The 115,343-nt window shown below is 33.2% G+C and carries 107 protein-coding genes and 1 tRNA gene (1 of these 108 running past the window's edge); 51 read left to right on the plus strand and 57 right to left on the minus strand.

Features of this window, described 5'->3' with window-relative positions:
• From K8B81_RS14395 to K8B81_RS14415, 5 genes are all read right to left on the minus strand, one after another.
• Positions 1–2,764: PorP/SprF family type IX secretion system membrane protein (locus K8B81_RS14395; protein WP_223682279.1), on the minus strand; the 2,764-nt coding region annotated here is incomplete at its 3' end.
• Position 2,765: 1 nt separating this feature from the next.
• Positions 2,766–4,229, minus strand: coding sequence for a gliding motility protein SprC (gene sprC, locus K8B81_RS14400; protein ID WP_223682280.1), 1,464 nt, complete (start codon positions 4,227–4,229; stop codon positions 2,766–2,768).
• A complete protein-coding gene (locus K8B81_RS14405; RefSeq protein WP_223682281.1) occupies positions 4,226–4,648 on the minus strand; it encodes a hypothetical protein in 423 nt (140 codons plus the stop codon). Before K8B81_RS14405 ends, sprC begins: the two co-directional genes overlap by 4 nt.
• Positions 4,649–4,750: 102 nt before the next feature.
• Positions 4,751–6,043 carry a hypothetical protein gene (locus tag K8B81_RS14410; RefSeq protein WP_223682282.1) on the minus strand — a complete coding sequence of 431 codons (1,293 nt, stop codon included), beginning with the start codon at positions 6,041–6,043 and terminating at the stop codon, positions 4,751–4,753.
• 184 nt (positions 6,044–6,227) lie between these two features.
• Positions 6,228–6,680, minus strand: a complete 453-nt coding sequence (locus tag K8B81_RS14415) for a hypothetical protein (protein ID WP_223682283.1) — start codon at positions 6,678–6,680, stop codon at positions 6,228–6,230.
• A 449-nt stretch (positions 6,681–7,129) separates the two neighbouring features.
• On the opposite strand from K8B81_RS14415, the gene K8B81_RS14420 reads away from it, so the two are divergent.
• The 4 genes from K8B81_RS14420 (at position 7,130) to recA (ending at position 10,386) form a co-directional block, all read left to right on the plus strand.
• A complete protein-coding gene (locus K8B81_RS14420) occupies positions 7,130–8,278 on the plus strand; it encodes a DNA polymerase III subunit (RefSeq protein WP_223682284.1) in 1,149 nt (382 codons plus the stop codon).
• A 6-nt stretch (positions 8,279–8,284) separates the two neighbouring features.
• Positions 8,285–8,668, plus strand: coding sequence for a DoxX family protein (locus tag K8B81_RS14425; RefSeq protein WP_223682285.1), 384 nt, complete (start codon positions 8,285–8,287; stop codon positions 8,666–8,668).
• 32 nt (positions 8,669–8,700) lie between these two features.
• A complete protein-coding gene (locus tag K8B81_RS14430; protein ID WP_223682286.1) occupies positions 8,701–9,210 on the plus strand; it encodes an acyl-CoA thioesterase in 510 nt (169 codons plus the stop codon).
• A gap of 168 nt (positions 9,211–9,378) precedes the next feature.
• A complete protein-coding gene (recA, locus tag K8B81_RS14435) occupies positions 9,379–10,386 on the plus strand; it encodes a recombinase RecA (RefSeq protein WP_223682384.1) in 1,008 nt (335 codons plus the stop codon).
• Positions 10,387–10,901: 515 nt separating this feature from the next.
• Here recA and K8B81_RS14440 read toward each other — a convergent pair.
• Entirely contained in the window at positions 10,902–11,660 is a 759-nt protein-coding gene (locus K8B81_RS14440) for a lysophospholipid acyltransferase family protein (protein ID WP_223682287.1), read from the minus strand.
• A 185-nt stretch (positions 11,661–11,845) separates the two neighbouring features.
• Between K8B81_RS14440 and trpS the strand changes: the two genes are divergently transcribed.
• Entirely contained in the window at positions 11,846–12,820 is a 975-nt protein-coding gene (trpS, locus tag K8B81_RS14445; RefSeq protein ID WP_223682288.1) for a tryptophan--tRNA ligase, read from the plus strand.
• A gap of 88 nt (positions 12,821–12,908) precedes the next feature.
• Positions 12,909–13,286 (plus strand): hypothetical protein, encoded by a 378-nt coding sequence (locus K8B81_RS14450; RefSeq protein ID WP_223682289.1) that lies wholly within the window; start codon positions 12,909–12,911, stop codon positions 13,284–13,286.
• Positions 13,287–13,301: 15 nt separating this feature from the next.
• Here K8B81_RS14450 and dprA read toward each other — a convergent pair whose 3' ends face one another.
• Complete coding sequence (gene dprA, locus K8B81_RS14455) at positions 13,302–14,402, minus strand: DNA-processing protein DprA (protein ID WP_223682290.1); 1,101 nt, start codon at positions 14,400–14,402, stop codon at positions 13,302–13,304.
• 239 nt (positions 14,403–14,641) lie between these two features.
• On the opposite strand from dprA, the gene K8B81_RS14460 reads away from it, so the two are divergent.
• Positions 14,642–15,595 (plus strand): HU domain-containing protein, encoded by a 954-nt coding sequence (locus tag K8B81_RS14460; RefSeq protein ID WP_223682291.1) that lies wholly within the window; start codon positions 14,642–14,644, stop codon positions 15,593–15,595.
• 53 nt (positions 15,596–15,648) lie between these two features.
• Positions 15,649–16,050 (plus strand): hypothetical protein, encoded by a 402-nt coding sequence (locus K8B81_RS14465; RefSeq protein WP_223682292.1) that lies wholly within the window; start codon positions 15,649–15,651, stop codon positions 16,048–16,050.
• A 39-nt stretch (positions 16,051–16,089) separates the two neighbouring features.
• Here K8B81_RS14465 and K8B81_RS14470 read toward each other — a convergent pair whose 3' ends face one another.
• The 8 genes from K8B81_RS14470 to K8B81_RS14505 all read right to left on the minus strand — a co-directional run bounded on the left by K8B81_RS14470 (position 16,090) and on the right by K8B81_RS14505 (position 27,775).
• Positions 16,090–16,851, minus strand: a complete 762-nt coding sequence (locus K8B81_RS14470) for a hypothetical protein (protein WP_223682293.1) — start codon at positions 16,849–16,851, stop codon at positions 16,090–16,092.
• A gap of 54 nt (positions 16,852–16,905) precedes the next feature.
• Positions 16,906–19,185, minus strand: coding sequence for a helix-turn-helix domain-containing protein (locus tag K8B81_RS14475; protein WP_223682294.1), 2,280 nt, complete (start codon positions 19,183–19,185; stop codon positions 16,906–16,908).
• A gap of 101 nt (positions 19,186–19,286) precedes the next feature.
• Complete coding sequence (locus K8B81_RS14480; protein ID WP_223682295.1) at positions 19,287–19,862, minus strand: OmpH family outer membrane protein; 576 nt, start codon at positions 19,860–19,862, stop codon at positions 19,287–19,289.
• A gap of 245 nt (positions 19,863–20,107) precedes the next feature.
• Entirely contained in the window at positions 20,108–20,956 is an 849-nt protein-coding gene (locus K8B81_RS14485) for a class I SAM-dependent methyltransferase (RefSeq protein ID WP_223682385.1), read from the minus strand.
• Positions 20,957–21,075: 119 nt separating this feature from the next.
• Positions 21,076–21,420 carry a hypothetical protein gene (locus tag K8B81_RS14490; RefSeq protein ID WP_223682296.1) on the minus strand — a complete coding sequence of 115 codons (345 nt, stop codon included), beginning with the start codon at positions 21,418–21,420 and terminating at the stop codon, positions 21,076–21,078.
• A 251-nt stretch (positions 21,421–21,671) separates the two neighbouring features.
• Positions 21,672–23,543, minus strand: a complete 1,872-nt coding sequence (mnmG, locus tag K8B81_RS14495) for a tRNA uridine-5-carboxymethylaminomethyl(34) synthesis enzyme MnmG (RefSeq protein WP_223682297.1) — start codon at positions 23,541–23,543, stop codon at positions 21,672–21,674.
• 408 nt (positions 23,544–23,951) lie between these two features.
• Positions 23,952–24,371, minus strand: a complete 420-nt coding sequence (gene ybeY, locus K8B81_RS14500; RefSeq protein ID WP_223682298.1) for an rRNA maturation RNase YbeY — start codon at positions 24,369–24,371, stop codon at positions 23,952–23,954.
• The gene (locus K8B81_RS14505) at positions 24,368–27,775 is read right to left on the minus strand and encodes a coiled-coil domain-containing protein (RefSeq protein ID WP_223682299.1); all 3,408 of its coding nucleotides are present in this window, start codon (positions 27,773–27,775) and stop codon (positions 24,368–24,370) included. Before K8B81_RS14505 ends, ybeY begins: the two co-directional genes overlap by 4 nt.
• 164 nt (positions 27,776–27,939) lie before the next feature.
• Here K8B81_RS14505 and gltX point away from each other — a divergent pair, with 164 nt between their 5' ends.
• Together gltX and K8B81_RS14515 are read left to right on the plus strand one after the other, a co-directional pair.
• A complete protein-coding gene (gene gltX / locus K8B81_RS14510) occupies positions 27,940–29,445 on the plus strand; it encodes a glutamate--tRNA ligase (RefSeq protein ID WP_223682300.1) in 1,506 nt (501 codons plus the stop codon).
• Between the two features lie 132 nt (positions 29,446–29,577).
• Positions 29,578–30,558 (plus strand): SPFH domain-containing protein, encoded by a 981-nt coding sequence (locus K8B81_RS14515; protein WP_025571416.1) that lies wholly within the window; start codon positions 29,578–29,580, stop codon positions 30,556–30,558.
• A 21-nt stretch (positions 30,559–30,579) separates the two neighbouring features.
• Here K8B81_RS14515 and K8B81_RS14520 read toward each other — a convergent pair whose 3' ends face one another.
• From K8B81_RS14520 to K8B81_RS14535, 4 genes are all read right to left on the minus strand, one after another.
• The gene (locus tag K8B81_RS14520) at positions 30,580–30,834 is read right to left on the minus strand and encodes a DUF6327 family protein (RefSeq protein WP_025571417.1); all 255 of its coding nucleotides are present in this window, start codon (positions 30,832–30,834) and stop codon (positions 30,580–30,582) included.
• Positions 30,835–30,837: 3 nt separating this feature from the next.
• Positions 30,838–31,188, minus strand: coding sequence for a competence protein (locus K8B81_RS14525; RefSeq protein ID WP_223682301.1), 351 nt, complete (start codon positions 31,186–31,188; stop codon positions 30,838–30,840).
• A 119-nt stretch (positions 31,189–31,307) separates the two neighbouring features.
• A complete protein-coding gene (locus tag K8B81_RS14530; RefSeq protein WP_031453825.1) occupies positions 31,308–31,634 on the minus strand; it encodes a YtxH domain-containing protein in 327 nt (108 codons plus the stop codon).
• 655 nt (positions 31,635–32,289) lie between these two features.
• The gene (locus K8B81_RS14535) at positions 32,290–34,404 is read right to left on the minus strand and encodes a glutamine--tRNA ligase/YqeY domain fusion protein (RefSeq protein WP_223682302.1); all 2,115 of its coding nucleotides are present in this window, start codon (positions 34,402–34,404) and stop codon (positions 32,290–32,292) included.
• Between the two features lie 140 nt (positions 34,405–34,544).
• Here K8B81_RS14535 and K8B81_RS14540 point away from each other — a divergent pair, with 140 nt between their 5' ends.
• From K8B81_RS14540 to K8B81_RS14555, 4 genes are all read left to right on the plus strand, one after another.
• Complete coding sequence (locus tag K8B81_RS14540; protein WP_223682303.1) at positions 34,545–34,763, plus strand: hypothetical protein; 219 nt, start codon at positions 34,545–34,547, stop codon at positions 34,761–34,763.
• Positions 34,753–35,052 (plus strand): type II toxin-antitoxin system RelE/ParE family toxin, encoded by a 300-nt coding sequence (locus K8B81_RS14545; RefSeq protein ID WP_223682304.1) that lies wholly within the window; start codon positions 34,753–34,755, stop codon positions 35,050–35,052. The genes K8B81_RS14540 and K8B81_RS14545 overlap by 11 nt, the downstream gene beginning before the upstream one ends.
• 2 nt (positions 35,053–35,054) lie before the next feature.
• The gene (gene folB, locus K8B81_RS14550; protein ID WP_223682305.1) at positions 35,055–35,414 is read left to right on the plus strand and encodes a dihydroneopterin aldolase; all 360 of its coding nucleotides are present in this window, start codon (positions 35,055–35,057) and stop codon (positions 35,412–35,414) included.
• Positions 35,415–35,508: 94 nt separating this feature from the next.
• Positions 35,509–35,579: transfer RNA gene (locus tag K8B81_RS14555), tRNA-Cys, on the plus strand.
• A gap of 431 nt (positions 35,580–36,010) precedes the next feature.
• Here K8B81_RS14555 and K8B81_RS14560 read toward each other — a convergent pair.
• From K8B81_RS14560 to rnr, 3 genes are read right to left on the minus strand one after another with little or no spacing between them, the layout of a single operon-like run.
• Positions 36,011–36,688, minus strand: coding sequence for a LysE family translocator (locus tag K8B81_RS14560; RefSeq protein ID WP_223682306.1), 678 nt, complete (start codon positions 36,686–36,688; stop codon positions 36,011–36,013).
• 6 nt (positions 36,689–36,694) lie between these two features.
• The gene (locus K8B81_RS14565; protein WP_223682307.1) at positions 36,695–37,363 is read right to left on the minus strand and encodes a head GIN domain-containing protein; all 669 of its coding nucleotides are present in this window, start codon (positions 37,361–37,363) and stop codon (positions 36,695–36,697) included.
• 26 nt (positions 37,364–37,389) lie between these two features.
• Complete coding sequence (gene rnr / locus K8B81_RS14570) at positions 37,390–39,570, minus strand: ribonuclease R (protein ID WP_223682308.1); 2,181 nt, start codon at positions 39,568–39,570, stop codon at positions 37,390–37,392.
• Between the two features lie 140 nt (positions 39,571–39,710).
• Here rnr and K8B81_RS14575 point away from each other — a divergent pair, with 140 nt between their 5' ends.
• Positions 39,711–39,944 (plus strand): DUF2007 domain-containing protein, encoded by a 234-nt coding sequence (locus K8B81_RS14575; protein ID WP_223682309.1) that lies wholly within the window; start codon positions 39,711–39,713, stop codon positions 39,942–39,944.
• Between the two features lie 190 nt (positions 39,945–40,134).
• Here the strand turns inward: K8B81_RS14575 and K8B81_RS14580 are convergent, their stop codons facing one another.
• On the minus strand, positions 40,135–40,326 hold the full coding sequence (locus tag K8B81_RS14580; protein WP_223682310.1) for a hypothetical protein: 192 nt from the start codon (positions 40,324–40,326) through the stop codon (positions 40,135–40,137).
• Positions 40,327–40,718: 392 nt separating this feature from the next.
• Between K8B81_RS14580 and rpiB the strand changes: the two genes are divergently transcribed.
• Positions 40,719–41,150 (plus strand): ribose 5-phosphate isomerase B, encoded by a 432-nt coding sequence (gene rpiB, locus K8B81_RS14585; RefSeq protein WP_223682311.1) that lies wholly within the window; start codon positions 40,719–40,721, stop codon positions 41,148–41,150.
• A gap of 151 nt (positions 41,151–41,301) precedes the next feature.
• Here rpiB and K8B81_RS14590 read toward each other — a convergent pair whose 3' ends face one another.
• Positions 41,302–41,571 carry a DUF1294 domain-containing protein gene (locus K8B81_RS14590; protein ID WP_223682312.1) on the minus strand — a complete coding sequence of 90 codons (270 nt, stop codon included), beginning with the start codon at positions 41,569–41,571 and terminating at the stop codon, positions 41,302–41,304.
• A gap of 108 nt (positions 41,572–41,679) precedes the next feature.
• On the opposite strand from K8B81_RS14590, the gene K8B81_RS14595 reads away from it, so the two are divergent.
• A complete protein-coding gene (locus K8B81_RS14595; RefSeq protein ID WP_223682313.1) occupies positions 41,680–43,803 on the plus strand; it encodes a Tex family protein in 2,124 nt (707 codons plus the stop codon).
• Between the two features lie 149 nt (positions 43,804–43,952).
• The gene (locus tag K8B81_RS14600) at positions 43,953–44,600 is read left to right on the plus strand and encodes a hypothetical protein (RefSeq protein WP_223682314.1); all 648 of its coding nucleotides are present in this window, start codon (positions 43,953–43,955) and stop codon (positions 44,598–44,600) included.
• Positions 44,601–44,656: 56 nt separating this feature from the next.
• Here the strand turns inward: K8B81_RS14600 and K8B81_RS14605 are convergent, their stop codons facing one another.
• On the minus strand, positions 44,657–46,054 hold the full coding sequence (locus tag K8B81_RS14605) for a glycosyl hydrolase family 8 (protein WP_223682315.1): 1,398 nt from the start codon (positions 46,052–46,054) through the stop codon (positions 44,657–44,659).
• A 194-nt stretch (positions 46,055–46,248) separates the two neighbouring features.
• Positions 46,249–46,425 carry a Sec-independent protein translocase subunit TatA/TatB gene (locus K8B81_RS14610; protein ID WP_163396186.1) on the minus strand — a complete coding sequence of 59 codons (177 nt, stop codon included), beginning with the start codon at positions 46,423–46,425 and terminating at the stop codon, positions 46,249–46,251.
• A 207-nt stretch (positions 46,426–46,632) separates the two neighbouring features.
• Between K8B81_RS14610 and K8B81_RS14615 the strand changes: the two genes are divergently transcribed.
• From K8B81_RS14615 to K8B81_RS14640, 6 genes are all read left to right on the plus strand, one after another.
• Positions 46,633–47,121, plus strand: coding sequence for a peptidase (locus K8B81_RS14615; protein WP_223682316.1), 489 nt, complete (start codon positions 46,633–46,635; stop codon positions 47,119–47,121).
• An 11-nt stretch (positions 47,122–47,132) separates the two neighbouring features.
• Positions 47,133–48,617 carry a GH3 auxin-responsive promoter family protein gene (locus K8B81_RS14620; protein ID WP_223682317.1) on the plus strand — a complete coding sequence of 495 codons (1,485 nt, stop codon included), beginning with the start codon at positions 47,133–47,135 and terminating at the stop codon, positions 48,615–48,617.
• A gap of 345 nt (positions 48,618–48,962) precedes the next feature.
• Positions 48,963–50,687 (plus strand): DUF6909 family protein, encoded by a 1,725-nt coding sequence (locus K8B81_RS14625; RefSeq protein ID WP_223682318.1) that lies wholly within the window; start codon positions 48,963–48,965, stop codon positions 50,685–50,687.
• 52 nt (positions 50,688–50,739) lie between these two features.
• Positions 50,740–51,723 (plus strand): UDP-glucuronic acid decarboxylase family protein, encoded by a 984-nt coding sequence (locus tag K8B81_RS14630; RefSeq protein ID WP_223682319.1) that lies wholly within the window; start codon positions 50,740–50,742, stop codon positions 51,721–51,723.
• Positions 51,724–53,076, plus strand: coding sequence for an exopolysaccharide biosynthesis polyprenyl glycosylphosphotransferase (locus K8B81_RS14635; RefSeq protein ID WP_223682320.1), 1,353 nt, complete (start codon positions 51,724–51,726; stop codon positions 53,074–53,076).
• Positions 53,076–53,843, plus strand: coding sequence for a glycosyltransferase family 2 protein (locus K8B81_RS14640; RefSeq protein ID WP_223682321.1), 768 nt, complete (start codon positions 53,076–53,078; stop codon positions 53,841–53,843). The genes K8B81_RS14635 and K8B81_RS14640 overlap by 1 nt, the downstream gene beginning before the upstream one ends.
• 289 nt (positions 53,844–54,132) lie before the next feature.
• Here K8B81_RS14640 and K8B81_RS14645 read toward each other — a convergent pair whose 3' ends face one another.
• From K8B81_RS14645 to K8B81_RS14655, 3 genes are read right to left on the minus strand one after another with little or no spacing between them, the layout of a single operon-like run.
• Complete coding sequence (locus tag K8B81_RS14645) at positions 54,133–55,443, minus strand: phenylacetate--CoA ligase family protein (RefSeq protein ID WP_223682322.1); 1,311 nt, start codon at positions 55,441–55,443, stop codon at positions 54,133–54,135.
• Positions 55,443–55,745: a HigA family addiction module antitoxin gene (locus K8B81_RS14650; protein ID WP_025571315.1), complete on the minus strand. Its 303-nt coding sequence runs from the start codon at positions 55,743–55,745 to the stop codon at positions 55,443–55,445. Before K8B81_RS14650 ends, K8B81_RS14645 begins: the two co-directional genes overlap by 1 nt.
• 10 nt (positions 55,746–55,755) lie before the next feature.
• Complete coding sequence (locus K8B81_RS14655; protein ID WP_025571313.1) at positions 55,756–56,037, minus strand: type II toxin-antitoxin system RelE/ParE family toxin; 282 nt, start codon at positions 56,035–56,037, stop codon at positions 55,756–55,758.
• A gap of 96 nt (positions 56,038–56,133) precedes the next feature.
• Between K8B81_RS14655 and purD the strand changes: the two genes are divergently transcribed.
• Positions 56,134–57,408 carry a phosphoribosylamine--glycine ligase gene (purD, locus tag K8B81_RS14660; RefSeq protein ID WP_223682323.1) on the plus strand — a complete coding sequence of 425 codons (1,275 nt, stop codon included), beginning with the start codon at positions 56,134–56,136 and terminating at the stop codon, positions 57,406–57,408.
• Between the two features lie 41 nt (positions 57,409–57,449).
• Here the strand turns inward: purD and K8B81_RS14665 are convergent, their stop codons facing one another.
• Positions 57,450–57,680, minus strand: coding sequence for a DUF6341 family protein (locus K8B81_RS14665; RefSeq protein ID WP_025571310.1), 231 nt, complete (start codon positions 57,678–57,680; stop codon positions 57,450–57,452).
• Positions 57,681–57,822: 142 nt separating this feature from the next.
• Between K8B81_RS14665 and K8B81_RS14670 the strand changes: the two genes are divergently transcribed.
• The gene (locus K8B81_RS14670; RefSeq protein WP_025571309.1) at positions 57,823–58,752 is read left to right on the plus strand and encodes a DUF6427 family protein; all 930 of its coding nucleotides are present in this window, start codon (positions 57,823–57,825) and stop codon (positions 58,750–58,752) included.
• Here K8B81_RS14670 and upp read toward each other — a convergent pair.
• Positions 58,747–59,400, minus strand: coding sequence for a uracil phosphoribosyltransferase (gene upp / locus K8B81_RS14675; RefSeq protein ID WP_223682324.1), 654 nt, complete (start codon positions 59,398–59,400; stop codon positions 58,747–58,749). The two genes, K8B81_RS14670 and upp, sit on opposite strands and share 6 nt — an antisense overlap.
• 110 nt (positions 59,401–59,510) lie before the next feature.
• On the opposite strand from upp, the gene K8B81_RS14680 reads away from it, so the two are divergent.
• The 4 genes from K8B81_RS14680 (at position 59,511) to K8B81_RS14695 (ending at position 64,937) form a co-directional block, all read left to right on the plus strand.
• A complete protein-coding gene (locus K8B81_RS14680; protein ID WP_025571306.1) occupies positions 59,511–60,116 on the plus strand; it encodes a DUF4254 domain-containing protein in 606 nt (201 codons plus the stop codon).
• A 40-nt stretch (positions 60,117–60,156) separates the two neighbouring features.
• Complete coding sequence (locus tag K8B81_RS14685; protein ID WP_223682325.1) at positions 60,157–61,158, plus strand: glycosyltransferase family 9 protein; 1,002 nt, start codon at positions 60,157–60,159, stop codon at positions 61,156–61,158.
• A 180-nt stretch (positions 61,159–61,338) separates the two neighbouring features.
• Entirely contained in the window at positions 61,339–64,119 is a 2,781-nt protein-coding gene (locus K8B81_RS14690; RefSeq protein ID WP_223682326.1) for an outer membrane beta-barrel family protein, read from the plus strand.
• Between the two features lie 56 nt (positions 64,120–64,175).
• Entirely contained in the window at positions 64,176–64,937 is a 762-nt protein-coding gene (locus K8B81_RS14695; protein ID WP_223682327.1) for a GLPGLI family protein, read from the plus strand.
• 162 nt (positions 64,938–65,099) lie between these two features.
• Here the strand turns inward: K8B81_RS14695 and K8B81_RS14700 are convergent, their stop codons facing one another.
• From K8B81_RS14700 to K8B81_RS14710, 3 genes are all read right to left on the minus strand, one after another.
• Positions 65,100–66,653, minus strand: a complete 1,554-nt coding sequence (locus K8B81_RS14700) for a hypothetical protein (RefSeq protein WP_223682328.1) — start codon at positions 66,651–66,653, stop codon at positions 65,100–65,102.
• Positions 66,654–66,852: 199 nt separating this feature from the next.
• Positions 66,853–67,248 (minus strand): hypothetical protein, encoded by a 396-nt coding sequence (locus K8B81_RS14705; protein WP_223682329.1) that lies wholly within the window; start codon positions 67,246–67,248, stop codon positions 66,853–66,855.
• Between the two features lie 269 nt (positions 67,249–67,517).
• Entirely contained in the window at positions 67,518–68,570 is a 1,053-nt protein-coding gene (locus tag K8B81_RS14710) for a ferredoxin--NADP reductase (RefSeq protein WP_025571297.1), read from the minus strand.
• A gap of 128 nt (positions 68,571–68,698) precedes the next feature.
• Between K8B81_RS14710 and K8B81_RS14715 the strand changes: the two genes are divergently transcribed.
• The 20 genes from K8B81_RS14715 (at position 68,699) to K8B81_RS14810 (ending at position 91,993) form a co-directional block, all read left to right on the plus strand.
• Complete coding sequence (locus K8B81_RS14715) at positions 68,699–70,159, plus strand: DUF5687 family protein (protein WP_223682330.1); 1,461 nt, start codon at positions 68,699–68,701, stop codon at positions 70,157–70,159.
• 83 nt (positions 70,160–70,242) lie between these two features.
• A complete protein-coding gene (locus tag K8B81_RS14720; protein ID WP_223682331.1) occupies positions 70,243–70,938 on the plus strand; it encodes an ABC transporter ATP-binding protein in 696 nt (231 codons plus the stop codon).
• An 87-nt stretch (positions 70,939–71,025) separates the two neighbouring features.
• Positions 71,026–73,647 carry a type IX secretion system periplasmic lipoprotein PorW/SprE gene (gene porW / locus K8B81_RS14725; RefSeq protein WP_223682332.1) on the plus strand — a complete coding sequence of 874 codons (2,622 nt, stop codon included), beginning with the start codon at positions 71,026–71,028 and terminating at the stop codon, positions 73,645–73,647.
• 2 nt (positions 73,648–73,649) lie between these two features.
• Positions 73,650–74,048, plus strand: coding sequence for a bactofilin family protein (locus K8B81_RS14730; RefSeq protein WP_223682333.1), 399 nt, complete (start codon positions 73,650–73,652; stop codon positions 74,046–74,048).
• Positions 74,029–74,256 carry an AtpZ/AtpI family protein gene (locus tag K8B81_RS14735; protein ID WP_025571290.1) on the plus strand — a complete coding sequence of 76 codons (228 nt, stop codon included), beginning with the start codon at positions 74,029–74,031 and terminating at the stop codon, positions 74,254–74,256. Before K8B81_RS14730 ends, K8B81_RS14735 begins: the two co-directional genes overlap by 20 nt.
• Positions 74,257–74,824: 568 nt before the next feature.
• Positions 74,825–76,000 carry a F0F1 ATP synthase subunit A gene (atpB, locus tag K8B81_RS14740; RefSeq protein ID WP_025571268.1) on the plus strand — a complete coding sequence of 392 codons (1,176 nt, stop codon included), beginning with the start codon at positions 74,825–74,827 and terminating at the stop codon, positions 75,998–76,000.
• Positions 76,001–76,032: 32 nt separating this feature from the next.
• On the plus strand, positions 76,033–76,230 hold the full coding sequence (gene atpE, locus K8B81_RS14745; RefSeq protein WP_008465835.1) for an ATP synthase F0 subunit C: 198 nt from the start codon (positions 76,033–76,035) through the stop codon (positions 76,228–76,230).
• 89 nt (positions 76,231–76,319) lie between these two features.
• Entirely contained in the window at positions 76,320–76,820 is a 501-nt protein-coding gene (locus tag K8B81_RS14750; protein ID WP_223682334.1) for a F0F1 ATP synthase subunit B, read from the plus strand.
• Positions 76,821–76,824: 4 nt separating this feature from the next.
• Positions 76,825–77,358, plus strand: coding sequence for an ATP synthase F1 subunit delta (gene atpH, locus K8B81_RS14755; protein ID WP_025571263.1), 534 nt, complete (start codon positions 76,825–76,827; stop codon positions 77,356–77,358).
• Between the two features lie 38 nt (positions 77,359–77,396).
• Positions 77,397–78,974 carry a F0F1 ATP synthase subunit alpha gene (gene atpA, locus K8B81_RS14760; protein ID WP_163396157.1) on the plus strand — a complete coding sequence of 526 codons (1,578 nt, stop codon included), beginning with the start codon at positions 77,397–77,399 and terminating at the stop codon, positions 78,972–78,974.
• Positions 78,975–79,064: 90 nt separating this feature from the next.
• On the plus strand, positions 79,065–79,925 hold the full coding sequence (gene atpG / locus K8B81_RS14765; protein ID WP_025572978.1) for an ATP synthase F1 subunit gamma: 861 nt from the start codon (positions 79,065–79,067) through the stop codon (positions 79,923–79,925).
• 2,255 nt (positions 79,926–82,180) lie between these two features.
• Positions 82,181–83,641, plus strand: a complete 1,461-nt coding sequence (locus K8B81_RS14770; protein WP_223682335.1) for a lipopolysaccharide biosynthesis protein — start codon at positions 82,181–82,183, stop codon at positions 83,639–83,641.
• 21 nt (positions 83,642–83,662) lie between these two features.
• Complete coding sequence (gene dut / locus K8B81_RS14775) at positions 83,663–84,097, plus strand: dUTP diphosphatase (RefSeq protein WP_223682336.1); 435 nt, start codon at positions 83,663–83,665, stop codon at positions 84,095–84,097.
• 125 nt (positions 84,098–84,222) lie between these two features.
• Positions 84,223–85,239 (plus strand): sugar phosphate nucleotidyltransferase, encoded by a 1,017-nt coding sequence (locus K8B81_RS14780; protein WP_025572981.1) that lies wholly within the window; start codon positions 84,223–84,225, stop codon positions 85,237–85,239.
• A 31-nt stretch (positions 85,240–85,270) separates the two neighbouring features.
• On the plus strand, positions 85,271–86,620 hold the full coding sequence (locus K8B81_RS14785; protein WP_223682337.1) for a tetratricopeptide repeat protein: 1,350 nt from the start codon (positions 85,271–85,273) through the stop codon (positions 86,618–86,620).
• A 1-nt stretch (position 86,621) separates the two neighbouring features.
• The gene (locus tag K8B81_RS14790; protein WP_223682338.1) at positions 86,622–87,398 is read left to right on the plus strand and encodes a DUF4292 domain-containing protein; all 777 of its coding nucleotides are present in this window, start codon (positions 86,622–86,624) and stop codon (positions 87,396–87,398) included.
• Positions 87,399–87,420: 22 nt separating this feature from the next.
• A complete protein-coding gene (locus tag K8B81_RS14795) occupies positions 87,421–88,674 on the plus strand; it encodes a murein hydrolase activator EnvC family protein (RefSeq protein ID WP_223682339.1) in 1,254 nt (417 codons plus the stop codon).
• Between the two features lie 125 nt (positions 88,675–88,799).
• A complete protein-coding gene (rbfA, locus tag K8B81_RS14800; RefSeq protein ID WP_223682340.1) occupies positions 88,800–89,192 on the plus strand; it encodes a 30S ribosome-binding factor RbfA in 393 nt (130 codons plus the stop codon).
• 1 nt (position 89,193) lies between these two features.
• Positions 89,194–90,393 (plus strand): ABC transporter permease, encoded by a 1,200-nt coding sequence (locus K8B81_RS14805; protein WP_223682341.1) that lies wholly within the window; start codon positions 89,194–89,196, stop codon positions 90,391–90,393.
• A gap of 172 nt (positions 90,394–90,565) precedes the next feature.
• Positions 90,566–91,993, plus strand: a complete 1,428-nt coding sequence (locus K8B81_RS14810) for an MATE family efflux transporter (protein ID WP_223682342.1) — start codon at positions 90,566–90,568, stop codon at positions 91,991–91,993.
• A 43-nt stretch (positions 91,994–92,036) separates the two neighbouring features.
• Here the strand turns inward: K8B81_RS14810 and dusB are convergent, their stop codons facing one another.
• The 17 genes from dusB to K8B81_RS14895 all read right to left on the minus strand — a co-directional run bounded on the left by dusB (position 92,037) and on the right by K8B81_RS14895 (position 110,063).
• Positions 92,037–93,029: a tRNA dihydrouridine synthase DusB gene (dusB, locus tag K8B81_RS14815; protein WP_223682343.1), complete on the minus strand. Its 993-nt coding sequence runs from the start codon at positions 93,027–93,029 to the stop codon at positions 92,037–92,039.
• Between the two features lie 165 nt (positions 93,030–93,194).
• Complete coding sequence (locus tag K8B81_RS14820; RefSeq protein WP_223682344.1) at positions 93,195–94,490, minus strand: phenylacetate--CoA ligase family protein; 1,296 nt, start codon at positions 94,488–94,490, stop codon at positions 93,195–93,197.
• Positions 94,487–96,154 carry a C45 family autoproteolytic acyltransferase/hydolase gene (locus K8B81_RS14825; RefSeq protein WP_223682345.1) on the minus strand — a complete coding sequence of 556 codons (1,668 nt, stop codon included), beginning with the start codon at positions 96,152–96,154 and terminating at the stop codon, positions 94,487–94,489. Before K8B81_RS14825 ends, K8B81_RS14820 begins: the two co-directional genes overlap by 4 nt.
• A gap of 6 nt (positions 96,155–96,160) precedes the next feature.
• Positions 96,161–97,672: a phytoene desaturase family protein gene (locus tag K8B81_RS14830; protein ID WP_223682346.1), complete on the minus strand. Its 1,512-nt coding sequence runs from the start codon at positions 97,670–97,672 to the stop codon at positions 96,161–96,163.
• Positions 97,672–101,352, minus strand: a complete 3,681-nt coding sequence (locus K8B81_RS14835; RefSeq protein WP_223682347.1) for a 1-acyl-sn-glycerol-3-phosphate acyltransferase — start codon at positions 101,350–101,352, stop codon at positions 97,672–97,674. Before K8B81_RS14835 ends, K8B81_RS14830 begins: the two co-directional genes overlap by 1 nt.
• Before the next feature lie 93 nt (positions 101,353–101,445).
• Positions 101,446–102,615, minus strand: coding sequence for a DUF2062 domain-containing protein (locus K8B81_RS14840; protein ID WP_223682348.1), 1,170 nt, complete (start codon positions 102,613–102,615; stop codon positions 101,446–101,448).
• 17 nt (positions 102,616–102,632) lie between these two features.
• Positions 102,633–103,118: a hypothetical protein gene (locus K8B81_RS14845; protein ID WP_223682349.1), complete on the minus strand. Its 486-nt coding sequence runs from the start codon at positions 103,116–103,118 to the stop codon at positions 102,633–102,635.
• Between the two features lie 2 nt (positions 103,119–103,120).
• Positions 103,121–103,492 carry a 3-hydroxyacyl-ACP dehydratase gene (locus K8B81_RS14850; RefSeq protein ID WP_223682350.1) on the minus strand — a complete coding sequence of 124 codons (372 nt, stop codon included), beginning with the start codon at positions 103,490–103,492 and terminating at the stop codon, positions 103,121–103,123.
• Positions 103,493–103,497: 5 nt separating this feature from the next.
• On the minus strand, positions 103,498–104,100 hold the full coding sequence (locus K8B81_RS14855; protein ID WP_223682351.1) for an outer membrane beta-barrel protein: 603 nt from the start codon (positions 104,098–104,100) through the stop codon (positions 103,498–103,500).
• A 5-nt stretch (positions 104,101–104,105) separates the two neighbouring features.
• A complete protein-coding gene (locus K8B81_RS14860) occupies positions 104,106–104,693 on the minus strand; it encodes a porin family protein (protein WP_223682352.1) in 588 nt (195 codons plus the stop codon).
• Positions 104,694–104,709: 16 nt separating this feature from the next.
• On the minus strand, positions 104,710–105,357 hold the full coding sequence (locus K8B81_RS14865; RefSeq protein ID WP_223682353.1) for a hypothetical protein: 648 nt from the start codon (positions 105,355–105,357) through the stop codon (positions 104,710–104,712).
• Positions 105,323–105,958: a LolA family protein gene (locus K8B81_RS14870; RefSeq protein ID WP_223682354.1), complete on the minus strand. Its 636-nt coding sequence runs from the start codon at positions 105,956–105,958 to the stop codon at positions 105,323–105,325. Before K8B81_RS14870 ends, K8B81_RS14865 begins: the two co-directional genes overlap by 35 nt.
• On the minus strand, positions 105,948–106,724 hold the full coding sequence (locus K8B81_RS14875) for a polysaccharide deacetylase family protein (RefSeq protein WP_223682355.1): 777 nt from the start codon (positions 106,722–106,724) through the stop codon (positions 105,948–105,950). Before K8B81_RS14875 ends, K8B81_RS14870 begins: the two co-directional genes overlap by 11 nt.
• Positions 106,721–107,785, minus strand: a complete 1,065-nt coding sequence (locus K8B81_RS14880; RefSeq protein WP_223682356.1) for a beta-ketoacyl synthase N-terminal-like domain-containing protein — start codon at positions 107,783–107,785, stop codon at positions 106,721–106,723. The genes K8B81_RS14875 and K8B81_RS14880 overlap by 4 nt, the downstream gene beginning before the upstream one ends.
• Positions 107,785–108,981: a beta-ketoacyl-[acyl-carrier-protein] synthase family protein gene (locus K8B81_RS14885; RefSeq protein ID WP_223682357.1), complete on the minus strand. Its 1,197-nt coding sequence runs from the start codon at positions 108,979–108,981 to the stop codon at positions 107,785–107,787. Before K8B81_RS14885 ends, K8B81_RS14880 begins: the two co-directional genes overlap by 1 nt.
• 180 nt (positions 108,982–109,161) lie before the next feature.
• Positions 109,162–109,419: a phosphopantetheine-binding protein gene (locus K8B81_RS14890; protein ID WP_223682358.1), complete on the minus strand. Its 258-nt coding sequence runs from the start codon at positions 109,417–109,419 to the stop codon at positions 109,162–109,164.
• 2 nt (positions 109,420–109,421) lie between these two features.
• Complete coding sequence (locus K8B81_RS14895) at positions 109,422–110,063, minus strand: beta-ketoacyl-[acyl-carrier-protein] synthase family protein (protein ID WP_223682359.1); 642 nt, start codon at positions 110,061–110,063, stop codon at positions 109,422–109,424.
• A 78-nt stretch (positions 110,064–110,141) separates the two neighbouring features.
• Between K8B81_RS14895 and K8B81_RS14900 the strand changes: the two genes are divergently transcribed.
• Complete coding sequence (locus K8B81_RS14900) at positions 110,142–110,327, plus strand: hypothetical protein (protein WP_223682360.1); 186 nt, start codon at positions 110,142–110,144, stop codon at positions 110,325–110,327.
• Here the strand turns inward: K8B81_RS14900 and K8B81_RS14905 are convergent.
• From K8B81_RS14905 to K8B81_RS14930, 6 genes are all read right to left on the minus strand, one after another.
• Positions 110,298–110,879, minus strand: a complete 582-nt coding sequence (locus K8B81_RS14905) for a Fic/DOC family protein (RefSeq protein ID WP_223682361.1) — start codon at positions 110,877–110,879, stop codon at positions 110,298–110,300. The two genes, K8B81_RS14900 and K8B81_RS14905, sit on opposite strands and share 30 nt — an antisense overlap.
• Positions 110,863–112,023 carry a beta-ketoacyl synthase N-terminal-like domain-containing protein gene (locus tag K8B81_RS14910; RefSeq protein WP_223682362.1) on the minus strand — a complete coding sequence of 387 codons (1,161 nt, stop codon included), beginning with the start codon at positions 112,021–112,023 and terminating at the stop codon, positions 110,863–110,865. The genes K8B81_RS14905 and K8B81_RS14910 overlap by 17 nt, the downstream gene beginning before the upstream one ends.
• A gap of 182 nt (positions 112,024–112,205) precedes the next feature.
• Positions 112,206–112,655 carry an acyl-CoA thioesterase gene (locus K8B81_RS14915; RefSeq protein WP_025571892.1) on the minus strand — a complete coding sequence of 150 codons (450 nt, stop codon included), beginning with the start codon at positions 112,653–112,655 and terminating at the stop codon, positions 112,206–112,208.
• On the minus strand, positions 112,630–113,913 hold the full coding sequence (locus K8B81_RS14920; RefSeq protein ID WP_223682363.1) for an ABC transporter permease: 1,284 nt from the start codon (positions 113,911–113,913) through the stop codon (positions 112,630–112,632). The genes K8B81_RS14915 and K8B81_RS14920 overlap by 26 nt, the downstream gene beginning before the upstream one ends.
• Positions 113,903–114,601, minus strand: coding sequence for an ABC transporter ATP-binding protein (locus tag K8B81_RS14925; protein ID WP_223682364.1), 699 nt, complete (start codon positions 114,599–114,601; stop codon positions 113,903–113,905). Before K8B81_RS14925 ends, K8B81_RS14920 begins: the two co-directional genes overlap by 11 nt.
• Before the next feature lie 61 nt (positions 114,602–114,662).
• Positions 114,663–115,343, minus strand: the 3' portion of a protein-coding gene (locus K8B81_RS14930) for a BtrH N-terminal domain-containing protein (RefSeq protein ID WP_223682365.1). It continues 318 nt past the right edge of the window; the window shows 681 of its 999 coding nt (coding positions 319–999); the start codon falls outside the window, past its right edge; it ends in the stop codon at positions 114,663–114,665.

The following is a 115,343-nucleotide window of genomic DNA, read 5'->3' on the forward strand; positions in this document are numbered from 1 at the left end:
TAGCTTCGGCAGCTAGTTTTGCCTGTAGTGCTTCTGCCTCAGCTTTCGCTTTCGCTTCAGCTGCAAGTTTTGCCTGAAGTGCTTCTGCATCGGCTTTCGCTTTAGCATCGGCAGCTAGTTTTGCCTGAAGTGCTTCTGCATCGGCTTTTGCTTTAGCTTCGGCAGCTAGTTTTGCCTGTAGTGCTTCTGCCTCAGCTTTCGCTTTCGCTTCAGCTGCAAGTTTTGCCTGAAGTGCTTCTGCATCGGCTTTCGCTTTAGCATCGGCAGCTAGTTTTGCCTGTAATGCTTCTGCATCGGCTTTTGCTTTCGCTTCAGCTGCAAGTTTTGCCTGAAGTGCTTCAGCATCGGCTTTTGCTTTGGCTTCAGCTGCAAGTTTTGCCTGTAATGCTTCTGCGTCAGCTTTGGCTTTGGCTTCAGCTGCAAGTTTTGCCTGAAGTGCTTCTGCATCGGCTTTTGCTTTGGCTTCAGCTGCAAGTTTTGCCTGTAATGCTTCTGCGTCAGCTTTGGCTTTGGCTTCAGCTGCAAGTTTTGCCTGAAGTGCTTCTGCATCGGCTTTCGCTTTAGCTTCTGCTGCTAGTTTTGCCTGTAATGCTTCTGCATCGGCTTTTGCTTTGGCTTCAGCAGCTAGTTTTGCCTGTAATGCTTCCGCATCGGCTTTCGCTTTAGCTTCAGCTGCAAGTTTTGCCTGAAGTGCTTCTGCATCGGCTTTGGCCTTAGCATCGGCAGCTAGCTTTGCCTGTAATGCTTCTGCGTCAGCTTTTGCTTTGGCTTCCTCAGCTAATTTTAATTTTTTAGCTTCGGCTTTTGCTTTATTAGTTGCTTCTGCATCAGCTTTAACTTTAGCATCCGCAAGCAATTTTGCCTGTAAGGCTTCCATATCTGCTTTCGCTTTAGCTTCGGCTATTAGTTTTGCCTCTGCGTCAGCTTTAGCTTTAGCTTCGGCCGCTAATTTTGCCTGTATGGCTTCTGCATCGGCTTTTGCTTTGGCTTCGGCTTCTAATTTTAATTTAAGGACTTCTGCATCAGCTTTTGCTTTTGCCTCTGCTTCTAATTTTATTTTGAGAGCTTCTGCATCAGCCTTAGCTTTTGCTTCAGCTGCAATTCTTGCCTGTCTTGCTTCTGCATCTGCTTTTACTTTCGCCTCAGCTGCTAATCTTTCTTTTTCTGCTGCTAATGCTGCTGCTTTTGCTTTTGCATCTGCTGCTGCTTTTGCTTTTATAGCAGCATCTTTTGCCGCTTTTGTTTTAGCCTCTGCTGCAGCTTTTGCTTTGGCTTCGGCTGCTAATCTGGCTTGTAAAGCATCTGAATCGGCTTTTGCTTTAGCATCTGCAGCAATAATAGATTCTAAATCTGCCGCTTCGGTTTTTGCCTTAGCTTCAGCTTTGCGTTTCGCTTCTTCTGCATCAGCTTTTGCTTTGGCATCAGCTAGTAATTTTGCTTTTGCAGCCTCTGCGTCAGCTTTTGCTTTTGTTTCTGCAGCTAATTTTATTTTTAATGCTTCGGCGTCAGCTTTTGCTTTTGCATCAGCAGCTAATTTTGCTTTTGTTGCTTCAGCATCTGCATTTACTTTTGCTTCAGCAGCTAATTTAATTTTTAGTGCTTCGGCATCAGCTTTTGCTTTTGCATCAGCCGCTAATTTTGCTTTTGCAGCCTCAGCATCAGCCTTAACTTTTTCAGCTGCTACTAGTCTTGCCTGCGCTGCTTCTGCATCAGCTTTAGCTTTAGCATCTGCAGCCAGTTTCGCTTTTGTTGCTCCATCAACTCTTGTAATAGGAGTTGGTGATTTTTTAGCTATAACTGCTTTTGGTTTAGACGTATCTATAAGAGAGCCTTCTTCATCATCTCCATAATAGTAATTTGTGTTTCTAAATTTATATGCAATTACAAATTCATGAGAAGATCCTAAATTCGTGAAATTTCCTAAACCTCTTTCATAATTATATTCTATTGCGATATTAGGGGTTATGTTAAGTCCTAAACCTGCTGAAACTCCATGTAAGGTATTATAACCCGCTTGCGCCCAAATTCCTTGTGGAATGGTAAGCATTGCGAGTCCTGAAATTATAGTATTGTCCTTTTTAATTTCTGTTTTTACAATACCGGAAAATCTGCTTTGATCGAAAAAACCATAGCTATCAATGTAACCTGTATACATAGCGTGTAATTGAATCGCTTTTTCGGGATCTTCTTTTATCATTCCTGAAGCAAAATTATACAGAATCAAATTGTTCATAGATAATCCAAAATCAAGAAAGGCGGTTCCGTAATTAATACCGGGATTAACAGCAATTAAAGTATTTGAAGGGAAATCTCCTTCAATGCTGCTATCAGAAATTATTTTTCCTTTATTTAAGGCGCTCTGATAAGCACCCACGTTTAATCCAAAAGTTAAATTGCTGTCTTCCTGTAAAACAATATTGTGCGCAAAATTGACAACTCCTCCAAAAACAGTCATCAATCCATAATTTTGCTGAAATAAGCCAATGGCGTACCCATCATTTTCTTTTAAACGTCCTGAATAGTTAAAAAGGTAGGTATTGGGAGCATCATCAAATTGTATGTATTGTCTTTTGTTATAAAAACTAATCATTGGGTTTTGCTCACGTACAAAACTAAATGTTGGGTTGATTAAATATCTATTAAACTTTAATGAATTTCGGACAGGTAATGAAAACGAAACAACTCCATTCTCATTTGTATCCTGAGAATAGAGTAATTGTAATGAGCCGTAAAATAAAGTTAAGAATAGTAAAAATTTCTTCATATTATTTCAGCACTGTTATTGATCCTTTTTTTTCACCTGCATCGCCTTTAATAACATAGTAATATACCGGATTCACATTTTTAATATCTAATCCTGTCTGTGGCCAGTCACCTTGATAATTGACAACATCCAGAACTTTTTCGCCATTCGAGCTTATTATTATAACTTTTGTGCTTTCGTTTTTGTATTCATCAGGAATATTCCATGGAGAACCACTTAGTTTAATGATATTGGGAATAACAGAAGTAGGTGGAAAATCCCCTTCAACTTTAAAAGTAAATTCTTTTGTAGAAATACATCCGCCTGCCTGAGATACCTTTACCTTATAGGTTCCAGCAAAAGAAACTAAATAAGTATCAGTTGTTGCTCCAGCAATAATATTATTATTTCTATACCATTCATAAGTTGGACTTGAAGCATCATCAGTCACAGTTACACTTCTGGTTTCACCTTCTCCAAGTTTAAATTGTTCAGGAGCATCAATACTCGCATCAAAACTATTACTGATCAAATTGATACTTCCAGAAGCTGTACACCCACCAAAATTAACATCAACTGTATAAACACCGGCTTCACTAGTGGCATAAGTACGGGTTGTTACCCCGCTTATTACTACTCCATCCTTTTTCCAAACATAGCTATTTCCTGAAGTTGCAGTTAACACTGTATTACCTCCATTTGCACAAAATGGATTTCCTAAACTTGAAGATATAGAAGTGGTAGAACCTGATCCGGATATGCTAGTAACGTTAACACGATTAGAACTGTAATTATTATCAGAACAAGGACCGTAGTCAATTTTTGCGTAATAACTACCTGGAGAATTTACTGCTAAACTTGCTGCACTTTGTCCTGGAATTAATATATCGTTTTTGTACCAGCTGTATTTTAAGTTTGTATAATTGATAGGAGAAGATTCTTTTATAGCAGGTGTCGAATTATCAATAGAAAGTGTCAAGCTTCCCCCACTACAAAAAGCAGCATTTGCACCCTGATTATTAATAGAAAATGGCTCTACATAATTTTTATAATAAACAGAAAAAGTGTCATTATTGTTTATGTTTCTTATTCTTTGACTATTGATGCCATTACTGCTTTTTATCCTTAAACTGTAATTATTAGATCCTTTAAAATCAATCGGAACAGCAAACTTGATCCTTTTTTGCGTAGCAGATATTGTTGTTACTTCTAATACATTAAGGAAAACAGGTGTAGCTGAGAAATTACCATTCTCGTCAGATATCTCAACAGCAAAAGTTACATCAGCAGGTAAACCACTGTATGTAAAAGTTGTGTAATACTCATTAAAGGGTTTGCCGTTTACTATTTCTCCTGCACAAATATTCAAAAAATCAGACTTACTTGCTGATATTGTAGCTTGTGCATTAGACTGGTAAACGGTAAACAAAAATACTCCTAAAAAAAGTAATGATTTTATCAGAGAAAGAGTAGTTTTTTTGATCATATAGTACGAATTCTTGCTAAGTCTATATCTTCAAAAAACAAAATATCTATAAAGGTTTCAGAAAAATCATATTTATAATTTTCAATAATATCTTTTGCGAGTACAGAATACGCAGCGATACCTTTTGATTTATCTTTAGAGTTGACATCTGTATTTCCTTCATCAGTTCTTGCAGCTTCTACAGCAAAGCTATCCTTGGGGATGGATAGCTCTACTATAAACTGTTTAGAATACTCTAAATTAATTACAGGTGTAATTATTGCGGTTGTTTGGTTTGAATTTTTTAACAATGTAGTCTCTCCAATAGCAACATTTGAATTTGTAGTTTTTTCAATTTTGCTTTGGGAATATAAACTTAATGTTAAAGGGGAAACCAAAAATATTGTATATATAAAATACTTTTTAATACGTGGGGCCATATTCTTTTTGATCTTTATTTGGGTCCTGTGTAAGACGTATACATAAATTGTCTGGGGACTTTATTAATAAAATTTACGCTTTGAAATAAAAATCTAAATTATTTATCTGTTACCGCTTGAAGCAGTAATTTTTCCTAATTGAAGTCTGAAATCTGGTTTTTTTGGATTAAAAATATCTATAAAAGTTTCTTTGTTATCGCTTTGAGAGTATACGTTAAAGAATACACTATTACCATACCAGCTCTCTAAATCTTCATTATTAGAATTGAATTCTGTAAAGATGTTTCCTTTACATTGGTTAAAAAACATTTCCTCAAATTTGATTTTCTTAAGATTGGCATCGTTAATTTCTGTTTTACTATCTAATAAAACTGCAGGATTAAAACCTGAAATTACGCTTCTTTTCATTTGTAGTGAAGCATTTTCAGCAACATAGATAGCTTCTTTTACTAAACCTGACTGGATATCAGCATTGATGTTTTCACTATCATTAAGCATAGTAATATTTGATGCTATAACCAGTGTTTGCTTTTTTGTAAAATCTGTTTCACTTTTTTTCTCATAAGAAGCAACCTCCATACAACGAGATCCATCCTTATTACTAGATAAATAAGATGATCTTACTGCTAAAGAATTATGTAGACGACATTGTGCTCCCTGAGTAAATTTGTAGTCATCATTAATAGTTTTATATGAAACTAGTTTAGTTGCATTAAGATCTCCTCCAAAAATACCAAATGAATCACCACCAGAGTAGCTTACCATTATATTCTCAAGAATTGTTTTATTACCTACTCCTGCTAGTGTTAGACCGTTAAAAGTTCCAGCACCTTTTACTTTTTTTCCTGCAAATTCAATTCTTACAAATCTTAATATTCCTGAATTACCAGCAGCATTATCTCCACCATAAGTAGTAAGTGTAGGATCAAGATCTAAATTATAAGAACTAACATTTCCAAATTTATTAATTGGAGCATCACCAAGAATTACAATTCCTCCCCAGTCACCAGCTTTTTTCTGACTTCTGTTAGAAGTAAATACAATTGGATCAGTTTCTAATCCGTCTGCAATAATTGATGCACCTTTTGTAACTACCAGAGTACCTTTTGTTTCAAAATCACCAATAATTAATGTTCCTGGTTCAATTGTTAAAACTGCATTGTTAGTTAGATACACATTTCCCTGCAAAACATAAACATTCTTTTTAAGAAGTTTTGTACTTGTTGAGATATTTCCAGCTAAAATTTGGTTGGCTTCGCTGTATTCAACTTTGTTAGGCTTAAATTCAGTCCAGTTGTTCAACCAGTTTGTGTAGCCCATAATTCCTTTTTCTTGTTGAGCACTCATACTTGCAACTGTGAAAAGAACGCAGATAATTTGAGTAAATTTTTTCATGATAAGGGGGTATTAGGGTTAATAATAAATTTGGGATGCGTAATTATAAAACTCATCCCGCGTTTCCAAAAAAATTTGAATACATCGAAAACGAGTTGCTTAAAGACCCTTTTTAAAATGTCCGTATGAAATTTAATTCATATTTTTTAGACATCTTAAAAAAGGTTTTAAAATATTTCAAAAATTACATTTCATTCAATTCGTTGAATTCATGTAAAGATTTTAATGTTCCTTCGTAAAATAAAATTGCTGCTATTAAATTTGCCTTGTCAGAGTAAGGCATCATTTTTCTTTGAAAATCTACAGTAGTATCTAAGAATGTAGTGGTTCCTAAAGCTTGATTTTCTAAAGATTTTTTATGTTCATTATCGTCCGGAATACCTAAATCCGCCATAGTAACACCTGGTTTTGTAACCAAAGCGATATAAGGAAGTGTTTTTACCAATACCTTGATACGCTCAATGTATAACTCCAATAATTCTCCTTTTTGCATACCACTTAATTCTTTTTGGTCGTGATATTTACGAATAAGAGCTGTTGTACTAATAATACTTTTTGGAGCATTTTTAGCCTGGGCAGATACAGCCCCTGTAGTCAATAAAAAAAATACACTTAAAAAAATAATTTTCCCTTTCATAGATTCTTATTAAAAGTTTGTTGTTGATGAAAACAAAAATATGTAATTTAACTTAATTTGCAACTTTAATATTTTTTTTTTTGAAAAAAAGACTTAAAAAAAACTTAAAATTACCCTTAAAACTCTCTAAAATAAGGACTTCGCATGTGTTAAAATTTATTTTGTCCAAGCACTGGTTATGTAAGATTTTTATCCGTTTATAAATTGAAAAAGCATTTTTTAAGAGTAATCTATTAGATAAAAAAGTGTTGATTTTATCCTTGATTCCGAAAAACTATTAACAAAAATATCTTAACATCTGTTTCAAATAATATCAATGTTAACAAAACTTAACAGAAAAAAAATTAACAATTAAGTTAAAAACAAATTATCTGGTAAAAAATAAATATGATAATTAAAGTTTAATTTATAATATTTTTGACTCTATCAATTTCTTATATCTTTGCTCTATGCAATTTTCACAAATTTTAGGTCAGGATTACATCAAAAGTCACTTAATTAAAAGTGCTTCTTCCGGAAGAATTCCACACGCACAATTATTTATTGGACCGGAAGGAAGTGGTACATTATCTACTGCTATCGCTTATGCGCAATATATTTTATGCAGTAATACAGGTAATGAAAATTCAAACGGAAATGATTCCTGCAATCTAAAATTTCAGAACATTTCGCATCCTGATCTGCATTTTATTTATCCAACCGTAACTACCGAAGATGTTAAAACAAAACCCAAAAGCTTAGATTTCATTCAGGACTGGCGAACATTTATTCAGGAAATGCCTTATGGTGGCTTATTTGACTGGTATAAAATTTTGGGGGTACAGAACAAACAGGGCGAAATTCGTGTAGAAGATGCACAGGAAGTTCTAAAATCCCTTTCACTAAAATCATATGAAGGCGGATATAAAATTATGATTATCTGGATGGCTGATAAAATGAATATTGCTGCCTCTAATAAATTATTGAAACTATTAGAAGAACCATCTGATAAGACCATTTTTATTCTGATTTCGGAAAATGAAGAAGACATTATACAAACTATACGCTCACGTTGCCAGGTAATTCACTTTAATGGTTTACCCGAAAAAGTAATTTCAGAAGCATTAGTTTCTCAGGAAAATATAGATCCGAACTTAGCCAAAAAAATTGCACATCAGGCACAAGGAAATTTTAACAAAGCACTTTCCTTATTAAAAGATGATGATTCTGAATATCCTTTTGAACAATGGTTTGTTAATTGGGTCCGTGCCGCATTTAGGGCTAAAGGAAATGCTGCGGCCATTCAGGATCTAATTTCCTGGAGTGAAGAAATTGCTGGTCTGGGCCGGGAAAGTCAGAAAAAATTCATCCAGTTTTGCATTGAAATGTTCAGACAGGCACTTTTACTAAATTATGAAGCACCTGCTTTGGTTTACATCGAACCAAAAGTTGATAAATTTAAGATGGAAAATTTTGCCCCTTTCGTAAATGGAAACAACATTCATCTTATTTTCAAAGAACTCTCAGATGCTATGTACCATATCGAAAGAAACGGAAATGCAAAAATAATCCTGACCGATTTATCCATAAAACTTACTCGTCTAATTCATAAAAAATAATTTGTAATGACTAATGTTGCTTCTGTTTTACTACTGATTTTTTTAGCTCTGACTTTTTTACAATCAGGCTATGAGAAAATTTTTTACTGGAAAGAAAATGTTATCTGGCTTAAAGAACATTTTGCTAAAACTATTCTAAAAAATCAGGTTCCTCTTGCGCTGCTGCATCTTTTAATTTTAGAAATAATTTCAGGAATTTTATGCGTGGTTGGTGTTATACAATTATTAACGCAAAGTGGTCGTGAATTTGGTTTTTATGGTGCCATTTTTTCTTGTATATGTTTATTAATGATGCTTTTCGGTCAACGATTGGCTAAGGATTATGATGGGGCGAGAACTATCGTAATTTATTTTATTCCGGCTGTGATGGCGGTTTACTGGCTGAATTAATCAGATATTTTTAAAAATTTTACCAAAAGAAAATGAATCCAAAACACCCTTCAGAATCTCTGACTATATTAACTGATTTAGTTTTACCAAGCGAAACGAATCCTCTGAATAATCTTTTTGGAGGTGAATTACTGGCGCGTATGGATCGTGCTGCCAGTATTGCTGCACGAAGGCATTCACGCCGGATTGTGGTTACCGCCTCTGTAAATCATGTTGCTTTTAACAGGGCAATTCCACTTGGAGCTGTAGTCACAATAGAAGCAAAAGTTTCCAGATCTTTTAAAAGTTCTATGGAAGTTTTTATTGATGTGTGGGTAGAAGACCGTGAATCCGGAAGCAAAACCAAGGCCAACGAAGCCATCTATACTTTTGTAGCAGTGGATGATAGCGGAAGACCTGTTGAAGTACCGCCCATTGTACCCGAAACCGAACTCGAAATTCAACGTTTTGATGCTGCCTTACGCCGTAAACAATTGAGTTTACTGCTTGCCGGCAAAATAAAACCATCTGAAGCTACAGAATTAAAGGCTTTATTTTTATAGCATAAATTGTCTCAATTTGTAACAATTTGAGGCAATGAACTTCCAAAAAAAAGAAGTATTTTTACAAAATTACATGCCCACATAAATCTAAATCAGGAAGTTATTAATTCTGATTTATTTTGAAAAAGAATTTATAAAATTTAGATGAAAGAAAAAGAAAAAGAAAAGATGAGTTCAGAGAAAGATGCCAAATTAAAAGCGCTACAACTTACGCTTGACAAATTAGATAAAACTTACGGAAAAGGAACCGTAATGAAAATGGGCGACAAAGCCATTGTAGAAGTTGAAACAATTTCTTCTGGTTCCCTTGGTGTTGATTTAGCACTTGGAGTAAACGGATACCCAAAAGGGAGAATTATCGAAATATATGGTCCCGAATCATCTGGTAAAACAACTTTAACATTGCACGCTATTGCTGAGGCTCAAAAAGCAGGTGGAATTGCTGCTTTTATTGATGCTGAACATGCATTCGACAGAAATTATGCTGAAAAATTAGGCGTAGATATCGAAAACCTGATTATCTCTCAGCCGGACAACGGGGAGCAGGCTTTAGAAATTGCCGAAAATCTTATTCGTTCAGGCGCAATTGATATTGTGGTTATTGACTCTGTTGCGGCATTGACACCAAAAAGCGAAATTGAAGGTGAAATGGGAGATTCTAAAATGGGTCTCCATGCTCGTTTAATGTCTCAGGCCTTAAGAAAACTTACCGGGACTATCAGTAAGACAAATTGTACTGTTTTCTTTATCAACCAGTTGAGGGAAAAAATAGGTGTAATGTTTGGTAACCCTGAAACTACTACCGGTGGTAACGCTTTGAAATTTTATGCTTCTGTACGTTTAGATATTCGTCGTTCAGCACAAATTAAAGATGGTGAAAACGTGATCGGAAACAGAACTAAAGTAAAAATTGTAAAAAACAAGGTTGCTCCGCCATTTAAAACTGCTGAATTTGATATTATGTACGGAGAAGGTGTTTCTAAAACCGGAGAAATACTAGATTTAGCTGTTGAATTTGATATTATTAAAAAAGCAGGTTCATGGTTTAGCTACGGTGATACTAAATTAGGACAAGGGCGTGATGCAGTTAAGACTTTAATTAAGGATAATCCTGAATTAGCCGATGAATTAGAAATAAAAATTAAAGAACACATCAAAGAATTGGCTAACGCTTAAACCTTATAATCTGTAAGTTACAGAATCTGTTAAACCCGACATTTAAATTTGTCGGGTTTTTTATTTAAAAAACTACGCAACCTTTTATAAAATATATCATCTTATAAGCGACGTAAAACTTTGAAAGTTTGTCATACTACTTTCAAATACTTTTTAGGATAAGTTTGGTTGGTTATTTTTAATAAAAATCCGTTAGTTTTTTGTTTTGGTTACTAGCGGGTTTTTATTATTTAAGATTTTCTCCTTTCTTACGCAACCTTTTTGATTATCAGTCATCTATTTTAATAAATTAATTGAGTTTGATGAACTTTTTTATCAACGCTAATATTTTCAAATCATGAAAGAAAAAAAAGAAGTTCAGTTGAATAAAAAAGGTAAAAAAAAGAAGTCAAGAATTAAAAAAATATTACGGTTCATCTCAGATAAAATAATTCACAGATAAAATTTTGAATATAAAAGGGGTTTTAATTCAAAATTAAAGCCCGGCGAACTTTTTAGCTTGCCGGGCTTAATTCTTATAAACTGTTTAATTTTTTCTTTTTAAATTCAAGTAATCCTTTGTAAATCAATTGTCTTGTTTCATCACGAAGGTCTTTTCTGTTTTCTCCTGTTAATCCTTTTGTTTCAATAAAAGGGAAAATTTTTGCCCTCATTTTACCCGGGCTACCGCTTAAAAATGTATAAGAAAAACGTTTTTTATTATCAGCAAAAACGATTGGAACAATTGGAATTTGATGGTCTATAGCTAACCTGAATGCACCATCTTTAAATTCATCCAATAAAATAGATTCATCATCAGGAACACCTCCTTCAGGAAAAATGCAAATACTAAGCCCCTGATTTAGCCTGTCCTGAGCTCTTTTAAAAACTTCATTTTTGCTCTTCGAAGAATTTCTATCCACTAAAATACAGGTTCTTTTATAGAAAAATCCAAATAATGGAATTTTCACCAATTCTTTCTTTCCAACAAAAACAAAAGGATTTCTTATAATTGCCAGCATCAGCATGATATCCGTCATTGAAGTATGGTTGGCCACAATCATATAACTTTTGCCTTTTTCCAGTTTTTGCAGTCGCTCGATTTTATAATAAAAACCCATTCCGAAAAGGATGAATTTTGCCCAAATCCGGGCCATTTTAAAAAAATAGGGATATCCGCTTTCCGTTATAATTGAAGCCACTAAAAATGGCAGCATAATCAATATTGGAATGGCCATTAGAATGTAGAACCAAATGCGCCAAAAAATCCAAAAAATAATTTTAATTCCTTTCATAACTTCAAATGTAAGAAAACAGATGTGAATTTAGATTTTCGATGGACAGATTTTTGCCATTTTAAAAACAAAACCTGAAAACACGAAGAACATTGCAAAAAACTTTGCGAACTTTGCAATAAAGAAAATAACTTTTCGGATATTGTAAAAACTTTGCAATATTTGCGTTTAAGAAAAAAATTAGAATGGCAAAAATACTAACCGGAGTTCAGAGTACCGGAACACCACACTTAGGCAATTTATTAGGGGCAATTATTCCTGCAATCGAATTATCAAATAATCCTGAAAACGAATCGTATTTGTTTATAGCTGATTTGCATTCGATTACGCAAATAAAAGACGGAAAAAAATTAAGAGAAAATACGTATAGTACTGCTGCTGCATGGCTCGCATGTGGCTTAAACCCAGATAAAGTTACATTTTACCGACAATCTGATGTAACACAGACAGCTGAACTGACCTGGTATTTGAGCTGTTTTTTTCCCTATCAGCGTCTTACTTTAGCACACTCTTTCAAAGATAAATCGGATCGTTTAGATGATGTTAATGCAGGACTTTTTACTTATCCGATGCTAATGGCAGCTGATATTTTATTGTACGATGCCGAATTTGTTCCGGTGGGAAAAGACCAATTACAGCATCTTGAAATTACGCGTGATGTAGCTTCTCGTTTCAATCACCAAATGGGTGAAACCTTTGTGCTTCCGGAAGCCAAAATTCAGGAAAATATCATGCTGATTCCGGGAACAAACGGAGGAAAAATGAGTAAATCAGCCAACAACATTATCAATATTTTCCTGGATGATAAAGCGTTACGCAAACAAGTAATGAGTATTGAAACTGACAGTACTCCACTGGAAGATCCTAAAAATCCGGATACCTGCAATGCTTTTGCTATTTATTCTCTTTTAGCAGATGAAGCTCAGATTGCTCAAATGAGAGCCAATTACTTAGGAGGAAATTATGGTTACGGTCATGCTAAACAAGCCTTATTTGAATTGATTACGGAAAAATTCAAAACAGAAAGAGAAAAATACAATTACTACATAAACAACCTTGAAGAAGTAAATACACTTTTGAAAAAAGGTGCCGCAAAAGCATCGATTATTGCTGATGGTGTACTAGCAAGAGTTCGGGAAGTTCTTGGATTTGGAAAGTAAATAATTAAACCCGACATCTTAAAAATCTGTCGGGTTTTCTATTTAAAATTATAAAATCAACTGAATCGATTTAAAAAAATTAAACCAAATGTTAAGAAAAATATTTACAAAATATTTGGTATTTCTCTTAATATCACTTTTTGGATTAGGCTTTATTCTGGCTTATTTGTTTGGAGATGAGCAGTTATATAGTGTAAACAAAACAGTTGGATGGGCTTATGACATTTCACATCAGGTCATTTTTACTGTATTCATTTTTGCTTTTTCTCAAATACTTTTTATTATGGGATATTTGATAATTTTTCTACTTCAGCGAAAGACGAGCTATTATCTTTCTGTTGCACATTTTGAAATCATTATAGTCAATCTCGCATTAATGCATTACGAAAATTTTATGCTTAATATGTTTTTTTGTGGGTTGTCCATAATCTTGTTTTTCATAAATGTTTTCAAGTCTCATAAATAAATCAGCTTATTAAAATCAAATAGCCTCAAACAACTTCCCAGGCAATGGTCTGATTACACCTTTTAATTCCATATTTAAGAGAATTCCTGATATTTTATAAATAGGAAATTCACATTGTAGTGCAATTATATCAAGCAATTCTTTTCCATTTTTAATCAGGAAATCGTAGATTTTTTGTTCTTCAGATTCCAGTTCAACAAACAATTGTTTCTGAACAGGTTTGATATCGCTTTTGATGTCCCAGTTGAGCATATAAACCAAATCAGCAGCACAAGTTAATACATTGGCTTTTTGAGTTTTAATCAGCTGATTGCATCCCTGACTATATTTATCAGTTACGCGGCCGGGAACGGCAAAAACATCACGATTATAATCGTTCGCAATATTGGCCGTAATGAGCGAACCTCCCCTATCAGCAGATTCTATTACGATTGTAGCTTCGGTCATGCCGGCAACTATCCGGTTTCGTCTAACGAAGTTCTCTTTGTCGGGATTTGTTGAGCTCCAGAATTCGGTTATAAAGCCCCCATTCTCCTCCATTTTTGGCATGTATTTTTTATGTGCTTTAGGATAAATTTGGTTTAATCCATGAGCTAAAACACCAATAGTCTGCAGTTTATTTTCTATTGCCAGCTGATGCGCCACTATATCAACTCCATATGCAAAACCACTAACGATTATGGGATCTAAAGGAGCTAGATCTTCAATCAACGTTCTGCAAAATTCAATTCCGTATGAAGTAATTTGCCTTGTGCCTACTATACTGATTATTCTCTTATTTTTTAAATTAATATTTCCGGCAGAAAAAATTAAAACCGGGCAATCAATACAATGTTTTAGACGATCAGGATAATTTTCATCTTTAAAAAAAGAGACTTGAATATTGTTTTTAGTGATGAAATCTAGTTCCTTATTTGACTTTTCGAAAACAGTTTTGTCTTTTAGATTTTTTAGTAATACTGAACCAACTCCATCTATAGCAGCAATTTGATTCGTTTTTGCCTTGAAAATCTCTTCGGCACTTCCAAAATTTGCTAATAATTTTTTAGCCATAATATCTCCAACGCCTTCTACCCTAAGTAAGGCTAATACATAAAATAAATCTTGTTCTGACATGGCTTGTATAATTTTTTAAAGGAATTTTTAAAAACAAGATTTGTTTTCGTTTTGGCAAATATAATAAATAGAAGTAAATTCTTTCAAAAAATAAACTTTTGAAAGTCAAAAATAATTAATCACAAAATGAAAAATAATGTAACCGGCTAAAAAATAAATACATATCAAAACATGCAGATTGTTAATAAAAATTGTGAATAAATTTTTGATAACTATATTGGATGCATAACTTTGTTACTATGAAAATCGAAACTTACATCTCGCAGTTATTATATCGTTATCAATGCGTAACGGTTCCAGGATTTGGTGCATTCTTAACAGAAATGCAGCCCGCACAGCTCAATGAAAGCACAAATTCGTTTTTTCCACCTAAGAAAATGGTCTCTTTCAACAGTCAAATTAAAAACAATGACGGCTTGTTGGCAAATCATATAGCTAATGCAGAAAAAACATCGTATGGTTTTGCTGTTAGTGCGATTGCTTTTGAAATTTTAAATTGGAAAAAGGCTTTAGAAGAAGATGGAATTTTATATTTAAAAAATATTGGTGAAATTCGTTTAAACAGTGATAACAATTTAGTTTTCAGTCCAAACCAACAAAACAATTATTTAACAACTTCATTTGGATTAAGTCCTTTTGTTTCGCCTTTGGTAAAAAGAGAAAATTTCGAAAAAGAAATTCAAAGAATTGAGGAGAAAGAACCTGCATATGACGAAGAAAGAAAATCTTCAAATTCGTATTTAAAATATGCTGCAATATTTGTTTTAGGTCTTGGAATCACAGGAAGCATTGGATATCCACTCTATCAGCAAGAAATTGCAACACAAACGCTTGTTGTTGAAAGTACTGTACAAAAAAAGGTACAGAACAAAATTCAGGAAGCTACCTTCATGATTCAGAATCCTTTACCGGCAGTAACGCTGTCTGTAGATACTTCAAAAACAGAAACTGTTGAAAAGACAATGCCATATCATATTATTGCGGGTGCTTTTAGAAGTGAACAAAATGCTAAAAAAGCATATAATCAACTAATAAAAAATGGCTATGATGCCAGAATGCTTGGTGAAAACAAACACGGATTATTTCCTGTTTTGTATGGAAGTTACGCGACTATGGCTGAAGCTGAAAAAGCACAAAAAGAAATACAAAAGGCTGAAAATCCGGATGCCTGGATTTTAATCGAAAATTTATAAAGCCAGACATAAAAGTACATTTTTTTGTTATTTACTTTAGAAATAAAAAGATTATGAAATTTACCATTCAAGTATTTTTAATTGTATGCCTTTTTTTAACCTCACAAGGCTTTTATGCACAGCAAACACCTGTTCAATCAGAAAAAGCGATTCAGGAGGCTAAAAAAACTAAAGAATATCAAAATAAAGTAGATAAAGAGCAGAAAAAAATTGACAAGCATCAGCGGGAGGTTAAAAGCGCAGAAAAATCTATTAAGAAAACACAAAAGAAAATAGAAAAACAAAAAACTGCGAATCAAAAAACGGAAAGTCAAATTGAATCCAGCAAAAATTCTGAAGAAGAAATTCAGAAACTAAAAATAAAATCAACCAAACAAAAGCTTGAAATAGATAAACTGGAGCTCAAATTATTACAACAGAAAAAAGAATTAGACCAAATTAGATCGTCTTTTTAATACAAAAAAATCCTATTCTGAGCGAATAGGATTTTTTGTTTAACGTGGAACAATTTCTGCATCCTGAGAAAGAATTACTTTTTTATTCTGATAAATGGTTAAGCTTGCCGGTGATACTTCTTTTTCCCTTAAAGGAGTTATAGAACATTCGTATGTATATTGTCCTTTTTTAAATTCGAATCGATGGTTTCCTCCATTTCCGTCTAAAATCAACTTTCCTTTTGTAATTACCAGATCGGGTACTTCATTCATTCCCTTTTTTATCGACCAGGATGCATAACGGTAATTGTTATTTCCTAAATCATCTATTCTAATCCGGAATTTGCTGGTTTCTAATACACATTCAGGTGCTTTAAACTTTGCTATTGAAGAATGTAATTTTGTTTTCTCTTTAGCAATTATTTTGCTTTTCAAATCCTTTTCGAATTTTGACTGGTAATTTATCGAAATGAGGCGCCCGTCTGTATCAAACCATACTGTGCCCTGATTGAGCATAATACCTCTCCAGCCCATTTCTGACCAGTCTTTCGCAGGATTGGATTTTATGATTTCATTCTTCAGGACATCATCAAAAATCTCATCGTATCGCTTTATGAATTCAGTTTTGTTTTTGATTGGTAGTATTGGATATTCCCTTTTGAAAGGATACGGAATTATATCAGCGACGGCCACTTTTTTATCATTTTTTACATTGTTGATGAACGTAATTATGAACTTCTGATATTCAGGTTTTAACTCCTGGCCTAAAGCTAAATTTGAGAATACGCCAAGGAAAAATAGAATTATGATTTTAAATTTCATTTTTTATAAATTAATTAATCTGTGTTTTACGTGAAACATTGAACTTAAAGATACTTAATTTATACTTGCTTTGAACATTTTTAACTCATCCCAGGTAAATTCATCACCGTGTTTTTCTTTTAATCCGTTTAGGGATTCCTCCTGATAAAATTCGAAAGCATCACGCAGTGCCAGTATCTTATCATACGGTAGAACATCCGAGATTTCGATTTTTTTTGCCTGAATCAATTTAATCAAATGCATTTCAATAGTTTGTACAGTAAGCTTACGCATTCGGGCAATATCCTGAACCGAATTTTTCTCCATCCACAAGTCGTATGTTTCTTCTATAGTAGTTTTCTTAACTGTTTTTGGGTCATTTTTATCTAATTTTTTTGCCGTGTAGCGTATAACTGGCTCATCAAGTTTGAAAATATCAGTATTACTCATTTGAAACTCCTCACGTATTTTCGAAATCTTATCTGATTTGTAATTTTTAATGGCTATAGACGTTAATTTTTCTCTGCAGATGGTTTCTCCCGAAACAACTATTTCGATCAATAATTTAGCCTTCATTAAGCGTAAAACAGCCTTTGTCTGCAGATCATCCAATAAGGCTAATTCTTCATAAAATTCTTTTACTTTTTTGAATTTCTGGATTTCAGCCATTTTCTGAAGAAGATCTATAACCAATTTATCCATTGGTTTAAAAAAATAATCATAAGCCGCCACTACCCTTTCCTGAACAAAAAATAAATCAACGGTTTCTTTACTAAAAATTTTATTGAGCTGCTGCACAAATTTTTGCGAAGGGTTAATGAGTAATTCAATTGTTTCAAGACGCTTATGAGCCCAGACGGAATGTTTTGATTTTTCGGAATTAGCAGCATTTTCGTTATAACTAAATCTGTGATTACGCCATTCCTGAGCTAAATCGGACCAGTTAAAACTGTTAATCAAATAGTTATGAATGAAATTCTTGGTTTCGAAGTGCAATTGTTTTTCTAAAATATCTTCAGTTGCTTTATTCAAAGCATAATCCATTACATCCTGATCGTTTGAAATACCATTCATTTGAAGCGGGGAAAGCAAAATAAGCCCTTTTAAAGACGTTAAACGTGACAATGCAACATATGCCTGTCCGGGCAAAAAAACTTGCGATACATCAAGCGCAGCTTTCTCAAAAGTTAGTCCCTGACTTTTATGTACTGTAATCGCCCAGGCTAATTTTAGCGGGTAATGCGCAAAAGTCCCTAAAACCTCCTCTTCTATCTCTTTTGTAAGCTCATTTATTTTGTAACGAATGTTTTTCCATTCGTATTTTTCAACCTCAATTGTTTTATTCTCTTCCGGAAAATACACAAAAATTTCTTCTGCCGAAAGTGATTTTACAACACCCATCTTTCCGTTAAAATATCTTTTATCAAAAGATAAATCGTTTTTGACAAACATTACCTGTGCTCCTACCTTCAATTTCAGATTTTCTTCAACCGGAAAAATCTTTTCGGGAAAATCGCCAACTATAAAAGGCTGATAACTAAACTCATTCCCTGCCAAATCTCCAATTGCCTGTTCGTTGATCGAATCAGCCTTTGCATTGTGAGTTGTGAGCGTAATATAACCGGGATTACTTTTCAAATCAAAATCAGGTTTGACATATTCGTTTAAAATCTGAATATCCTCAGGCGTAATCTGATTGTTTCGAAGATTATTTAAAACGGAGATAAAAGAATCATCAGTCTGTCGGTAAATCTTAGATAATTCTATATAAAGTGGTGGATTTTGCTGAATTACATGTGAATGAAAAAAGAATTTTCCTTTGTAATAATTCCGTAATGTTCGCCATTCTTCATCCCGAATGACTGGCGGTAATTGCAATAAATCTCCAATACAAAGCACCTGAACACCTCCAAAAGCCTGCGTGTTTTTACGTACTGTCTGCATCATAAAATCTATAGCATCCAGTAAATCAGCACGTAACATACTTACTTCATCAATAATCAGCAATTCCATATTACGGATCACATTACGTTTTACATTATTCATTTTGAAATGCCTGCGTAAAGTTTCCTTATTTTCAAATTTAACCGCTTCTGTAAACTGTGAATTGTCTTCATATGACGGAATAAAAGCCGAAAATGGCAGTTGAAACATTGAGTGAATCGTTACTCCGCCAGCATTTAAAGCGGCGATTCCTGTAGGGGCTACAACCACTGTATTTTTATGCGTAGTGGCAATAATTTCGCGTAAAAGCGTGGTCTTGCCTGTTCCGGCTTTACCCGTCAGGAATATAGATTTCTGCGTTTGATTGATGAATTGTAAAGTGTAAGCAGCTGCTTCTGAGACGTTTTGCATTGGGCGTATATTAAACACTAAAAGTATCGCATTTTTATAAAATAAAAAAACCTAAATCTGTTGCTAGATTTAGGTTTTAGAATAGTTAGTTATTTTGGTTATTATTTCTTAGCCTCTTCTTTCGTTGCAGCTTTGTTATCTGCTTTTGGCTCAGCTTTGTACTTATCGTTCAAAGCTTTAATAATTTCTTTTGTAATGTCGTATTTATCTTCTGCATATAATACAGTTGCAGCATCACCTGTACCGTAGATATAGGAATATCCGTTTTTCTTACCGTAATCTTTGATGAATTTTTTCACACCACTAACAAGAGAATCCATTTCAACTCCGCTTTCTTGCTGTAATTGCTGCGCTAATTGTTGTTGAGCATAACCCAATTGTTGTTCTCTTTTTTGTAATTCAGCACCTCTTTGTTGTGCCCAGGCCTGACCATTTGCCTGTGCCTGACTTTGAAAATTAGCAGCATCTTGTTTGAAACGATTTATCTCAGCTTGCAGTTGTCTTCCTTTTTCTTCTGATTGGGCTTTGTATTTTGCTTCAAGGTCTTTTGCTTCAGTATACTCTTTCATCAAAACCGAAGTATCTACGTAAGCTGTTTTTACTTCCTTTACTTCAGCTGTTTTGTTACATGAAACAACGAAAACCGAAAGTGCGATAATTACTAATGCTTTTTTCATTTTATGAATTTCTATTTTTTAATGTATGGATGACAAAAATATAAAAAAATAAATAGCATCGACAGAAAGTTTAAAAATTGGACAATTTTTATGATATTAATTTTATTTATCAGAAAAAAATCAACTATAAAGAAACATTATTAAAACCGGCTTTAATAGATCGATTTAGAGGTGATTTCAAAAAAAAGCCGATATTTATCCTCGGTTAAGCCGAAATATCGGCTTAAATAAGCTTAAAATGCGTTTTAGGTGTTTTTTAAGACATAAATGTGCGATGAATACTCTTTTGTACTTAATGCTTTTAAATTTGATCGCAAACCCACAAAAAATGCTTTAATAAAATTCATTTTTCCTGTTTTATATTTTTCAGAAAGTAAACTCACATAAAAAGAATCAAATTTCATTGGAAGTACTTTTTCTAATTTGATATCGACTTTTTCGAAAAGTGATTTTATAGCTTTTTTAGAGAAATGCCAAAAATGAATTGGTACATCAAAAGCTGCCCAAAATTCTCCGTAATGTTTTGCATCGTACGATTTGAAATTTGGAACCGCAACAATTAATGTTCCAGTTGGCTTCAATAATCGCTTCAGTTCTTGGATTTGTAATTCTAAATCTGGAACGTGTTCCAAAACGTGCCACATTGTAATTACATCAAAAGAATTATTTTCAAGTTCGCTGGTTTCTTCAACAAATGAAATTCCTTTTTGCTTTGCAATATTTTTTGCTCGGTCGCTTGGTTCAATTCCAAAAGTTTCCCAACCGTCATTTTTTGCCGTCAATAAAAAATCTCCTGTTCCGGCTCCAATGTCTAAAATTTTTCCTTTCTGAGATTGTTCGGAATTGATCAAATTCAGTTTATTTTTTAAAGCGATACTTTTTACAAAATGATATGCTTTTTCAAAAACAGAACGTTTATTATCTGTATGCGAAATGTAATCTTCACTTTCGTAATATCTTCCTAAATTTTCTAAATCCGGCTGCGGAGATGTAATCAGCATATCCAGATTTTCATCATAATATAAATCGAAAATTTCTTTTGAAACTGAATGGTCTTTTACAGTCAGAAAATGTTTTTTGTTTAAAACGTCCATTTTTAAATTATAGGTATTTTGGTTTAATTTCATAGTAAACCCTAAAAGTGGAATTTTCACTTTTAGGGTTTCTCTTTTTTAATATTTATATTTTGAATTCAGCGCTTCCAATTAATTTTTTACTCCCGACATTTTTCATTTTCAATTCTGATTTCTGTCAAAATTGTAAAATCATTTTTAATATAAAATGGCATTGGAGATCTATAATGTGCTGCGTTTTGTTTTACTTCATTTTCATGATCCACAACCCAGCCATTTAAACTTGTATCATTCTTTTTTAATTCATTCATCAAAAACAAACCATTTCCTTTTCCTTGAATTTGATGATTCAAAATTATAGCAAACCAATTTTCATCTTCTCTCAAAAAAGTAAATGCCCAGCCGCTAATTTTATCTAACGCATCAAACAGCAAATAATGTTTTGTATTTGAAAGACCGTTTAAGTACAATTCAAAATCCTGCATCGTTTTGCAATTTAATAGTGTCGGATATTCCTCGTTCCAGAGTTCTCTCGAAACTTCTTTTTCTTCATCAGATAAAATCTCTTTGCTAATAATTTTAATTAAAATTAAATTCAGTGTTTCACGTGGAACAAATTTAAAGTTGTTTCAGGTTTTCTTTGTTTCAGCTTTCAAGTTTCACATGGAACGAGAAACAAATAAAACAAGTTTCAGATTCCAACAAAACTTGAAATCTGAAACTTGAAACATTTATTTTATCTTCCCATATAAATCAAAAGCACTGAAATATCACTCGGAGAAACTCCGCTGATTCTTGATGCCTGAGAAATTGTAATCGGACGAATTTTACTTAATTTTTGTTTCGCTTCGATCGACATAGATTTGATTTTATGATAATCAAAATTATCCGGAATTTTCACTTCTTCTAAACGAGTAAGTTTATCAGCGTTGTTTCTTTCCTTTTCGATATAGCCAGAATATTTAACCTGAATTTCGGCTTGCTCTAAAACTTCTTTGTCTAATTTATTTTCTTCGACATAAGCTGCTACTTTTTCAAATTTCAGCATATCTTCTAAATCAATCTGCGGACGAGAAAAAACTTTGAACATTTTATCGCCTTGAGAAATTGGTGCCGATTCTTTCGCTTCCAAAATTGGATTTGTTTCTGCAACCGTTACACTCGTTTCTCTAAAGAATGAAACCATCTTTTCAGATTCGTTCAATTTGTATTCCATTCTTCGCATTCTATCTTCAGAAGCCAAACCAATTTCGTGTGACATTGGTGTCAATCTGAAATCGGCATTATCTTGTCGCAACAATGTTCTGTATTCTGCTCTTGATGTAAACATCCGATAAGGTTCTTCTGTTCCTTTCGTAATTAAGTCGTCAATCAAAACTCCGATATAGGCTTCATCACGTTTTAGAATTAATGGAGCTTTTTCATGCACTTTTAAATGCGCATTTATTCCGGCCATCAAACCTTGCGAAGCTGCTTCTTCATATCCTGTTGTTCCATTTATTTGTCCGGCAAAATATAATCCTTCAACTAGCTTCGTTTCCAAAGTATGTTTCAATTGTGTTGGCGGGAAATAATCATATTCAATTGCGTAACCCGGACGAAGGAATTTCACATTCTCAAAACCGGCAACAGAACGCAATGCTTTAAATTGAATATCCTCCGGAAGTGAAGTTGAAAATCCGTTTACGTAAACCTCACAAGTTTTCCATCCTTCCGGTTCAACAAACAATTGATGCCTTTCTTTATCTGCAAAACGATTTATCTTATCTTCTATAGAAGGACAATATCTCGGACCGATACTTTTTATTCTTCCGTTGAACATTGGCGAGCGATCAAAACCTGATCTCAAAATATCGTGAACATCCAAAGATGTATACGTCATATGACAAGATCTTTGTTCAGTCAATGGAACGGTCAAATCAGAATACGAAAACTTATCTGGTTTCGCATCTCCTTTTTCTTCGTTCATTTTAGAATAATCCAAAGAACGTCCATCGACTCTCGGCGGCGTCCCTGTTTTCATTCTTCCAGATTCAAAACCTACTGCAACCAAATCTTCGGTAATTCCGAAAGCGGCACTTTCGCCCGCTCTTCCTCCACCGAATTGTTTGTCTCCAATATGAATCAATCCGTTCAAAAAAGTTCCGTTTGTCAGGACAACAGATTTCGAACGAATCTCAACTCCAAGGGAAGTTCTGATTCCTTTTATCTTTCCGTTATCGATAATCAGACCTTTTACCATCTCCTGGTAGAAATCCAAATTTGGAGTTCCCTCCAACATCATTCTCCATTCTTCAGCAAAACGCATTCGATCACTTTGAACTCTTGGCGACCACATTGCTGGTCCTTTCGATTTATTCAACATCTTAAACTGAATTGCCGTTCTGTCTGAAACAATTCCGGAGTAACCTCCAAGCGCATCAATCTCACGAACGATCTGTCCTTTTGCAATTCCTCCCATCGCTGGGTTGCAAGACATCTGTGCAATATTCTGCAAACTCATTGTAACCAATAAAGTTTTTGACCCCAAATTTGCAGCCGCAGCTGCAGCTTCAGATCCTGCATGGCCAGCACCGACCACAATAACGTCGTATTCTTCTAAAAACATTTTGTTTTATTATTCTCTGGAAACCGGTTAAGTCAGTTCTCAGAATTAACATTCTTTATTTTGTTTCAGGTTTCAAATTTACCCTGAACTATGTTCCACGTGAAACATACATTTTATATCCATTATTCATGTTTCCTCTTTTCAGTAAACCTGATATATGTTCCACGTGAAACATTTTTATTACTTTCTGATTTACTAACTTCTAATTAAAACTGTTTCACGTGGAACAACAAATTAATTAAATATTAAACTTAAAACAAAGATTTACATGTTTCACGTGAAACGAATTCAATAAAAAACTAAAACTTAAAAAACGTTCCACATGGAACGTTTAGTTGTTGATGTAAAATTTAGAACAATGTTTCACGTGGAACATATAATTCTAAACTTTAAAAAGAGATATTTAAGTTAAAGTTTCACGTGGAACATCGCTATTTTTTCATCTTCTTTGGAACGCATTAACTCTGCATCCTTATCTGTTTTATCTTTATATCCGCAATAATGTAATATACCGTGAGCTAAAACTCGTTTTAATTCTTCATCAAAGGAAACATTGAAATCCTTTGCATTGTCTTCTACTCTTTCAACAGAAACAAAAATATCTCCGTTTAATTCGTTTCCAACTGTATAATCAAAACTGATGATATCTGTTAATGTATCGTGATCCAGATATTCAACATTGATCTTATGAAGATATTCATCATCACAAAAAATGTAATTTATCTCACCTTCGTTTTTCTTTTCAGAAACAATTACAGCGCTCAACCAATCAGTAAAGGCTTCTTCGTTTTCTAAATTAAAATCTGTTTCGTAATTAAAATTAATCATTTGGTATTAAAATATTCTTGAACCTTTTGGTTAAAATTTGAGCGCAAAGGTAGCGATTGTCTATTTAAAATCTCTACACTATTTAAATAATCCAATAATGAGCTTGGTAACGCATTAGTTCTATTTGTGAATTCAGCCTTGTTTGTTTCAGATTGACGCTTCGTATCCTGACCTTGTTGCTGAACTGCATTATTTAATTTTAATAATTCTTGTTGAATATTTAATATTCTTTGCAGGTTCTCATTCTTAAATCCTTTATTCAAAAGTTGCTTTTCAGATTGTTTCATTTGTTCAATAACAGATCTTCCCTGAGAATCTAATCCTTTTCTAGCTAACTCTTTTTGCAACTCTTCACGAAGTTTTACCTGCTCTTTGTAAATCTCCATTATCTTTTCTGCATCGCCTTCGCTATCATCACCGTCTTTATTATCCTTCTCTCCTTTTCCGTTTTTACCATCTTTTCCAGAAGCAACTTTATCACCACCTTTGCCCTGACCTTCTTTTCCTTGTCCATCTTTACCCTGACCACTTTGTCCTTGTCCTTGTTTTTGACCTTGACCTTGTCCAGGTTTTTCTCCGGGTTTCTCACCTTGCTTCATTCCGTCTTTCATTTTATCTGCAAGACCTTTTTGCTTTTGAATAATATCCGGCAATTGCATTCCTTGTCCTTGCCCCTGTCCTGGTTTTGGTTTTCCTGCTCCCGGTTTTGACATAGACATCTGCATGTTGTTTAATAAATCACTCAAAAAGTCAGCTAATTTATTTGCAGATGAAACAGCATATTGTTGGTGAGATACTCCTTTTGGAACCTGAACGTCTGTCAAAGATTCAATAGCTTTATCTACATTATATTGTACGTTTCCAATTTCCTTTGTTACATCTTCTGCTACTTTTGGATTTCTTAAAGACAAAGCAAACAAACTATCATCGACATGTTTGAACTGTTGTTTTAGATTCTGCTGTACTTTTATATTCTTCGTATATATAGAAGAACCCAATTTCATAGATTTAAATTGTTTCATTACATTTTCCTGAGATAATGAATAAGCCAGAAGATTATCCAGAATCTGACGAAGCATTGCAACGTCTTCTTCTAATTGTTCCTGCTCTCCACCTCCCATACTCGAATCCATTTGTTGCGCCATACTCTTCATTTTCTTAGAAGCACTTTTCTGTTTTTGCTTTGCCGAAGAAGTATTCTTTTTGTTCAATTCATCAGATGCTTTTTGCAAATCATCTTTCAAATCTTTTTCTTTAGAAGCATCAGATGGAATATCCATTGGCTTCTTTAAGGTTTCGTTTTCCTTTTTTAAGTCTTTTAAATCTTCCTGAATTTTATCAAAAGCCTTATTGATATCTTCCTGCTTGTCGTGTGTATTTTCTTTTTCTTTATTTGAAAGCTCTTCTTGCTTTTCTGCCAGTTTATTTAATTTCTCTGCAACTTGCCCAGCTTTCTTTTCTACATAAAAACGCTTGGTCAATTCAACTAATTGTTCTAAATTTCTGGATTGGTTTTTACTAATTTGTTTGAACTTTTCCATTTTATCAAACAACTCTTCACTGTTTAATTTATCGTTTAGGTTCTTCAGTTCATCTAATAATTTCTGATTTTTCTCTAAATCTTTATCGGCATTCTCTAAACGCTTTTGTAAATCTTCTGCTGTTTTATCCTTTTTATCATCTTTGAATTTATCTAAATTTTTGTTCATTTTCTCAGCAAACTGTTTCATCATTTCGTCTTGTTGTTTCTGACGCTTGATAAAATCATTAATCTTTTGCTGGTCTTTAAACTCTAAATTATCTTTTTCTTTTCCTGTGTTTTGGATCTTATCCATTTCAGAAATCTGTTTAGTTTGGTTTTTTAATGATTTAGATAAACCATTTATGTTTTGGTTTTGCTGTTGCAATTCCAGATCATGAACTTCATCTGTAGTAGCAACTCTGTCTGAAAAAACAGAAGACTTTGTACTCTTAAAACCATGTGGTGCATCGTTGTCAAAAACTTCAAAATAGTATTCATAAGACACTCCTTCTTCTACCGGTAAATTACTTGGGAAAGAAAAAACGAACTGATCAAACACAGCTTGCTTTACTGGAATAGTTCCACGCTTTGCAGTTTGTGGTTTGTTACGCTCATAGAAAACAACTTGTAATTTTGATAATCCGTAGTCGTCTCCTAATCTTCCTAAGACATAATTCTTATCCAGTTTTAAACTATCTGGTGCAGGCGAAACAATGATTGTTGGGTGCTGATCTTTGATAACAGACAGCTGATAATCTAATTTCTCGTAGTTTTTAACCTTATTATTAGAAGTAAGAATTTGATATTCTGTATTTTGAGCAATATTTTTACTCAATTTAAACTCATTTTCGGCTTTATTAAACTTTAAAGTTGCGTTTTCATCCTTCCAAACAATCTCCTGAGTTGATTGTGTATTCATTTTCCAGGTCACTAAAGTACCTTCCGGAACGATTGCATTTCCAGTTCCCTGAATCGTTTCTGATTTCTTTTTTAGGTAAGAAGGAAAATTCAAAACCATTTCGAAGTTGGCAATTGATGGAACCGTGATTACTTTTAATTCGTATTCTTCAGATGAAACTGAATTTCCTTCAAAAGAAAAAGAAACATTTTCAACCGGTTTTTCAATCTTAAATTCGAACTTTCCTGGCTGAGAAGATTCCATAAAATAACTTTCATCACCAATATGGATCATGACATTTTCGGGAACAACGTTTCCTATCGATTCCATTTTTACAATAAAATCTTTGTTCTGTTCTGTTTGTAAATTTGAATTTAGGACCACAAATTTGAATGGTGCCGGAGGTAAAAACGTAGCATTGAAATGTACTACTCTATTTAAACTTTGAGAAATAATATTGCTGTTTCCTGAAATATAAAAAACGGCGAAAAGCAAAATTGGAATTAATGCTAATGGCAAATATTTTCTATTTGCATTAAAATTGATTGCGTTTCCAAATGGAATTGGTTGCAGTGAATTTGCTTTTTGTTCTATCGAAGCCAACATTAATTCTGAACTTTCTGCTGAATTCTCAGAAGCCGAAAGCTGTAAAAAGTTCGTCAGTTTATCACTTACTTCTGTAAAATGATTTCCGATAATTGCCGAAGCCTGATTATAATCGATTCCTTTTTGAAGTTTGAATAACTTAAAAATCGGAAATAAAATAAAACGAAACAAAAGGAAAACTTCTACTCCCACGAATAACAAAAATAAAAGTGTTCTTCCCAGAGGTTTTAACCAAAGGAAATACTCAATAAAAAGCGTAAACAAAAAATACAAAAGTCCAAAACCGGTAAAAAGAAGTATTCCTTTTATAAGTTCATTCGTGTAATATTTTTTAATAAAAGCTTCTAGCTTTGCGTATATGGAAGACGTTGTTTTCAAAATGAATCTGTTTAATTTATAACCCATAAAAGTAGTAATTTTAATTAGATAATAATCAATTAGACAATTAGTCAATTGACCACAAAACAAAGCATTATCTCATTATCATGATTTTCAAATTATCTAATTTAGGAGTTGTATCTTTGCATCAAAATTTATACAAAATGTCAAAGCAAGTTCGTGTGCGTTTTGCACCAAGTCCAACAGGACCTTTACATATTGGCGGAGTTCGTACTGCCCTATTTAATTATTTATTTGCCAAGAAAAACAATGGCGTTTTTTATCTGAGAATTGAAGATACAGATCAGACTCGTTTTGTTCCCGGAGCTGAAGATTATATCATGGAAGCTTTAGAATGGTTAGGAATTGCTCCTGAAGAAACGGTTGGAAAGAATGAAAAATTTGGTCCGTATAGACAAAGTGATCGTGCAGCATTATACCAAAAATATGCAGATCAACTGATTAATTCTGGTTGGGCATATTATGCTTTTGATACTCCGGAAGCGCTTGATGCTTTGAGAAAAGAACAAGAAGCAGAAGGAAAAACATTTATTTACAATCATACAAACCGTGAAAAATTACAAACCTCTTTGGTAATTTCTGCTGATGAAGTTGCCAAAAGAATTGCAAATGGAGAACATTATGTTATCCGTTTTAAAACTCCGGTTGACGAAACTTTACATTTAAAAGACATCATTCGTGGAGACGTAAAGTTTGAAACGAATCTTCTTGACGATAAAGTTTTATTTAAAAGTGACGGAATGCCAACTTACCATTTGGCCAATATTGTCGATGATCATTTGATGGAAACTTCACATGTAATTCGTGGTGAAGAATGGTTGCCATCTATGCCCCTTCACATTTTATTGTACAGAGCTTTTGGTTGGGATGCTCCTGAATTTGCACATTTACCTTTGATTTTAAAACCAATTGGAAATGGAAAATTATCAAAAAGAGATGGTGATAAAATGGGATTTCCAGTATTTCCTTTAGAATGGAAAACCGAAGAAGGTGTTTCATCAGGATACAGAGAGAAAGGATTTTTCCCGGAAGCGGTTGTAAACTTCCTTGCACTTTTAGGATGGAATGACGGAACTGATAAAGAATTATTTTCTTTGGATGAATTAGTTGAGTCTTTTGATTTAAACCGAGTTCATAAATCGGGAGCAAAATTTGATCCTGAGAAAAATAAATGGTTCAATCACCAATATCTTATCAAACAAAATGATGCTGATTTAGCGAAAGACTTCACTCCTATTTTAACAGAAAAAGGTGTTGATGTTTCTAAATTTGATGTTACAAGAATTATTTCTCTTATAAAAGAACGTGCTCATTTCGTTTCTGAATTTTGGGATTTAACTGATTTCTTTTTCCAGGCGCCGACATCTTATGATGAAAAAGCAAGCAAAAACTGGAAAGAAGAAACACCGGCTTTAATGCAGGAATTGATTTCAACTTTGGAATATATTGATGGTTTTGATTCAGCCAATATCGAAGCAATCGTAAAAGACTGGTTGACGAAAAACGAAATTGGAATGGGGAAAGTGATGCAGCCTTTCCGTCTAAGTTTGGTTGGAGCACTTAAAGGTCCCCACCTATTTGACATTGTAGAAATCATTGGAAAAGAAGAAACTATTTCCAGAATTCAGAAAGCAATTACTACTTTATAATAAAAAGTAAATTCAAAATAGAGAACGCTAAGAATCAAACAAAATGATCTTAGCGTTTTTTTATGATTTAGAAAAATTAATTCACAAGAATTTTCGTAATTTACCCGATCATTAAACATAAACTATATAACCATGGGTACAGCATTTATTATCTTATTAGTATTCGCATTTTTTATTTTCATGTCCTCTTTTTTTACTGTAAAACAACAATCGTCAGTAATTATCGAAAGATTTGGAAAATTTCAAAGTGTTAGAAATTCCGGTTTACAACTTAAAATTCCGGTTGTTGACAGAGTTGCAGGGCGTGTAAATCTTAAAATTCAACAGTTGGATGTTATCATCGAAACTAAAACCAGAGACAACGTTTTTATTAAAATGAAAGTTTCCGTTCAATTTAAAGTGATTCAGGAAAAAGTATATGATGCTTTTTACAAACTCGAATATCCACACGATCAGATTACCGCTTATGTATTTGATGTGGTTCGTGCTGAAGTTCCAAAACTAAAACTGGATGATGTTTTTGAAAGAAAAGATGACATTGCCATTGCAGTAAAAAGAGAATTGAATGAAGCAATGACTACTTACGGTTATGATATTATCAACACTTTGGTTACCGATATTGATCCAGATATTCAGGTAAAAAATGCAATGAACAGAATTAACGCTGCGGACAGAGAAAAAACGGCTGCAGAATTTGAAGCTGAAAGTTCAAGAATCAGAATCGTTGCAAAAGCAAAAGCTGAAGCAGAAAGTAAACGTTTACAAGGACAAGGTATAGCAGATCAGCGTCGTGAAATTGCAAGAGGTTTAGTAGAAAGTGTTGAAGTTTTGAACAATGTGGGAATCAATTCTCAGGAAGCTTCTGCCCTAATTGTTGTGACGCAGCATTATGATACTTTACAGGCAATTGGAGCTGATGCAAACTCAAACTTAATCCTTCTTCCAAATTCCCCACAAGCCGGAAGTGACATGTTAAATAATATGGTTGCCTCTTTTACAGCTTCTAATCAGGTTGGTGAAATGATGAAAAAAACAAATAAAAAAGTCGAAAAACCAAAACCAATTCAGCCACAATCTGGTTATGAAGATGATATTCAACCAGAAACAAAATAATTTAAAAAATGAAAAAGAGGCTTAATTGCCTCTTTTTTTATTTATAAACCAATTGATTACAAAAGGTAAAATTGATTGCAAAATGCTTCCGTAAGAATTTGAAATGTAATCTTTGAACGAAGAAAAAATTCCTTCAACAATATTTTGCGGAGTTATACTTTCCGTGGTTTTCTGTAAACTCAAAACCAATTTCTGATAATTAATCTCTTTTTGGAGTTTCAAAATTTCAAGATCTTTTTCAATTTCAGCATACGACGAGTATTTTTTTACTACCATAAATTAATCGTTAAAAAAGATTTCTGAAAATTTCTCTAAAATCGGACCTTCAACAAACTTGTCTTTTATGAAAAAAAGTAAAATTGTAAATACAAAATAGATCCCTCCTACTGCTAAAAATCCGAGTGCATTACTTTCAAATAAAGAACCAAAAGCATACGCTGCGGCAAAAGATACAAAAATAAGAACCATACTAAAACACAATAAAATCAAAGTAAATTTAAAAATTAAAGTGGTTGATTTCATCGCAACCTTAAATCCCCAAAGTTTATAATATGCTAAATTACTGTCAATATAAGCTTTGGTACTTTCCTGAATACTCTCTGTATTTTCTTTTAATTCTTCAAAAGCCATAACTTTAAATTTCATTAAAAAAGAAACACAAAACAAACTGATTACAAATTGAATATGAAATATTATAAAAAAATATTTTATCAACTATAAATCAGGTAAGCTTTGTGTTTCCTCGATTATTACTTTTGATATTTAGCGTTTTGTGTCTTTAAATCAGCTAGCTTCGATTCTAAAAAAGAAATAACTTCTTCTGTTTTATGGCTTACATTTGAAAGTAATTCATCAAAAGTTCCATCAAGATTCTCTGTAGCACTTGCAAATTTTTCACGCAAAACTTCTGAACTTGCTTCTAAGGAGTCTTTTAAATTGTTGGCAGTATCTCCCAGATTTTCTTTAATTTTTGCTCTTGTGTTTGAACCTTTATCAGGAGCTAACAAAATTCCTATCGCTGCACCTACAGCTGCACCGGCTAAAATTGCTGCAATCGTATTTGAATTGTTTGACATAATGTTAAAATTAAAAGTGATTAATAAAGATACTCTTTTCTGAATTTATGAAATTTCATATTTGACCTTTAGATAAAAATACTGACTTTATAAACAATTGAATGTTAACAACCCGTTAAACTGGCAAAATTGATAGTAAAAGTAAAATTAAGCCTTAAAATAAACAATAAATCAAAAGATGATTAATGTATTGGAAGATATTAAAAGAGGTCTTAAAATTAATTTATGAAGGTTAATTTTAATTTAAATAAATTATATAATTTTTATTTTTAATAGTTTTTATAAATAATAAGTAAAAAATTAAATTTTAATTATTTAATAAATAAAATTGATATTTTTAAAAAAGAGAATTTTTGAACATGACATTCTGAATTAAATGAAAATGAAATCTCATTTTTCAACTTTATCAACAATTCAATGTTTATAAGCATTAAAACAGCCATAAATATAGTTCAAAATTAAAATAAAGCTCAATCTTAAAAGATTTTTAAAAAGATGATATAATGAATCGGAAGTATTTTAAAAACGTCTTAAAATCAATTTATGAAAGTCAATTTTAATTTATAAAAATTATAAAATATTTAGTTTTAATAGAAAAAATAAATAATAAAAAAAGCACTTATAAAAGCGCTTTTAATAAATAATATTGATTTTATTACTTCATCATTTCAGAAAGAATTTCGATTTCTCTTTCTGAAGCAGATTTTGGAGGATTTGAATATAATTTCAAAATATCATCTTCAAATTGATTTTTGAAATCTGAATTTTCAATATCTCTTAAATTCAAAAGTGCTTTTGATCTGACGTAAGTCGATTCACTTCTCAGAGACATCGTATATAATTTCTTGATATCATCTTCTTCAAAATCTGTAGATTTCCAGTTTGAATATTTCAATAAAAATTGAGAAAATAAAAGTGAAGCTTTATTATTGTTGATATTCTTCTTTAATGAATTTTGTAATAAAGAAAAACTTGAAATAGTTGCGATGTTCTCCCCTATCGCACTTTCAATTGCAATACGTTCCTGTTTAGTTTCAACTTTAAAATATTTGTTGATTTCTTTTAAAGAATTATTGATGCTGTTTTCTTCTTTTTTACCTTTTTCTTCCCAGGCATCTTTTAGTCCAACTGTTTTATTAAATACTAATTTTGAAGCAGTTGAGTCTTTATCAACAGTAAAATAACCCAAACGCTGAAATTGGAATTTATCTTCATTTTGAGCTGTTGCTAAACTTGGTTCAACATATCCAGTTACGATTTCTAATGAATTTGGATTCACAAAATCTAAGAAATTTTTCTCTTTATAACTGTCCGGAGCTTCATCTGTAAACAAACGATCGTACAAACGAACTTCTGCTTCCAAAGCATGTTGGATAGAAACCCAATGTAAGGTTCCGGATACTTTTCTCTGGCTTGCTTCTGTTCCGCTTCCGCTTAAAGAATCGGTATCATACGTTACATGTATTTCAGTAATATTGCCTTCAGCATCTTTTATAACTGATTCACCTTTAATAATATACGCATTTTTAAGACGTACTTCTTTTCCGAGAGTCAAACGGAAATATTTAGCTGGAGCTTCTTCTAAAAAGTCTTCTCTTTCAATGTATAATTCACGTGAAAAAGGCACTTTTCTGAAACCTGCATTTTCATCTTCCTGATTATTTTCGGCTTCCAACCACTCCTCTTTTCCTTCAGGATAGTTGGTAATTACCAATTTTACAGGATCTAAAACAGCCATTACACGAGGTGCAATTTTGTTCAGATCTTCACGAATACAGAATTCTAAAACGGATACATTGATCAAATTATCACGTTTTGCAATACCAATTGTGTTCGCAAAATTACGTAATGAAGCAGCTGTATAACCACGTCTTCTTAATCCGGAAATAGTTGACATTCTTGGATCATCCCAACCGTTAACATGCTTTTCCTTAACGAGTTGCTGCAATTTTCTTTTACTAACAACAGTATGCGAAAGATTACGTCTGGCAAATTCTCTTTGCTTAGGACGTATTCTGTTTTCATCTATAATCTGATCTAAAAACCAATCGTATAATTCGCGATGAGGCAAAAATTCAAGCGTACAAAACGAATGTGAAATAGCTTCTAAATAATCACTTTGTCCATGTGCCCAATCGTACATTGGATAGATTTTCCAAGTATCTCCGGTTCTGTGGTGATGTTTGTGTAAAATCCTGTACATGATAGGATCACGCATCAACATGTTAGTTGATTTCATGTCAATTTTAGCACGAAGAATATGTGTACCAGCTTCAAATTCACCATTTTTCATTCTTTCGAACAAATCTAAATTTTCTTCAACAGAACGATTTCTATATGGACTATCAGTTCCTACAGTTGTAGGGGTTCCTTTTTGAGCAGCCATTTCTTCAGAAGTCTGACTGTCAACATACGCCTTATCTTTTTTAATTAATAAAACGGCCCAATCGTACAGCTGTTGAAAATAATCTGAAGCATAACATTCTTCTGCCCAGGTATATCCTAACCATTCTACGTCTTTTTTAATAGCATCAACAAATTCCTGTTCTTCTTTTTCCGGATTTGTATCGTCAAAACGTAAATTTACAGGTGACTGATAATCAATTCCTAAACCAAAATTCAAAGCAATAGAACTTGCGTGACCAATGTGTAAATAACCGTTTGGTTCAGGTGGAAAACGAAAACGTAATTTAGAATTTGAAAGACCTGATTTAAGATCTTCTTCTATGATTTGTTCAATAAAATTGAGTGATTTATCTTCTGATGCCATTATTTATAGTAATTTTAGCAAAGATAAAAAAAAGGTTTCAGGTTTCAGGTTTAAAGTTATTAAGTCACACAAAACATGAAACGTTAAAGCTAAAACCCCAGATTAATTTATTTAGTATTTTTGTATAAATATTGAGAATTATGAGACAATTAACTGTTACAATTCCAGACGATTTTTACGAAACTTTTATTAGTTTTTTTAAGCATGTTCCTGAAGTTTCTATAGATGAAAAGGTGGAAAATGAAATTCCTTTATGGCAGCAAGAAATGGTTTTGGAGCGTATAAAAAATACTAAGCCCGAAGATTATATTGATGCTAATGAAGCTTTAGAAAATTTAAAAAAGAAATATGGCTTTTAAAGTTTTAATAGTAAAAAGAGCCGATTTAGAAATTGAAGAAGCTCTTTTATACTATGAAAATATTGGTAAAGGTTTAGGAGAAAAATTTCTTTTAGATTATAATGACCATTTAAAAACCCTCTATAATTTTCCTTTTTTTGAGGAAAAATATAATGTTGTTCGTACTTTATCTTTAAAGAAATTTCCTTATACTATACACTTTACAGTTGATGAATTGGAAAAAATTGTTCATATTCAAGCCGTAACTTGTAACTATCAAAATCCAGAAAATACTAGAATAAAACTATAAAAATGGGAGTTATAAAACTTAAAAACATCCGTACTTTTTCTTATCATGGATGTATGATTGAAGAAGGAAAAATAGGATCTGATTACACTGTTGACTTAAAAATTAAAACCAATTTCCAGCAATCAGCAGAAACAGATGATCTAACTGATACAGTCGATTATGTACATTTGAATAAAATTGTTACTGAGGAAATGGCAATTCGTTCGCATTTATTAGAACATGTAGCCAAAAGAATCAATAATCGCATATTGGAAGAGATACAATCAGTAGAAAAAACGACAGTTTGGGTTTCAAAGATAAATCCTCCTATTGGTGGTGATGTTGAATCAGTTACCATAAAAATGACGGAAATCAGAAAGTAATTCTTTAGGTTAAAACCGTATTTTTTTAAAATAGTTTATTCGAAACTTTTGAATTTTAAAGATTTTAGTTACTTTTGACATCCGTTCAAGCAATGGCGTCGTGGCCGAGCGGCTAGGCTGGGCTCTGCAAAAGCTCCTACTCCGGTTCGAATCCGGACGATGCCTCAAAACCTTCAAAGCAATTTGAAGGTTTTTTTTGTCTAATTTTTAGAAAAAATTAATTAAAGATATGGGTTCGAATCCGGACAATACTTCTAAACATTAAAAGCAATTTGAAGGTTTATTTTATGCATAATTTTTAGGAAAAATTAATTAAAGGTATGGGTTCGAATCCGGACAATGCTTCTAAACATTAAAAGTCAATTTAAAGTTTTTTATATCTAATTTTTTCCGCAATCTTGTCATTTCGACGAAGGAGAAATCTCCACAAGAAGCTCTACAAAGTAAATCAATTGGAACGGAGTTACTTATGGAGATTTCTCCTTCGTCGAAATGACAAACTTAATGCTAACTTTGACAAAGTTCTACAGCACACTTATAAATACAAAAAAACCTCTGAAAATCAGGGTTTTAAATATATAATTGAGTTATTAAAACTACTTTTCTATTCTTTCAAAAGCATTTTTTACCATTTCTTTTTCTTTTGGAAACCATCCCTGGGTAATTAATACTACTCCAAAAACCATTAAAACAATGCTGATACCTTTTTTAATTTTTAGGATGTTTGTTGGTGTCATTTTAGTTTTTAATTGTTTGGCCAATACTATTTTTAGACAATCAACTAATAAATAAGTAATAATTACAGAAGTAAAAAAAGTCATCATTCTTGGAGTCTGCATTTGTAATTTTGGTCCGACAGAAATGATGACTGCAAGCCAGAAACCAAGAACTCCAATGTTAATAACGTTCAGTAAAAAGCCTTTTACAAATAAACTGCCATAATTTCTTTTTAAAATATCCCGATCAATTTCTTCATCATTGATTTTTTCTACTTTTTTTAATTTTAAAAATGAAATAATACCATAAGACAACATAATGATACCGCCAAAAATAAAAAGAGCAGGATCATCCTTTAAACTTGAAATTAACCTGTAACTTCCTAAATAGGCAATTGCTATAAAAAAAATATCACCTAATACCACTCCAAGATCAAAGACAATTGCTGATCTAAAACCTTTGGTAATACTGGTTTCCAATAAAACAAAAAATACCGGACCCACCATAAAGCTCAGAACAAGTCCCCATGGCAGCCCAGCCAGAATATCATTTATCATTCAATATTATTTTACTTCTTCTATTTTACCTCCAAAAACTGTTTTTTGGTTAATTTGTTTAGGTTTCCCATAAATGTAAATAGAGCCTCCTGCGCTTACTTTTGCATCAACAAGTGTTGATGCATTTACATCAGCTTTTCCTCCCGCAGAAACGCTTACTGTGGTCTGAGAGGTTTCTAATTTACTTGCTAATAAATAACCTCCTGCACCTAAACTTGCCACCTGGTTCGAAGCTTTCCCGGCTAAAGTAATTTCTCCTCCGGAAACTGAACTTACCTTAAGTTTTTCAACCTCCAAATCTACATTAATTTTTCCACCTTCCTGGGCACTTACTTTAAAACTTGTTGCTTTTATAGTTTCTGAACTTGTAACAATTGCTCCTTCATTAACATCAATAAGCTCAATATGTTTGTAATACAAAGTAACTTCTAAATCCTCGCCGGACAAAAGTTTTGGAAATGGCATTCTTATTTTTAGAATACCATTTTTATTAACAGCTTCTAATTCTGCTTCCCTTGCTCCTTTTATAACCAATTTATTTTCAGATGACTGAACTAATTTTACATGTAATTTATCATAAACTTTAACGGTATCAAAATCTCCTAATGTTTTGGTAACCTGACCAAAGGACATTTGGAAAAATAAAACAACTGCAATTATAATTAATTTTTTCATTTCTTTAAATTTTTAAATTTAACAACTTATTCCGCTCTTCGTAAAAAATGAAAATCCAGTTGTTTTTTAACTAAATCTGCATTTTTTACTTTAACGTAAATTTCGTCCCCTAATTGCAATATACTGTCTGAAGTAGCTCCAACAAGTGCATATTGCTTTTCATCGAAAGTATAATAATCATCTTTGATTTCTCTGATTCTTACCATTCCTTCACATTTATTAGAAACAATTTCAACATAAATTCCCCATTCCGTAACACCAGAGATAACACCAAGGAATTCTTCATCCTGATGATCCTGCATGTATTTAACCTGCATGTATTTGATACTGTCACGTTCAGCATTGGTTGCTAAGCTTTCCATGTTCGAACAATGGAGGCATTTGGTTTCGTACGTTTCTTCGTCTACAGAAGCACCTCCATCCAGATAATACTGCAGTAAACGATGCACCATAACGTCCGGATAACGACGAATTGGCGATGTAAAATGGCTGTAATAATCAAAAGCTAAACCATAGTGACCAATATTATCAGTCGAATATTTAGCTTTACTCATACTTCGAATAGCCAGCGTATCAATTAAATTTTGCTCTTTTTTACCATTCACTTCTTCCATCAAAGCGTTCAGTGATTTTGAAATATCGCCCTTATTTCTAAAGTCAATTTTATAACCAAACTTCGAAATCACCTGCTGCATAGCAATCAGTTTATCTTCATTTGGTTCATCATGGATTCTGTACACAAAGGTTTTCTTTTGTTTACCAATGTATTCCGCGACTTTTCTATTCGCTAAAAGCATAAATTCTTCAATCAGATGATTGGCATCTTTAGAAACTTTAAAATAAACACCTTCTGGTTCACCTTCAGCATCAAGATTGAATTTTACTTCTACTTTATCAAAAGAAATCGCACCATTCTGCATTCTTTTCTTTCTTAAAATTTTAGCTAATTCATCTAATTTTAAAGTTGCTTCAACAATTTCATCTGAAACAACATAAGATTCACCAGTGATGGAAGTTTCCAATGGAATAGTATTGTCTTTGGTTTCAATAATATATTGTGCTTCTTCGTAAGCAAAACGCTGATCGGAGTAAATTACAGTTCTTCCAAACCATTGGTTAATAACTTGTGCGGTTGGCGAAACTTCAAAAACGGCAGAGAATGTATATTTTTCTTCATGCGGACGAAGTGAACAGGCAAAATTAGACAATACTTCAGGAAGCATTGGTACTACCCTATCGACCAAATAAACTGAAGTTGCTCTTTGATAGGCTTCATCATCCAGAATTGTTCCTTCTTCCAGATAATACGAAACATCAGCAATATGAACACCAATTTCGTAATTTCCGTTTTCTAACTTTTTGAAAGACAAGGCATCATCAAAATCTTTAGCATCTTTTGGATCAATGGTAAAGGTAAGCGTGTCACGCATATCACGACGTTTTGCAATCTCAGATTGCTGAATCGAAGTGTCTATTTTTTGAGCATACACCTCTACTTCTACCGGAAAATCTGATGGCAAACCATATTCAGCTAAAATAGCATGAATCTCTGTATTGTGTTCACCGGGTTTTCCTAAAACTTTAATGACAGATCCAAACGGGCTATCAGCTCTTTTTGGCCAGTCTTCAATATTCACTAAAACAACATCTCCATTTTCTGCCTCTCCCATTTTGTCTTTCGGAATAAAAATATCCGTGTACATTTTAGGATTTGCAGTCGAAACAAAAGCAAAATTGGGCTGAATGTCAATTACTCCCACGAATTCTGTTTTATTTCTTTCAACAACTTCAATTACTTCACCTTCAGGACGTTTTCCCTTTCTACGGTTATAAACATAAACTTTGACTTTATCTTTATCTAATGCACGATTCAGATTATTGGTCGGAATAAAAACGTCTTCTGCAAAATCTTCACAAATAAAATAAGCTGTTTTACGGCTTGTCATATCAATAGTTCCTTCGTAATAATCCTGGCTTTCAGCTTTTACTAAATATTTTCCTGGCTCCGATTCGATAATTTTTTTTGAACCAGCCATTATTTTTAAATCTTTTATGATCTGGTTTCTGCTTTTTGTATCATCAAGTTCAAGCTTTGCTGCTATCTGTTTGTAATTAAATGCTTTATTAGGGCTTTTCGATAAAATCTTCAGTATTTTTCCTGAGAAATCTTTCTCATTTTTTATCGGTTTTCTAATTTTCTTACTCATATATCTTTTCTTATAAGGTTTAAAATTACAAATAAGATATCAGATAACAGATTTTAAGATTTAGAATTATTAAAATTATAACTTTAAAAAGCAGATTTTTAGACATTTTTAAATTTCGTATCTTTATAAAAATACCTTTTATGGAAAGCTTTAAAACAATTGCCATATTTAATTTTGAATACGAGACGGTAGTTCTCAAACATTTACTGGAGCAGGAAGATATCCCTTATTTTTTCGAAAACGAAATGACACTTTCAGTCGTACCTTTTTACACTACAGCTCTAGGCGGAATCAAACTTAAGGTTCATCCGAACGATTTTGTACAAGTTCAGCGAATTCTGGACAATCTCAATAATCCGCTTAAAATCGTTTGAGACAATTCAATTCAAACAAAAATTCATTTTAAAAATAAAATTTTTCATTTTCAACTTTTTTAGTTTTCAACATATATTAAATACAACAAAAAAGATTTTTAAAAATTTAAAAAAAATTGATGGTTATTATAGTGTGTTAATATGTCGAATAAATTTATTTTTAAAAGTATTGAAATGAAGTTTCTTTTAGTTATTGGGAGTTATCAACATAGTTATTTGTAGTTAAAATATTAATTTTTAAGCCTTTTTGAATTTTAATTAACAACGGTTGACAACCAAAATTTGATTCATTTTGTAAATAAGTTGATAGGTTCATTTGTGTTGAAAATGGCATTTTTAATATTGATAACTTTTCTAAAAATTCCTGAAACTTTTCTTGCATTTTTGATTTCAGTTTTGGATTAAGTATTTTTTTGACACAACCAAAAAAAACTTCTAATTTTCTATCTCAACTTATCAACATTTCCTGTTAATTTAAAGTTAACTGAATATCAACGAATTAAGAACTCTTATTAACACTATAAAAATTTAACAAAAAAAATGATCTTTATTTATTGAATATCAGTATTTTATATATTTATTAAAAATGTTGATAACTGATAAAGGTTTGAAATTTAGATAATTGCAATTATGTTTTTATATTACATTTTAAGCAACATATTCGAACCACAATTTTCTGTCAATAAACAAAAAAATAGTGAAAATTACTCTTATTTATAGAGAACATTTAATTATTGAGTAAATTTGCACAAACACAACTTAATAGTATTTAAAATGAAAATTTCGATAGGAAACGATCACGCAGGACCAGAGTACAAGAAAGCTATTGTAGCAATGCTTAAAGCAAAAGGATATGAAGTAACCAATTACGGAACAGATTCTGAAGATTCAGTTGATTATCCGGATTTTGGTCATCCGGTTGCCAATGATGTATCTGAAGGAAAAGCTGATTTTGGAATCGTGATCTGCGGCAGCGGAAATGGAATTGCCATGACGGTTAATAAACACCCGAAAGTGAGAGCCGGTTTATGCTGGACAAAAGAAATTGCGGTTTTAGTTCGTTTGCATAATGATGCCAATATTATCAGTATTCCGGCGCGTTTTACATCAATTCCACAAGCAGTAGAAATGGTTGAAACTTTTCTTAGTACTGAATTTGAAGGTGGAAGACATCAAAACAGAGTGAATAAAATAGCTTGTTCGTAAACAAGTCAAAAAAAAATTCGGTGCTTCGCACCTATTATAAGCACACCGGGCCGATTTTTAAATTTGTCCGGTTTTTTATTTAAGCAATTATAATTCAGATTATTAAAATTTAAATAAAATACTTTTTTTGAGTTATCAACAATGTTAATATCTACTTTTTATAATCTAAAAGGGCAATTATAAAAACAGTCTGAATTATTAAAATCACAGCAAACTTTACAATAAAAGAAATTTTACTCGTTTTATGTCTGAATAATAACATTGCGGTTAATAAACTTGGCGAACCACCGATAAAAGCCATCAGAAACAAAGTATTTTCAGGAATTCGTCGATTATTTTTTCTGGCTTGAAACTTATCATATCCGGCGAAAATAAAAACTAAGACATTTATAAATAAAAAATACAGTAATAAAACTTCCATAAACTTAAAATTCAAAACAAAGATATTATTTTAGCGATATAATTAATCCATTTTACAAATGCGAAAGATTATCTAATTTTCAAATTGACACATTATCTCATTCATACAATGACCAACATTCAATTTATTGCCAGATCTGTCCAAACAGCAGCGATTAACATTCAAAACACGGTAAAATTATTAGAGGAAGACTGTACGATTCCGTTTATTTCGCGTTACCGAAAAGACACAACCGGAAACCTTGATGAGACCGTAATTGAGCAGATTGCAAAATTGCAAAAGGATTACGACACACTGATTAAACGTAAAGAAGCTGTTTTAAAATCTATCGAAGAACAAAAAGCGCTTACACCTGATTTGAAGAAAAAAATAGAAGACAGTTTTGATTTACAAGAGATTGAAGATTTCTACCTTCCATACAAAAAGAAGAAAAAAACAAAAGCTGATGTTGCCCGTGAATTTGGATTGGAACCTCTGGCAAAAATTATTATGTCAGAAAGTGATGTAGATGTCGATTTTATTTCGACACAATATATCAATGAAAATGTAATTAATGAAGAAGCAGCCATGCAGGGCGCAAGGGATATTGTTGCCGAATGGATCAATGAAAATATATATGTCCGTAAACAGCTTCGCAGACTGTTTCAGCGAAAAGCGACTATTGCTACAAAAGTCGTTAAAAAGAAAGCAGAGGAAGAAGGAGCACAAAAATTCAGTCAGTATTTTGATTGGGAAGAGCCTTTAAGCAAAACGCCTTCACACCGATTATTAGCTATGCTTCGTGCTGAAAATGAAGGTTTTGTTAAAATGAAAATTGATGTTGATATTGATGATGCGTATGATGTTATTGACGAAATCATCATTAAAAAACAAAACAGCACAACGGCACATCTACAACTGGCGATTGAAGACAGTTATAAACGTTTACTAAATCCGGCTATTGGAAATGAAACGCTGCAGGAAGCAAAAGCAAAGGCTGATGCGAATTCAATTCAGGTTTTTGCTAACAATTTAGGACAGTTGTTATTGGCTCCGCCGTTAGGAGAAAAAAGGATTTTGGCAATTGATCCGGGCTTTAGAAGCGGCTGTAAAGTAGTTTGTCTGGACGAAAAAGGCGATTTATTACACAATGAAACGATTTATCCGCACGCGCCTCAAAACGAGGAAACCATGGCGATCAAAAAAATCCGTTCGATGGTAAATTCGTATAAAATTGATGCTATTTCTATTGGAAACGGAACGGCTTCGAGAGAAACCGAATTTTTCATCAAAAAAATTGCGTTCGACAAACCGATTCAGGTTTTTATTGTTTCTGAGGCTGGAGCTTCGGTTTACTCAGCATCCAAAATTGCGAGAGAAGAGTTTCCTAATTATGATGTGACCGTTCGTGGTTCGGTTTCAATCGGAAGAAGACTTTCAGATCCTTTGGCCGAATTGGTAAAAATAGACCCAAAAGCGATTGGAGTAGGGCAGTACCAGCATGATGTTGACCAGACTAAACTAAAAGAAGAGCTTGACAACACTGTAATTCGCTGCGTAAACTCGGTTGGAATCAATATCAACACAGCCAGTAAACATTTGTTGAGTTATGTAAGTGGAATAGGAGAGAAGCTAGCAGAAAACATTGTTCAATACCGTTCTGAAAATGGACCTTTTGAAGACAGAAAACAATTGAAAAAAGTCCCTCGTTTGGGCGATAAGGCATATCAGCAGGGAGCGGCATTTATTAGAATTGCAAATGCTAAAAATCCGCTGGATAATTCGGCAGTACATCCGGAAGCGTATCCGGTTGTCGAAAAGATGGCGAAAGATTTGAAACTTTCGGTAAACGACTTAATTGCAAACAAAGAGAAAACAGCACTTATTAAGGCCGAAAACTATATTACACCTGAAATTGGTTTACTCACACTAAAAGACATCATAAAAGAGCTTGAAAAGCCAGGATTGGACCCAAGAAAGTCGGCAAAGGTTTTTGAATTTGATGCAAATGTAAAATCAATCAAAGATTTGAAAACCGGAATGATCCTTCCCGGAATTGTGAACAACATTACCAACTTCGGCTGTTTTGTTGATATCGGAATCAAAGAAAGCGGTTTAGTTCATATTTCGCAATTGAAAGCCGGTTTTGTAAGTGATGTGAACGAAGTGGTAAAACTACATCAGCATGTGGATGTAAAGGTGACTGAGGTTGATGAAGATAGAAAAAGGATTCAGTTGACGATGGTTTTGTAGCAAATTCCAATTTTTAAATTCCAAATTCCAAAAACTGGAATCATTAGATAAAGAAACTCCCAAACTACAACTGTAATTTGGGAGTTTTCTTTTTAAAATAATTCTTCCCAATACTATATATTTGTAAGAAATCATTAAATCCCCAAATCATGAAAAAAAACATTTTAATTACAGTTGCCTTTCTATTTTCGATGCTTGCCCATGCAAAATTTAATAAAGCAATTTTATACATGGAAGACGGAACCAAAAAAACCGGTTTAGCCGAAATGGTTGAAAGCGGTGATTCTAAAGTGATTTTTAAAATAGATGAAAAAGCCAAGAAAGAAAAGATTGCAAGTGCTGACATCAAAAAAATCGAGTTTACAGATGATGATGGCAATGAGTTTTTGGCCGAAAAATTATATTTAACTTCAGCAAATGCTTTTACCGGAAAGTTTTCGAAATCAAAGGAGAAAAAATGGTTTTACATTATTTATGACAGAGACATAAAAGTGGGTTGTGTAGATTTTGCAGGAACGATGCAATACAATCCTTCAAAAGGTAAAACTTCAGGACAGTTTGGTGATACAACTTATTATTTTGGAAAGAAAAAAGGGGATGAACTATATTTTGGTTTTTTAAAGTCAAGTGCAGGGATTGCCGTTCATACACAAACAGGTTCCAACATTAAAAAAATGTCTAAAGAAGCTTTTGCAGGATGTCCGAAACTTATCGCTGCTATCGAAAAAGAAGATTTTAAAACCAAAACAGCATTAGAGCAGCTGATTTCTCTTTTCGAAAGAAATAAATGTAAGTAGAACATCGATAATAAAAAAACTCCCAAATTACAATTCGTAGTTTGGGAGTTTTTAGTTTATTTTAATATCACTTTTTTGGTGACAGTTTTGTTATCGTTTGTAATTTTTATGAGATACAATCCAGAAGAATGATTAGCTAAATTAATCTCAGTATTTTCAGAAGATGCTTTTTGTTCTGAAATAAGGTTTCCCTGCGGAGAGAAAACTGTAATTAATGAATTTTCAGGAGCAAAAACAGTAAATTTATCTGCACTTGGATTTGGATAAAGTGAAACAGTAGATTTTTCAATATCGAAATCACCATCGGATAAAGTGGCGCTTGGCGGTAAATAAAAATTACCAGTTAATAAAAACGAATACAATGTTTTTAATGTGTGATTAAAGTAATTACCTGGCTCGTCTGTACTTTTTAAATCAGCATAAGAAGCATCTAAATGAGCCTGATTTTCTCCAGCCATTGCTGCGCATGCAAAAGCACCAACAAAAGGAGCATTGTGCCATTGTCCGATTAGCGTTCCATTTTGGTTATAACCATCTTTAATATTGGCTGTTCCACCAAGAGTTATTCTAACAAAATCTGAGGACTTTTTGGAATACGTTTTGGCTTCCGGAGTTCCGTACCACAAATAATCAACTGCAATTCTCCATGGTGTTCTGACTGCATCGTAGTTGTAAGTCTTACCTGCATTTACATAGCCTCTGGACTGCGCTTCTGCTGAATAACTTCCTGAAGCTTCACACCAGTCAGAAACTAACCCGCCAACAGCGTTATTTACAGTTAAATTATTATTGATGATAACATAAGACTTGGAAGCAACAGCATTCCAAAAAGCAGTATCATTAGTAAAAGCTCCGAAAGCTCTATAATAAGCAGGAGAAAAATAGGAAGGATTGGTAATTGAGCTTCCGCCAAAAGCATCCCCAGGTTTTAGCACAAAAGTATTAGCTTCTATCTCATGGGTCTTAATGGCAGTAATTAAAGTTTTAGCATCATTTTTATAATTGATTGTTCCGGTGCTTCCCCATTGATAATCGGCAACGATAAGGGCAAAAGCGGCGTCGAGTTCGGCATCGGTTGCGCCATTTTGACCAGTAATTACTGAGCAGCCGTTAATTTTCCAGTTCATAACGCCGTTGGCATTTACATTTTCTTTATAGTAGAGCCATAGTCCATCAAAAAGATCTTTATCGCCTTTGTAAACGCTAAGTAGCATTCCGTAGGCAATACCTTCTGAAACCGTTTCCGAAGAATTAAATTTTACTCTCCATCTTCCATTCGAACAGGCTTCTGTAAAATTGGATTTCCATGTATTATAATTATCAGAGGCATCCAGACTATTTTTATTCGTTGCCATTAAGCCATTATTAAAAACAATATTGGCAGGGAAGGGTTTTGTTTGTGAATAATTTTCATAACATAGAAAAATAGTCACCAATAGAAATAGGTTTTTCATATTTATATAAATTTAGGGACCATAAAAGTAAGATTTTTTATATAAATAAAAAAGAATCATAATTTCTATTTAGTTAGTATTCTAAAAAATTGAAATTATGTTATCAAAGCAGTTATAATTTAAACACAAAAAATCCCAACTAAAACTATAGTAGTTTCAGTTGGGATTCTAAAAAAAGAACACTTTGCAGCGTCTTATTTAACTTCTTCTTCTTGTTTTTTAACAGCAGACTGATCGTCTTTGGCAGCGTTTTTAAATTCTTTAATACCGCTTCCTAAACCTTTCATTAATTCTGGAATTTTTTTACCTCCAAAAAGTAACAACACAATACCTACTATAACAAGGATTTCTGTAAGACCTAATCTTCCCATGATTGTATATTTAATGCCGAAGCAAATTGTTCTAATATTTGAGCAAAGGTATAGAAATATACGGAGAACAATAGTTTTTGTGCTAAAATATTTGTTTTGAGCAGCGTTAAATATTTTATAAAATAATAAATTAAATAGTTTTATGCAAATTTCTTCAGCAGTAATTAAAACCATTAATTGTTATATTTGCGAGTATAAATAACCGTAATGCCAAGGAAAAAACACAATTTAAGGAAAAAATTATTCACCAAAAACCGATTGGTTATTTTGAATGAAGATACATTCGAAGAAATTTTTTCGTTTAAACTTAACCTAATGAATGTTTTTGTTGTTTTTTCTTTGGGCGGAATATTCTTAATATTGATCACTACTTATATAATTGCTTTTACACCTTTGCGTGAATTTATTCCAGGATATTCTTCTTCTGAGTTAAAAAAGAATGCTTTGGAACTGGCTATAAAATCCGATTCATTGACCACTTCATTAAAGAAAAATGAAGCCTATATCAAATCCATTCAAAAAGTACTGAACGGCGAATTAGAGTATTCCAAATTCAATAAAGATTCCATTTTGGCTGATTCTGAGGAAATTCCTAAATCCAATATGAATGCCTCAGAAGAAGAAATCAAACTCCGTGAAGAAGTTGCCAGAATAGAGAAGGAGTCAGCAGGTAACAAACCGAACAAAAAGAAATAATACCGCACAAAATGTCAATTAAATCAATAGCAGCAAAAATTTTTGCTAGAAAAATATACAAAAAAACACTTTCCTGGTCTGATAAACCGGTTGAAACTCAACGGAAAGTTTTTAAATATCTGATTGAAAACGCAAAAACAACAGAATTTGGAAAAAAACATCATTTTGATACGATAAAAACAATTGCAGATTTTCAAAAGAATGTTCCAATCCGCGATTATGAGGATTTAAAATCGTATATCGAAAAAGTAAAATTGGGTCAGGAAAATATTCTATGGAAAGGCAAACCCATTTATTTTGCTAAGACTTCAGGAACAACTTCAGGAGCTAAATATATTCCGCTTACCAAAGAATCAATGCCATCTCATATTAATGCGGCGCGTAATGCAATTTTGCACTACATCAACGAAACCGGAAATGCTGATTTTGTAGATGGAAAAATGATCTTTTTGCAGGGAAGTCCCATTTTGACTGAAAAACACGGAATCAATTTTGGCAGACTTTCCGGAATTGTGGCGCACTTTGTTCCGAAATATCTGCAGAGAAACAGAATGCCATCCTGGGAAACGAATTGTATCGAAGACTGGGAGACCAAAGTCAATGCTATTGTAGATGAAACGATTAAAGAAGATATGTCTGTAATTTCAGGAATTCCATCATGGGTTCAGATGTATTTTGAAAAATTACAGGAAAAAAGCGGGGGAAAAAAGATTAGCGAAATATTCAAGAAATTTAATTTGTTCATTTACGGAGGAGTAAACTACGAACCTTATCGTGCCAAATTTGAAAAAATGATTGGCAAAAAAGTAGACAGCATTGAGTTATTTCCGGCTTCAGAAGGATTTTTTGCCTATCAGGATTCTCAAAAAGAAAAAGGAATGCTTCTTTTGCTGAACTCAGGTATTTTTTATGAGTTTATAAAAGCTGATGAATTTTTTACCCAAAACCCCAAAAGATATACCATTGGCGAAGTTGAGACTGGCGTGAATTATGCCTTAATAGTTTCTACAAATGCAGGACTTTGGGGCTATAACATTGGCGATACTATTCAGTTTACTTCTTTGGCTCCGTATCGGGTTATTGTTTCCGGACGCATCAAACATTATATTTCGGCCTTTGGTGAACACGTAATTGCCAATGAAGTCGAAAGTGCAATGAAAGAAGCAACTGCAGGAACTAATATCGTAATAAATGAATTTACCGTTGCTCCTCAAATCACGCCTGCAAGCGGATTGCCGTATCATGAATGGCTGATTGAATTTGAAAAAGAGCCTGAAAATATGGAGGCTTTCGCCGAAGCAATTGACAATTCGATGCGAAAACAAAATATTTACTACGACGATCTAATTACTGGAAATGTTTTACAGAAAGTGGTTGTAACCAAAGTTTCAAAAAATGGTTTTCAGGAATACATGAAATCTCAGGGAAAACTGGGAGGTCAGAATAAAATTCCGAGATTGTCGAATGACAGAAAGATTGCGGATAATTTAAAATAGATAATAATTATCTGTACCGGTTGGGTGAAATTTATTTTTTTTCAATTCTGTCGCATCAACTTAGATAAAAATCTGTGTAAATCTGCTTTAATCTGTGTAAATCTGCGTGAAAAATTAATACGCAAAAGTATTTCACGCAGATTTTAAAGGATTTTCGCAGATCAATTAGATTTAATCCTTAAATGAAGCTATTTTATTCTATTTCACCCAACGGGTTATCTGTTACATTTTGTAAACAATTTGATAAATGCTATTTTAAGCAAAATTAAAGCAATAATTCATAACTTTCGCTTAAATATAATACCTAATCATCTTTAATAAAAGAAGATTTTTAAAATAAAAAACATGAAAGAAACAAAACATATATCAAGATCAAGAGCTCAGGAATCATCTGCGGCGATTGAAAAAATGTACATCACCATGCGTCATTTATTCAATCGTGGTTTTTATAAACCAATGGGAGTTTCAGGCGATAGTTTAAGAGAATCATTATTGGCATTACGTCCTGAAATTTATGGAAATATAGCCGAAGAGAAAGTCGAATTAAACGGGCTTTTGTACGTTATAGAGCGTCTTCCGATAGGAATTGAACAATGCCGTTTCATTAATTTAACTTCAGACGAAGGATATTCAAAATCGCATTTTCAGCCGATTGTTCCTCCAAAAAGAAGAAGAAACTGCTATAGAATCGATGAGGAACAAATGAATGTTGAAATCACGCGTGGCCGTTCAGACATTTACGACATCCTGACACATTTGACTTTTATTTTCATCGAATCACATAAAATCAAAAACAGGGTTTTAATAGACGACGGAGGAGAAGTTTCACGTGACTGGCTCAAACTGGAACAAGCCATACTTCAAACCAAAAAATTGTCTCAGATAGAAAAAGAAAAAGCAATTTCGCATGCCGCTAACATTTTAGCCAGGACATTCGAAGAAGTTTTGGATATTTATGATGCTTTTGGTTCTGAAAATGCACCAGATCGTTTTCTGCATGTAATCTACTGGCTTGGAAAATTAGCCATTGAAGAAATGATCGACAACAATAAAAGAACGATCACTTTTAGTCCGGTTTTAAGAGAACGATTAGGGCATCATATCCATGGTGAAATATGGGCGACCAACATCAAGGAAGTTTTAAAAGCAAATAATCTTTTAAAAAGACCAATTCATATTATTAGTGCAAACATGCACAGTGTTATGAATTCAATATTTGCAACGCCGCTGTTGAAAACGAAATTTAAAGACAAATCGGATTTCTTTATTTATGAAGAATTGAGTAAATCTGCTGCCAAAGATATCAGAAGTTTAGTGGAAGAATTAGCCTTGAAAAACGGAATGATTTCTTTGCCTGACACATCAGGAACTAATATCGATGTGCAGATTTTTGATACTGCCAAAATAGACTGGAGCAAAACTGCCTTTGCTTATGCGAATGTAGGAGAAGAAAAACCGGTTATAATTGTAATGGATTATGCTTTTGGTGAACAGGCTTATGAAACGATTGATGAGCTTTTAAAACCCTATAAAAAAGAAACTTTACTGAATGTAAAATCGGTTTCAATAATGGGAAAAGCCGGAATTCTGGAAGGCGGGAAAGGAGATATTATGATTCCGTCAGCACATATAAATGAAGGAACCGCAGATAATTATTTCTTTGAAAATGAATTAACAGGTGCCATGTTTGAAGGAAATGATATCGCAGTTTATGAAGGAGCAATGGTGACTGTTTTAGGGACATCATTACAAAACAGGGATTTGTTGAAATTTTTTCACGAATCGACCTGGGGTGTAATTGGTCTGGAAATGGAAGGATCTTATTATCAAAAGGCAATTCAGTCGGCATCAAAAATTAGAAAAAGCGTGCCTCAGGATATAAAAGTACGATATGCATATTATGCTTCAGACAATCCTTTAGAAACCGGTAGCACACTGGCTTCAGGTGGATTAGGAACGACAGGCGTAAAGCCAACATATTTAATTACTATTAAAATTCTGGAACAAATTTTAAATCTGAATAATCAGCTTGGAGCAAATTTAATCAGCACAGAAAAAGATAAAAGTTAAATTTATTTTATAAAATTGAAAAAAGTAAATTTGCTGAAGGAAACAAATTAATATGAAAAGAATACTTATTACGGGTGCCGCAGGATTTTTAGGATCACATTTATGCGACAGATTTATCAAAGAAGGCTATTATGTTATTGGAATGGATAATCTGATTACGGGAGATCTTAAAAATATTGAACATTTATTCAAATTAGAGCACTTTGAGTTTTACCATCATGACATTACCAAATTTGTTCATATTCCGGGCGAATTAGATTATATTTTGCATTTTGCATCACCTGCAAGCCCAATTGATTACTTAAAGATTCCAATTCAGACTTTAAAAGTTGGTTCTTTGGGAACACACAATTTATTAGGTTTGGCACGTGTAAAAAAGGCAAGGATTTTAATAGCTTCTACTTCAGAAGTATATGGAGATCCATTGGTACATCCTCAAACAGAAGAATATTATGGAAACGTAAACACGATTGGACCACGTGGAGTTTATGATGAAGCCAAACGTTTTCAGGAATCAATAACCATGGCGTATCATACTTTTCATGGCGTAGAAACCCGAATTGTACGTATTTTTAATACTTACGGACCAAGAATGCGTCTAAATGATGGACGGGTAATTCCTGCTTTTATAGGACAGGCACTTCGTGGAGAAGATCTGACCATTTTTGGAGACGGAATGCAGACACGTTCTTTCTGTTATGTTGACGATCAGGTAGAAGGAATTTACAGATTATTGCATTCTGATTATGTGTATCCGGTAAATATTGGAAATCCGGACGAAATTACAATTAAAGATTTTGCAGAAGAAATTATAAAACTTACCGGAACCAGCCAAAAAGTAGTTTATCATCCATTACCAATAAACGATCCTTTGCAGCGCCAGCCGGATACTGCAAAGGCAAAAGAATTGTTGGGATGGGAAGCTAAAGTAAGCCGTGCCGAAGGAATGAAAATCACATACGATTATTTTAAATCGCTTTCAAAAGAAGAGCTTTCAAAAGAAGAGCATAAAGATTTTTCAAATTATATAAAATAAATGCGGACAAAAACAGGAAAATATTCAGGCTATATTCGTCCGTTCTCCTATTTAATTGATTTGCTTATTGTCAATTTTTTTGCGGTTTATATTGCACATTTTCCTGTAGATCAAATTTTATTTTTAGCCGTATTGAATATTGGCTGGATTGGTATTGCGTCCGATTTAGGTTTTTATGAAGTATATCGCTATACAAAAGTTATCGCAATTTTAAATTGTGCTTTAAAACAAGCCTGCTTATTTGGTTTTGTGGTTTTTGCCCTGGCCTTTTTTTATGCTAAACAAATCAGTTTTAGAACATTGCTGTTTTATTTATGGTTTATTTTTATTCTTATTTTATTCATCAAGTTTTCAATCTACTATTTTCTACAGACTTATAGAGTAGTCTTTGGCGGAAATCACAGGAGAGTTGTCCTGCTAGGCAACAAAGAAAGTATTTCTCCCTTAAGGCATTTTTTTACTGAAAATCCTGATTATGGATATGAATTGATTCATGTTTTTGAATTTGAAAAAGTAAAAACAGAACATATTGAACAAATGTTTGAATTTGTCCTGAATAAAAACATGGATGAAATGTATTGTTCAATTATTGGTTTGACTCAGGATCAAATAAACGAAATTATAGACTTTGCAGACAGTAACCTGAAGACACTGAAATTTATTCCGGACGACAATCAGATATTTTTTAGAAATTTCATTTTAGAATATTACGATTATATCCCTGTAATTGCCCTTAGAAGTATTAAACTCGATGAGCATTTGTACAAGATAATGAAACGAACTTTTGATGTTGTTTTTTCAATCGTCATCATCATTGGAGTTCTTTCGTGGGTATTGCCAATTTTAGGAATTTTAATAAAACTCGAGTCAAAAGGACCGGTTTTACTCAGACAAAAACGCAATGGCCTTAATAACAAAGAATTCGATTGTTATAAGTTCCGTTCCATGAAAATGGGTAATAATGAGTATTCAAACCAGGTTTCTAAAAACGATCCAAGAGTTACGAAAATTGGCAGGTTTATTCGAAAAACCAGTATTGATGAGCTGCCTCAGTTTTTTAATGTTTTGATTGGTGAAATGTCTGTAGTTGGGCCAAGACCTCACATAGTAAGCTATAATAAGGAATATATACTTAAGGTTGACAAGTTTATGGTACGCCATTTTATAAAACCTGGTATTACAGGTTTGGCGCAGGTAAAAGGTTTTCGTGGAGAAATTGAAACTGATAATGATATTATAAACCGTGTAAAGTATGATATTTTTTATATTGAAAACTGGTCCATTCTGTTAGATTTGAAAATTATTGTAACTACAATTTACCATATCATTAAAGGTGATAAAAAAGCATATTGATGAGTGAGTTAGTTTCTATCATAACCCCCACATATAATGTCGAAAAATACATTCGGGAAACCCTGCTGTCGGTAACAAATCAAAGTTATCAAAACTGGGAAATGATTCTGACCGATGACGCTTCAACAGATAAAACGATTGCGATAGTTGAAGAATTTGCATTAAAAGACAACCGGATAAAATTTTTTAAATTACCGGAAAATCGCGGAAATGGTTTTGCTAGAAATGCCGCTTTAGAAAAAGCTAACGGAAAATATATTGCTTATTTGGATGCTGATGATGTATGGTTTCATGAGAAATTAGAAAAGCAAATACAGTTTCTAAAAGCAAATAATTTGCATTTTACTTTTAGTTTTTATGATTCTATAGACGAAGAAGGAAATGATCTGAAAAGAAGGGTAGAATCACCCAATCCGCTGACTTATAAACAATTATTTTTCTGCAATTATATAGGTAATTTAACGGCAATTTACGATGCAGATTATTTTGGCAAAATTATGCTTGAAACGTCACAAAAGCGCCAGGATTGGAGAATTTGGCTGACCATTTTAAAACAAATAAAAACGGCAAAACCTGTTCCGGAACCTCTGGCTTTTTACAGAATCAGAAAGAATTCTGTTTCTTCTTCTAAATTCAAATTAATAAAGCACAATTTTGGAGTTTACAGAGAATTCCACGGATATAATTTGGTATTTGCTGTTTTGTTGATGATGAGATTTTTGTATACGCAGCTGATTGTAAAACAACGATATATAAAGAATATTTAAAACTTGAGTTCGCAATTTGCGACTTTGAAGTATTATTTTTTATATCCAATTTTTACTCTTTCTTCTTCATTTTCTTTTTTCTCCGTCAATTCATCCAAATAAGAAAATACCAATTCTATATTTTATCATGATTCTCTAACTTTTTCCAAATCTGAAGAATATCAACTTTAATTTCAGTTGTGTCCAAAAGCATCTGTCTCACTTCTTGAAAATCCTCATAATTTGAATATTGGTTTGGACGGCTTTGTCACTTTTTAATTAAAAAAATAAATATAAGGTTTTATTTATATTATAAATAAGATTTAAATTGTTTTAGCTTGCCACGATTGGTTCTTTCTAAAACTGTTTTTCGGATGAAAGTGAAGTTTAGATTTGGTTCCAGATATAAATCAATTGCCTGCTTTATTTTGTCGATTTGTTCTGAAATTAATTCTTTTTCAGATATATATTCAATTTCAAAAGTATCCATTTTGGTTTGTTTAATAATGAATTCTTTGACGTTTCCGTCATCTTCAATAATGCTTTTGGTTACGTAATAAAATGTCAGACCAGGCGATTTTTTACCGCTTGGTAAAATGGCAACATCATTGGTTCTTCCAATTAATTTTTTTAGAATTGGTTTTTGTGGAGTACTTTTTTCATCGAGAATTCCAATGTCGCCAATTTCATATCGAATAAAAGGATTTGCTTTGTTGAATAAAGAAGTAATGACAATTTTTCCTTCGGTTTCGTTTGGGACAGGGTTATTGTTTTCATCTAAAATCTCTACAAAAAGTGTTTCAGCATTTACCTGCCATTCTCCTTCAGGATTTTCAAAAGCAATCAAATCCAGTTCAGAAGCACCATATTCACTGATAATTGGAATGCTGAATTGCTTTTCCAATAATTTTTTATCCGATTCAAACAGCATTTCCGAAGTGACAAAACAAGCTTTTAAAGTTGGGCAAATTTCTTTTAAAACAATGTTTTTTTGTTCTAAATATTTAGCAAACAAAACAATCGAACTCGTATAACCGTTGAGGTAATCGAATTTTTTGGTTTTGAATTTTTTCAAAAATTTATCCAAAATAGCATCTGATAAATCAAACACCGGGAATCGAACCCGGCGACTCAAAAAATCCTTGAAACGTTCTTTTTGATATCCAATAATATCCATTGGAATGCCATAAAAACGCGCCTGATAAGATTTGTTAAAATCAATTCCAAACCAGCCAAAACGCATTATATTGGAAGCCCATGTTAAAGCATGCGAATATTTGTCTTTAGCAAAAACAAACGGAGTTCCGCTGGATCCGGATGTTTTGTTGAGGTAGATGTTTTTTTTGGAATAGCCTATTGAAAGCCTGTCTTCAAGAGGTTTCTGTAAATTTTGTTTGTTTAAAACCGGCAGATTTTCCCAATTTTCAGAAGTTGTATTTCCGGCAAATTCGCTGTAAAAGGAATTGTTTTTGAGATGAAAATCAACAATTTCTTTTTTTTTATTTTGAAGAAAAACAGCAAATTCCTCTTCAGAATAATGAATTATTTTATCCAATTCGGCTTTGGCTTTCTTTATCGGAAAACCATTTAATTGAAGTGAAATATCAAAAAGGCGAATCATTAAACAGCTTCTTTTATATGGTAAGGTTTAATAGATCTTAGCTCCTGGCCCTTATTAGATTCTTCTTCTTCAATGTCAAAATCATCCTGAAGACCCAACCAGAATTTAGCTGAATTCCCAAAATATTGACTTAAACGTAAAGCTGTATCAGCCGTAATTCTTCGATTTCCTTTAATAATTTCAGAAATTCTTGTTTGCGGAATTTTTAAATCTTTTGATAAACGGTAGGGTGTAATATTTAGCGGAATTAAAAATTCTTCGGACAAAATTTCTCCAGGATGTATGTTTTTTAATTTTTCCATTTTAATTCTTTTAATGATAATCGACAATTTCAACATTTGATGCGTTTCCGTTTTCCCAACAAAAAATAATTCGCCATTGATTATTAATTCGGATACTGTAAAAATCTTTTAAATTTCCAGTTAGTTTTTCTAGTCGGTTGGAAGGTGGAATTCTCAAATCAATTAAATTTTGTGAATTATTGAGCATTCTAAGTTTTCGTCTCCCTATTTGTTGTATTTCAATTGAAGGTTTTTTGACTACAATACCATTCCAAATTTTTTCAGTTTCTTTTGATCCAAATGAAATTATCATACCTTTCACATTACTAACGTCAAAAGTAAGTAAAATAAATTATTATTTAACGTTAAAAGCCACTATTTTTGCAGCACAACTAAATACAACAACACCATGACAATTTTACTATTGGGATCAGGCGGAAGAGAGCATGCATTTGCATGGAAAATGACACAGAGTCCGCTTTGCGAAAAACTTTTTGTAGTACCTGGAAATGCAGGAACTGCTGCAATTGCTGAAAATGTAGCAATATCTGCTACAGATTTTGAAGCCGTAAAAGCTTTAGTGCTTAAAGAAAATATAAGTTTAGTAGTTGTAGGACCTGAAGATCCATTGGTAAAAGGCATTTACGACTATTTTAAAAATGATGAAAGTTTAAAAAATATTCCGGTTATTGGTCCATCAAAATTAGGTGCTCAATTAGAAGGAAGTAAAGAATTCGCTAAAGAATTCCTGATGAAACATAATATCCCGACTGCAGCTTACGATAGTTTTACTGCCGAAACTGTAGAAAAAGGATGCGAATTTCTAGAAACTTTACAGCCTCCTTATGTTTTAAAAGCAGACGGCTTAGCAGCTGGAAAAGGTGTTTTGATTATTCAGGATCTTGAAGAAGCTAAAACAGAATTACGAAACATGCTGGTTCATGCAAAATTCGGAACAGCAAGTTCAAAAGTGGTTATCGAAGAATTTTTAGACGGAATCGAATTAAGCTGTTTCGTTTTAACTGACGGAAAAAGCTATAAAATTCTTCCAACAGCAAAAGATTACAAACGAATTGGAGAAGGAGATACAGGTTTAAACACAGGCGGAATGGGAGCAGTTTCTCCGGTTCCTTATGTTGATGCCGTTTTGATGGAAAAAATTGAAACCCGTATCGTAAAACCAACAATTGAAGGTTTCCAAAAAGACGGAATCGAATATAAAGGTTTTGTTTTCATTGGTTTGATCAACGTTAAAAACGAACCAATCGTTATTGAGTACAACGTAAGGATGGGTGATCCTGAAACCGAAGTTGTGGTTCCAAGATTAAAATCAGATTTAGTTGAATTGTTCTTGTCTGTTGCGGACCAAAAATTAGGAAACTTTAATTTAGAAGTTGATCCAAGAAGTGCAACAACTGTAATGGTCGTTTCTGGCGGATATCCTGAAGATTTCGAGAAAGGAAAAGTAATCTCTGGTTTAGAAAATGTAACAGATTCTATAGTTTTTCACGCAGGAACAAAATTAGATGGCGAAAACGTCGTTACTAATGGAGGACGTGTAATTGCTGTGACCTCATACGGAGATAATTTTCAGGAAGCCATAAAAAAATCTTACCAAAACATAGATAAACTAAGCTTTGATAAGATGTATTTTAGAAAAGATATCGGTTTTGATTTAATCTAAAAAATAATTCACCAGCCCTTTTTAATTAAAGGGTTTGGTTTTTATTTTAAAAATGAATGAGCCGTTGTATCCTGGTTTTCTGTTCCAGCGTCATCAAAAATACGTAATTGTTTAATCCAATATACGATTGCAGCAGAGCAGATGATCATAAAAATCCAGTTAATAGTGTTTGCACCAAACCATGTAATCAATTCCAAACGACGTAAAAAGTCAAGAGGAGCAAACAAAATGTTAACGAATAAGTATTGTATTCCTTCAAAAAAAGCTGTCATAATTTTTAAAAATTATATGTTATTTATTGTTGTGTAATGCTTTGAAGATAAAATTCGGTTTAATGAATCTTTTTTCAACTCGTTCGGTTTTTCATTTTAAACAAGTAGTATCTTTACAATCACAAAAGTATAAAATATCCTTATGATAACAAGTGTTTTTAAAAAATCTACACCATTAAATTATTCTTTGGTTGTAATTTTAATACTGGTTTTCTTTTTTCTGTATCAAATTCAGGAACCATCATGGATGAGTTCTTATTTTTTAGTGTTTCAAAAAATAAGTTTATTCTGCTTTGTGCTGGCTTCTTTTTTTCTGATAAATTTTATTGTGAAAAAGAATGGGCTCAGTAAAGACAATGGGTACGCTATATTTTTCTATCTATTGCTGCTATTGTTTTTTCCAACAATATTCAATAATCCAAATATCATATATGCTAATTTCTTTCTGTTATTAGCGCTTCGCAGATTAATTTCTTTACAATCTTTAAAATCTTCAAAAGAAAAAATATTTGATGCTTCTTTTTGGATTTTAGTGGCTACGTTATTTCAGTTTTGGTGTATTCTTTTCCTGATTTTGGTTTTTATATCCATTATTTTTCACGTTTCGAGGGATTATAGAAATTGGGTTTTGCCTTTTATTGCACTTTTGGCTGTTGCTTTATTATTTTTAACAGTATCCTTGATTTTTAATTTTGATGCTGTAAAATTTATTCAGGACAGGGCATTTATCGATTTAAGGATTGATTATTTTAAAAATAATTCTGAAAATGGGGCATTCTCAATTTATGTTGCAGTAGTTTTATTTTTTGTGGTTTCAATACTATCAACCTTGTCAAACAGACCGCAGATTGTCCATACTTCATACAAAAAAGTGGTTGCCTGTTTTTTTATAGCGATATTTGTTTTCATTCTTTCACCAGAAAAAAGCAATGATTTATTGTTGTTTAGTATTACTCCTTTGACCATTATGGCATCGAGTAGTGTTGAATATATGCAGCAAAAACTAAATAGGGAAATTACATTCTATGTCCTTATCTGCTGCAGTTTGTTTACGTTTTTCTCTCAGCTATAATTTGTTTCCGTAAGCAAGATCTCCGGCATCGCCAAGACCGGGAACAATATAATTTTTCTCGTTTAATTTTTCGTCCAGGGCAGCAATCCATAAATGACAGTTCTCAGGCAGATTTTTTTCAAGATAGGCAACTCCTTCTGGTGCAGCAATAACAACTGCAATATGAATTTCTTTTGGAACTGCATTCTGAACTAACTTTTCATGAACCGCAACTATAGACTGACCGGTTGCCAGCATAGGATCAAGAAGCAAAACCGTTTTATTATTGAGATTTGAAATCGCCTGATATTCAACTAAAATCTCAAATTCATCATCATTATTCGGATGGTGCCTGCTAGCCGAAACAAAGCTGTTTTCTGCGTGGTCAAAATAGTTTAAAAAACCGTTATGAAGTGGCAATCCGGCCCTTAAAATGGGGCATAAAACCAAATCAGTTTCGATTTGAGTTGTTTTTTTTATACCAAGCGGAGTTTGAATTTCGACATTTTTATAAGGTAAAACCTTGCTCAGCTCATATGCCATAATTTCACCAATTCGTTCTATATTTCTCCGAAAACGCATACTATCGTTCTGAATATTTACGTTTCTGATTTGTGATAAGAAATGATTTAGCACACTATTATTTTCAGAGATATAATGGATTTTCATAATAAATTTTTAGAATTAGCAATTGCTTATAACTGGAAATGAAAAATTAAAGGTTTTTTACCTAACTATAAAAGTATAAAAAGTATCTTTGTAACTCTAAAAATAAATACATGTTTTCAAAATTAGCATATTCAGTTTTCGAACAAAGCATCAAAGATTATCATGAGTTTGATAGTGTTGACCAACCCATAAACAATCCTTTCCCAAAGGATAAATTCGAGCATTTATTGTATTTGAAGAACTGGATTGATACCGTTCAATGGCATTATGAGGATATTATCCGTGACCCGCAAATTGATCCTGTAGCAGCTTTAACTTTAAAAAGAAAAATTGATGCTTCAAATCAGGAAAGAACTGATATGGTAGAATATATCGATAGTTACTTCCTACAGAAATACAGTCACATAAAAGCAAAAGACGGAGCAAAAATAAATTCTGAAAGTCCGGCATGGGCGTTTGACAGATTATCAATTTTGGCTTTAAAAATTTATCATATGCAGGAAGAGGCTACACGTGCTGAAGCCACGCAGGAACACAGAGATAAATGTCAGGAAAAATTAAATATTCTTTTAGAGCAAAGAACAGATTTATCTACAGCAATTGAAGAATTATTGACAGATATCGAAAACGGTGATAAATTCATGAAAGTGTACAAGCAAATGAAAATGTACAACGATGATGATTTAAATCCGGTTTTATATCAAAATAAAAAATAATTTGGCAGACTTGTCCACCCAAATTAAACATATAGCCGTCATGAGACTATCCGCAATGGGAGATGTCGCCATGACGGTTCCTGTTTTACGCGCTTTTGTAAAACAATATCCAACAGTAAAACTGACTGTTATTTCGCGCCCGTTTTTTAAACCTTTTTTTGACGGAATTCCGAATCTTGAGTTTTTTGTTTTTGATGAAAAAGAAAAACACAAAGGATTTCCGGGACTTTTGAGATTATTCCGGGACTTGAAAAAACTTCAAATAGATGCTTTTGCAGATCTTCATAATGTTTTAAGATCTAAGGTTGTGAGTTTGCTTTTCGCTTTAAGCGGAAAAAAAAGTGCGACCGTTGATAAAGGCCGTGAAGGAAAAAAAGAATTAACCCGTGCCGAAAATAAAATCTTCAAACAATTACCAACGATGTTTGAAAGGCATGCAAAAGTATTTGAAGAGCTGGGTTTTCCCTTAGATTTATCAAATCCTGAGTTCCCTGAAAAAGCTTTTTTAAGCGCTGAAATTACAGATTTAATTGGCGGGAATTATCAAAAATTAATAGGAATTGCTCCTTTTGCCCAATACGATTCTAAAGTTTATCCTGTAGATTTAATGCAGGAAGTAATTTCAAAATTAGCCGAAAATAAAGATCAGACGATATTACTTTTTGGGGGAGGAAAGAAGGAAATAGAGATTCTAGATTCACTTTCAAAACCATTTGAAAATGTGATAAACGTAGCAGGAAAAATTAAATTTCAACAGGAGTTACAATTGATAAGTAATCTGGATGTTATGCTTTCAATGGATTCCGGAAATGCACATATTGCTGCAATGCTGGGTGTAAAAGTGGTTACACTATGGGGGGCAACACATCCGTATGCCGGATTTTTACCATTCAACCAAAGTTTAGATAATGCCTTAACTGCAGACCGAAAGCAGTATCCAAAATTGCCTACTTCGGTTTATGGAAACAAAATTGTCGAAGGTTATGAAAACGCAATGCGTACAATTACTGCAGAATCTATAGTAAATCTTTTAAATTCATAAATACGCACTTTTTTAGTTAATACACATTAATAGTTGTATTTATTTTCTCTGATATAAATAATTTTATCAATAATTTAACAAGTAGGTTTAAATACGTATTGTTAAATGAATTAATTTCGGCCGCTGTGAGTTACATCTTACAAAGCTGAAAGATATTAATGTTTAAATCAGAAACTGTCTATGCCAAAAATTACGGTAACAATTGCAATTTTGTTCTTATTCTCTTTTTCATCCTTTTCTCAAAAAACAAGTCTTTCAGGTACATTGATTGATGAAAGCGAAAATACTCCCATTTATAATTCTGTTGTTGCTTTACTGACTCCTAAAGATTCCATCTTATATAAATTTACCAGATCTGATAAAGAGGGTAAATTTAATATCCGGAATATAAAAACAGGAAACTATATCCTCATGACCACACACAGCCATTTTGCTGATTATCTGGATGCCATAACTCTTGAAGAGACTGAAAAGAATATGGGTACAATTGCTCTTATAAGTAAAATGAAACTATTAAAGGAGGTAATCATAAAGACAGGTTCCATTAGAGTTAAAGGCGACACCACAAGTTACAGGGCAAGTGATTTTAAAGTAGATGCTAATGCAAACGTTGAAGAATTGTTGAAAAAACTACCAGGAATACAAGTTGATAAAAACGGCTCCATAAAAGCTATGGGCGAAACAGTAGAAAAGGTATTAGTTGACGGAGAAGAATTTTTTGGTGATGATCCAGGGATGGCAGTAAAAAATTTAAGGGCAGATGCAGTCAAAGAAGTACAGGTCTTTAATAAAAAAAGCGATCAGGCTGAGTTTACCGGAATAGATGACGGACAAACAAAAAAAACAATTAACCTGAAATTAAAAGAAGATAAAAAGAAAGGTTATTTCGGTAAGGTCGATGCAGCCAATCAGCCATTTTCAGATGCAGACTCCCGGTACAACATCAATTCGATGTTTAGCAGTTTTAAAGGGAAGAGAAAATTATCCGCTTTTTTACTGAACGGAAATACGGGACAGGATGGACTAAGCTGGCAGGATAATGAAAGGTTTGGCGGACGAGATGATATATCTATGAATATGGATGAGGACGGAAATGTCAGTTATGAATGGACAGGCGGCAATAATGATGAAGAACCTTATGTGGATACCCAAAACGGTTTTATCAAAAATACTAATGCAGGATTGCAGTACAGCAACAAGTGGAATGACAAGCAGACTTTGAATTTGTCTCCTAAATACAATAAGCAGATTTACACTAACAATAAAAGTACATTTATACAACGTCAGGTCGGAGAAACCCAATTAAACGAAACTACTTCAACGGTGAGTAATGTAAACAGAGGCAACTTTAAATTAAATGCTGTTTACGATGTAAAATTAGATTCTGTAAACGCCATAAAATTTACAGCCAAAACTAATTTTTATGATACTGAAAGCGATGAATTTACAAATGGCGAAACTAAAGGAAGTGATGGATTGATCAAAAACAAACAGAGCAAAACTTTTATTACAGATTCAGATAAACAGTCTTTGAACGCCAATGTATTATTTAAACATAAATTTGCTAAAGAACGCCGCACAATTTCGCTAAATGGTAGTTGGAATAGACTGCATACAAATTCAGATAATTTTTTGAAGTCTTTAAATGAAAGTTACAATGAAGGAATTATTTCTTCCAGCAATGATGTGAATCAAAATAAGATAGGAGAAAAAACGAGTCAAAATCTTTCATTAAATATACTTTACACTGAACCTCTGAGTAAAAGGTTTGCATTACAATTAGGATATCAGATTAGTCATAATACCGGTAAGAGTAATTATTTAACCTATGATTATTCAGAGGACACAGGTAATTATGATTTGATTAATACCTCCTTGTCAAATCAGTTCAGACAAACAATAACAACAAATACGCCCAATTTAAAATTAAGCTATAATGCAAAAAAAATAAACTACAGTTTTGGAAGCGGTTTTGGTTTTACTTCATTTGATTTACAGGATCAAACTTTAAATAAACAATATAAGCGTCATTATACTAACTTTTTCCCAACAGCAAATTTTAATTATAAGTACAAAAGCAACAGTAATTTGCGTTTGACTTATCAGGGTGCAACTAAGCAGCCAACGATTGATCAGTTACAGCCTTTAAGAAACAATCAGGATTTCTTTAATCAGATTGTGGGTAATCCGGATTTGAAACAATCTTTCACAAACAGGATATCTATATTTCATAACACCTATAGTATTTTGACAGAATCGCAGTTTTACCAAAATATTTCTTTAAATATGACTTCAAATTTAATTTCTTATAACAAAGATATTGATCCTGAAAGTGCTAAAACAATTACCAAGCCTATCAATACAAACGGTAATTTTTCCGGTAATTTTTATTTTGGATATGGATTTAAGGTAAAGAAAATAGATTTATATGTAAATCTGAATCCAAATTTGAATTATAACAAAACGGTACTTAGCATTAATAATAAAATCAGCAACTCTAATACTTTAAATTCAGGATTTGGACTTTACCTGAGCAAATTTAAGGAAAAGAAATACGAATTTAGTTTAGGTAATAACTTTTCAAATAATAGAAATACTACTTCTCAAAACGATGAGGTAAAATCATTCAACACAAATAATTTTAGCTTAGATATAGGAGTTTATTTTAGAAAAAAATGGAAATTTTCAACAGATTATAATTTATTCTCTCGTCAAAAAACGGTTGATTTTCAAACCAATCTCACCAATCAATTGTGGAATGCAAGACTGCAGCGCAATTTCAAAAATGATGAGTTCACAGCTTATATCATGGTTAGGGATATTTTGAATCAGAATATAGGAATTAGAAGATACGTCTATGAAAATACAATTGGGGAAGAACAAAATGACAGACTGAAAAGATATGCAATGGTAGGTTTTACCTGGAATTTTAAAAATAAGGACGTACAGGCAAAAAAATAATTAGATGCTGCTCAGTAAAAAGGACGAACAGCACAATATAAAAACAAAACAGGATTATGAAATCATTACTTTTTTTTATTGCAGCCTTAATGTTAACGAATACATCAAAAGCACAGCAATTTATAGATAAGGCAGTAATTGAATATGAAGTAAATACCAACCTCAAAAAAACAATGAGTAATGATAGCTGGGATGAGATGATGAAAGAGAATCTTTCTGATTTAAAAGTCTCCTATTTTACCTATACTTTTGCTGATAACAAAAGCATTTATAAATTTGAAAGATGGAGTGCGAAAACAAGAATACCAAAATATTTAAAAGATCAAGATGAAGAAAATATATGGTTTCATGATTTTACATCAGGAAAAATGACGATGCAAAAACAAATAGTAGGAACTAATTTTGTAATAGCAGACAGTATACAAAATATAGAATGGCAAATTACAAACGAACACAGAGAAATAGCGGGCTATAATTGCCGTAAAGCAATAGGGAAGAGACCTGATGGCGTATATGTATTTGCATTTTACACAGATAATATTACCATCTCCGGCGGGCCATGTTCTATAAATGGTTTGCCAGGCATGATCTTAGGTCTTACAATACCAAGATTATACACTTCATTTATGGCTGTGAAAGTAAATTTACAATTGGACAACACATCTGATATTAAGCCACTTTCGGATAAAAAAATGTATGATTTAACAGGATTAAAATCGCTTTTGGAAGAAAAAACAAAAGACTGGTTCAGCTATGGAGAAGATAAAGAAGAAAATAAGAAAAGAAAGGAAATGTTTTTTTGGGATGCTTTTTTGTAAACAACTTAATAGCAGACTGAAATGAATATCTAAAATTACGAACCTCGGTTTATGGAAACAAAATTGTGGAAGGTTATACAGGATGAAATGGGAACGATTTTGCTATCAGCAGTAATACAAAAAATCCAATCTTATAACAAGGATTGGATTTTTTGTATAATTTCAAAAACGGCGTTTTGGCCCGGGAGTTTTTCTCAGATCTTTAAAATCATCAACGGTATTGTTTCCAACATTAAAACCAAAAGAATATTTGCGGGTAACAGTTATAGCATTTCCGTTTAGATAAGCAGGTTTATAAACATCAGGGATGCTTTTTATTATTTGTTCGAGCTCGTTGCAAATTTCCGCATTAGGCGCAAATGCTTTTACATTTATGATTTTACCTTTATCATTTATTTGAAACGAAAAACTGACATTGATGACGCCCTTAAGTTTTGTTTTATTTCGGATAGTTCTTTTAAAATTATTAACTACAAGATTTTTAATGCTTTGATTCATGCAATCGCTTAATTCATTTGAATTTGATGATTCACAGTTCTTATCAAAAACAGGGGGTGTATGCACAAACGGTTTATCGTTAGACACAATTATATTTTTGTTAAATCTATTAATTATTAAAGGATAACTGTACGAATCTATTGCATTTACAGGTTTTATATTTAATTTTTCAAGTGGAAATTTTTTGAAAATCCCAATAAGTTTATCATTAAATTCTGACGTATAAGCATTGGTTCTAAAATTTATTGGCTTACCTTTTTTGTCAATATTGAAAGAGATACTAATAGGATCTCTTAGGAGAAGAATTTTATCAAGCTCTTCGACACTTATATATTTTTTAAAATGAAGTGCTAATTCGTTATTCGGGTTTAGGAATTCGTTACTTACATTTAAAATATTTTCCTGATGTTGATTCACTTCCTCTTTATATTTTTCATTGTCAGATTCTATTTCAAGAGAAATGGTTTTTTCATAAACAAAGCTGGTTGGATTACCATTACGGGCAGCTGGAATTTTGGCTTTTGGAAAGAGTGCCACAACACGATTTAATTCTTTGGTCAAACTATCTGTTGGGGCTTTACAATTTACTTGATCAATCTCCCCTTTTTCGTTTACTGAGAATTTTACATGTAAATTTAATGGTCCTAATATTTTTGCTTTTTTAATTTCGACTGGTGAAATATTATTTGCTACGTGTTCAGAAATTTTCTTTAGCAGGCAGTTAGACAGTTTTGTTTTATTTACAGGAGATTCACATCCTTCAAAAACAGGCAGTTTATCAAAGACAACATTTGTGCTGCAATTAATGATCATTTTATCTCCTTCTATGGAAAGAATTTGTAGCGTATAAGTGTTCAGTTGATTTTTTTCGGGAATATTTAAATCTTCAACATTGTAATTTATAAAGGCTTCACGGATATTTTTGTTTAATTCTGTGTATGGCGAATTGACAATTATACCAATCGGCTTATTTAATTTGTCAAGCGTAAAAGTTAAATAAATATATTTTTTGTTTTTTATCTTATCATCCTTAATTTCATAAGGATCAATCAATCTTGAATCGATTCGTTTTGCAAAATATTTGGAAAGCGCATTTGTTTTACTTGGCTTTGCATAAAAATAAAATTCGTCATATTTATCAATATATGTCTGGTTTTCTGATTGTGAAAAACCATTAGTAGCATATAAAAAGAATACAAGAAATACAAAGTGCTTCATAAAAACAGATAATTGACACTGTAAATGTATGAAATCACTTTGTAATTTTGTTGTTTTAAATAGTAAAACAAATTTGTTTTGTGATGAAATTGAAGATATGAAAACAACTAAAAGTTATGCTAAGTTTTTCGGTGTACTTCTGTTTTAAGCTCGAATTTTATTATTTGTAAGGGTTTAAATTTTGAGGAAATAGCATTACTCATAAATCCAGAAAAAGATATCCCATAGCTTTCTTTTTATTCCTGTCAACTACAACTTTAACAAAATGATTTTCTTTTTCTGTAGCCAGTAAAATGTGCTCAAAATCTTCGGTTGAATTTCTGTAAACTTTATGCACCAGTTCAGATTCTTTTATTTTTTTCGATAAAATTTTAGCCGCTTTCAATTCACTTACATACGGCCAAATATTGAAAAAACTATCAGAGGCTGCTATTTCTTTCATTCCTCCAATAATTGAAGAATTATACTTTTCTGGTGAAAGTAGTTTAGGAGCTTTTTTTTCTTTCCTTTTTTTAATTATGAAGTAAATACAAACGAAAGAAGTTAATACAAAAAGTAAAATAAAAGTTAGGCGAAGATAATGATGTGTTGCCATGATATTTAATGTTAAATGTGTGACAATTAAATGAAGGCTTACAAAATCTATCATCAAGATAAAAAATGTATCAGTCTTGTAGATTCTACTAATTTACTAATTTCTAAGCATATATTTTAAAAATCTTCAAAAATATTAATACCATTTTTGATATTTTTAAATTGAAAATTCTACTTTAGAATAGAATCAAATAAAAAATTCCAAATTCAAACGAACCATTGTAACGTTAGAATTTGGAATTTCATATTTCCAGTTTGGAATTTCAACACTTATACATCATCAAAATCTACGTAAATAGTTTCAGAAGTTGGATGCGCCTGACAGCTAAGTACCAAACCATCAGCAATTTCTTTATCGGTTAAGATTGAGTTTTTTGTCATTTCGGCACTACCCTGTGTTATACGGCAAAGACAGCTGCTGCAAATTCCGCCCTGACAGGAATATGGCGCATCGATGCCCTGTTTTAAGGCTGCATCCAGAATGGTTTGTTTTTGAGACATTTCAAAAGTAACTTCATCATCATCAACCAAAACAGTGATTTTTGTATGTCCTTCTAATGAAGTTTTGATTTCATTTTCTTGTGAAGAAGAGGTAAAAAGTTCAAATTTAATAGCAGAATCTTTTACGTTTTTCTCTTTTAAAATTCCGGAAACTGTATTGATCATTTCTTCCGGGCCACACAAATAAAACTTATCAAATTCCAGTTCCTTGTGTTTATTGTTGAGTACAAAATTTACCGCCGATTTATCGATTCTTCCAAACAAAGCATTTTCGGCTTTAGCCTGACTAAATACATAATGTACAAATAAACGTCCTACGTATTGCAATTGTAAATCGTGAAGTTCCTGATAGAAAATAGTTTCTTCAGGAGTTTTGTTTCCGTAAACCAATACAAAAGTACTTTTTGGTTCGCTTTTTAAAACCGACTTTATAATCGAAAGTACAGGAGTAATTCCACTTCCGGCAACAAAAGCTGCGTAGTTTTTTTGTCTTTCAGCATCTGGTTCAAAAGTAAATTTCCCCTCAGGATGACCCACTTCAAGAACATCTCCTGCTTTTAATTTGGTATTGGCAAATTGCGAGAAAAGGCCATTTTTAACCGCTTTTACGGCAATTCGTAATTCACCGCTTTCAGGTCCTGAACAAATAGAATAAGCACGACGAATTTCCTGATTGTCAAGGGTTAATTTTAAGTTTATATATTGTCCGGCAATAAATTTATAGTCTGGTTTTAGTTCTTCGGGAACATTAAAAAGGATGGAAACAGCATCGGTAGTTTCGCGTTTTACCTCTTTAATTATGAGTTTTAAGAATGAAGGCATGATATGATATTTTATGCAAAAGTAGCAAACAGCAGTTAATTGAAAGGTACTAAACTATTTTTTTTAACTTTTTTTGTAACGTTTCGCTAAATTTGATCTCTTACTACAAAAATGAAAACCAAACAACCATGATTAAAAAGTTTATTTATCTCGAATGGAAGGCCTTTACCAGATCAGCGTCTTTTGGTGCAAATCTGGCAATGAAAATTTTGATAGGTTTTTTGATGGTTTATTTTTCCCTTATTTTTATCGGAATGGGAGTGGGATCATTTTATATCCTAAAGAAAATGAATCTTGAACCCCTGTCAACCATCAACAAATTTTTAATTTATTACTTTTTGTTCGATTTAGTTGTTCGTTTGCTAATGCAGGCGATTCCGGTATTGAATATTAAACCGTTATTGGTTCTGCCCTTTAAAAAACCTACAATTGTCCATTTCTCCCTGGGCAAAACAATACTATCATTTTTTAACTGGGCGCATGCACTCTTTTTTGTTCCTTTCTCTATTGTACTAATTATTGAAGGTTATGATGTTGCGGGAATTCTTTGTTGGCTGATAGCAGCTTTTTCGATTGTTTATATTAATAATTTTTTGAATATTATTTTAAATAACATCGATAAATTATTTGTCCTTTTTCTGGGAATTGCCATGGCTTTAGGAGCTGCACAATATTATAAATTATTTGATATTACTACTTTTACGGGCCCTGTTTTTCAGGAATTTTATGAAACTAAAGGTTTGTTTTTGATTCCTGTTCTGGTTTTAACGGGTCTATATTTTTTTACATTCAGATATTTTAAGAATAATTTATTTCTGGATGCCGGGCTTTCTAAAAAAGAGGATATTGCTAAAACTGAAAACCTTGCCTGGCTCAATCAGTTTGGTACTTTAGGAACGTTTCTTAAAAATGATATTAAACTTATCAAAAGGAACAAAAGATCGAAAACAACCATTTTCATGAGTGTCCTGTTTTTGTTTTACGGATTGATCTTTTTTGGAAATACACATCAGCCTGCGATCATGCATATTTTTGCCGGAATATTTGTTTCGGGCGGTTTTTTATTTGTTTTCGGACAGTTCGTGCCAAGTTGGGATAGTTCGTATTATCAATTGATGATGACCCAAAATATTCCGTATCGCGGGTATATCACTTCAAAATGGTGGCTGATTGTTATTGCAACTTTTATCTCTACAATCTTAGCATCATTCTATCTATTTTACGGACTGGAAATTTATCTGACTATTGTGGCTGGAGCAATTTATAATATTGGAGTCAATTCACATTTAGTACTTCTTGGAGGCGCATTTACTAAAACGCCAATTGACCTAAGTAATGCCGGAGGTGCTTTTGGAGATAAAAAAGCATTTAATATAAGTGCTATGTTACTGACGCTGCCAAAATTATTATTGCCATTAGGACTTTATGGAATCGGACTTTATTTGGGAGACAAAACCCTTGGATTATTGCTGGTTGCAGGAGCAGGAGTTTTAGGTTTTGTGTTTAGAAATACCGTTTTTTCTATCATTGAAAAAAGATATAAAATAGAGAAATACAGTACAATCAGTGCTTACAAACAAAAAAATTAAATTAGTCAATTTGAAAAAATGTGTCAATTAGATAATTGAAATTAATTGGCGGGATTAAACTAAAAATTTAAAATAAAAGAACCATGATACAAGTAAATCAACTTTCAAAAATATACAACGGAACAACAGTTTTAAACATAAATAATCTAGAAATTCCGAAAGGCCAGAGTTTTGGATTAGTGGGAAATAACGGAGCAGGAAAAACTACTTTTTTCAGTTTACTATTAGACCTGATTCAGCCTTCAACAGGAAAGATTACTAGTAACAATATTCAGGTGAATACAAACGAAAACTGGAAATCGTTTACAGGTTCATTTTTAGATGAGAGTTTCCTGATAGGTTATTTAACTCCAGAGGAATATTTCTATTTTATCGGAGATTTGCGCAATCAGAATAAAGCAGATGTGGATGCGTTATTGGCACAGCATGAAGAATTTTTTAATGGAGAAATTCTTAAAAACAAAAAATACCTGCGTGATCTATCAAAAGGTAATCAGAAAAAAGTTGGTATTATAGCCACACTTATTGGAAATCCTGAAGTGATTATTCTGGATGAGCCTTTTGCCAATTTAGATCCTACAACTGTAAGCCGATTAAAAAAAATTATAAAAGAGCTGGCCGACAATCCAAATATTACCGTTCTCGTTTCCAGCCATGATTTACAACATACTGTTGAGGTTTGTGACAGAATTGTAGCGTTGAACAAAGGTGAAATTGTAAAAGATATTCAAACCTCAAAAGAGACACTACAGGAGCTGGAATCGTTTTTTGCGGTTTAAATTTCTATATTTCAAAAAGAAGCGTATTTTTACCGGTCTTATACTAAAAAACCTTTTTAGAAGTTAATTGATTTAAACTCTTTTCTATTGAAAAAGAATACGCTAAAATATAGTTTTCCATTTGTTTTTATATTTTTTTTGATAGCCTGTTCTACCAAAAGAGACACTTTTTTGGCCAGGAATTCTCATGCTTTAAGTACAAAGTATAATATTTTATATAACGGTGGAATTGCTTTAGATAAAGGGCTGGCAACGATAAAAGGCAATGATCAGGATAATTTTTGGGAAATGCTGCCAATTGAAAAAATGCAAATCAATGAGGATATTTCTGAGAAGGAAAAAACAAAAAATCCTGATTTTGAATTAGCCGAAACCAAAGCGACAAAAGCGATTCAGAAACATTCGATGAATATTGGAGGCAGAGAGAAAAACACTCAGATTGATGAAGCCTATTTAATGCTCGGAAAAGCACGATATTATGACCAGCGTTTCATTCCGGCGCTGGAAGCATTCAATTATATTTTATACAAATATCCCAACAGCAGTAATATTTATACCGCTAAAATCTGGCGCGAAAAAACCAATATGCGTTTAGGAAACGACGCCATTGCGATAAAAAATATCAAGCTTTTATTAAAAAACACAGATTTAAAAAAACAGACATTTTCTGATGCAAATGCTTTGCTGGCAGAGGCTTTTTTAAATCTGGAACAAAAAGACAGCGCCGTTACCAGACTTAAGGTAGCTGAAAAATTTTCAAGAATAAACGAAGACAAAGCCCGTTATCGTTTTATTCTGGGTCAGATGTATCAGGAAGCAGAAAAAAGGGACAGCGCCATTTATTTTTACAACAGCGTAATCGATATGAACCGTAAGGCTGACCGAAAATATATGATGCAGGCTTATGCCAAAAAAGCACAAATGTTTGATTATGAAAGTGGTAATGATACCCTGTTTTTAAAGACCTATAATAAGCTGGTTAATGATCGGGAGAACAGACCTTATTATGACATCCTGTTTTTTGAAATGGGCGTTTATTATGATAACAAGAAACAGCAGGAAAATGCACTGGAATTTTATAATAAATCCTTAGCGAGAAAATCTAAAGACTCCTATTTGGTAGCTTCAACGTATAGAAACATAGGAAATATGTATTTTAAAGCTACAGATTATACAATGGCTGCCAAATATTATGATAGTACATTGGTAAAATTAAACCCCAAAACGAGAGAATTTGCTTTTATCGAAAAAAACCGAAAAAACTTAGACAACGTTATCAAATACGAAGGAATTGCAAAACGCAATGACAGTATCATTAAAGTCAAAGCCTTACCGGATACCGAAAGAAAAGCTTATTTCGAAAATTATATTGCAGAGTTAAAAAAGAAAGATGAGGCAAAACGAATTTTAGAAGAAAAGGAGAAAGAACGATTAGCAAATATTGAGCAAAACTCAAATTCTAACAATGCGCCAGAAGCTGTAAATCCTCAGTCAGCAGGAAATAATTCGCCTGTGGCTATGCCCGGAGCATTCAATCCGCCATCCGGAAATGATGCTGCTAGTGCTTTTTATTTCTACAATCCGTCAACAGTTGCTTATGGAAAATTACAGTTCAAAAAAATGTGGGGCAACAGAGCATTAAAAGGAAACTGGAGATTATCTGCTTCAAAGTTAAATGACAATACAGCATTGACTGATTCAATAAGTATGAAACAGGATTCCATAAATGCTTTGAAGGATGTAATAGTTGTCGAAAAATATACAACAGATTTTTACGAAAAACAACTTCCTACCACTCAGGTTGCTATGGATAGTATTGGAAAAGAACGAAATTTTGCCTACTATCAGTTAGGGTTAATTTACAAAGAAAAATTTAAGGAATACGATTTGGCCAGTGGCAAATTTGAGCAGTTACTTCGTAATAATCCTGAAGAAAAATGGATTTTACCATCGATGTACAATTTGTATAAAATGTATCAGATTACAAATCCTGCAAGGGCTGAAAGGATAAAGTCTGATATTACTGCCAATTATCCAAATTCACGATATGCCCAAATTTTAAACAATACAAATCCTGAAAATGGCTCAAATTTATCACCTGAAAAAGAATATGAAAAATGGTATAAATTATTTCTGGAGGAACAGTTTGATGTAGTGCTGGACAACATTGACAATTTAATAAATCAATATTCAGGAGATGAGATTGTTTCAAAATTTGAATTGTTAAAAGCAAATACTTTAGGAAAAGTGAATGGTTTGGCAGCCTATAAAAAAAGCATGGAAGAAGTTGCTGATAATTACCCAAATAGTGAAGAAGGCAAAACTGCACGTGAAAATTTAGAAAAACAAATCCCAACACTTGAAAAACTTGATTTTACAACAGATGGAAAAAGCTGGAAGATTTTATATTTAGTGGATAGAAATGATACTAAAACAGCAAAAAAAATTGAAGAAGCGATTAAGGTTTTTTTATTAATTGAAAATTTTGAAAGATTGACCACTTCTTTTGATAAATATAATAAGACTCAAAGCTTTTTTGCTATTCACGGTATAAAATCTGAAGCTTATGCCAGAGATGTTGCAGGAGTTTTGAGAGATGATGAAAAATATAAAATTTCACATCCGTTCATTATTATTTCAAGTGAAAATTACAAAATAGTTCAGATGAAGAAAAATCTTCAGACTTACTTAGCGCCAAAAACTCCATAATTATGTTTGAAAAAGCAAAAAAAAACGGGACAGAACTTTTAGGAAAAACCAACAGAATTGTTGAAGGAACTTCGATTATAGGGGATATAGTTTCTAAAGCAGATTTTCGACTTGATGGAGAATTAATTGGAAATTTTACTTCACAGGGAAAATTAGTCATTGGACCATTAGGTATTATAAAAGGAGAAATTATTTGCCATAATGCAGACATCGAAGGAGAATTCCAGGGAAAATTAAAAGTTTTAGAAGTCCTTAATATAAAAGCCACCGCACGGATTCATGGAGAAGTAGCTGTTGGAAAATTGTCTATTGAACCCGGAGCTGACTTTACAGCAACTTGTACAATGCTCGCTCATTCAAATCAGGTAATAATGTTAGAAGATGGAAAAGGATCCGAATAAAAACAAACGGAACAAATGGATAGCACTCATTAATATTCCTTTTCAAATGGGGGTCATCATTTTTATTTTTTCATATTTTGGAACCTGGCTCGATGAAAATCATCCAAGCCCTAAATTAGAGTACAATACTATTTTTGTAATGATTGGTGTTGGTCTTGCATTATATAATGTCATTCGACAAGTTAATGATATTAATAAAACGAAGTAATTTTATTGGTTACGGCTCCTTAAATAAAAGTTGCATCTTTACATAAAATTATTTCAAATGCTTTTAAAAAATTCCAAACCTTTTTTTCATTTATTTTTGTTCACTGTAGTAGCATATATATTGCATAAAGCGGCTTTCTTTTCTCTAGAAATAAACACAGAAAGTTTTTATTATGCTGTTGAATTTCTGTACATGATTTTTTTCGCATCTACTCTGATATTACACCTTATATTATTAATAGTAAAAAAGAAGAATTTTCAAATCGTTGGAATGGTTTTCTTATTTGGAACTTTTACGCAAATGTTATTAGGTTATTTAATTCTGCAGCCGATTCTAAAAAACAATTTTGAATCAACAGATGTTGAAAAGCTCAGTTTTTTTATAACATTTATTTTGTTTTTGTTATTTCAGACGCTTTTAACTGTCGGATTATTAAATAAAAAGCTTTAAAACAGCAATTCTGTATAATAAGGTTCAAAAATTATTTTTTATATCCTTTTTAATATTAATAAAAAATGTACCTTTGCACCAAATTTTAGAAACGTAAAAAAATAAGATTTTCCACGATATGGTGATTTCAAACAAACCACTCAGATTTATTCTTGCAGCTTTTGTAGCTTCTCTTCCAATTATGGGTTTTGCGAACCCGGAGAATGACTCAACGCATGTTCAAACTGAAACAGCTCACGAAGAAAAAGTAGTTTCGCACAATGCTCACGAAGAAGGAGAGCATGTAGCTCTTGATCCAAAGGCAAAAGTGGATGCTTTTATTGATCATCACTTGCAGGATTCTCATGATTTCGTTTTCTTTTCAGATGAAAAAGAGAATAAACATTATGGTTTTTCATTACCAGTTATACTTATCGATGGAGGTTTGAAAGTTTTCTCTTCTTCAAAATTACACCACGGAGAAGAAGTTGCAGAAGTTGATGGTAACTACTATAAATTGGTTCATGGTAAAATTTACAAAACAGATGCTGCCGGAACAATCAACTTTGATGAGCATGGCCATCCATCTAACGAAAAACCATTAGATTTTTCAATTACTAAAAATGTGGTTTCAATGCTTTTCGTATCAATATTATTATTCTTAATGTTTACCGGATTAGCAAAATCATATAAAAAAGGACCAATCCCAACCGGATTTGGCAGAGTTTTAGAACCACTTATTATTTTCATCAGAGACGAAATTGCTGTTCCAAATATTGGAGAGAAAAAATACCGTAAATATATGGGTTACCTATTAACTGTATTTTTCTTTGTTTGGTTATTAAACTTATTAGGAATGACTCCTCTTGGAATCAACGTTACAGGAAATATTGCAATTACAGTTTGTCTTGCAGCATTTACTTTCATTATTACTCAATTCAGTGCTAACAAAGACTATTGGGGACATATTTTCTGGATGCCTGGGGTACCAGTTCCAATGAAAATCATTTTAGCTCCAATCGAGGTTTTAGGAACATTAACAAAACCATTTGCATTATTAATCCGTTTGTATGCAAACATTACCGCAGGTCACGTAGTAATTATGAGTTTGATCGCTATGATTTTCGTAGGTAAAAATTTGGCAGCAGATTTGCCAATCTCTTTAGGATTAACACTATTTATTTCGGTAATTGAAGTTTTAGTTGCATTTTTACAGGCTTTCATTTTTACAATGCTATCATCATTGTTTATTGGTATGGCAGTTCAGGATCATGATCATGCACATCATCACGAAGATGAAACTGCAATCATTTAATTTAGAAGTTTAATTTTTATATATAAATACTTATGGGAACAATTCCAACTTTAGTAGGTGCTGGTTTAGTAGTAATTGGTGCAGGTTTAGGTTTAGGTAAAATCGGTGGATCTGCTATGGACGCAATTGCTCGTCAGCCAGAAGCTGCTGGTAAAATCCAAACTGCGATGATTATTATCGCGGCTTTATTAGAAGGTTTAGCATTCGCTGCTTTAATCTTAGGAAAATAATAAAGGAGAAAATAACAGCATCTTTAACGGTTGGTTAAAGATGTTGTTACTTTAAAAAAGAAATTAAATATTTAATATAATTATATAAAATGGATAAGTTAATTAACGATTTTTCATTCGGATTATTCTTCTGGCAGGCTTTAATCTTGGTAATATTGATTTTGCTTTTAGTAAAATTTGCATGGAAACCAATTATGGAATCTATTACTGCAAGAGAAGAAGGTATTAAAAATGCATTGCTTTCTGCTGAAAACGCAAAAAGAGAAATGGAAAATTTACAAGCTGATAATCAAAGAATCCTGAATGAAGCTCGTGCAGAACGTGATGCCATGCTAAAAGAAGCTCGCGAAATGAAAGAAAAAATGATTGCTGATTCTAAAAACGAAGCACAAGAGGCTGGTCAAAAAATGATTGAGCAGGCTAAAGCGGCTATCGAAAGTGAAAAAAATGCTGCTATGGCAGAAGTAAAAGCTCAGGTTTCTACTTTATCATTGACTATTGCTGAAAAACTATTGAAAGAAGAATTATCTAATAAAGAATCTCAAAATAAATTAGTAGAGAAATTGTTAGGTGATGTAAAGTTAAACTAAGATTATGGCAAGTACAAGAGCAGCAATTCGTTATGCAAAAGCAATTCTGGACTTAGCAAACTCTAAAGGTGTTGCCGAAGCTGTTAATAACGATATGAAATCAATTGCTAATGCAATTGAAACAAATACTGAATTGAGCAACTTCATTGAAAACCCAACAACAACAGTTGAAGTAAAGGAGAGTGCTCTTTTGGAAGTTTTTGCAAATGTAAATGATGTAACCAAAGGTTTATTTCGTTTATTATTCGAAAACAAAAGATTTGAAATTCTGGATGCAATTGCATTAGAATATAATAAGTTATTTGACGAAGGCAACGGAATAGAAGTAGCAAAAGTTACGACAGCAATCCCAATGGATGCTGCTTTAGAAGCTAAAGTTTTAGCTAAAGTTGCAACTTTATCAGATAAGAAAATAACAATTGAAAATGTAGTAGATCCAGCAATTATTGGCGGATTTATTTTAAGAATAGGTGATCAGCAATATAACGCTTCAGTTGCAAACAGATTACAAGTATTAAAGAGAGAGTTAAGTAATTAGTTTTTATAACACAAAAAGTGTCTAAATTATAAATTAAGATGGCGGAAATCAAACCTGCTGAAATTTCAGCAATATTAAGAAAGCAAGTAGAAGGTTTTGAATCTGGTGCTACGCTAGAGGAAGTAGGAACAGTACTTCAGGTTGGGGATGGTATTGCTCGTGTTTACGGGTTATCTAATGTACAATATGGTGAGTTGGTTGAATTTGAAAACGGACTTGAAGCTATTGTATTGAACCTTGAAGAAGACAATGTAGGTGTGGTACTTTTAGGACCATCAACTGGTATCAAAGAAGGATCAACAGCAAAAAGAACCCAACGTATTGCTTCTCTTAAAGTAGGTGAGCAAATGGTAGGACGTGTAGTAAACACTCTTGGTTTTCCAATTGATGGAAAAGGACCAATTGGTGGAGATTTATACGAAATGCCTTTGGAAAGAAAAGCACCTGGTGTAATTTTCCGTCAGCCGGTAACTGAGCCATTACAAACTGGAGTTAAAGCAGTAGATGCTATGATCCCGGTTGGACGTGGTCAGCGTGAGCTTGTAATCGGTGACCGTCAAACAGGTAAATCAACTGTTTGTATCGATACAATCTTAAATCAAAAAGAATTTTACGATGCAGGAAAACCTGTATTTTGTATATATGTTGCAATTGGACAAAAAGCTTCAACTGTAGCAGGAATTGCTAAAATGTTAGAAGAAAAAGGCGCAATGGCTTATACAGTTATCGTTGCTGCTAATGCTTCTGATCCGGCTCCAATGCAGGTTTACGCTCCATTCGCGGGTGCTGCAATTGGGGAATATTTTAGAGATTCAGGTCGTCCAGCGTTAATCGTTTATGATGATTTATCTAAACAAGCTGTTGCTTACCGTGAGGTTTCTCTTTTATTAAGAAGACCACCGGGACGTGAAGCTTATCCTGGAGACGTTTTCTACTTACACTCTCGTTTATTAGAGCGTGCTTGTAAGGTGATTGCTGATGATGGTATCGCTAAGAACATGAACGATTTACCAGATTCTATTAAGTCTATCGTAAAAGGAGGTGGTTCTTTAACTGCATTGCCAATTATCGAAACTCAGGCTGGTGACGTTTCTGCATATATCCCAACAAACGTAATCTCTATTACAGATGGTCAGATTTTCCTTGATGGGGATTTGTTCAACTCTGGAGTTCGTCCGGCAATTAACGTAGGTATATCTGTATCTCGTGTTGGAGGTAATGCTCAGATTAAATCAATGAAAAAAGTTTCAGGAACTTTAAAATTAGACCAGGCTCAATTCCGAGAATTAGAAGCTTTCGCTAAATTTGGTTCTGACCTGGATTCTGTTACTTTAAATGTAATTGAAAAAGGAAAAAGAAACGTTGAGATCTTAAAACAAGGTTTAAATGATCCTTATCCTGTGGAAAACCAGGTTGCGATTATTTATGCAGGATCTAAAAACTTATTGAAAAATGTTCCTGTAAATAAAGTAAAAGAATTTGAAGCAGATTTCATCTCTTACTTAAACAGTAAACATAAAGATACGCTTAATGCATTGAAAGCTGGTAAATTAGATGACAACATTACTGATGTTATTGAAAAAGCAGCAAAAGAAGTTTCAGCAAAATATAACTAATTAGATAATTGGTAAATTAGATAATTAGAAAATGAACTAACATTATTCTAATTATCTAATTTTCAAATTGTCACATTTTCTAATTAATAGATGGCAAATTTAAAGGAAATCCGTAATAGAATTACTTCCGTTTCATCGACGATGCAAATTACATCGGCTATGAAAATGGTTTCTGCTGCAAAGCTTAAGAAAGCACAAGATGCAATCACTGCAATGCGCCCTTATGCCGAGAAATTAACAGAGTTACTGCAAAATCTTTCTGCTACACTTGATGGTGAAGTTGGAGGAGATTACACAGCACAACGTGAAGTAAAAAAAGTATTGCTTGTAGCAATAACTTCTAACAGAGGTTTATGTGGTGCATTCAATTCAAATGTTATTAAAGAAATCAAAAACCGTACTGAATTTTACGCAGGCAAACAGGTTGATGTTTTTCCTATAGGTAAAAAAGGAAACGATGTTTTGGCTAAAACGCACAAAGTTCACGGTCATCATAATGCGATTTTTGATCATTTAACTTTTGATAACGTTGCCGCTATTGCAGATAATCTGACTGAAAGATTCTTATCTGGAGAGTACGATAGAATTGAATTGGTTTATAATCAGTTTAAAAATGCTGCAACTCAAATTGTTCAGGTTGAACAGTTTTTGCCTTTAGCTCCAATTAAATCTGACGAATCAGTTTCGGCCGGAGATTACATTTTCGAACCTTCCAAAGAAGAAATTGTTTTGACTTTGATCCCAAAATCGTTAAAAACACAATTATATAAAGGTATTCGTGATTCATTTGCTTCAGAGCACGGAGCACGTATGACAGCTATGCACAAAGCAACTGATAATGCCACTGAATTGAGAAATCAATTGAAATTGACTTATAATAAAGCACGTCAGGCTGCTATTACTAACGAAATCTTAGAGATTGTTGGTGGTGCTGAAGCCTTAAATGGATAGTGAATATTCAAAGTTATATACAAAAAAGAGCCTGCAATCAAATGCAGGCTCTTTTTTTGTATTTAAGAATTCCCCATTATTCTTAAATTAGATTTTAAAATGGTGATTCTGGAGAATTCTTTTCCCCAAGAATCATTACCATTTTAAAGAGTTCAAGTGGATTTAACACACTTTGCTTTGTTTTTATGGGAACAAACTAGCTTTATTAATCCCATTGCTCACTTTTTAAAGGGTTATATTCAGCTCTTACAATCCCTTTGCTTTGTTTTTATGGGAACAAATTAGCTTTATCAACCCGATGCTTACTTTTTTAGAGGGTTGTGTTTCAGCTCTTACAATCCCTGTGCTTTGTTTTTATGGGAACAAACTAGCTTTATCAACCCGATGCTTACTTTTTAGAGGGTTGTGTTTCAGCTCTTACAATCCCTTTGCTTTGTTTTTTTATGGGAACAAATTAGCTTTATCAACCCGATGCTTACTTTTTAGAGGGTTGTGTTTCAGCTCTTACAATCCCTGTGCTTTGTTTTTATGGGAACAAACTAGCTTTATCAACCCGATGCTTACTTTTTTAGTGGGTTGTGTTTCAGCTCTTACAATCCCTTTGCTTTGTTTTTATGGGAACAAACTAGCTTTATCAACCCGATGCTTACATTTTTTAGTGGGTTGTATTCAGCTCTTACAATCCCTGTGCTTTGTTTTTATGGGAACAAACTAGCTTTATCAAACCAATGCTTATTTTTTTAAGGGTTATATTTCAGCTCTTAAAATCCCTGGTGCTTTGTTTTTTTAAGGGTTACCTATTAGCTTTAATCAATCCCGTGCTTTGTTTTTAGGGTACAAATAGCTAAATTATCCCAAGCTCTGTTTTTTTTACAGGTTACATCAGCTGTATCAATCCTATTATGCTTTGTTTTTAGGGTACAAAATAGCTTCATAAACCCGATGCTTTGTTTTTTTGAGGGTTACATATCAGCTGTATCAATCCCTTATTTTTTATAAAAAAGATTTACTTTTTTAGTATTACAAATATTTGATTATATTATTAGAACCACAATACCCACATTTAGTGATTTTTCAATTTTGTTATTTATACTAATTATAGTGTTTTAAGTAATTGATTTTCTATGTTTTATATTCGTTTTCCAATTTTATTACTTGATTACTTATGTAGGGATACATTATATAATAGAGATTTTGGCAGAATACTTTTTTGAAAATTATCGCAAATTTTAATTATAAATGATATTAAACCAAGTTTATTCTTATGGATTTGATTGAACTTAAAATAAAAAGCAAAAGAGCCAACAAATTAAAGTTGGCTCTTTTTAATATATAGTAGTTTCTAATTTTTTTTATTAACTATAAAATGGTGATCCTCAACTTCCCCAAAAAATTGAGAATCAATACCATTTTATAAACAATTGACAGATTATTCTCTGTAGTGCTTTGTCTTTTATGGGAACAAACTAGCTTTATTAGTCCCAGTGCTCTGTTTTTTTAAGGGTTACATTTCAGCAGAATCAATCCCTGTGCTTTGTCTTTTATGGGAACAAACTAGCTTTATTAGTCCCAATGCTCTGTTTTTATAGGGTTACAATACAGCAGAATCAATCCCTTTTGCTTTGTCTTTTATGGGAACAAACAAGCTTTATCAGTCCCAGTGCTTCCTTTTTTATAAGGGTTGTATCTAGCTTTCTCAATCCCTATGTGACAAATTTATGATGAGACTAGAAAAAAAATGTTACATAATTTTCTTATTTAAGTTATATATTTCACATGTGTAAGTTTTTTCTATAAAAAGAACTTGTAAATTTTTAACAGTGACTACCATTATATAACTATCAAAACAAAAAGTTATTTTCTAAATGATTTCACTCCTTTTTGCAAATTGTATTTGAAAATGAAACATCTTTAGGATTTTAGGTTGATGGTTAAGCTGCTATTTATGAAGTGTAAATCTTCTAAAGTTCATTATTGTAAGTGAATTCTACAAACCATTATAAAGGAATTGGTAAATGTGAATTATATTAAAGAAAAAAGCTAGAGTTAGGTTTAGAGCAATAATTTTTGATGTTTCACCGGAAATTCTGGAAGCATATATAATTATTATAACCAAAATATTCATTAAGTCTAAGTCTTAAATGAGAAATTATATCATTAAAATTGTCGTGAAGTTTTTTTATTGATTCGTTAAAAAGACCAATAAAACCAAAGAATTGGTTATTTTTGTTTTCCGAACTTTATTACTAATTATTTTGGGATTATATAAAAATCTTTTCAAACAAACTGCAATTTATGGACTGGCAACCGTTTTACCACGAATGCTCAGTTTTTTATTAGTCAGATTATATACAGGTATTTTACCTACAGCTGAATATGGCGAAGTTTCGATTGTTTTGTCCTGGATGGTTTTCTTTAATGTAATTCTTTCCTATGGAATGGAAACTGCGTTTTTTAGATTTTACAGCGCCGAAGATGACAAGAAAAATGTAATTGCAACAGCTACAATATCGGTATTTTGGACTTCGATTGGATTTTTATTCGCCGCATTAATCTTTAGAAATACATTGGCAAACTGGGCAGAAGTCGATACGCAGTATGTTACCTATTCAGTTTGGATTTTGGTTCTCGATGCATTGGTTTTAATACCGTTTTCTAAACTTAGAGCCAATCAGCGACCAATGGTTTATGCAGCCATTAAAATTGGAAATGTTGTTATAAACCTTTTACTCAATATTTTTTTCTTACTCTATTTGCCAAAACTGGCCACCGATAATCCCAATTCTGTCTGGGATAATTTATATATTGAAAATTTTCAGATTGCCTATATTTTCATCGCAAATCTTTTAGCAAGTTTAGCCACATTCATTGTTCTTTCACCAAATTATCTTTCCCTCGGAAGAAGATTTGATGCTGTACTTTGGAAAAAAATGATGAAATATGGTTTGCCAATTCTTGTTGCCGGAATTGCATTTGCAGTTAATGAACATTTTGATAAAATTTTATTGGGCTATTTATTGCCAGAAAATTTAGCGAAGTCCGAAGTTGGTGCTTATTCGGCTTGTTATAAGTTAGGATTATTTATGGTTTTGTTTGCCACAGCATTCAGACTCGGAATTGAGCCTTTCTTTTTTAGTCATGCCAAAAATGAAAATGCGCCACAAACCTATGCCGTTATCACGAAGTATTTTGTGATTTTAGGATCACTGATCTTATTGGGAGTAATTGTTTTTGCAGATATTTTAAAACTCCTTTTACTTGATAATAAATCGTATTGGGAAGCCATGAAAGTTGTTCCATTAATTATTCTGGCCAATTTTTTCTTAGGAATTTATAATAATTTATCTGTTTGGTATAAATTGACAGATAAAACAAGAATTGGCGCATATATTTCTATCGTTGGTGCTATTGTAACACTGTTTTTAAATTACTTGTTAATTCCAAAATACAGTTATTACGGATCAGCAATTGCAACTATATCAGCTTACGGAAGTATGATGTTCATTTCCTATATATTAGGAAACAAATATTATCCAATACCTTATGATATGAATAAAATTGGAGCTTATCTTGGAATTTCAATTGTATTTTCAGCTATTTCATTTTATTGGTTTAGAGAAAATTATTTTGTTGGAATTCCGTTATTGCTAGGATTCATTTATTTTGTTTATCATAATGAAAAAGACACAATCAAAGGAATTATGAATAAAAAATAATGCCTTAAATTTTAAAATAAAATGAAAATACAAATCATCAATAAATCGCAGCACGACTTACCAAATTATGAAACAATTGCTTCGGCAGGAATGGATTTACGTGCCAATTTAACGGAATCAATAACTCTAAAACCATTAGAAAGAACCATCGTAAAAACAGGTCTTTTTATTGAGTTGCCAATTGGTTACGAAGCTCAGGTTAGACCAAGAAGCGGTCTGGCAGCTAAAAAAGGTGTTACGGTTTTGAACTCTCCCGGAACTATAGATGCTGATTACAGAGGTGAAATAGGCGTAATTTTAGTAAATTTATCAAACGAGGATTTTGTAATCGAAAACGGAGAACGAATTGCACAATTAATTATTGCTAAACATGAAAGGGCTGAGTGGATTGAAGTGGAAGAACTTTCTGAAACTTCAAGAGGAGCAGGTGGCTTCGGGAGTACGGGTGTGAAATAGTTCAGTAAACTGTATTATTCTAAATTGTATCGCTTTCAACTAAATACTTTGCAACTTTACCTTTAAAATTTTCAACCAAACCAAGGAGATTTTTTTAGTCTCGCCATAAAAAATAAATACAAAAAATGAAAATAATCGTTCCAATGGCAGGTCGCGGATCCAGATTACGACCTCATACTTTAACTGTTCCAAAACCATTAATTCCTGTTGCAGGAAAATCAATCGTACATCGTCTGGTTGAAGATATTGCCAAAATATTAAAACAACCAATTGAAGAAGTTGCCTTTATTTTAGGAGATGAAGCTTTTTTTGGTGATGATGTTGTTTCAAGTTTGCAGGATTTAGCCAAAGGTTTAGGGGCAAGAGCATCTATTTATCGTCAGGATTTACCATTAGGAACGGGTCATGCGATTATGTGTGCCAAAGATTCTTTATCAGGACCGGCCGTAATTGCTTATGCTGATACTTTAATCAGAGCAGATTTTGAACTGGATCCGGCTGCTGATTCCGTAATCTGGGTGAAACAAGTGGATCAGCCTGAAGCATTTGGTGTAGTAAAATTAAACGGCAATAATGAGATTACTGAATTGGTAGAAAAACCAAAAGAATTTGTTAGTGATTTAGCAGTTATCGGAATTTACTATTTCAAAGAAGTTGGCGATTTGAAAAAAGAACTTCAGGGCGTTTTGGATAATAATATTCAAAATGGCGGAGAATATCAGATTAATGATGGTATTAAAGCTATGATGGCAAACGGAAAAATTTTCAAAACAGGAAGTGTCGATGAATGGATGGATTGCGGAAACAAAGATGTGACGGTTGAAACAAATACCCGAATGCTTGGTTTTCTTCATAATGATGGAGAACATTTAGTGGATTATAATGTGACTTTAGAAAATTCAACTATTATTCCACCTTGTTATATTGGAGAAAATGTAGTGCTAAAAAATGCAACTGTGGGCCCAAATGTTTCATTAGGAAAAGGATGCCACGTTACGGATAGCTCCATAAAAAACAGCTTGGTACAAACCTATTCGCAAATAAAAAATGCTGATTTGGATAATGCAATGATTGGAAATCATGTGAGCTATGATGGAAAATTTAAAAGTATCAGTATTGGTGATTATTCTGTTTTTGAATAAAATAGTAATTTAAAATGAAATTATGTAAATGATGAGAAAGAGAGTGTTAGTAATTTTATTTTTCGTTTTACTAAGCAATTCTACTATGGTTATGGCGCAAACAGAACCTGAAGATATTGCTATGGCAACAGACGAATATCAGGACTCTTTTTATGAATCATTAAAACAGAAAGGAATTGAAAATTATGATAAGGCAATTATATCTTTAGAAAAATGTATTAAACTCAAACCAAATGATGCCGTTGCTTATTTTGAACTGGGTAAAAATTATTTAAAATTAAAGGAGTATCAAAATGCTCAAAACGCATTTGAAAAAGCGATTCAGATAGATCCAAAAAATAAATGGTACTGGTTAGGAGTTTATGATGTAAGTTTCGAAACCAAAAATTATACTCTGGCAATTGAAACGATCCAGAAGATTATTCCGTTTGACGAAGAATATAAAGATGATTTGATTTCATTATATATGATTACCAATCAGTTTGAAAAAGCACTTTTGGCAATCAATGAAATGAATGACAAATATGGAAAATCGGAAGACAGAGAAAGATATAAGCAACAGATTTTATCTCAGGGCAAATTTCAAAATACCGAAATAGACAATTTGATCAGTCAGATTAAACAAAATCCAAAAGAAGAATCTAATTATGTTAACCTGATTTTATTATATTCAAAAACAGCAGAAACAGATAAGGCTTTGGATGTTTCAAAACAACTAGCCAGGGAAATTCCAAACTCAGAGTGGGCGCAGCTGAGTTTGTTTAAAGGATATTTAGATCAAAACCAGGCAGGCAAGGCGATAAAGGCAATGAATTTTATTTTATCCAGCCCAAAAATAGATTCGAAAATTAAGCACAGAACGCTAAATGAATTTTTAATTTATGTGAATAAAAATCCGCAATATGCATCTGATTTAGAGATAGCGATTGGCTATTTTGACAACGATCCGAATGTTGATGTTGCTAAAGAAATTGGAAAATTTTATCACAGTAAAAACCAATTTGAGAATGCGATTAAATATTATGAAAAGCATTTAAGTTCCAATTCAGATAAAGATCGTGAAACAAATTTGCTTTTGCTTGAAGCTTATTCCCAGGCAAAGCAATTTGAGCCAATGACCCAAAGGGCGATGATGTTGATTGAAATTTATCCATCCCAGCCGCAATTTTATTATTATGCAGGATTAGGAAGTAATGAACTAAAACAATTTAAGAATGCAAAAACCGTTTTAGAAATGGGACTTGATTATGTAGTTGATGATAAAAAAATGGAAGCAAATTTTAATATTCAGTTAGGCGAGGCGTACAATGGATTGGGAGATGCTAAGAAAAAAGAGGAATACTTTTTGAAAGCAAATGAGTTATTAAAACAAAAAAAATAAGATGAAAAAATATATAGCAGTACTATTGGTAACAGGTTTAATGATTTCGTGTAAATCAAAATCTGTTGCGGTGCAAAATAGTAATACGGAAACACCAGTTAAAATTGACAATAAAACGGTAGAAAAACATTATGAAAACAAATTGGATTTTTCTACACTATATATCAAAGCAAGCGCAAAATATGTGGATGAAAAACAAAGTCAAAATGTAACAGCCGAAATTAAAATTGAAAAAGACAAGCAGATTTTAGTAAGTGTACGTTTTCTTGGAATCACAATGGCAAAATCTTTAATTACCACAACGACAGTAAGTTATTACGAAAAAATAAACGGTACGTATTATGAAGGCGATTTTACAAGTTTAAGTAAATGGCTGGGAACCGAACTGGATTACAGTAAAGTTCAAAATCTATTAGTTGGAGAAGCTTTGGATGATTTAAGAAAAGGAAAATATACACAGACAATTGTAGAAAACCTTATTCGTTTAGAAGATGAAAAAAGCACAAATCTGAAAAAGACTTTCTTTTTGGAGCCTGAAAAATATTTGCTGCAAAAAGAACAAATTTCGCAGTCTTCAGAAAATAGAATGTTAGAAATTAAATATTCTGATAATAAGGTTTTTAATCAGGGAACACTTCCAACCAGTATTGAAATTAATGCAATCCAGCCCAAAGGAAAGACGGATATTAATTTAAATTATAATACAATTTCGTTTAATGAAGAACTTTCTTTTCCATATAGTGTGCCAAGTGGCTATAAAAAAGTTATAATTAACTAAATTTGCAAAAAGAACATTAAAAATGCCAAAATTTCTCCTAAGCCTAATTTTTATATGCACCACAGCTTTTGTGTGGTCGCAGGACTCGCAACAAGAAAAACTGGAGCAGCGAAAAGCCCAGATTCAGCAGGAAATTCGTGAGAACGAAAAAATGCTGCAGTCAGTTCGGAAAAAGGAGAAGTCTGCTTTGAATGAATATTTAATTCAGGCAAATAAAATAAAACTGAAGGAGAAATTAATTAATACGACTTCTAAGCAGGAAAGACTTTTAGGCAATGATATGTACATTAATCAGCTAAAAGTAAATAAACTAAAAAGAGAATTGGCTGTATTAAAAGAAGATTATGCCAAGATGATTTTGAAGTCATATAAAAGTCGCTCCGAGCAAAGCCGTGCTATGTTTATTTTGTCTTCGGAGAGTTTTTTACAGGCCTATAAAAGAGCACAATATTTAAAGCAATATACCAATTTCAGAAAAAATCAAGGTTTAGAAATTCAGTCTAAAACAGCAGAATTAGTTGAATATAATGCTAAACTGGACAATCAACGACAAACAAAGAAAAAGATTATTGCTGAAAATCAAAAGGAAAAACAGAGTCTGGAAGTTGAAAAGAAAGAACAGCAAAAGCTGGTAAATTCGATTAAAAAAGACAAAAATAAAATTATTGCTGATACAAAAAGTAAACAACAGGAATCAAAAAGAATTGACAGACAAATCGATCGTTTGATTCGTGAAGCAATTGCTGAAGCAAACAGAAAAGCTGCCTTAGAAAGAGCAAAGGAAAATCCGGGTTCAACTACAGCAAAAGCCCCTGTTTCATCATCAAAAATTGCATTGACACCTGAAGGTAAAATTCTGGCTGCTGATTTTAAAGCAAACAGAGGAAAATTGCCATGGCCTGTAGAAAAAGGATTTATTTCGTTAGGATATGGAGATCAGCCACACCCTCTTTATCCCTCTTTAACGGTTCATAATTCAGGAGTCGAAATTACAACTGAAGCGGGTGCTACTGCACGTGCCGTATTTGAGGGTGAAGTTTCAAGTATCATGGTATTATCACCAATTAACAGGGCAGTTATGATTCAGCACGGAGATTATTTTACAGTTTATCAAAACCTGAGTCAGGTTTTTGTAAATAAAGGTGATAAGGTGAATATTAAACAAAGTATTGGAAAAGTAAGAACCAGTGGCGATACAGGTAAAACAGTTATCAAGTTTTTGATTCTTCAAAACACATCAAATAACAATCCGGAAGGATGGTTGCAAAACAGATAAGAATAAAGGGAGCTTTTTTTTTGCTCCCTTTTTTATGAAATAAAAATCTTCGTTTTTGAATTGAAATTGCTTCTTTCATTATGTTGAAATGATACGATTGAATTTAAAAATAGTATTTTTGCAGTATGGAAACAAACAGACAGAAAAAAATAGGCGGTGTCATCCAAAAAGATCTGGTTGATATTTTGCAGGGTGAAGTGAGAAAAAACGGAATTAATAATTTAGTAATTTCGGTATCCAAAGTAAGTGTTACTACTGATTTATCAGTGGCAACAGTATATTTAAGTATTTTTCCGCAAGAAAAAGCAAAAGAAACTTTAGAAGCAATAAAATCGAATACGAATTTAATTAAGCACGATTTATCACAGCGTGTACGTTTGCAATTGCGTCGTGTACCAAATCTGGTATTCTTTATCGATGATTCATTAGATTATATCGAAAAAATTGACAATGCTTTAGCAGGCAAAGAGAACCCAATCGAAAACCGTGATCTTTTAGAAAAAAGAAGAAAATCATAAATTGAATTTTCCCCTCTACATAGCCAAACGTTATCTTTTTAGCATCAGTAAAAATAACGCTATCAATATCATCAATGCAATTGCCAGTCTCGGAATTATTGTTGGTACTATGGCTTTGTTTGTGGTTTTATCCGTTTTTAGCGGATTGAAAGTTTTCAGCCTTTCTTTTACCAATGAAATTGACCCTGATTTAAAATTGACCAGCACGTACGGTAAATCATTTTTGATTACACCGGAAGATGAAAATCAAATTAAGAAAATAGAAGGAGTTGCTTCATACACCAAAATTATCGAAGAACGTGTTTTGTTTTTATTTAAAGACAAACAGCAGGTTACTTATCTAAAAGGTGTTGACAGCCTTTATCCTGTAGTAAACGATATCAAAAAAAAGCTTTTTAACGGACAATGGCTGAAGCCAGACAGCTATCAGGTTGTAGTTGGATATGGGATTTCACAGGATTTTTCTATGGGGATTCTGGACTTCGAAAATCCGTTGCAGGTATTTGCACCAAAACCCGGAAAAGGGGCAATCGAAAATCCAGAAGAGGCTTTCAATAAAACAGATGTCCTGCCTGTCGGAATTTATTCTATCAGTGAAGAACTCGATTCTAAATATATTTTTGCAGATTTAGGCCTAGCTCAGGAATTATTGATGTACAAGCCAAATCAGATTTCCGGCATCGAATTGAAATTGAAACCTAATGCTGATGAGAAAGCGATACGCTCTCAACTTCAGACCATTTTCAAAAATAAAATTACAATAAAAAACAGGGCACAGCTAAATGAGTCTTTGTACAAAATGCTTAATACAGAAAATATCGTTGTTTATCTAATTTTTACGCTCGTCATAATTGTAGCACTTTTTAATTTGGTCGGGGCTTTAATTATGATGATTTTAGAAAAGAAAGGAAACTTAAAAACACTTTTTAATTTAGGTACTGAAATTAATCATCTTCGAAAAATATTTTTATTGCAGGGAACATTATTAAGTGTTTTCGGAGGTATTATTGGTCTTATCCTGGGTATGGTTTTAGTATTATTACAGCAGCAATATGAATTGATAATGATAACACCAACTTTGGCTTATCCTGTTGTTTTCTCATTCGAAAATGTTCTTATTGTAATGGCTACTATTGTTATTCTGGGCTTTGTGGCTTCCTTAATTGCCAGCAGCCGTGTAAGCAAAAAGTTGCTGGATTAATATTTCTGCATAAAAAATATTACTTATATTTACCGACTCAAAAATCTACAGCATATGATTGTTTCTGCTTAATCCTATTTTATTTTTAGAATAATTAGGATACTTACGCTTTTATTTTCAGTTCAGACTACTACATACACCTGGACAATTTTATCATTTATCCTAAAATATCATGACAGAAACAACTATAAAGAAAAATCTATTTTCTAAAATTTTTATCACATTAAAACAAGCCCTGAAAGGCGACGAATCCTTTGATTACACATCCGGAAGTATCAAGAAAGCAGTAATTCTACTGGCTATACCAATGGTTTTGGAAATGATGATGGAATCGGTTTTCGCTTTAGTCGATTTATATTTTGTTGGCCATTTGGAACACAGCAGTTTTGCGATTCAGACTGTTGGTTTAACCGAATCGGTATTGACGGTTATTTATTCGCTTGCCATCGGAATGAGTATGGCGGCGACAGCGGTTGTGGCCAGACGTATCGGGGAAAAAGATCCAGTTGCTGCTGCAAAAGCCGGAATGCAGGCTATTATTATTGCTTTTGCAGTTAACAGCGTATTGAGCATTTTCGGAATTATGTATGCGAAAGATATTCTTATACTTATGGGATCATCCGTAGAATCTGCAGAACATGGTTTCAGGTTTACCCAAATCATGATTGGTTCCAGTTTATGTATTATGCTTTTGTTCCTGATAAACGGAATTTTTCGCGGTGCCGGAAATGCAGCAATTGCCATGAAAAGTCTTTGGATTGCCAACATCTGCAATATTATTTTGTGTCCGATTCTAATTAACGGATTCGGACCAGTTCCTGCATTTGGATTGGTTGGAGCAGCATTGGCCACAACTTGTGGAAGAAGTATTGGGGTTTTATATCAAGTCTATCACTTATTTTCAGGAAACGGAATTTTAAAAATCAAAATATCATACTTCGCACCGGATTTTACACAAATAAAAGCTTTGGTAAAAATTGCAGCTCCCGGAATTTTACAATTTGTAATCGCATCCTGCAGTTGGATTTTCTTAGCCCAGTTAGTAGCTACAACAGGAGGTGATCATGGTTCGGCAGGTTATCAGACGGCGCTTAGAATTATGATGTTTTTTATCCTTCCTGCCTGGGGATTGAGTAATGCGGCCGCAACTTTAGTCGGACAGAATTTAGGAGCCAAACAAATCGAACGTGCCGAGAAATCAGTTTTTACAACTGCCCGATACAATGTAATTTTCATGGCTTCGATTATGATTATTACGCTAGTTTTTGGAGACTATATTATCTATTTTTTTACGAATGATGAAATCGTCAAAACGATTGCTGCTGAAGCATTGCGCACGATGAGCATCGGATTTATTTTCTACGGAATTGGAATGGTTTTGATTAATACCTTCAACGGGGCAGGTGATACCTGGACGCCAACCGGAATTAATTTTTTCGGTTTTTGGCTGTTCCAGATTCCATTAGCTTATGTGTTAGCGAAACATTTTAATATGGGACCAACCGGGGTTTTCATCGCTATTCCGGTTGCTGAAACTGCGATTACTTTAGCCGGAATCTTTTTCTATAAAAGAGGAAAGTGGAAACGGGTTCAGGTATAATAAAAATGAAAGACCTTCAGTTACGAAGGTCTTTTTTTATGTTTTAAACAAACTCATACCCAGCATAAACCTGTTCAATTTCTTTCATAATGGCGAATAAATCTTCAGGTTCGTCAGTCGTAACTAATTTTTGTTTGAATTCTTTAAACGAATGAATTCCTTTAAAATAATTGGTATAATGACGGCGCATTTCTACAATTCCCAAACGCTCGCCTTTCCAGTCCATTGACCATTGCAAATGATTTCTGGCAGCTTCAACACGATCAATAACAGTTGGGGCAGGCAGGTGTTCTCCGGTTTTAAAGAAATGTTTGATTTCATTAAAAATCCACGGATACCCAATTGCAGCACGGCCAATCATGATTCCGTCTATACCATATTCGTTTTTATATTTTAAAGCTTTTTCCGGACTGTCGATATCACCATTTCCGAAAATAGGCATGGTAATTCTTGGGTTGTTTTTTACACGTGCAATATGCGACCAGTCAGAATGGCCTTTGTACATTTGAGCACGGGTCCTGGCATGAATGGTCAAAGCCTGAACACCAATATCCTGAAGTCTTTCTGCAACTTCATCAATATTTATGGAGCTGTCATCCCAGCCTAAACGTGTTTTTACTGTGACTGGCAAATCAGTACCTTTGATAACAGCTTTGGTCAGACGAACCATTAAATCAACATCTTTTAAAACTCCTGCACCTGCACCTCTGCAGACTACTTTTTTTACCGGACATCCAAAATTGATATCCACTAAATCTGGTTTTACCGTTGAAACAATTTTAGACGACATTTCCATTGCTTCTTCATCACCACCAAAAATCTGAATTCCAACAGGACGTTCATAATCAAAAATATCAAGCTTCATGCGGCTTTTTATAGCATCACGAATCAATCCTTCTGATGAAATAAATTCAGAATACATCATGTCGGCGCCATGTGTTTTGCATAATCTGCGAAACGGCGGATCACTAACATCTTCCATCGGAGCAAGTAATAAAGGAAATTCGGGTAATTCTATGTTGCCAATCTTGACCATCTTCAATATTTTTTGCAAAATTACAACATTTAGTTCAATTCACGGCAAAACATTAGTAGTGAGGTTCAAAGTACTGAAATTAAACCATATAAGTTATGTAAGTTCATATAAAAACTTTGCGCAAAGTTTAAATGAACTTACATAACTTATATGGTGAAAAAAAATCTATATGGTATTTCGGTAATCAAAAAACCGAATAGGTTTTCGGCTCATCGGATTAAAAACCAAAGGATTTAGAACTTCTTTTGAGGCAAATTCTATCTTTGGCGTTACTCTTAATTTGGCTCTGAAGTGGTCTTTTATTTCCTGAAGAAATTCAGGAGTTTGTTTTTTAACTGCAATTTTTATCAGGATTTCATCCGTCCCTAAATCATTGGTTGAAATTTCGATCAGATGATTTTCAATATTGTCAAAACTGCTCAAAACATCATTCATCGCTGGAGGATAAAGCGTCGTTCCTTTGTATTTGATCATTTGTTTTTTACGACCAACAACGGGTCCGACACGTAAGGTGTTTCTGCCGCAAGCGCACGGTTCGTTATGTAGCTGCACAATGTCTCCGGTTTTAAAACGCAGTAAAGGCATGGCTTCAATTCCTAAAGTCGTAAACGTCAGTTCGCCGGTTTCACCGTTTTTAACAGGTATATTATTTTCGTCCAGCACTTCAACAATAATTAATTCCGGATGATGATGCCCGCCTTTTCCGTGTTCACATTCGGTAAAAGCAGTGCTCATTTCGGTAGAAGCATAAGTCGAAAACAACTTAATATTCCATTTATCCGTAATTTTTTTCGATAAAATATTCATTGAAAAATCCTGTTCTCTTAAGGATTCTCCAATACAGATAGCGCCTTTTATACTCGAATTATGATAATCGATTCCGTGGATTTCGGCATATTCGATTAATTTTAAAAGGAAAGAAGGAACGGTAATCAAATAACTCGGATTGTATTTTAAAATCGAATCCCACTGCATTTCCGGAATTCCCGCACCAACACGAATAACGCCAACTTTCAGTTTTCGAAGACCCAGAAAATAAGCCAGACCGGCCATAAATTTTCGGTCAATTGTTGTCATTAACTGAACGACATCGCCTTCAGCAATTCCGGCGCAGGCAAATGAAATGGCTTCATTATAAGCCAGTCGGTCTAAATCAGAATCGGTTAAACCAAAAGTTACCGGATCGCCCAAAGTCCCGGACGTTGAAGCGTAATCAATAATTTTATGCTGCGGGACACACAAAAAATCATCGTTATATTGTTGTAAATCTTCTTTGGTAGTAACGGGTAAAAATTGTAAATCTTCCAGCGTTTTCACTTTCGAAATATCAATGTTTTGTCCCGCGAAAAGTCTTTTGTAAAATGGAGAATTCTCGCTGATATACCCTAAAAGTTCAGCTAATTTTTGTTCCTGAAAAATTTTAATTTCCTCTAAAGAATTTTTTTCTATTGCCGGAATCATTGTAATTTTCTTTTGAGTTTTTTTAAATATTTTTCAATTTCTGCTTTTTCAGGAGCAGTGGTAATTTCTTTGGTCAGTGCTTTTTCAAAATTTAACTGAGCTTGCTGAAATTCCTTTTTTTGGTAAAAGTACAATCCTGTTTTATAATACACAACCCAATAATCCGGGTTTAAGGATTGATAATTTTGAATGAACTCATCAGAAATCGTTTCCTCGTTTTTCAGATATAAATCCATTTGATGATCTTCTATTTTAAATTTTTTATAGTTTTGAAAAGCTTCTGTTTTTATAAAAGGATCTTTGGCAATATTTAGATTTTCCTGTTCGAATGAAATTTGGGCATTCGATTTTTTGCCATTAAAAACAGAATCCAGATTGTAACAGACAAACTCGCCCAATTGATACGGATTTGCCGAAACCCAGACCAGTTTTTCTTTTGGCTTAAATATAATTCCGTGATGTGCCATTAACTGATTCAAAGCTTTTTCGTTGCCGTAACCCAAAGGAAGATTATTTAAACCATTTTTATCTCTGAGAATTTCAGAAGCAATCTGCGGATTGATTTTTTTATTTTCTGATAAAAGTTCCTGCATTCTTTCGAATCGGTATTCAGAATGACTGTTTACAATTTGTTCCTGATTTCGCTTATCATCCTTAAATGCTTCTCCCTGAAAATGATTCGAACAGATTAACTGACTGGTATTCGGCATATCATAAACATCCATTTTTTTAGGAGAAACCTCAATCAAAACGGCTTTATTATCCTGAGCACTTCCCACCATGATGGATTCAGAAACGAATACTTTTCTTTTTTTTGCAATCGCAATGGCTTCGTCAATATTTTGAGCGTGCTGTAAAATTTCACGTGTCAGAATCGAAATCGGTGTTTTGGCAACCAGTGGAATTTTAGATTTAGAAGCATTAATAGTGACAGTCAGGCCTTGCTGGTTCATTCCGGAAAGGGTTCCAATCATTCCGGGCCATGTAACCATCATAAAATTATGGCCCTCCTTCGGTTTTACAAAAGCAATGATTTTATTTTCTGCGAAAGCATCATTCACATAAAAATCAAAATTGCGTCCCAGAATCAAATTTCCGTCTTCCGATTTTTCATTCCATGCAGCAAAAGAGGAACAGCCAACCAGCGCCAGATCCTGCAAAGCATGCCCAATATCATGCGCCGCATGCAGGTACAAACCACGCTGATATTGCGGTGCGATATTGTCAAATTCATGCGAAGTATATTGTGAAACCCCGTAAATCTCAGTTTGATATTCTTCAGGAACATTCAGATATAATTTTCGGTTGAACCAGCTCAAAAAATGGCGCAGTATTTTCTGTTGAAATTTGGAAGGGACAATATCAGTTATTTTCGAGAAAAAAATGCGTTGTTGTTTTTGCAAAAGCGAATCTGACAATGCTCCGGTTGTAAGTCCAATTTCCAACGGATCGCCTTCGACATATAATTCCCAAAGTCCTTGTTTGTTTTTTGAAAATGAATTATTTCCTGAAATAAAAGAGCTGTCAGAAAGTTTCGTTACAACGGGTTTTGTAGCATTATAATTTGAAAGATCGGGCAAATGTTTTTTTGATTTTGCTGTGCCACAGGAAACCAGAATTCCTAAAAAACCAATGAGTAAAAGATATGAAATACGGTTTTTCATGACAATTTAAGCCTGATTGATTTTAGTAATTAAATATTCTTTGCCAACAATTTCAGAACAGGTTAGAACAGCCCCAATTGTTACACCCAAAACCCCATGCATGCTGATGCTTTGGCCTGTGAGATACAAATTTTCTAATTTGGTTTTTGACGGAATCAATGTTTTCATCGGATTATTGGAATCTTTAACATAGCCGTACATATTGCCTTTATCACCGCCAATGTAATCACGGTACGAGAGCGGACTTGAGGTATGAACAGACTGAATACAATCTCTGATTCCGGGAAATTTTATTTCGATTTCATCCAAAAATTTAGCTGATTTTCTGGCTTTAAATTCTTCATAACTTTCACCACGTTTATTTTTTTCGATAGTTGTATTAAAAGTATTTACCCAGGGCAGTACATCATCAAATTTCATGTAGGTGATAAACGTCATTCCATCAGCCCAGATTTCGTCTTGTCTGGAAGCATTCATAGAAGCCATATACATTTTTGGCCATGAATTTTCATCGTATTCGTGCGACGTCCAGACTTCACCGCTATTTTTAAAATGATAATAATTGTGGTTGATGTATTTGAAAGTTTCCGGTTTAAAAACGAGATACAGACTAAAAGCCGAAAGAACGCCTTCAAGGTTTTGAATCCGATTGAAAAATGGCTTTCTGAAGTTCTCTTCACCTGCCATTTTTAATGTTGTTTTGGGTTCAATATTCGAAATAAAAAGCTTTCCGGAAACCTGCGTTCCGTCTTTCATTTTAACCGAATTTACTTTGTAGTTTTCGACTTCAAAATGGGTAACTTCTTTGTATTTGTAAAATTCGCCGCCGTATTTTTTAAGCTGTTTTAAAAGCTGTTTGGTAATCTGGCTTCCGCCGTTGATACAGCGCCATGAACTTTCGATATATGAATTTACAATCAGGGCATGAACATAAAAAGGGGACTTATCCGGAAGTCCTGCATACAGAAAATTAGAACCTGCCAGAACGGCTTTTAGTTTTTCATTTTCTGTAAAAGAATCAATAGTTTCTTTTGCATTCAGCCTTAAAATTTCATCTTCATATTTACCTTCCCATTCTAAATTATAGAGCGGAAAAGAATCGCAGACTTCTCGTAAACTTTCACAATATTTCTCAATGTTCTCTTTTTCTCCGGGAAAATATTTTTCTAATTGGCGAACAAAATTCTCATAGCCCTGTGCATGCGGATACTCGATACTATCATCTTCAAAAGAAATAATATCGAAAGCATTTTTGTCTAATTGCTTCAGGTTTAGTTTATCGATAATGCCCAGATATTTAAAATACTGATGCAGATTTTGACCTTCGCCCAAACCTCCGATGTAATGAATTCCGGTATCAAAAATCGTCTTATCACGAACAAAAGTCTGAAGATTTCCGCCGTACTGATTGTTCTTTTCGAGCACACAAACGCTGTAGCCTTCTTTAGCCAGAATAATGGCCGAGACCAATCCGCCTAAACCGCTGCCTACAATTACTACGTCGTATTGATCTTTCATTAATTTTTACTTAATAAAGTGATACCGTTTTCTTCTGAAACAATTTTAAATCCGGAAGCTATAAGCTTTGTTTTATAATGCAGACAATATATCAAAATTATAGAAGAAAATTTTGAGACGAATTTTTCAGGATTTTCATTATAACTTTCATCAGAAATTAAAAGAAGTTCATACTGATTTACAACTGCTGATTCCAATTGGGATACATAATCAACTTTTCTTTTTTGGGCGATATAATTCGTTTTGGCAACCTCTCTTTTTTCTTCATCAGAAATGTACGAATTAATTTTTCGCTGCGGTTCCTGCAAAGTGAGTAAAACGTCTAATTGCCCGTAATCATTAGCTAAATGCAGGATTTTGGCTTTCGCCGAAATGTATTGGTTTAGGTGATAATAGGTTTCGAGATTTGATTTCAGATTTTCTTTTACACTTTTTACGACTTCAATTTCTTTGTAATCATAACTATGAATCAGCATTTTTTTGAAATAATCCGGACCTTCGATTTGCTGACGGATTTTAGAGAATTCAGATTTAAAAAAGGCACTAATCTGTTTGGTCCTTTCTGCATAATTTTTTCCAAAAGAATGATTGTCATGACTTATTCTTTCTAAAATAGAAATGGTAATACTGCCGTCATAAATTATAAAATCGCCTTTTGGCAAGACTTCCGAAACACCATGAATTAAAATTGGAAGAATGTCTAAATTCAATTCTTCAGCAAGATAAAAAGCACCTTTATGAAAACGCTTAATCTGATTGCTTTCAGAACGCGTTCCTTCAGGAAAAATGATTATCGAATACCCTTCTTTTGCTTTTTGGCGCAAATGCTCAACACCATTTTCAAGCCCTTTTGAAACGGGATAAAAACCTGCTTTTTTAACAATTGGACCAAAAAACAGGGAGTTGTACACCCAGTCATTTACTAAATAAATGACTTTTGGAGTCAGCATCCCGATTGTCAGCGTATCTAAAAATGAGGCATGATTGGCAATAATTATGGCTGGCTTTTCGAAATTTTCATGAAAAGGATTAATCACTTTTTTGACCACAAACGGATTGGAATACAAGACTGATTTCATAAATTTTGAAATCACAAAACGGAATCCGCTCATTTTGGATTTTTCCTTTATTGGAAGAATCGGCATAATAAGCAAACAGTAAAGCGACATTAAAATTCCGCCAAGTCCGTAGTAAAAAAAGGACAAGACACCATTTAAAAAACTGCGTAGTGCAAAAGGTGGATTTCCGTTTTTTGAACGGTTTGATATAAAAAGTTTAAAGAGAATCGGGTAGAAGATGAACGTAATAATCAGTGCCGCAAAAACCCCGATTAACGAAACTGATGAAATTGAAGTTAGCGCAGGATGCTGCGCAAATATCATGGCGCCGATTCCTAAAATTGTCGTGATTACAGCTAAAATGATTGATGTCCTGTAAATCGCAATTTCATTTTTTCCGGTAGTATATTCTTTTTGAAGTGCACTGGTCATGAAAATACTAAAATCAACTCCGTGACCAAAAATCAAAGTGCAGACGATCATGCTGAAAATATTCATCTGAATGCCAAAAATCCCCATAATTCCTGCTGTAACAATTCCGGTTAAAGCAATCGGGATACAGCTGACAATCACCAATTCGATTCTTCTGAAAAAGAAAAACAGAATTAAAATCACTGCGATAAAGGAATAATTGACAAGCGAATTGAAATCGGTTTTCAAAGTGCTGAAAAAGGTTTCATTCATTTGCTGGCGGTCAATTGCAATCAGATTTTCTTTGACGGAAGCCGATTTTACAAAAATATCGCGCTGTTCCGGTGCAACTTTTACCAAAGTTGAAATCGTGTAAAAACCATTTTTTTCGGTTACAAATTCTTTTAATTGTAAAGCCTGAATTCTTAGATAATCCTCAGAAGAAATCGGTTTGAAATCAAGATTTAAATGATTGAAAAAGATATCGTATGTTGTGGGTTTAAACCCAAGTTTGGAACCTTCTGTAATTAATCCGGATTTTAAAAGCTGTTTTTTATTAGTATCCCAAAACGAATTCCACTTTTCAATTTTCTCAAGCTGTTCCTTCTGCGAAAGCATAATCCCGCCCACAGAACTGAAATTCAATATTTTATTTTGCTGTTTTTCTTTTGCTAAATCGGCAAAAAGCTGGCTGTTGTGCTGCAAAACTTCTTCCATGCTTTTTCCGTACGAAGCTACATAGATGGTTTTTGAAGTCAGGCTCGTGCTTTCTTCCAGTTGTTTCTCGGCAGCTTTGATTTCTTTAGGAACAAAATTTAGCTGTGACAAATCATTATTAAAACCAACATTATTATAAGTAAAAAAGCAAATGATTGTAATTATAACACAAAAGCCAATCAAAAATTTATTATTGTGAAACGAAAAATGAGCCAGTTTATCGATTACATTTTTCTTGTGCTCGAAATTATTTTCTTTGGGTTTGTATAAATGCGGAACAATCAAAAGCGAGAAAAACGCAGATGCCATAACGATGACGGCAGCGAAAATTCCGAGATCATTCAGTGCATCTGATTTTACAAAAAGCAGGCATAAAAATGCAACTGCCGTAGTCGAACTGCTCATGATGACAGGCATCGTGATGTCTTTATACAACGTTTTGATATCGCTGTTGTGTTTGTAATGCGTAAGAATGTGCAGCGAATAATCAATAGTAATTCCTAATAAAATAGATCCGATTCCGAGTGAGATTGCTGAAATCTGTTCTTTTACGAAATATAAAAACGCAACGGCAAATAGTCCGCCAAATACTGTCGGAATAAAAATAATGAGCGGAATTACTATTTTTCGGTAGAATAAAATTAATATCAGCATCAGCGTAATCATGGCGATGGTTGTCGTGAGGACAATATCACTTTTAATCTGAGTCGCATTGGCAACAGCAATCAAAGCCGATCCAAAATAACTAACTGAAGTTTTACCTTTAAACTGCTTATTTAAATTTTCCTGAATCGATTTTAGTTTTTCTACAAAAAGAGTGTTTTTTTCGGTTTCACTAGATGAAATATCTGAGGTAATAAAAAGCAATAATTTCTTTTTGTCTTTGGTCATAACAAAACCATTGTCCAGTGTAAAATCATCACCAATATTTAACTGCTGTAATTTTTTTAAGGCGATAAACGAAATCCCAAGCGGATCCTGCAGAATAAAATCTTTTGTTACAAATCCAGAAGGTGAAATAATCGATTTATAATTTGCCTGAACTGTTGCTGCAATACTGTCTTTCTGCAATTTTTTTTCGATAGAATCATAATCTTTATCGTCTAAAAAAATCGGCAGATTATTGTAAACAAAATCGATTGTTTCCTGAATATTCTCTTCGTCAATTTTTCCCTGGATTCCGGTAATATAAGGTTTGCAGGATTTAGAAACACTGTCTGAAAAGGCAGTTGCCATTTCTTTCAAATCCTCTTCTGAACCGTTCTTTTCGAGTTTGAAAATGACAGTAGTTTTGTCTGCAAAATTTAACTGTTTTAAGACTTTTGCCGTTACATCAGCCTTGTCATTTGTGGGAATCAATTTGGTAATATCTTCTTCAAATTTGATTTGAGACGCAAAAAATCCAAAAATAAAAAGCATCAGCACAGCCAAAAGAACCGAAAGTGATTTTTTTCGGTTTACAAATAAATGAATGGCGTAGAAGTATTGATGCATGATTATAGCTTAAATTTTTCAGCCACAAATTCACGAATTTATTTTGAATAAATTGTACTAATTTGAGAATTCGTAGCGAATTGACATAGAATTTTATTCTGTACGTTTTTTAGTAAAAGCGGTTAAAAGAAAATAACTTATTAAACCAGCTGATAACGCCGAAACGGATGCTAAAATAAGACTTCCTACGATATATTGAGCGGCATTTTTTTGAATATCGTCAAACGTCATCGAACTGTCCAAAAAAAGTGAAGTATCAGAAGGGACAAAAATGCTTCCTATTTTTAGAGAACCGTAGATAATAAAAGGAATGAAAGGAGGAAAACTAATATTGGAAGTTAAAAAAGCAATGACTTTGTTAAGCCTGAATAAGGCGGCTAAAGCAAAAAGCAAAATGGTCTGAAAACCCCAGAAAGGAGAAAGACCAATAAAAATTCCTAACGCAATTGCAGCAGATTTTTTAAAATTTGAATCCTTGCTTTCTAAAATATCTTCGAGAAAGAATTTTTTAAAACCTTTTTTTTTTGCTCTTCTGAAAAAATCCCTTGGTTTGATGTAAAGCAGCGCATTTGTTACCAAAACGGTATTTAGAATACTGATTCTGGTAAAATCACGAAACGGACGAAAATGAGACACACGTTCTGCAGGATCGTACAAAACCTGAATCGGAATGTTTTTTACCACAATTCCTTTCCATGCAGCACGTACAATAACTTCAATTTCAAACTCAAATTTATTGGTATAAAATCGTTTTGGTAACAATCGAAGCGGATATAATCTAAAACCGGATTGCGTATCGTCAAGCTTGATTCCGGTTTCAAACTTAAACCAGAAGTTCGAAAATTTGTTGCCAAAACTGCTTTTTTTCGGCACGTTTTCCTGCGTCATATTTCGGCTTCCAATCAAAAGAGCGTTTGGCTCCTCTTGGATAGCTTCTAAGAAAATGGGAATATCAGCAGCAAAATGCTGTCCGTCAGAATCGATTGTGATGGCGTATTCAAAATCCAATTCGATTGCTTTTCGAAAACCGTTTCTAAGCGCCCGTCCTTTTCCTAAGTTTTTAGGATGATGAATTTGAGTGAGCTTTGAATACGATTTTAAGATTTCGCTCGTAGCATCAGTAGAACCGTCATTGACAATAATGACATTTGTGGTGAAATTTAAAACAGAGTCCAGAACTTTTTTTAGCGTTTTTTGATTATTATACGTAGGTACAATAACGCAAAAGTTAGTCGAACTAAGTAATTCCTGATGTGAATTCATGTGGCGTTTTTTGAGCTTTATTTTACAAATTGCTTCTCTTTTTCAGAGAAACTTTTAGATTGCAAAACAAAGTCTTTAAGATAATCTTTCAAAGCCGCACCCTGCGAAGCATAATACGTTGTTATGAATTTTTTATCTTCTTTAATATTTTTCTTGTAACCTGTAATGCCCGGAACATCTTCCTGAATGCTCAGTCTGATCATTCGCATTTCGATATTACTGGGATCACTTTTTATTGTGGCCTCAAGTAATTTTGCGCCTTCTTTAAAACGCTCTATTTTTTCGCCTAATTTTTTTTCAAATTTTGATTCCAGTAAAATGGAAGCCGCTTTGTAAGCCACTAAAATTTTATCATCATTATTGGAAATGCCTGCAAGTTTTGCTACAAATTCTTTGGCATTATTTTCAGATTTTGTAACGTCAGCATACATTTTTCGAATGGCAGCCAGATCCGGATTGCCTGCAAAATTTACCAGTAGAAGTAATGTTAATAGCAGTTTCATATTTAAAGCTTTTTATATACGTTGCTGAGTTTTAAAGCAACTGTATCATTAAAATAAGTTGTGTTTTTTACTTTGACCAAATTGTCTTCGGTTGTTGCAATATCGAGTTCCAGACGTAATTCCGGAGTGCTTTCCGGATTTATGAGCGCCATAAATTTTACATTTGAAAGTGTCTGAATCATTAAAATTTCCTGAGTGATTTTCTCTGTCAGTTCTTTAATAATCTGGATCATGCAAACACCCGGCATAATCGGATTTCCCGGAAAATGACCTTTGAAAACTTCATGTTTTTCATTAACCAAAATCGTAATAATATGTTTCGAATCGGATATTTTTTCTTCCGAAAGTATTTTGTAAAATTCTTTTAAAACCATAGTTTTTATTTTCCAAACGAATAGGAAACCCCTAATTGAAAATTGATATTTGTATTATAATCGCCAAAAAGATAATTATTATTAGAATCATTGTAATAATAATCACTATCTAAAATGTCGTAAAAACCTTTTTTAAATCGGGCTTCAAACGTTAAACCTGATGGCAGACGATAGCCAATTCCGGTAACAAAAGCCAAATCATTAGCATCTTTTCTTTTGACTAAATTGTGATTTACAAGAAAATCTGCCGATGGACCAAATTGTATCTGAATACCGGGACCAAAAGTAAACTTATTTAGTAATGTAAACGAAAAATAATCAAGTCTTAAATTTTCTTTATTAAATTTTTCAGTACCTGAATTGGCATCATTGTAATTTCGGACCACATTGTCAGAACCTTGTCTGCTGTATGTTATCTCGGGCTGAAGAGCATAATATTTACCCAGCCTGATTTCGCCAAAACCACCTGCATAAAAATCCTTTTTATAAGTGGAATGTGTTTCTGAAATCGTAGAAAAACCCAATCCCATTCTTATTCCTGGATTGAAACTAACTTGACCCTGTGCCTGTATGATAAAAAACAGAGCTATTATACTTTTATTATTCAATTTCACTACATTTTAAAAGTATAACTAATTCCAACCTGGAAGACCTGATTCAAAATTATTTCGTCATAATAATAGTCATCATCAACTCCGTCATAGCCATAAATATCTATAAATCCTTGTTTGATTCTGGCTTCAAATGCCAGTCCGTTTGGCAATGTATAACCAACACCTGCAACAATTGCCATGTCAAAACCTTCAGGATCAGAGTTAATGTAATTATCATCTACTTTAAAATCTAAAGAAGGTCCTGCCAAAACATGAAAACCACTACCACCAAAGTTAAATTTAGCAACGGCTCCAAGTGTTATATAATTCAGTTCATATTTTTCAGAATAATAGCGACCATTTTCAAAGTATCTTCCTTTATCACCTTGTCTTGAATACGTTATCTCAGGCTGTAATGAGAAATACCTGTTAAATTTAATATCTACTAATCCACCAAGATAAAAATCTGTTTTAGTTCTATTATCATCAATATTGGTTAATGTAGAGAAGTTTAATCCCCCTCTGATTCCCGGACTAACCCTTATCTGCGCCTGAGATGTTATTAGACCAATAAATAAAACGAATGCAATTAAGGTTACTTTTTTCATTTGTATATGATTTAAGTTAATTTGGTTTTTCCTCTGATTTAAAATAATTTAGCTCAATTTTCAATTTTATATTTTGATGTAAAATGACTACTTTTTTAGCAAAAATATCGTTTTCTAAAGTAAAAGTAATTGTTATTTTATCTTTTGTTTTAGAGGAGCGGACGACTTTTTCTAATTTTTGATCTTTTTTGGAGAAGAAGAGATAGTTGTCACGTTTCCCGTCTCCCGATTTATAAATGTTGCTTTCTTCGTTTTCGAATTGTTCCTCAATCAGATAATCTTTTTTAAGAAGCAGCCTAAAATCTTCTTCCAAAGTATTAATCAGGATTTTTCGGTCGAGTTCAGAAACGATTGAATTGACTTTAAAATCGTTTTCCGAAATTTCAAAATCCATTAATTTGTTGCCGAATTCAGTTGTAAAAACGACTCGGTGGGTGGTATCATTTATTTTTTTGGCGATGAAAATCCCGGATATTTCGTGACCATAAACCGAGATATTGGTTTTATAAACATAATCGGTTTTTGAGTCTGAGAAATAAGGAACTTCAAGTGTGGTTTTATCTAATTTTTTAGGCGTATAATTTTTTGTGACTGAGCCACAGGAAATCAAAACAATCGCCAGAAAGCAATTAATTAGTAAAAACTGAATCGTCGATTTTTGCATTGATTACTTTATTTTTTAATACAATTCTGGTATAATCGTCAGATGATTCTAATAATTTTACCTGAACCACAGTGGCTTCTTCTTTGTCAAAAGTCAGTTCAATTTGTTTGATGTATTTTTTCAGCGTAGCATCTTTCGGAATAAACTTCGCCAGATTTTGTCCTTTTAATTTAAAATACGAAATCGTAAATTCTTTGTCATCAAACATATTTCCGCTTACGCTTCCCACAATTAATTTATTGATGCGGGCAAATATTTTGCTGTTGCCAATATCAACGGCACTTTTCTTTCCTTCATCGTTAATCAGGATTTTTCCGTTCTTGAAAACAATGCTGTAATTGTATGGTTTTTTGTATTGCCAGGACAGTAGTGCCGGTTCTTTAAAAAACATTTTTCCCGAAGTTTCAATGTCTTTCGACAAAAAATCCAAATGCTTGTATTGCACAAAATCAGTACTTAGTGATTTGATTTTTTTGGATACCACATTTACTTCTTCTTTGAATTGAGTAATTTCTGCAGCAGTCATTTTTTGTTCCTGACCTAACATCGAAAAACTGCTAATGTTCAGCAAAAAAAGGAAAATATATAATTTAGTTTTCATAAGCATTAAGATTCAAAAGTTCTTCCAAAGAAACAACTTCATAATTATTTTGCTGTAAAAATTGCAAAAACTGTTCCAATACCAAAACAGAGTGTGGCGCCGTGTCGTGCAAAAGTACAATTCCGCCGGGAGAAACACGTTTTTTAATTCGATTCAAAATCAAATCCACATTTGTTGTGCCTCCGTCAAGAGAACGAATATTCCAGCCAATTGTTTTATGTCCGGTGATTTTTAAAGCTCTCCGAATTGATGGCGTCGTAACTCCGTAAGGTGGACGAAAAAAGTGAATCTTTTTGGAAGTAAATTGCTCCAGAAGCTGATCTGTTTTTCGAAGTTCACGGGTTATTTTATCTTCATGATAAAAATCGAAAAATTTAGAATGAGAATAAGAATGATTTCCAACCAAGTGACCTTCGTCAATTACTTTTTGAAGAATTTCACGATGAGTTTCTATATTTTTTCCAATGCAGAAAAAAGTCGCTTTGGCATTGTATTTTTTTAAAAGTGCTAAAACTTCTAAAGTAAATTCACTTGGGCCATCATCAAAAGTCAATGCGATTTTTTTTTCTGTTTCTAATGGATTACTGCAGAAAGCCTTTACATGATAATTAGATGAAATCCGGGCAGAACCAAAAGCATTTATTCCAATCCAAACCAAGACTAAAGCAACAAACCACAGGAAATGAATTGCGAGATAAAGATTCAGAAGAAACAATACAAGCAACAAAAAGATAAAAAACAGCGATATGTTTTTATGCGTTATCATTTTGACAGCAGCGTAAAACTATGGTTTTTTCCGTGTAATTGATTGTATAATAAAATGGTTTTGTAACTCAGTTTTTCAATAGCATTAAATTTTACGATTTCAGGAATTTCCTGTGTTTTCAAAATTTTAGCAGCCATCCAAAATGCAAAAGCCGAAGCTGTATCGTATTCACCACTTAAATGTTTGTAATACAAAACCGGAGTGTTTGCAAAAGTGTTTTCGCTTAGATTTTTATAATAATTTTCGAAAGCTGTATTTCCGTCAAAGCCTAAGACTAAAGCATCAACATCAGCGATTTCTAAATTATTTGATTTTAGGAAAGATAAAATCTCACTTTCAACTTCGTTTTCTTCTAAAGTATTTACAATAGAAACATCTAAAATTTCAGCGTAAGTATTGTCTTTTCTTTCATTTTCTAAAACAAAAAAACTGGTACCTTCTCCATAGACAGCACCGCTTGTGTCAGAAGTCAAAACATTGTAAGGCGCCTGATTGTCTTGTTTAATGCGTCCGTTTAATTTGAAAAGGGCAGTGGTATAATCGCCATTTTCATCAACGCCCCCAACTAAAATAGAATTAGCTTCCTCTTCTTCAATCTGCATTTTTGCATCGATCAAAGCCGATTCAAAAGAAACCGCGCCATTCACATAAGTGAAATTATAACCTTTACATTGCTGTAAAAGTGCAATCTGCGCACCAACCGTATTATGAGTCGATTGAATAAATGAAGTTGGAGTTAGAAATTCTTCGTTATTGTCTAAAATGCTTTTTAGGAATTTTTCAGAATCTTCGATACAGCCTAAACCTGTTCCGGTAATAATCGCATCAACATTTTCAACATTGGCATCTTTCATGGCCAGAGCCGAAGCTACGATTCCGTTTTTTACCCCTTTTGCCATGCGTCGGCTGGCAGCTGGAGAAATATATTCTTTGTACGCCGGGGGAACAATCCCCAGTACATTTTCTTCATGATTTACAACAGCTTCTTCCAAAAAAACAGTATCAAATGTTTTTTGAGTCGAAATACAGCCTACTCCATTTATATATGTTTTTTTACTCATTAGCTTTTTGAAAATATAAGGGTTGAGCAGTTTCCTCCAAATCCGAAAGAATTCGATAAAACGTGTTCGATAGTTTTATTTTTTAAAGTTTTCTGCGGTTTTAAATCAAATTCTTCCATCGGAACATCAAAATTCAAGTTTGGATAAACCACATTATTCTGGATGGCCAAAACACTGTACACAGCTTCAATTGCTGCGGCTGCCGCTAAAGTATGTCCTGTAAAAGGTTTTGTAGAACTGAAATCCGGAACTTTTTCGTTTTCATAAATTCGTAGCAAAGCTCTTCCTTCCGATAAATCGTTGTTTGGCGTTGCTGTTCCGTGTACGTTGATATAGTCAATTTGAGAAGGTTGTAATCCCGAAACTTCAAACGCTTTTTTCATTGCCAGATAAGCGCCGTCTCCATTTTCAGAAGAAGCGGTTTGGTGAAAAGCATCGTTTGCGTTTCCGTAACCCGAAACTCTTGCCAGCACTTTCTTATTTTGTTTTGCGACAATTTCATCCGATTCTAAAACTAAGTAAGCTGCTGCTTCGCCAAGATTTAAACCTTTACGATTGTTGTCAAAAGGTTTATTGTAATCGTCAGATAAAATCATCAAAGTCTTAAAACCATTGATAGTGAATTTTGCCAAAGCATCGGCTCCGCCTACAATCACGCGATCTAATTTTCCGGTTTTGATCAATCTTGCGCCAAGCATAATCGAATTGGCTGCAGACGAACAAGCCGTACTGATTGTCGTAACCATTCCTTTTAAACCCAACTCTTCTGCAATTTTATCTGCCACATCACCACCGTCATGGCAGGTAATATATTTTACCAGTTCCGGTTTTTCGAAATAATCGTAATAATGCTTTTCGGTCATATCCATTCCGCCCACACTGGTAGCCGAAATAAGTCCGGTCCTGAATTCATTAATATCAGAAATACCGGCGTTTTCAACAGCTTGTCTGGCTGCCAGAGTGCCAATCATAGCGGTTCGGGAGAAATTATTATCCTCATTTAATTTCAATTCAGAAATAAGATCTTCGTTGGTTTTTTTGATTTCACCCACTTTGATGACATCTTCATGAACCGTCGAAATATTTTGAATACGCGAAATGCCAATTTTGTTTTCGATCAACGAAATATAATTTTCCTCAACCGAATTACCAATCGCAGAAATAATTCCCATTCCCGTTATAGCAACACCTTTCATCTAATTTTAGATTTATGATTTTAGATTTTAGATTAAACTTTGCGTCTTCGCGTCTTTGCGAGTAGATTTCTCGCAGCTTAACACAAAGAGACTTGTAATTTAATCTCGCAAAGTCACAGAGTCGCAAAGATTTTTAAGCTTTTTTAAATAGCAACTCTTGCTTGGCAAAGTTTATGAAAATTACTTCGTTCTATTTGCGCTGATATACGCTGCCATAGTTTCGATAGACTGGAAAATAGATTTTCCTTCTTTCGGATCCACTAATTTAATTCCGTAATCTTTATCTAAAATCACGATCAGTTCAAGTGCATCAATTGAGTCTAAACCTAGACCGTCTCCAAACAAAGGATCAGTATCTGCAATATCTTCTACAGCGATATCTTCAAGGTTTAAAGTTGTAATGATTTTATTTTTTAATTCTGCTTTTAATGCTTCCATGATTATTTATGGTATAATGTATTGATATTTTCGTTTTTATAATTTTCGTTTTCTGCTGCACTTATGATGCAAAGAAACGCTTTGTAATTGTCATTAAAAAATTCTGTCCAGCCACACAGCACCAAATCTGCTTTATTTGTGTTCAGTAAAATGTTCGAATAATTCGATAAAAATTCGCCGTTAAAGGCATCAAATATAAAGAAAGAATTCTCACTTTTCAGCTGATGGCGTATACTTATTTCGCCGAGGCAAATATTGGGCAGCGTATAAACAAAAACCGCCGGACTCGGATAATAGTTTTCTTTGTCTGAAATGGATTCCTGGTATTTTACATCGGTGTCTAAACTCGACGATTTATTGGCCAAAACCAAAGCGATATTATTTTCCTTTTGCTTCGCCAGTTCGCTATCGCTCGGGTCAGTTGAGGTAATTGGACTCAAAAGGAGTTCTGATCCTAAAAAAGCCAGTTTGCTCAACGCATCCATTTTGAAAAACTTCGAATATTGGATTTCAAAATTACGATACGCTTGTTTGGCGAAATCTGCAAAATCTGTTGGTTCAGTTTTGAATACACAAGTTCCGTTGAGAACAATTTCGTTGTTTTCGATTTTGATGTAGGATTGTATGTTGGTTTTTTTGGTCATTATAAATAATTTATCAAAATAAATGCCCGTCTGAAATAAACAGATTATATGTCATATTTTTTATAACTTTGTCAAGTTATGAAATTCTACGAAAAATATCCACAACTAAAAAACAAGAGCTTTTTATCAAAAGTTCTTGCAGATACTGTATTTTCTACAATGGCTTTAGAAGATCAGCAAGTTTCGAAGAACAAAGTTGTTAAAATTGTTGATACCGTTTTAAAAGAAAAAGAATCAAAAGGAAATCAATTCTTCACTAATTAATCTGTTCAGTAATTTATAATCTCCACTATCTGCTAATTTCATTGCACTAATATAAAATTTTCTACTTTCTCCTTCTCGGTGATATAACTCTAAAGGTTGATATCCAAATTTTAAAGCGATGAGATTCATGAGAATCCTTCCTGTTCTTCCATTTCCGTTATTAAAAGGATGTATTCTTATAAATTCATAATGAGAATAAACTAAACATTCGATATGATCTTTTCTAGTTTTGGAAATGGAAATTTTGAAGTTCAAATTATCCAGAAACTGATACATAGCTTGTAAAACTAAAGTAGGTTTTGGCGGGATTAGTTGTCCTACTGAAACTTCAGTTGTTCGCCATTTTCCAGCCCAATCGTAAAGTTGTTCAAAAGCAATTTTATGAATTTCTAGAATAAGAGTTGTAGAAATTTCTACATCAATATCTAGCTCAAAAGTATAAAGTTCAGCTTTTGCGATACCTGTTGCTTCAAATTCATTAATTTGATTTTTATCCGTTAGGCCTAACAAATTATCGTCAGGAAACGGTGTCCAATTAGTTTGATTTTCCATCGCTCATTTTTATCTTTTCAAAAACCACAGCCGTATTACAACCTCCAAAACCAGAAGCCGTTTTCAGGAAATATTGAATATTCTTTTCTTCGTTTTTCTCAATCACATTGATAGTTTGGCTTACTCCGATTTCATCAAAACCTTTTGATTGAAAAAGCATATTTTGATTGGCAGATTCAATCGCAATTACTGTTTCCAATAATCCCGAAGCACCTAATGTATGACCGTAAAATCCTTTTAAACTGTTAATTGGAACGTTTTGCAAATCCAAACGATTTAAAGCAATAGCTTCCATTTCGTCATTATAAGGCGTTGCGGTTCCGTGTGCTGAAATATAATCTAATTTATTGGCTTCAATTTGAGCTTCTTTCAAAGCATTCTTAATACTTCTAAACAAACCTTCGCCCGTTCTTGACGGACCTGAAATATGATTGGCATCGTTTATCGAACTGTCTCCAATGACTTTTATTTTAGCGTTTCTGGTATCCGCCGAAACTAAAACGGCAGCTGTTGCTTCGCCTAAACTTACACCCGTTCTGTTTTTAGAATACGGTTTGCAAGGCAGTTCGCTCATCGCCTGAAAAGCATTAAAACCAGACAAAACAAATTCTGAAACTTCATCACCCGCAACTACGAAAATGTTATCATAAAGTTCCGATTGAATCATTCTTTTCGCAACAGAAACGGCTAAAATTCCGGAAACGCAGGCGTTTGAAACCACGATTGGCTGTGTTTGGAATCCGAAGAAACCGGAAACATTTTTTGCCAAAACATCCAAATGGGCGTTATTAAGACTTTCTTCAGAAGAATCTTGTAAAGCCGTTATATTTCCTTTTGTTGTCGAAAGTATAAAAGCGGTTTTAGAATTTAATTCGACTTCAGCATTTTTGATAATCGGCTCTAAAGCCAGAATCATCATTTTTTCTAAACGGGAATATTTGGTTTCAGAGCTGATTTTTGCAAAAGCACTGTTTATTTTTTCATCAGAAATAATCGAAGCATAAAATGAATTGGGCATTAAAGAAATATCGTTGTGAAGCTGAATTCCGGAATCGCCACGAAGAATGGCTTCGATGTTCGATGCAACATCAAAACCTAAAGGTGTGATGCAATTCGTTTCTGTGATGTATATTTCTTTTATCATTTTATTTCTCTATTTCTCCTGCAAGGTTTTTAAAACCTTGTAGGTATGTTTTTTTCAAACTTTATCTAAAAAAAGGTTTCACGCAGATTTTGCAGATTTATTCGATTTTATATATACCTACAAGGTTTTGAAAACCTTGCAGGAAACGGATTTAAATTATTTTTAATTTGTGCAATTTGTGTTTATTTCAACAATCCCACTTTCCTTTTCCATTCCTCATAAAAAGGCGGATTTGTCAGCATTAAATTTCCGTCTTTATCTAAAAAAACCTGAGTCGTTTCACCGGTACAAGCTATTTCTCCTTTGGCATCAATAATTTTAAAACGGTAAATTATTTTTGCAGCTGGTGTTTCTACAACTGTTGTTTCAATCGTTACCACGTCGCCGTAGCGCAAGGAAAGTTTATGTTCGCAGGTCGATTTTACAATTGGGGTTGTATAACCTGTTGCTGCAATATCCAGATACGTAAGTCCGTGCTGGCGTCCAAAAGCTTCGCGTCCATCTTCGAAATACGTGATATAATGGCCGTGCCATACAATCCCAAGCGGATCAGTCTCGTTAAAACGAATTCTGATTTCGTGTGAAACGGTCAGGTTGGAGGCTTCGTTATACTGTTCTTTTCTTTTTGTCATAAAATAAGGCGATGGCGGTTGTGATAATGAAAAACAAAAATAATAAAGTTATCTGTGGAATGATTTCGACGAAAGAGCTGTTGCGTAATAAAACATCATAAAACGCTTCTAATCCCCAGTTCATAGGAGAAGATTTTGCAATATACTGCATGATTTTCGGCATGGCAAAAACAGGAACCCAAACGCCTCCAATTGCGGCTAAAATGATTACACTTGTTGCACCAAACGGAGCAGATTGTTCCTGCGTGCTGGCGACAGTTCCTAATAAGATTCCGTAGCCGATTGCTGCAAAACCTGAAAATAATGCTACAACACTTGTCAATACGAAATGTCGTTCGATGTTTAAAGAAGGCAACCCGATTGAGGGGAACAAAAATACTGCAACGGCAACCATCATATAAAACTGAATCATACAAATGATGGAGTAGGTGATGGTTTTGCCAATAATCACAACTAAATTAGAAACCGGATTGGTTCTTAAACGAACAAAAGTTCCCTGTGTTTTTTCTTTTACAATGTTGATAGAAAGGGGAATTACAATAAAAAAGATCGCAAAAAGTGTCCAAGCCGGAACATTGTGCTGCACCGAATTCGGAAGCACTTCTTTATTATTGATTCTCGGAATTATTTCTTTGAAAGTAATAAAGCTTTTTTGCTCAAAATCGATGGTTTCTTCTCCTAATTGTTTTTGAAAAGTTGAATAAATCGATTTGGTTTCAATCTGCGAAATCATTTTGTCAATCGAACTCATAACTGCATTTTTGAAACTCATCTGAACGGCGGGATCAAAATACAGTTTGACTTCTTTTTCTTTAATGACACGCTGAGGTTCTGAGGTTGCAGTGCTGTCTGTCAACCCTAAATTGCTGACAATTTTTTCTACATTCTGCTCGACTTTAGCCTGCAGATCAGAACTTAGATTTTCCGGAATTACAATTGCCAGCTGGAATTTTCCTTTGTACACATTTTCTTTGGCAATTTCTTCGGTAATCGGTTTATTGTCAATTTGTGTTACAACGGTAAAATAGTTGCTTTTTTCTAAATTTTCAAAAACGGTTTTAGAAACAGATCCTTTGTCCTTATCCACCAAAAGAATCTGAATTTTAGAATTGGTTACCGCATTAAAAGTGCTGTCCTGAATTATGGTTACGGCAATGACCAAAACCAAAGGCATGACAAATAAAATAATCAGTCCGCCTAAATCTCTTTTCAGCAAAAGAAATTCTTTTACTATCGACATCCAGATTTTATATATCATCTCTCAAGGCTTTACCGGTTAATGAAATAAAAACATCTTCGAGATTTCGGGCCTCTTTTGTAGCTTCAATTAATGCCAAAGGAGTGTCCTGTGCATAAATCTGTCCCTGATCTAAAATGGCAATCTGCGTACAGAAATCTTCGGCTTCAGCCAAATGATGCGAGGTATAAATAATCGTAGTTCCGTTTTGGTTTAAAACTTTCAAATAATCGATAATGGCAGTTTTAGAATGCACATCAACACCAACAGTTGGTTCATCCAAAAACAAAACTTTTGGATTATGAAGAATTCCGGCAATCAGATTGACACGGCGTTTCATTCCGCCCGAAAAAGTCTGAACTTGTTTATCGGCAAATTTTAATAAACCCAAAAGATCCAAAGCTTCAATAACTTTATCTTTTAAATCAGAACCTTTCAAGCCGTACATACTTCCAAAATAATGCAGATTTTCCCTGGCAGTCAATGTCGGGTACAAAGCATATTCCTGAGGCACAACGCCTATGATTTTTTTGATTTTTGAAGCATGATGCTGATAGTCTAAGCCATCAATTGTAAAATGTCCCGAAGTAGGTTTAATCAAACCGCAGAGCATCGAAATTAAGGTTGTTTTCCCGGCACCGTTTGGACCAAGTAAACCAAAAATCTGACCTTCATTTATATTTAGCGAAACGTTGTTCAAAGAGTACATTTCTGCTTCTTTGTACTTTTTCGAAAGGGATTCTATTTTTATAATGGGCTGCAAAATATCGTTAGCTGATGGCTTTTTTTAGTTTTTTGAAAAAGATTTCTTCACGATTGGCGATGTCTAAAAGTTCATCGGCAATAGCGTTGTAGGCATCTTCTTTGGCGCTTCGGTTTTTATAAATTCGGGAAGCTTCAACAGCAAAATCACGCCATGAATCGCCAATTTGGGTCATTTCTTTCGAAAGCGTTTTTAATTCTTCATTATTCAGAATCACCGATGCTTCCTGCAAAAATGCGGCATAAATAAAACGGAAGCCGCCGCCTCCGGTACCAATTTCTTCCTGCATGCGAACCATTTGAGCCAGATAATGATTGGCTTTTCTGACACCATGTTTCGCCGGCCATTTTCGGATTCGGCGCGATACAAATTTAATACCGCGTACACCCACGATTGGCATTGGTGCCAGCATAGTACGACACGTATCTTTGATTCCTTTGATGATTGCATTTTTGAAATCAACATTGCCCGGAACCTGAATTGGATAATACATCTGGCCTCTTGGCGCAAAAGCTCCTTTAGCAAAACGAACTTTGTCTAGTTCATCGTGCGTTAAGGTAGTAACCGTTTCCATTACCGGATCACTGATCAGATAATCCGTTTCGGTTTTTCCGTAAACAACTAAATTGTGGGCGTTGAAATGAAAGCGGTATTCATCAGGAAAATAACTCAAATGATACACGCCAAC

This window comes from Flavobacterium hibisci, from assembly GCF_020026925.1.
Lineage (GTDB): Bacteria > Bacteroidota > Bacteroidia > Flavobacteriales > Flavobacteriaceae > Flavobacterium > Flavobacterium hibisci.

Excerpts from the sequence above, each read along its gene's own strand:
- K8B81_RS14895 (WP_223682359.1), bottom strand. The coding sequence starts at position 110,063 with ATGACCAAAAAAACCAACATACAATCCTACATCAAAATCGAAAACAAC.
- K8B81_RS14605 (WP_223682315.1), bottom strand. The coding sequence starts at position 46,054 with ATGAAAAACCTATTTCTATTGGTGACTATTTTTCTATGTTATGAAAAT.
- K8B81_RS14840 (WP_223682348.1), bottom strand. The coding sequence starts at position 102,615 with ATGAATTCACATCAGGAATTACTTAGTTCGACTAACTTTTGCGTTATT.
- K8B81_RS14695 (WP_223682327.1), top strand. The coding sequence starts at position 64,176 with ATGAAATCATTACTTTTTTTTATTGCAGCCTTAATGTTAACGAATACA.
- K8B81_RS14730 (WP_223682333.1), top strand. The coding sequence starts at position 73,650 with ATGTTTGAAAAAGCAAAAAAAAACGGGACAGAACTTTTAGGAAAAACC.
- K8B81_RS14905 (WP_223682361.1), bottom strand. The coding sequence starts at position 110,879 with ATGGAAAATCAAACTAATTGGACACCGTTTCCTGACGATAATTTGTTA.
- K8B81_RS14470 (WP_223682293.1), bottom strand. The coding sequence starts at position 16,851 with ATGAAATTTAAAATCATAATTCTATTTTTCCTTGGCGTATTCTCAAAT.
- K8B81_RS14750 (WP_223682334.1), top strand. The coding sequence starts at position 76,320 with ATGGATAAGTTAATTAACGATTTTTCATTCGGATTATTCTTCTGGCAG.
- K8B81_RS14640 (WP_223682321.1), top strand. The coding sequence starts at position 53,076 with ATGAGTGAGTTAGTTTCTATCATAACCCCCACATATAATGTCGAAAAA.
- K8B81_RS14545 (WP_223682304.1), top strand. The coding sequence starts at position 34,753 with ATGGCTTTTAAAGTTTTAATAGTAAAAAGAGCCGATTTAGAAATTGAA.
- K8B81_RS14825 (WP_223682345.1), bottom strand. The coding sequence starts at position 96,154 with ATGAAAAACCGTATTTCATATCTTTTACTCATTGGTTTTTTAGGAATT.
- upp (WP_223682324.1), bottom strand. The coding sequence starts at position 59,400 with ATGAAAATCCATTATATCTCTGAAAATAATAGTGTGCTAAATCATTTC.
- K8B81_RS14420 (WP_223682284.1), top strand. The coding sequence starts at position 7,130 with ATGCAATTTTCACAAATTTTAGGTCAGGATTACATCAAAAGTCACTTA.
- K8B81_RS14670 (WP_025571309.1), top strand. The coding sequence starts at position 57,823 with ATGATAACAAGTGTTTTTAAAAAATCTACACCATTAAATTATTCTTTG.
- dut (WP_223682336.1), top strand. The coding sequence starts at position 83,663 with ATGAAAATACAAATCATCAATAAATCGCAGCACGACTTACCAAATTAT.
- K8B81_RS14485 (WP_223682385.1), bottom strand. The coding sequence starts at position 20,956 with ATGGACGTTTTAAACAAAAAACATTTTCTGACTGTAAAAGACCATTCA.
- K8B81_RS14425 (WP_223682285.1), top strand. The coding sequence starts at position 8,285 with ATGACTAATGTTGCTTCTGTTTTACTACTGATTTTTTTAGCTCTGACT.
- K8B81_RS14490 (WP_223682296.1), bottom strand. The coding sequence starts at position 21,420 with ATGCAGGATTTTGAATTGTACTTAAACGGTCTTTCAAATACAAAACAT.
- K8B81_RS14580 (WP_223682310.1), bottom strand. The coding sequence starts at position 40,326 with ATGCAAGAAAAGTTTCAGGAATTTTTAGAAAAGTTATCAATATTAAAA.
- sprC (WP_223682280.1), bottom strand. The coding sequence starts at position 4,229 with ATGATCAAAAAAACTACTCTTTCTCTGATAAAATCATTACTTTTTTTA.
- K8B81_RS14575 (WP_223682309.1), top strand. The coding sequence starts at position 39,711 with ATGGAAAGCTTTAAAACAATTGCCATATTTAATTTTGAATACGAGACG.
- atpE (WP_008465835.1), top strand. The coding sequence starts at position 76,033 with ATGGGAACAATTCCAACTTTAGTAGGTGCTGGTTTAGTAGTAATTGGT.
- K8B81_RS14885 (WP_223682357.1), bottom strand. The coding sequence starts at position 108,981 with ATGAAAGGTGTTGCTATAACGGGAATGGGAATTATTTCTGCGATTGGT.
- trpS (WP_223682288.1), top strand. The coding sequence starts at position 11,846 with ATGGCAAAAATACTAACCGGAGTTCAGAGTACCGGAACACCACACTTA.
- K8B81_RS14720 (WP_223682331.1), top strand. The coding sequence starts at position 70,243 with ATGATACAAGTAAATCAACTTTCAAAAATATACAACGGAACAACAGTT.
- rnr (WP_223682308.1), bottom strand. The coding sequence starts at position 39,570 with ATGAGTAAGAAAATTAGAAAACCGATAAAAAATGAGAAAGATTTCTCA.
- K8B81_RS14565 (WP_223682307.1), bottom strand. The coding sequence starts at position 37,363 with ATGAAAAAATTAATTATAATTGCAGTTGTTTTATTTTTCCAAATGTCC.
- K8B81_RS14530 (WP_031453825.1), bottom strand. The coding sequence starts at position 31,634 with ATGTCAAACAATTCAAATACGATTGCAGCAATTTTAGCCGGTGCAGCT.
- K8B81_RS14810 (WP_223682342.1), top strand. The coding sequence starts at position 90,566 with ATGACAGAAACAACTATAAAGAAAAATCTATTTTCTAAAATTTTTATC.
- K8B81_RS14880 (WP_223682356.1), bottom strand. The coding sequence starts at position 107,785 with ATGAGTAAAAAAACATATATAAATGGAGTAGGCTGTATTTCGACTCAA.
- K8B81_RS14405 (WP_223682281.1), bottom strand. The coding sequence starts at position 4,648 with ATGGCCCCACGTATTAAAAAGTATTTTATATATACAATATTTTTGGTT.
- K8B81_RS14700 (WP_223682328.1), bottom strand. The coding sequence starts at position 66,653 with ATGAAGCACTTTGTATTTCTTGTATTCTTTTTATATGCTACTAATGGT.
- gltX (WP_223682300.1), top strand. The coding sequence starts at position 27,940 with ATGTCAAAGCAAGTTCGTGTGCGTTTTGCACCAAGTCCAACAGGACCT.
- rbfA (WP_223682340.1), top strand. The coding sequence starts at position 88,800 with ATGGAAACAAACAGACAGAAAAAAATAGGCGGTGTCATCCAAAAAGAT.
- K8B81_RS14835 (WP_223682347.1), bottom strand. The coding sequence starts at position 101,352 with ATGCATCAATACTTCTACGCCATTCATTTATTTGTAAACCGAAAAAAA.
- K8B81_RS14645 (WP_223682322.1), bottom strand. The coding sequence starts at position 55,443 with ATGATTCGCCTTTTTGATATTTCACTTCAATTAAATGGTTTTCCGATA.
- folB (WP_223682305.1), top strand. The coding sequence starts at position 35,055 with ATGGGAGTTATAAAACTTAAAAACATCCGTACTTTTTCTTATCATGGA.
- K8B81_RS14830 (WP_223682346.1), bottom strand. The coding sequence starts at position 97,672 with ATGAAAGATCAATACGACGTAGTAATTGTAGGCAGCGGTTTAGGCGGA.
- K8B81_RS14715 (WP_223682330.1), top strand. The coding sequence starts at position 68,699 with ATGATTAAAAAGTTTATTTATCTCGAATGGAAGGCCTTTACCAGATCA.
- recA (WP_223682384.1), top strand. The coding sequence starts at position 9,379 with ATGAGTTCAGAGAAAGATGCCAAATTAAAAGCGCTACAACTTACGCTT.
- K8B81_RS14900 (WP_223682360.1), top strand. The coding sequence starts at position 110,142 with ATGAAATTCTACGAAAAATATCCACAACTAAAAAACAAGAGCTTTTTA.
- K8B81_RS14710 (WP_025571297.1), bottom strand. The coding sequence starts at position 68,570 with ATGCCTTCATTCTTAAAACTCATAATTAAAGAGGTAAAACGCGAAACT.
- K8B81_RS14795 (WP_223682339.1), top strand. The coding sequence starts at position 87,421 with ATGCCAAAATTTCTCCTAAGCCTAATTTTTATATGCACCACAGCTTTT.
- K8B81_RS14910 (WP_223682362.1), bottom strand. The coding sequence starts at position 112,023 with ATGATAAAAGAAATATACATCACAGAAACGAATTGCATCACACCTTTA.
- rpiB (WP_223682311.1), top strand. The coding sequence starts at position 40,719 with ATGAAAATTTCGATAGGAAACGATCACGCAGGACCAGAGTACAAGAAA.
- K8B81_RS14525 (WP_223682301.1), bottom strand. The coding sequence starts at position 31,188 with ATGGCTTTTGAAGAATTAAAAGAAAATACAGAGAGTATTCAGGAAAGT.
- atpG (WP_025572978.1), top strand. The coding sequence starts at position 79,065 with ATGGCAAATTTAAAGGAAATCCGTAATAGAATTACTTCCGTTTCATCG.
- K8B81_RS14850 (WP_223682350.1), bottom strand. The coding sequence starts at position 103,492 with ATGGTTTTAAAAGAATTTTACAAAATACTTTCGGAAGAAAAAATATCC.
- K8B81_RS14595 (WP_223682313.1), top strand. The coding sequence starts at position 41,680 with ATGACCAACATTCAATTTATTGCCAGATCTGTCCAAACAGCAGCGATT.
- dusB (WP_223682343.1), bottom strand. The coding sequence starts at position 93,029 with ATGGTCAAGATTGGCAACATAGAATTACCCGAATTTCCTTTATTACTT.
- K8B81_RS14610 (WP_163396186.1), bottom strand. The coding sequence starts at position 46,425 with ATGGGAAGATTAGGTCTTACAGAAATCCTTGTTATAGTAGGTATTGTG.
- K8B81_RS14635 (WP_223682320.1), top strand. The coding sequence starts at position 51,724 with ATGCGGACAAAAACAGGAAAATATTCAGGCTATATTCGTCCGTTCTCC.
- K8B81_RS14820 (WP_223682344.1), bottom strand. The coding sequence starts at position 94,490 with ATGATTCCGGCAATAGAAAAAAATTCTTTAGAGGAAATTAAAATTTTT.
- K8B81_RS14535 (WP_223682302.1), bottom strand. The coding sequence starts at position 34,404 with ATGGCATCAGAAGATAAATCACTCAATTTTATTGAACAAATCATAGAA.
- K8B81_RS14480 (WP_223682295.1), bottom strand. The coding sequence starts at position 19,862 with ATGAAAAAAGCATTAGTAATTATCGCACTTTCGGTTTTCGTTGTTTCA.
- K8B81_RS14690 (WP_223682326.1), top strand. The coding sequence starts at position 61,339 with ATGCCAAAAATTACGGTAACAATTGCAATTTTGTTCTTATTCTCTTTT.
- K8B81_RS14865 (WP_223682353.1), bottom strand. The coding sequence starts at position 105,357 with ATGCAAAAATCGACGATTCAGTTTTTACTAATTAATTGCTTTCTGGCG.
- K8B81_RS14430 (WP_223682286.1), top strand. The coding sequence starts at position 8,701 with ATGAATCCAAAACACCCTTCAGAATCTCTGACTATATTAACTGATTTA.
- K8B81_RS14465 (WP_223682292.1), top strand. The coding sequence starts at position 15,649 with ATGAAATTTACCATTCAAGTATTTTTAATTGTATGCCTTTTTTTAACC.
- K8B81_RS14440 (WP_223682287.1), bottom strand. The coding sequence starts at position 11,660 with ATGAAAGGAATTAAAATTATTTTTTGGATTTTTTGGCGCATTTGGTTC.
- atpH (WP_025571263.1), top strand. The coding sequence starts at position 76,825 with ATGGCAAGTACAAGAGCAGCAATTCGTTATGCAAAAGCAATTCTGGAC.
- K8B81_RS14875 (WP_223682355.1), bottom strand. The coding sequence starts at position 106,724 with ATGATAACGCATAAAAACATATCGCTGTTTTTTATCTTTTTGTTGCTT.
- K8B81_RS14785 (WP_223682337.1), top strand. The coding sequence starts at position 85,271 with ATGAGAAAGAGAGTGTTAGTAATTTTATTTTTCGTTTTACTAAGCAAT.
- K8B81_RS14685 (WP_223682325.1), top strand. The coding sequence starts at position 60,157 with ATGAGACTATCCGCAATGGGAGATGTCGCCATGACGGTTCCTGTTTTA.
- dprA (WP_223682290.1), bottom strand. The coding sequence starts at position 14,402 with ATGTCAGAACAAGATTTATTTTATGTATTAGCCTTACTTAGGGTAGAA.
- K8B81_RS14680 (WP_025571306.1), top strand. The coding sequence starts at position 59,511 with ATGTTTTCAAAATTAGCATATTCAGTTTTCGAACAAAGCATCAAAGAT.
- K8B81_RS14705 (WP_223682329.1), bottom strand. The coding sequence starts at position 67,248 with ATGGCAACACATCATTATCTTCGCCTAACTTTTATTTTACTTTTTGTA.
- K8B81_RS14515 (WP_025571416.1), top strand. The coding sequence starts at position 29,578 with ATGGGTACAGCATTTATTATCTTATTAGTATTCGCATTTTTTATTTTC.
- K8B81_RS14780 (WP_025572981.1), top strand. The coding sequence starts at position 84,223 with ATGAAAATAATCGTTCCAATGGCAGGTCGCGGATCCAGATTACGACCT.
- K8B81_RS14845 (WP_223682349.1), bottom strand. The coding sequence starts at position 103,118 with ATGAAACTGCTATTAACATTACTTCTACTGGTAAATTTTGCAGGCAAT.
- K8B81_RS14650 (WP_025571315.1), bottom strand. The coding sequence starts at position 55,745 with ATGGAAAAATTAAAAAACATACATCCTGGAGAAATTTTGTCCGAAGAA.
- K8B81_RS14655 (WP_025571313.1), bottom strand. The coding sequence starts at position 56,037 with ATGATAATTTCATTTGGATCAAAAGAAACTGAAAAAATTTGGAATGGT.
- K8B81_RS14590 (WP_223682312.1), bottom strand. The coding sequence starts at position 41,571 with ATGGAAGTTTTATTACTGTATTTTTTATTTATAAATGTCTTAGTTTTT.
- K8B81_RS14890 (WP_223682358.1), bottom strand. The coding sequence starts at position 109,419 with ATGGAAGCATTAAAAGCAGAATTAAAAAATAAAATCATTACAACTTTA.
- K8B81_RS14735 (WP_025571290.1), top strand. The coding sequence starts at position 74,029 with ATGGAAAAGGATCCGAATAAAAACAAACGGAACAAATGGATAGCACTC.
- K8B81_RS14870 (WP_223682354.1), bottom strand. The coding sequence starts at position 105,958 with ATGAAAACTAAATTATATATTTTCCTTTTTTTGCTGAACATTAGCAGT.
- K8B81_RS14520 (WP_025571417.1), bottom strand. The coding sequence starts at position 30,834 with ATGGTAGTAAAAAAATACTCGTCGTATGCTGAAATTGAAAAAGATCTT.
- K8B81_RS14625 (WP_223682318.1), top strand. The coding sequence starts at position 48,963 with ATGAAAGAAACAAAACATATATCAAGATCAAGAGCTCAGGAATCATCT.
- K8B81_RS14860 (WP_223682352.1), bottom strand. The coding sequence starts at position 104,693 with ATGAAAAAAGTAACCTTAATTGCATTCGTTTTATTTATTGGTCTAATA.
- K8B81_RS14460 (WP_223682291.1), top strand. The coding sequence starts at position 14,642 with ATGAAAATCGAAACTTACATCTCGCAGTTATTATATCGTTATCAATGC.
- mnmG (WP_223682297.1), bottom strand. The coding sequence starts at position 23,543 with ATGTTTTTAGAAGAATACGACGTTATTGTGGTCGGTGCTGGCCATGCA.
- atpA (WP_163396157.1), top strand. The coding sequence starts at position 77,397 with ATGGCGGAAATCAAACCTGCTGAAATTTCAGCAATATTAAGAAAGCAA.
- K8B81_RS14540 (WP_223682303.1), top strand. The coding sequence starts at position 34,545 with ATGAGACAATTAACTGTTACAATTCCAGACGATTTTTACGAAACTTTT.
- K8B81_RS14415 (WP_223682283.1), bottom strand. The coding sequence starts at position 6,680 with ATGAAAGGGAAAATTATTTTTTTAAGTGTATTTTTTTTATTGACTACA.
- K8B81_RS14925 (WP_223682364.1), bottom strand. The coding sequence starts at position 114,601 with ATGTACTCTTTGAACAACGTTTCGCTAAATATAAATGAAGGTCAGATT.
- K8B81_RS14560 (WP_223682306.1), bottom strand. The coding sequence starts at position 36,688 with ATGATAAATGATATTCTGGCTGGGCTGCCATGGGGACTTGTTCTGAGC.
- K8B81_RS14915 (WP_025571892.1), bottom strand. The coding sequence starts at position 112,655 with ATGACAAAAAGAAAAGAACAGTATAACGAAGCCTCCAACCTGACCGTT.
- K8B81_RS14615 (WP_223682316.1), top strand. The coding sequence starts at position 46,633 with ATGCCAAGGAAAAAACACAATTTAAGGAAAAAATTATTCACCAAAAAC.
- atpB (WP_025571268.1), top strand. The coding sequence starts at position 74,825 with ATGGTGATTTCAAACAAACCACTCAGATTTATTCTTGCAGCTTTTGTA.
- K8B81_RS14665 (WP_025571310.1), bottom strand. The coding sequence starts at position 57,680 with ATGACAGCTTTTTTTGAAGGAATACAATACTTATTCGTTAACATTTTG.
- K8B81_RS14450 (WP_223682289.1), top strand. The coding sequence starts at position 12,909 with ATGTTAAGAAAAATATTTACAAAATATTTGGTATTTCTCTTAATATCA.
- K8B81_RS14630 (WP_223682319.1), top strand. The coding sequence starts at position 50,740 with ATGAAAAGAATACTTATTACGGGTGCCGCAGGATTTTTAGGATCACAT.
- K8B81_RS14475 (WP_223682294.1), bottom strand. The coding sequence starts at position 19,185 with ATGCAAAACGTCTCAGAAGCAGCTGCTTACACTTTACAATTCATCAAT.
- K8B81_RS14600 (WP_223682314.1), top strand. The coding sequence starts at position 43,953 with ATGAAAAAAAACATTTTAATTACAGTTGCCTTTCTATTTTCGATGCTT.
- K8B81_RS14620 (WP_223682317.1), top strand. The coding sequence starts at position 47,133 with ATGTCAATTAAATCAATAGCAGCAAAAATTTTTGCTAGAAAAATATAC.
- purD (WP_223682323.1), top strand. The coding sequence starts at position 56,134 with ATGACAATTTTACTATTGGGATCAGGCGGAAGAGAGCATGCATTTGCA.
- K8B81_RS14410 (WP_223682282.1), bottom strand. The coding sequence starts at position 6,043 with ATGAAAAAATTTACTCAAATTATCTGCGTTCTTTTCACAGTTGCAAGT.
- K8B81_RS14920 (WP_223682363.1), bottom strand. The coding sequence starts at position 113,913 with ATGATATATAAAATCTGGATGTCGATAGTAAAAGAATTTCTTTTGCTG.
- K8B81_RS14790 (WP_223682338.1), top strand. The coding sequence starts at position 86,622 with ATGAAAAAATATATAGCAGTACTATTGGTAACAGGTTTAATGATTTCG.
- ybeY (WP_223682298.1), bottom strand. The coding sequence starts at position 24,371 with ATGATTAATTTTAATTACGAAACAGATTTTAATTTAGAAAACGAAGAA.